Source organism: Pseudomonas paraglycinae, assembly GCF_021601625.1.
In the GTDB taxonomy this organism is placed as follows: domain Bacteria; phylum Pseudomonadota; class Gammaproteobacteria; order Pseudomonadales; family Pseudomonadaceae; genus Aquipseudomonas; species Aquipseudomonas paraglycinae.
This window is the reverse complement of sequence record NZ_BQHR01000001.1, coordinates 1-114,775: the sequence shown is the minus strand read 5'-3', so window position 1 is coordinate 114,775 and position 114,775 is coordinate 1. Positions and strand designations below refer to the sequence as shown.

Genomic DNA, 114,775 nt, shown 5'->3' with positions numbered 1-114,775 from the left:
CCGCAGGCGTCATTTACCTGCTGATGTCGTTTGTGCTCGTTCAGGCGTTCAAGCAGCTGGAGCGGTGGTTGCGTGTCGATGCGTGCCAAGGGCGCTGATTCTTCCGGCGTGCTGACGGGCGAGGCCCTGCTCGCCCGTTTCACGGCACTGGATGCATTTCTCACGGCCCATCAGGGATTGTGGAAACCCCGCCCTTTCACTCATCTGCAACTGCCTTGGGAAGCGTCCTACCCGGAACTGGCCTCGTGGCTACGCGGACGGTCGCTGGAAGATGCGGAAAATGCCCACAACCAACCTGCCGAACTTTTGGATGCGCCGGAGCCGTTTGCTTCATTGGCGGCGTTGTCGCTTGAGTTGAGTTCGGTCGGTGAGTTGCCTGCGCATTCGCTGGAAGCCGCCGGGCATCGTCTGAATGTCGATGTGCCGGGGCGCAAATGGCAGCAGATCGAAGCCTTCGCCAGCCGCTTGTCGTTTGCCGCGCAACCGAAGCACTGGCTGGATTGGTGTTCGGGCAAAGGCCACTTGGGCCGGCGCCTGCTCGGTGCCGACCAACAACTCACCTGCCTGGAATACGACCCGGCGCTGGTTGCCAGCGGTCAGGCGCTGAGTCAGCGTCATCACCTGCATGCGCTGCATGTCGAGCAGGATGTGCTCGCGGCGAACACCGCTTTATTGCTGAACGCCGAACACACGCCTGTTGCCCTGCATGCTTGCGGCGATCTGCATGTTCGATTGATGCAACTGGCCTCCGCCGCTGGCTGCCGACAATTGGCGATCGCCCCGTGCTGCTACAACCGGATCAGTCGCACTGAATATCAGGCGTTGTCCTCCGCAGGTTCGCGATCAGACCTACAGCTCTCGCTGGAAGATCTTTCACTGCCAATGAGCGAAACCGTCACCGCCGGTGCCCGTGTCCGGCGTCAGCGTGATACATCCATGACCCGCCGCCTCGCTTTCGATCTTCTGCAACGGCAGGTACGCGGCACCGACGAATACCTGCCGACGCCGTCCCTGCCGAGCGTCTGGCTGGACAAACCGTTCTCTGATTACTGCCGCGATCTGGCAGCGTTGAAAGAGTTATCCACAATCGGCTCGCCAGATTGGGTAGCACTGGAAGCCGCCGGTTGGCAGCGATTGGCCGAAGTTCGCAACCTGGAATTGCTGCGCGGATTGTTCCGACGGCCGCTGGAGCTCTGGCTGAATCTGGATCGGGCACTTTTCCTCACCGAGCAGGGATACATCGTACGCCTCGGCACCTTCTGCGAGGCGCCGCTCACACCGCGCAATTTCCTGTTGCTGGCCGAACGCGTTTAATCCTTCACAGCCTGTGGATAACTCTGTTGATGGAATTATCGTGGATCCAATATCCACGGCTGTTCCAGGCCATTAACAGTACTGGTCATTTTTTGTTCACACAAATAAAAAACCGGCAAAACAGGGATTTGCGACTCAAATGATAACCCGTCCGCAAAAACCTGCCTGAGCCAGCCCTCTTCAAGGCCTGTTGTGCATAAGCCCTCGACCAAAAGGACATAACCGCCGAATCGCGGACGCCGGCAACGGGCAATTGCGCCTGCCATCCGCCCTTGCTATACAGACCTACGCCGTGCAGGTAGCGCGCGCCCGAACAAGAAAAATCTGACCGACAGGAAGCGACCGTGACGTTCATTTCTTACGCACAGAATTTCGAGGACGTTCGCCTTTGGCGCGCCCTTCAGTATTTTGAAAACGGTTTTTATATCGATGTCGGCGCCAATGACCCTATCCACGATTCGGTCACCAAAGCTTTTTATGATCGCGGCTGGCAGGGCATCAACGTCGAACCGATGCAGAACTACCACGACGCACTCCGCCAGCATCGTCCCCGCGACACCACGCTGCAATGCGTGGCCAGCGACCACCCGGGCGAACTGACTTTCTACGGCATTGCCGACACCGGCCTGTCCACCGCTGACCCGGTCGTTGCGCAAGAACGCAAAAACCTCGGCATGGACGTGCAAAGCTTCACTGTCAACGCACGCACACTGACCTCGATCTGCGAAGAGCACGCCGCCGAGCGGCCGATCCACTTCCTGAAAATCGACGTCGAGGGCCACGAAGAAACCGTCCTGCGCGGCATGGACTTCAGCCGCTTCCGCCCCTGGATCATCCTCATCGAAACCCCATGGGAGCGCGACCACACCTGGGAACACCTGGTGACCGACGCCGGCTACACCAACGTCCTGTTCGACGGCCTCAACAGCTTCTTCCTGGCCAACGAACACATCAACCTCAAACCCGCGTTCGACCTGCCACCGTGCAACCTCGACAACTTCCAGCTGTGCAAAGGCCACAACCTCGCCCACCCGGTAAACCCGGCCCTGGAAACCGCCCTGCAACGCGCCGAACAGGCCGAAGCCCAACTGCGCGCCATGCAAAACAGCCGCGCCTGGCGCGCTGTACAAAAACTGCGCAACGTCCTGCGCCGGGCGTGAATCGCAGAGGGCGCAAAAATAGTCTGAATTCAGGGGTTTACAGAAGCACCCGAGTCGCTATAATCGTCGCCCACACGCCGGTATAGCTCAGATGGTAGAGCAACTGACTTGTAATCAGTAGGTCCCGGGTTCGATTCCTGGTGCCGGCACCATACAAAACGAAGCCCCTGCGAAAATGCAGGGGCTTTGTTGTTTCTGGAGGGTGTGTTTTCCACTCCAAATGAAAAGCCCCCGACAGCCATCACTATCGGGGGCTTTTCTTCAACCTTACGCAGCCTCAACCGAAAGCAAAATCCGGCGCCCAAGCTGCTGCAATGCACGCTCGACATTCTCTATCTTGGAGTGGTGCAGGAAATCAACTAACCGATCTACCTGGGGTCGTTGCACACCCAAGCGTCGTGCCAGTTCAGCTTTGCTTATCCCAGACTCCAAAAGCGTATTCCAGAGCCCAACCTTTGCCGCAGTCAGTATAGGCAGACGCAATACCGCGTCACCTTCCTGCTCCCCCGCATCACCTGTCGGAATCAACCGGCGATCATCAACGTAAATCGACAATGCAGTTTCCATCGCATCAATGGCGCCGTCGAGTGCTTCCTCGAGGGTGTCGCCAGCGGCGTGCATCTCTGGAATTTCTGCGCAGGACAACCAGACACTGCTCGGCTCCTCGTGGACTTCCAACGCATATTCGAACATCACGTTTCCTCTCATGGGGTACAGCTGGGCCTCAATCCTTGAGGCCCAGCTGTTTGATTATCGATTTTCTCAACCCTTCGCCCATTTCCTTGGCTCCGTGGTCGGGAAAGACAGTTGATTTGCCATTCAAGGAAACCTTGAAATGACTGCCCTTGCCGGCTTGGAACTCGACGCCTTGGGCTTTCAACCATCCCCGAAACTCGCTGTACTTCATGTGCATCACTCGCTGTTTCGGTAGAGCGAATGTGCAACATATCTGTTACGCATGCAACATAACTGTTGCACCGCACATCCGGAACATCGCCAGCCTCCGCCACCACCTGGCCACGATTGCGCCCAACCCTCCCCCACGCTACCGTCAATCCCGTCGCTGCCAATTCAGCGACCGGGCCTGATAACCCGCGTAAGATGCAGGCGCACCAGCGCCCCAACCCACGTTTGTCGGCGCTTTTTCATGCCTGCAATTCCGTGTAATGGCGGCTGTGCGTGGGAGACCTTCGGGTCTGCCGGGTTCCTGTATCTCCGGTTTATCAGCCTGCGCATAGCTGCCACCCCATTCGCCTGATAACGAATTGGCAGCCCTCATTTGATACAGGGAGTTTCACAAATGATTAGCATCGATCCATCCAAAGTCTGCCCTTTCCACCTCCCAACAAACGGTAGGTGAAGCCATGACCCATCCCCACGATCTGACAACCCTCGGCCTCACCCATTTCTCCTTCCAGTACAACCACGCACTCTTCCGCACCAACTCCGGCGTCCCGGTCGTCACCGCCCTCTCCCACGCCTCGCATCTGCTGCACATTTCCAAACTGCTCACCTCCGATACTTCTGCCGCCAACGATCCAGAACTCCACGCCTGCGCCTCGCAATATTTGCAGGAGTTGAGTAAGGCGCTGGTCGATGACGCGGTCAAAGTGCTGAGCCCCGATCCATAAGCTGTCGCCCACAAAAAAGCCCTCGCATCGCTGCAAGGGCTTTGAGTTACCGCATCAATCAGTGCCCAGCACTCTGCCCACCATCCACATGCAGAATCTCGCCGGTCACAAACTTCGCGTTATCGAGATACACCACCGCCTGCGCAATGTCGTCGATCTCGCCCATGTGCCCGACCGGATGCAGCGCACCCAGCGCCGCGTGGGTTTCTTCGCCGTGCATCGGCGTTTTGATGATGCCAGGCGACACCGCGTTCACCCGGATCCCGCGTTTGGCGTATTCGATGGCCAGAGATTTGGTGGCGGCGTTGAGGCCGCCCTTGGTCAGGGAAGCGAGGACCGAGGGCACACCGTCTACCGCGTGGTCGGTCAGGCTGGTGGTGATGTTGACCACGTGGCCCTTGCCCTGTTTTTCCATCTCGGCGATGGCCAGTTGGGTGATGTAGAAGAAGCCGTTGAGGTTGACCGACAGCACCGCTGCGTAGTCTTCCGGGGTGTAGGCGGTGAACGGTTTGGCGACGAAGATGCCGGCGTTGTTGACCAGGGTGTCGATGCGGCCGAAGCGTGCCACGCCTTCGCTGATCACGCGTTGAGCAGTGGCCGGGTCGCCGATGTCGCCGGCGATGGTCAGGATTTTCGGGTCGTTCGACGGTTTGATCGAGCGCGAGGTGGCGACGATGTTGTAGCCCAGCTCACGGAAGGCTTTGACCATGCCTTCGCCCAGACCTTGGGAAGCACCAGTGATAACGACAGTTTTTTTCGAATTGCTCATGATGAAATCCTCAATCAATAAGTAGGCGTTGAATCAGGCGCTAGCCAGTTGTTTCAGCATTTGTTCGTAGTACTCGACCGATTGCGAACCGGAGACGAGGTGCTTGCCGTTCAGGATCAGCGCGGGCACCGAGTTGATTCCGTGCTGCCGGTAAAACGCCTGCAGTTGCCGTACTTCGCTGGCGAATTCGTCGTTGACCAGCACCTTGCGGGCCCTCGCTGCATCCAGTCCCGCTTCGGTCGCCAGACGGATCAGCGTCGGGTGATCGTTGGGGTTGTCGCCGTCGCGGAAGTAAGCGCGCAGCAGGATCTTTTTCAGCGCGATCTGCCGCCCTTCCTGCGCCGCCCACATCAGCAATCGATGAGCATCGAAGGTGTTGTGAAAGTGCGTGCGTTTCTCCAGGTCGAACTCGAAACCGATGGCTTTGCCGCGTTCGATCTGCATCTTCTTGCCGGCGGCGACGTCTTCGGCGGTGCGGCCGTATTTGCGCATCAGGTGCTGCACGGCCGGTTCGCCTTCGGCGGGCATGTCCGGGTTGAGTTCGAAGGGCTTGTAGGTCAGCTCCACCGAAACCTCGCAGGCCAGATTGCCGATCGCCTGCTGCAGCGCTGTCGCCCCGAGTGCGCACCAGGGGCACACCACGTCGGAGACGAAATCGATGGTCACGGTCGGGGTCATGACTGGCCCCGTTCCGCCAGCTGTCGGCGGTACTCGGTGGTGGTGATGCCGGCGTAGCCCCAGTTATCGGTGTCGACTTCTTCGATCACGATGTGGGTCAGGTCCGGGCGCTTGTTGAGGACGCGTTCCAGGGTTTCAGTGATTTCGGCGATCACCTGAGCTTTCTGCTCACGGGTAACACCGTCGCGGGTGATGCGTACGCTGACAAATGGCATGACGACTACTCCAGTGACCTGCCCTCGGGATGATGGTCAGGTGTTGGAGCTCAATTTAGGCGTGTGCCGGGAGGGGAAAAAGTAGGGGTGGGGTACTTCATTTGTGAGGTGGTGTAATGAATTGACAAGCCGAAGTTCAGTGACAGAGAATCCCTCCAAGAGCGCGAAACCGGCTGCCATCAGGTGGCGATAGTCGGCGTTAGGAACCCCGTTGATGACCTGAAAATCAGCATTCGGGTGAGACCTCTTCTCCCCTGCTTGAGGGAGCACAATTTCGAGTGATTTCGACAAAAAAGCCGACAGTGATGTCGGCTTTTTTATGAGCGTTATTTGAACTTCCTTTGAGATACGCCTGCTCAATTGCTGGCATAACGCGCTTACCCTGTCAGTCGTTTCCCTTGAAAAATCTCCGCAGACGCACCCAAACCGTGCACTTTTTTTGACCCCAATCACCCCCACGTCACCAAAAAACCCGATCCTGTGTCAGCCTCCAGCCATCGGCGGGGACATCAATTCGCTACTAATTGCGCGACAACTATGCTCAGGTGCAGGAATATAGCCGGCAAATGGCGCCGTTCAGGTCGTCACGTACACAACAATACCCAGCCCACTTCAGAGGGCATTACCCATGGATAGCAGAACCTTACGCAACCTCATGCGCATCGTGCAGACCGGCTCGTTGTCGGCCGCAGCCGAGCATTCGTGCCTGACCGTGCAGGCCCTGGCCGCACAGTTGAACAAGGTCGAAGAGCAGTTCGGTTTCCGCTTGTTTAGACGATCCAACAAGGGGCTGACGCTGACGCCGCAAGGCACCGAGCTGACGCCTTATATGGACAGAGTGCTGATTGCCACGCGGCAGATGGAAGAGAAAGTCGAAGCATTGAAGGTGCCGGGACAACGCACATTGAAAGTGGCGTTGAACACCACGCTGGACCCGGATTTCAACCGACGATTGATCGGGCGCCTGATCGAGGTGTTTCCCGATTACCAGATGGAATTCAGCTACGCCGAGTCGATGGAAAACCTCAGCAAGCTGAAGAACGAGGACTTCGACCTTGCGGTGTTGATCGGCCCGCAGCGTCCGGGTCTGCCGAGCATTGTCCTGCCTGAAGTGCAGGTGCAGGTGGTCGGCGCGCACTGTGGTCAGGAGAACGATCCGCTGACGTTGCTCGGCAACAAGTTTCAGGTGCGTCCCGCAGAAGATTGTCCGTATTCCCACAGCTTTTTGCGTTTTCTCGACGCAGGGCTGGGCAATCACGAGAACAGTCAGCGGACGATCTACTCCTGCAGCGAAACGCTGACTTTGTCGCTCATCACCCAGATGGACGCGGTCGGCATGGTCTCCCGCGAGGCCGCGCAGAAAAACGGCCTGACGATTTTCCCCGGGTTCGAGGATTTCCTCGAAGTGCGCCTGGCGGTGAACAACCCGGATCTGTCCGGCCAGGCGTTGAACGACGTGGTCGATCTGCCGCTACATGAACGAGCCGAGCGCAATGTACGCAGCCGTCCCAACCGCCACACTGAGAAAGAGGTTTTTGCTGAAATACGCACATAACAGCGTCGGAATCGCTGCATAGAATTCCGGGCGATCGAGCTGTATGTGCTGATCCTTGATCAACAAGGGTGTCAGGCTGATCGCAGCGACGATCGCCACCGGCAGGTACTCCAGCGCCCGCGCGACGAAGGGCGGCCAGTGCTCGGTGTTGACCTGCAGCGGCAAGGCCCGTGGCAGGAAGGTCACGGCCATCATCAGAGCGACCACCAGAATCAGGAACGTTTGGTCAGGCATACACCCACTCCGCAGCCCACAAACGTGGCGATGAAAACGTTGAACGGCGAGCTGCCCACCAGGCTCAGTGCGCCCATGCAGACGACTGCGGCCATCGCGGCGATGAGTTTGTTGCGGGTGTTGCACAGCGAGACCAGCACGTAGAGCATCATCGCGGTCAGCGCGTAATCGAGCTGGTATTTGATCAGGTGCGACGCGTACTGCGCGCACAGCGCACCCAACAATCCGCCGATCACCCACGAGGTGTGGCAGAACAGGTTGAAGCCGATCAGATAACGGATGTTCACCGGCGCACCGGTGCCCAGTTTGACGCTGTGGAAGGCGAACGATTCATCGGTCAGGCCGCCGGCGTAACACCAGCGCTCCATGCGGCTCAGGCCCAGCGCGCGCAGGGCCTTCGCCATGTAGACCGACATCAGCATGTGCCGCGCGTTGATCAGAAACGTGGTCAGCACGATGGTGGTCAGCGATGCCCCGCTGCTGATCAGCGCCAGCGCCGCGAATTGCGAAGCCCCGGCATACACGAACAGACACATGGCCACCGGCAGCCACAGCGGCAGCCCGGCGTTGACGGCCATCAGCCCGAACACGAACGACACGGTGAAGTAACCGGCCACCACCGGGCTGGCTTCGGCAAAGGTGCGCGATGGCTGACGGTCGACCATCAGCGGCGCACTGCCGGATGTTTCATTCATAGATCCCTCTCAAATGTCCGCTCGCCGTGAGGTTCGCAAAAACCCTGGGCCGTCCAGAAACGCTTGCCCGCGAGGTTAGCATCGTCGACGAACAGAAACATCCGCAGCACACCGACCCGTTTCATGTCGGCCGACGCCGCTTCCACCAGCCGCTGGCCTACACCCTGGCTGCGATAGCGCAGGCTGACCGCCAGATGGTTGATCGTGCCGCGACTACCCAGCATGCCGCCCAGTACCGCACCGACGATCTCGCCTTCGACGTCGAACGCCAGATAGGCCGTGGTGGTTTTCTGGATCAACACGCCGCGCAGGCATTTGGCGTCCTGCCATTCACAGAACGACACTTCGTCGAACTGGCGGAAGAAGCGCTCCATGCGCTGCGCGTCCTTGGCCGTCGCGCGCCGCAGCACCACCGGCGTCGAGCATTCGACGCCGTCTATTTGGGTGATCTGATTAGCGAACAATGTCGAAAGCGGTCCCGGGCCGCGAGAAAGAAATTGCCAGGATCTGCCGGTACGCCATGGCATGGGTATGGGTGTTGCGCGCCGGGGTCACGTAGTGGCGCATGTCGCGGTCGAGGAAGTAAGTTGTGTCGAGGATTTCCTGGTAGGTGGTCGACGCCAGTTGATGCTCGTGGATGTCGTACAGACGACTCTCCGCACCCTCGACATTGTTGCGGCCCCAGAAGTGCACGCCGCTGAACGGATAACCGTCGCAGTGAATCCCTTCCGGGGTGATTTCCAGTTGTTTGCCGGGTTTGATCTCGATGCGGATCTGATGGATCTGGCACTGCCAGATTTCATCGTGCAGTTCTTCCGGCAACACGCTTTTGTACACTTCGAAATCGGTGTCGATCAGGCTGCGCATCACCGGCGAGCTGATGACTTCGTCCGAGAAGTCCTGGAAGTGCCGCACCACGCCGCCCACATAGCTGTTGTTGGCCTTGGACTGCACGTACGCGCGATGTTCCAGTTGCTTCAGTTCACGAGTCTTGGGGTTGTATTCAAAGTCGCTGTAACGACGGTAACGCATGCCGGCTTCGGCCTGACCGTAGTAACTGTCAGGCTCCATGTTTTCCCAACTTTTGGTCAGTCTGACGAAGTCGGCGAAATGACCGTAGAGATTGAAGTCAGCACCCTGCACATTGGCGTACTTGTCGCGCCGTAGCGATTCGCCCACTTCTCTGGTTAAAACGATCATTACCAAATTCTCCGCTGCATTGAGCGGCCTAATCTATTAGGTGGAGAATTTGCGTCCATGAGAAAGAATTTCAGGCATTTAAAGTCCTGTTTGAAACGCGATTTGAAACGGCTTGAAAGTGCATTTCAAATGACAAAAACACGGGTTTTTATGCTGTTTTTTCAAAAAGCGTCAAAAAAAAACCCCGAACCAGTCGGGGTTTTTCTGTCGCGTTTCGCGGGTTCAACCGATCATCAGAAGATGTTGATCGGGTAGTCCACGAATACACGCAGTTCGTTGCCGCTGACGTTGTATTCGCTGGATTTCTGCGAAACACGCAGGATCGAGCTACGCAGCTTGATGCTCAGGTCTTTGACCGGGCCACTTTGCACGACGTACTTGAACTGGTTGAAGATCTCGCGCTCGGTGCCGCCTTCGCTGGTGGACGTGGTGATGTTGTCGCCACGCACGTACGCGAAGTTGTAGCTCAGACCCGGTACGCCGAATGCGCTGAAGTCCAGGCCGTAGCCCAACTGCCAGCTGCGCTCGTCTTCAGCGTTGAAGTCGGACCAGTAGGAGTTGGCCAGGTAGATGGTGTTGCCACCGTCCCCGACACGATGTTGATCTTTCTGGTAGCCGCCGTAGGCGTAGCCCAGGTTACTGTCGCCGGTGGAACGCTGGTGCGCCACGGTGAACGAGTGCGGACCAGTGGCGAAGGTTGCTGCCAGGCTCCAGATTTTGTTGTCGTCACCAGTGACGATACTTTTACCCGGTACAGTGTTCTCGCGGATGTAGGAGTCTTCCAGCTTGGTGCGGTAGCCGTTGAAGTCCAGGGTCAGGGACTGATCCTTGTTGAACGGCAACACGTAGTTGGCGTTCACGTATTGCTTCTTCAGCACGTCTTCGACGTCGGAAGCGTACAGCGCGCCCTTGAAGTTTTCGGTGAACTGGTAGCTACCGCCCAACACGTTGATCGACTTCAGACCACCGCTGTCACGGCCTTCATCGCTCTTGCGCGATTCCGCGGTGAAACGGCCAGCATCCAGCTGCAGACCTTTGATCTCTTTGGAAGTGATCAAGGTACCGGTGTAGCTCTCTGGGAGCAGACGGGAGTTGTCGTAGTTCAGCACCGGCAGGGCCGGCATCTGGTCACCGTAGGTCAGCACGGTGTTGGAGAAACGGAATTTGACTGCCGCGCCGCCCTTGGCCAGATCGTCAGCCGGGTTGCCGTTGTTGTCTTGCTTGAAAAAGTCGATACCGCCGGCGCCGCTGCGGCCCTTGCCGCCGTCCAGACGCAGCGCGTACAGACCGAACGCGTCCACACCCACACCGACGGTGCCCTGGGTGAAACCGGACGAGAACGTACCGATGGCCGCTTGGCCCCACTCGGCTTTATCGTCGTTACCGTTTTTGTAATCACGATTGATGTAGGCATTGCGCAGCAGCACTTTGAGGCTGCTGTCTTCCACAAAACCCTTGGACTCGGCCTGGTCGTTAGCCATGGCCGAAGTGGCACTCAACATCCCCAGTGCGATCAGACTGATTCGCTTGTTCAACATTTTGTTTTCCTTATTACGGGTTGAAACGCGCTGTGTCGAACGGCTGAAACGGCGCTTATTGCACTCTTTTATTCACCCCGAAACAAAAAGACCCGCTCAAGACAATGTCATGGCGGGCCTGCTCCTAATTTTGAGTCATGGCGGTTAGCCACAGGCGTTGGGCCGAATCGTAGCCGCGCCCTCAACAATGTGTCAATTTCAAGAATCGTCTTTAAATAGGCGAAAAACGTCTAAAAAAAGTAAATTTTGCGATGGCTTCGTGCACGGAATTGCTCGCAGTCAGGGATTTTGATGCGGGATTACGCGCAACCATCTAGGCCACAGACCTGCAAGGTTTCAGTCCCTGGCGCAGGCGTAAACGACTCACTCAACCATTGGGCGAAGGCTTCTGGCTTGCCCAGCCACGGCCCGATATCTACCAGTGTGAACTGACCATCCTGTTCCAGTGCAAAAGTTGGAAAACCCTGCCCACCCAGTTTTGCCAACAGGGCACGGCTGTTCTTTATATGTTGTTCGGTGTCGACGGACTTCACGGCGTTCAAGAACATATCGGCGTTGTAGCCCTGCTCTACCGCGTATTCCACAAGCACACTTTCGTCGGCAATTCGCCGCCCTTCGACATAGTGCGCAGTCTGCAAACGGCCAAGCAGCTCCAGGCCACGACCGTCGATTTTTTCCGCTGCCATCACAGCGGCAATCGGTGGTGCCGAATCAAACACCGCCGAGTGATCGCGCAACAGGCCTTCGAAATAAGCTTCGCCGAAGGGCTGACCGGTGTATTCGGCAATGCGTCGGTCGTGAGGCATCACGTAATTGCGCAGTTGCGGTGAAACGTTCTGGCGGTTGGCGCCGGTCATCATGCCGCCGGCGTGGGCGATCACGGGCAGCACTTGCTGGGCGGCCTGCACCAGTGGTTTGGCGCCATAGCACCAGCCGCACAGCGGGTCGTAGATGTAAAGAAGAGTCATCGGAAAGCTCCGCTCAGAAGGTGGGAAAAACGATGTCGGCACATTAGTCCCTCGGTCGTTGCGGAAAAACGCCGGAATGGCTTTCAGTCTGTTTCGGCAATCGGTCAAATGCGCTTGTTGTCCGCGCCGACACAAACATGAAATAAATTGACACAATCAAACCACGGAACCTTTCAGGAATAATTAACGGGAGTAAATGCAAAGCATTACCATTCGCGCGCTCGAATTCTTCCAACCTTTCGGATGCGCTTTTCAATGCCTGCCCCGTTCCGTCTCACGCCCGTCACGCTTGGGCTTTCTGCCTTTTTGTCCTCCGGTTTCGCTTACTCCGCGACCGAGCTTCCCGCCACGTCGATCAGCGCCGAAGCGCAGGTTGATGATCCGCGCGTAAAGGTCAGCAACACCGCGACCCGCACCTCCACCCCGGTGCGTTACGTGCCGCAGGCGATCGATTCGATCAAGACCGCCAATGTCGCGGATTACGGCATCAATGACATCGAAGATGCCCTGAGCGGTATTCCCAACGTCAGCGGCGGCGGCGATACGCGCTTCGACAGTCTGCGCATCCGTGGTTTCGACGCCAGCAACGACTTCTATCTGGACGGCATCCGCGACGACAGCCAGTACAAGCGCGACCTGCACAACATCGAACGCGTCGAAGTGCTCAAGGGCCCCGCCGCTGTGTTGTATGGCCGTGGCAGCCAGGGCGGGATCGTCAACCGCGTCAGCAAGGCACCCGAATTCGGTCGCCGCTCGACCATCGAGGCCCAGGGTGGCAGCGAAGACCTGCGCAGCCTGTACGCCGATCTCAGCACTGACCCGAGCGACAACATCAGCCTGCGCCTGAACATGGGCAACATGGACGAAAACAGCTTCCGCGACGGCGTCAGCGGCAATCGCCAGCTGTTTGCACCGTCGATGAGCTGGCAGCTCACGCCTGACCTGAACTGGCTGGTGCAATACGAATACAGCCGCTACAACCGCACGCCGGATCGCGGCATTCCCGGGGTCGGTGGACGTCCGGCAGATGTCGACCGGGACACGACCTACGGCAACGATCACGATTTCATCGACGACAAAACGCAATCCCTGCGCTCGAAACTGGCTTATGAAATCAACGACAACTGGCAGCTGCGCCACACGCTCGGTGTGTTCAAGCTCGACAGCGATTTCGACAACACCTACCTCACCGGTTACACCCCGGCGACGCAGAAGGTCACCCGCCAGCACTGGCAGCAGGACCTGACCACCCGTAACGTGTTCAACAACGTTGAGCTGGAAGGCGGATTCGAAACTTTCGGCCTCGAGCACCGCCTGCTGACCGGCCTCGAAACCGGCAGCCAGCGCCGCGACCCGACGCTCTACAACGCCGCCACGTCCGGGCGCGGCAGTTCCGCCGTGCCGTCGCTGGATCTGTACAACCCCAACCGCGACCTGCGCCACACCGGGCGCATGCAGGTGTCGAGCAGCAGCCACACCGAAGTCGAAAGCCGCGCGGTCTATGTTCAGGATCAACTGCGCCTGAACGATCAGTGGCAATTGCTGGCCGGCCTGCGCTACGACACCTTCGATATCGAGTCGACCAACAAGCTGCGCAACATCTCCGAAGACCGTGACAGCCACAGTACCAGCCCGCGTTTCGGCGTGGTCTGGACGCCGCTGCAGAATCATTCGTTCTACGCCTCGTGGACCAAGACTTTCTCGCCGGTAGGCGGTGGTCTGATCGGTATCACCCCGGGCGCGGCCGGTAACACCAATGACCTGAGCCCGGAGCTGACCAAGCAGAAAGAGATCGGCGTGAAAAGCGACTGGCTCGACGATCGCCTGAGCACCACCCTCGCCGTCTATGAGCTGGAACTCTACAACCGCCGCACCACCGATCCGAACGACCCGACCCTGACCGTGCTCAGCGGTCTGCAACGCTCGCGCGGGATCGAGCTGACCGGTACCGGCAAGATCGTCGGCAACTGGTATGTGCGCGGTGGTGTAGGCGTGCAGGACGCGACCATCGAGAAGGACAACAACGGCCTGGAAGGCAAACGCGTGAACAACGTGGCCAAGCGCAACGGCAGCCTGTTCCTGACCTGGAAACCGGAAATGGGCTGGTACGCCGAAACCGGCCTGACCCTGGTCGGCCAGCGTTATGCCGACAACGCCAACACCACCGTGTTGCCGGGCTACGGCCGTTGGGACGCGCTGGTCGGCTACCGCCACAAGGACTGGGACCTGCGTGGCGCCCTGAACAACATCACCGACCGCGAGTATTACTCGTCGGCCACCAGCGCGTTCCAGATCCAGCCGGGCGCACCGCGCAGCCTGGTAGTCACCGGCACCTACAGCTTCTGATTCGCGCCCATAAAAAAAGCGCTGCCATCCCGGCAGCGCTTTTTACAATCCTTGTTTGTTCTTCTTATCCTTCCATCACATCCCACAGTGCTTCCAGTTCGGCCTCGCTGAACAGGCCAGCGGGGTAACGCTCGATCATCATCCGGCGCGGATCAGGTTCCCTGATCTGACGCGTTCCATTGGACTTCAACCAGTGCGCGACAATCTGGAGCGACTCACTATTTACCGTCATGGGATGCAACGTCCGCTCGCTGATTACGTTCACTTCGGCGTTCATTTCAGCGCTCTCTCCCCGTTCATGAGCGGCTACGTTATCCAAGGTTTATGACAGAACTGTTGAAGTTCTCCCCCCTCCCTAGTGCGTCATGAGCGATACAAGAGCTATGCCAATGTCTGGAAACTGCCGACAGGCGGATATAAAGAAACCCGCAGTCCTGACGGGCTGCGGGTTTCTCTTCAAGCGTGGGCAACGAATGACTGACCGGTCGATTTTTCAATCAACTCAAGCTGTTACATCCGCACTCACTCTTTGTGCGGCGCGGGTTGCTGTTGGGTAAGGCAGTGAATGTTGCCGCCGCCCAGTAACAGTTCGCGGCCCGGCACCATCACCACTTCATGTTGCGGGAACAGGTTCTGCAGGATCTCCCGCGCCGGCGCGTCCATCGGATCGTCGAAGCTCGGCGCGATGATGCCGCCGTTGACGATCAGGAAGTTCACGTAGGAACCGGCCAGGCGTACGCTCGGGTTACGTTCCTGAGTGCCGTCTACCGGATCCACGCCCGCGCATTCTTCTTCGGTGGCAAACAGCGGCCCCGGAATCGGCATCTTGTGCACCGTGAACGGGCGGCCCTTGGCGTCGGTGCTGCTTTCCAGCACTTTCATCGCGGCCTGGCAGCGCGGGTAGTTCGGATCCTGCGGATCGTCGGTCCACGCCAGCAGCACTTCGCCCGGACGCACGTAGCAGCAGAAGTTATCCACATGGCCGTCGGTTTCGTCGTTGAACAGGCCATCCGGCAGCCAGATGATCTTGTCCACCGACAGGTTTTCGCTGAGCACCGCTTCGATCTCTTCGCGACCCAGGTGCGGGTTGCGATTGCGGTTGAGCAGGCACTCTTCGGTGGTGATCAGGGTGCCTTCGCCGTCGACGTGAATCGAGCCGCCTTCGAGCACGAAGCCTTCGGTGCGATAACGCGGGCTTCGCTCGATTTCGAGGATCTTGCCGCCGACCTGAGAGTCGCGGTTCCACGGCGAATACAGGCCGCCGTCGAAGCCGCCCCAGGCATTGAAGTCCCAGTTCACACCGCGCACTTCGCCGCTGTTGTTGATCACGAAAGTCGGGCCGCTATCGCGAACCCAGGCGTCATCGCTGGACATCTCGACCACGCGGATATTCGGCACGTCGAGGCGAGCACGAGCGTTTTCGTACTGGCCGGCAGAGACCGCCACGGTGACCGGTTCGAAACGCGCGATGGCTTTGGCCACTGCCGCGTGGGCGGCCTGCGCCGGTTTGCCGCCGAGACGCCAGTTGTCCGGACGCTCGGGCCAGATCATCCAGGTCTGGGTTTGCGGTGCCCATTCGGCCGGCATGTAGAAGCCATCGGCGCGTGGTGTGCTTTTCAATGTGGTCATGTCGATCAGACTCCAGGGAACCGTCGAGGTTTTCAACACGCCGTACAGGGTTGGACGACGGACTATGGCGACTTTATAAACGATAAATATCGGCTTTAGAAGCCATAAAGAAAAAACAATCACATTCTAACCCGAAAAATACCGATACAAATCGGTATTTGCCGGTTCCGGATCGCCTCAGAGCCCTTCTTCCAGCACCTTCGCCAGCATGTCGACAAAGAAATCCACGCTCTGACGCGAGGTGACCATCGGCGGCTTGATCTTCAGGACGTTCAGATAATCGCCGGTTGGCTGCATGAAAATCCCCAGCTCGCGCAGGCGATCACACAACAGCGTGGTTTCCTCGGTGGCCGGTTCCAGGGTTTCCCGATTGCGGATCAGCTCGACCCCCAGATAGAACCCGGAACCGTGCACCGCACCGACCAACGGATATTGATCAATCAACGCCTCCAGCCGGGCCTTGAAATGAGCGCCGACCACCTGGGCGTTTTCCCAGAGTTGTTCTTCTTCCATGACGTCGAGCACCGCCATGCCGACCTGGCAGCTCACCGGGCTGCCGCCGGCGGACGAGAAGAAATAGCCCTCGGCCTCCAGCGCCTCGGCGATTTCCCGGCGGGTGATCACCGCGCCCAGCGGCTGGCCGTTGCCCATGCCTTTGGCCATGGTGATGATATCCGGCACCACGCCTTGCTCTTCAAAGCCCCAGAAGAAGTGGCCCATGCGCCCGTAACCGACCTGCACCTCATCGGCGATGCACACGCCGCCACGGGCACGCACCATTTCATAGACTTTTTTCAGGTAACCCGGCGGCAGTGAGATCCCGCCCGCGTTGCCGTAGACCGGCTCGCAGATAAACCCCGCCAGTTGGCGTTTATGCTCATCAAGCTTCGCCAGATGTTGCTCGACGCTGCGCACGTAATCCGGCGCCGAATCCGGGCCGCGAAATTCGCCGCGATAGGTGTTGGGAGCCGTCACCGCGTGCACCCAGTCCGGGCGACTGCTCAGGGCTTTCGGGTTATCGGCAATCGAGGTCGAGACCGCGTCCGCGCCGACCGTCCAGCCGTGATAGGCCTCCAGCACGCTGATCATGTCGCGCCCACCGCTGGCGGCCCACGCCAGGCGGATCGCCAGATCGTTGGCCTCGCTGCCGCTGTTGACCAGGAACACCCGATCCATGCCCTCCGGCGCCAGCTTCAGCAAACGCTCGGAAAACTCGGCGACCGCCGCATAGTTGAATCGCGAGTTGGTATTGAGCAGCGACCACTGCCGGCTCGCGACCGCCGCCATGCGCGGGTGACCGTGGCCGAGCACCGCGACGTTGTTGAGCATGTCGAGGTAGGAACGGCCCTGCATGTCGATCAGGTGATTGCGCCAGCCGCGCTCGATGCGCGGCGGGTCGACGTAATAGTGCTTTTGGGTGCGGGCAAAACTGGCGTCGCGGCGCGCCAGCAGGGTAGCTGCGTCCAGCTCGGGTTCGGCGTCGCAGGCCAGGCCCAGCAGTGCGGCCGGTGATGGGGACAAGGCCTGCCATGCCGCCGCGCGGGTTGGCGTGCAGAACAGCGGCGCTTCAAGCTGTGCGCCGCGAGTCAATTGCACGGTCAACGGACCGTCCACCGAACCCAGTACCTGGCCTTTGACCAGCGCTGCGCCAATGTGCAATGAAGGTTTCACGCCCAACAAGCGCAGGCTCAGTTGCGAACCATCGAGTCGCAGCGCGCCGTCGGCCGACAGGTGAAGTACGCCAGCAAACGGCGCTTCCACCGTCGAACCCTGGGGCACATGCAATTCAACGTGCAGCGGGAATGTCTCTGGCTCATCGGCGCTGTCGGGCCGGGTGCGCGACAACCGGTATTGCCCGTATCGACTGGCCGCCAGACCGTGGATGGCCGCTGCTTCACTCAACAGGCGCTGATCGATGCCAGGCTGCTCCCAATTGCCCGCCTCGAAGTGCGCGCTCAACACACCCAGATCGATCAACGCGAATTCGCGCCCGACCAGACCGGGCAACAACGGCGCAAAGCCTTCACTGTCGATGGTCGGCAATGTCTGGCCGACCGCCGTGAGAATCGCCGCCTCCATCAAGGCCAGAGGCACAGAGGTGGCGACCCGGAAGATCTCCCACTCGTGGTTCAGATTATCGCGGCTGTAGGTATTGCCCGGATCGATGCTGACCTGTTGCTCGCCACTGAGCACCAGCACCGCCGCCCGCGCCACGATCAGCGGCCACAGCGCCAGCAGTTCTTCGTGTTGCAGCGGATTGACCGCGTGATAGGCCTGCACGGCCGGCAGGATCACAAACGGGTCGCCTGCGGCATGATGCAGCAACGCGGCGCAAGTGACCGACAGATCGGTGATACGCCAGGTGCGCACCAGATCGCCAAAATCGATGACGCCCTGCAACTGCCAGTGCCGTCGGGCGTCACGCTGCCAGACCACGTTGTCGTCGGTGATGTCCATGTGGATCGCCTGCACCGGCAGCTTTTCCAGCAGCGGCTGCAAACGAAGCCTAGCCTGTGCGGCAGCCTCGGCGATCAGCGCGCGTTGGCGCTGGTCCTCGATCACCGGCAGCAAATGCTCGATCAGGGCGCTGGCGTGGCGTGCATCCCACTGCAATGTACGCTCGAGCCCCGGATGGTCGAACCCGGCCAGGGCCAGATCCATTTCGCCGCAGAGCCGGCCGAAACCGGCGACGACGTCGTGGCCAAGGTGATCGAGAGCTGTCAGCGGCTGGCCCTCGATGTAATCGAGCAGACGTACATGCACCGCTTCGCCGCCGATCTCCAGCGACAACAGGTCCTGGCCGTCGTTGGCCGGGATCACCCGAGGAACCTGCACAGCGCCATGATCGGCCAGGTACCTCAGCCCCGCGTGCTGGGCCTGCAGTTCCACCAGCGAATAGTCGCCCCGGCAGATCTTCAGCACGAATCGCCCGCGTTCGCTGTCCACGCGATAATTGAGGTCCTGCTGGCTGCCCAGCGCCTGCAACTTGCCGCTCAGCCCGTAATGCTGCGTCAGAACCTGCAAGGCCTGCTCTGCAGTGACCTGTGGGCCCGGAAGACTGGCGCGATGAATCAACGTGGCGAACGACATGGAACGACCCCTGAAATTTTATTAGGCGCCTATATCGCCACTGCACCGATGGATAATCAACCCCCCGTAAACCCCGCGCCGATCACTGCCCTGTTTCACTCGGCCGCCGCTGCTCCATTGGATGGAGTGCGCCCGGCTTCCGTACGTCGAATACCCGCCGGCACAGAGCTGCGCGGACAAAATACCGCGGGCAACCCTCTTGTGCCGCCCCTCCCCTGCCGACAAGCTATGCTCCACTCGCTTTATAGTCTTACGGAAAAAGGCCAACCTGCATGCGTATTCTCGTCACCGGTGGTGCCGGCTTCATTGGCTCCGCACTGGTTCGCCACCTGATTTGCAACACGGCTCACGAGGTGTTGAACCTCGACAAACTGACTTACGCCGGCAATCTCGAATCGCTTACGAGCATTGCCGACAACAGCCGTTACGAATTTGTGCAAGCCGATATCGTCGATCAGTCCACAGTGAGCACCCTGCTCAAGCGCTTCCAGCCTCATGCGATCATGCATCTGGCTGCCGAATCCCATGTCGACCGATCCATCGATGGGCCGTCGGACTTCATTCAGACCAATATCGTCGGTACTTACAGCCTGCTGGAAGCGGCCCGTGCCTACTGGCAGGGCCTGGCCGAGCCGGAAAAAAGTGCCTTCCGCTTTCACCATATATCGACCGACGAGGTCTACGGCGACCTGCATGGCATCGACGATCTGTTCACCGAAACAACTCCCTACGCCCCCAGCTCGCCCTATTCCGCAAGCAAGGCGGCGTCCGATCATCTTGTCCGGGCGTGGCACCGCACTTATGGACTGCCCGTCCTGCTGACCAATTGCTCGAACAATTACGGGCCCTACCACTTTCCGGAAAAGCTGATCCCGCTGGTGATTCTCAACGCACTGGCCGGCAAGCCACTGCCGGTGTATGGCAACGGTCAGCAAGTCCGTGACTGGCTGTTCGTCGACGATCATGCCCGGGCGCTGTTGAAAGTGGTCACCGAAGGCGCGGTGGGTGAAACCTACAATATTGGCGGACACAACGAACAAAAGAACATTGAGGTGGTGCACGCCATCTGCTCATTGCTCGAAGAGTTGGCACCGAACAACAAGCCTCAGGGCTTCGCTCGATTCGCTGACCTGATCACTTTCGTCAAGGACCGTCCCGGTCACGACCTGCGTTACGCCATTGACGCCGGCAAGATCGAACGCGAACTGGGTTGGGTCCCTGAAGAAACGTTCGAGACCGGCCTGCGCAAAACCGTTCAGTGGTATCTGGACAACCGTCAATGGTGCCGACGCGTTCAGGACGGCAGCTATCAGGGCGAACGCCTGGGTTCCACCGACATCAAGGATCTGCTCGCATGATGAAGGGCATAGTTCTCGCCGGAGGTTCCGGCACACGTTTGCATCCAATCACGCTCGGCGTATCCAAACAGCTGTTGCCGGTCTACGACAAACCGATGATCTACTACCCGATCTCGGTGCTGATGCTGGCCGGGATCAAGGACATCCTGATCATCTCCACCCCGCGGGATCTTCCGCAATACCGCAACCTGCTGGGCGATGGAAGCCAGTTCGGGGTCTCGTTCAGCTATGCCGAGCAGCCATCCCCCGACGGACTGGCCCAGGCCTTTCTGATCGGCGAGCAGTTCATTGGTAATGATCCGGTGTGCCTGATTCTCGGCGACAACATTTTCCACGGCCAATCCTTCAGCGAACAGTTGAAGAAAGCCGCCCGCAAACCTCAAGGCGCAACAGTGTTCGGCTATTGGGTCAAGGATCCAGAGCGCTTCGGCGTGATCGACTTCGACCGCGAAGGGCGCGCCCTGTCCATCGAAGAGAAACCCGCAAAGCCCAAGTCCAGCTACGCGGTGACGGGTCTGTACTTCTACGATAACGACGTGATCAGGATCGCCAAGGCTGTCAAACCATCGCAGCGTGGCGAACTGGAAATCACCGACGTCAACAACGCGTATTTGCAGCGTGGCGATCTGCAGGTCGAGCGTTTCGGACGCGGGTTCGCCTGGCTCGACACCGGTACTCACGACAGCCTGCTTGAAGCGTCCCAGTATGTGCAGACCATCGAACACCGCCAGGGCCTCAAAGTCGCGTGCCTGGAAGAGATTGCCTATCTGAACAGGTGGATCAGCCGCGAACATCTGCTCGAGCGCGCGCAGTACTTCGGCAAGACCGGCTATGGCCAGTACCTGTATTCGATTGCCGGAGAAAACCAATGAACGTGATCGAAACCGATCTGCCCGGCGTCATGGTCATCGAACCCAAAGTGTTTGGTGACGAACGCGGCTTTTTCTACGAGAGCTTCAATGCCAAGGCGTTTGCCGAAGCGACGGGCGTGAATGCGCAGTTCGTACAGGACAACCATTCGCGCTCGCAGAAAGGCGTATTGCGTGGTCTGCACTATCAGTTGGAAAACACTCAGGGGAAACTGGTGCGAGTGACCGTCGGTGAAGTGCTCGACGTTGTCGTGGATATCCGGCGCAGCTCGCCGCACTTCGGCAAATCGCTCACCCTGCGCCTGTCGGCAGACAATCGTCGCCAACTCTGGATACCCGAAGGCTTCGCCCACGGTTTTGTCGTGCTGAGCGAGGTTGCCGAATTTCTCTACAAGACCACCGACTATTACACGCCGTCTGCCGAGCGATGTATTCGCTGGGACGACCCGACGCTGGACATCGACTGGCAACTCGAATCTGCTCCGCAGCTCTCGGCCAAGGATCAGAACGGTAAAAGCCTGAACGAGGCTGACCTGTTCCCATGAAAATCCTCATCTGTGGACAGCAGGGTCAGGTCTCGAAAGAGCTGCAGTTGCGCCTGGCCGATACATGCGATCTGATCGTGCTCGGGCGTGACCGGCTTGACCTGGCTCAGCCTGCGCAAATCCGCCAGCAGGTCAGACAGATCGCTCCCGATCTGATTATCAACGCCGCGGCCCATACTGCAGTCGACCAGGCTGAAAGCGAACCCGAGCTGGCTTTCGCCATCAATGCGACAGGGCCCGGTGTCTTGGCCGAGGAAGCGGCACGGCTTGGTGCCCCGCTGATTCATTACTCCACCGATTACGTCTTTGACGGCAGCCAGCCAGAGCCCTACAACGAATCCGATGTACCAGCCCCGCTGAGTGTCTATGGCAAAAGCAAGCTGGCAGGCGAGCAAGCCATCGCCGACGTTCAGGGGCAACACCTGATTCTGCGAACCAGTTGGGTCTACTCCACCCATGGCCGGAACTTCCTGTTGACCATGCAGCGATTGCTCCAGGAAAAACCACAATTGCGGGTCGTCGCCGATCAGGTTGGAGCCCCCACCTGGGCGGGCACCATTGCCCAGAGCACCCTGGCACTCATCGAACGCTGGCAGTCAGGGCAACCCGGGGCCTGGGGCACCTACCACCTGACGGCCGGCGGGCATACCTCGTGGTTGGGCTTCGCCCAGGCTATTGGCGCAGCGCTGCGTGAACAGGGCAAACCGTGCGCAGAACTGATACCGATCCCTTCCAGCGACTATCCGACGCCTGCTGCACGTCCCTTGAATTCGCGTCTGGACTGCAGTCGCCTGCAGCGTGAGTGGGGCGTCAGTCTGCCGGACTGGCAAACCGCGCTGCACGAGTGTCTTGCCGGGCAAGCCTAGGCATAATGCGCCTGTACCCACAGGCGCCCGATGCTCATGACTCCGACTCTTCCCCGTCGCCCCCGCTGGCGCAGCCTCGCCCTGCTGGCCCTGTGTCTGGCTCCGCTGCTGTGGCCGCTGGAGCATCTCGCCGAGCGCTATTACCGCAGCGAACTGGCCGGCCAGAACCGCCAGACCCTCGACCTCTACGTCGCCAACCTGCTGGGCACCCTGCATCGCTATGAAGTACTGCCGCAAATCCTCGGCGACCTGCCGGCCCTGCGCGCGGTGCTCGGGGCGCCGGACGACGGCGTCACCCAGGGCAACGCCAACCGCCTGTTGAAGAACATCGCTGCGCAGACCGGCGCCGAAGTCATGTACCTGATGGACACCAGCGGCCAGACGCTCGCGGCGTCGAACTGGGACAAGCACGACAGTTTCGTCGGGCGCAATTTCTCTTTCCGGCCGTACTTCAGCGAGGCCATGGCCGGCCGCCTCGGGCGCTTCTTCGGGTTGGGCACCACTTCCGCCAAACGCGGCTATTTCTTCGCCGCAGCAGTGCGCAACGGCGAAAAAATCATCGGCGTACTGGTGATCAAGGTTGACCTCGACCACACCGAAAGCCTGTGGGGCAAAACCCCGGAACAACTGCTGGTGACCGACCACAACGGTGTGGTCATCCTCACCTCGCGTCCGGAATGGCGCTTTCGCGCGACCCGCACCCTGAGTGATGCCGAGCGCGCGGCGATCACCGCGATCCAGCCCTACCCGACCCGCGAGCCACGCCCGCTGAACCTGAGCCCGACCGCATGGCTTCCGCAGACCCAGGACATCGCGGAAACCGGCTGGAGCGTCAGCATTCTTGCCCCGCGCACGTTGATCGACCGACCGGTGCGCACGGTGGTGGCGATCGGCGGCGCCACCTTGCTGGTAGTCATGTTGTTGCTGGGCCTGATGATGCAGCGTCGTCGTCATTACCTGGAACGCATCGCTTTCGAAGCCAAGGCCCGGCGAGAGCTCGAGGGCCGGGTTGCCGAGCGCACCAGCGATCTCGAAGGCCTCAACCGCCGACTGAAACAGGAAGTGCTTGAACGCGAACAGGCCCAGCAGGAACTGGTGCGCGCCCAGGACGACCTGGTGCAGGCCGGCAAACTGTCGGCGCTGGGAACGATGTCGGCAAGCATCAGCCACGAACTCAACCAGCCACTGGCAGCGATCCGCAGCTACGCCGAGAACGCCGAAGTGTTGCTCGACCACGAACGCACTGAAGATGCCCGTGGCAACCTCAAGCTGATCAGCGAGCTGACCGGGCGCATGGCCTCGATCATCGCTCACCTGCGCGCCTTCGCTCGTCGCGACCGCCACGCCCCGGAAAGTGTCGCCCTGCAACCGGCGCTGGACGACGCGCTCGCCTTGCTGGCCAAACGTCGCCGCAGCATGGATGTCGAGCTGATCCGTGACCTGCCCGCCGCCACCCTGTGGGTCGAGGCCGGGGAAACCCGTCTGCGCCAGGTGCTGGGTAATCTGCTGGCCAACGCCCTCGACGCCCTGACCGAGAAAGGCCCGCCGCGCAAATTGTGGCTGAGTGCCGAATCCACCGATGACGGCGTCAACCTGTACATTCGCGACAATGGCCCGGGTTTCTGCATGGAAGCCCTGGGCCGTGCCAGCGAACCGTTTTACACGACCAAGACCCGCACTCAAGGCCTGGGTCTGGGGTTGGCCATTTGCGAAACCCTGATGCGCGCCTTCGGTGGTGAACTGTCGTTCGCCAACCACAAGCAAGGTGGCGCCTTGATCACCCTGCGGCTGCGCGCCGGCGCGCCCGGGGTCAGCCTGCAACCGTCCGAGGATCGAAGCGCATGACCATCGACAACCGCATTCAGGTGGTGCTGATCGACGACGATCCGCACCTGCGTCAGGCCTTGGGCCAGACTCTGGATCTGGCCGGCCTGAAAATTCTCCCGCTGTCCGAAGCCAAGGGCCTGGCCGCGCAACTGGAGCGCGACTGGCCGGGCGTGGTGGTCAGCGACATTCGTATGCCTGGCATGGATGGTCTTGAGTTGCTCCATGAACTTCACGCTCAGGATCCCGAGCTGCCGGTGCTGCTGATCACCGGCCACGGCGACGTGCCACTGGCCGTGCAGGCCATGCGCGCCGGTGCCTATGACTTTCTGGAAAAACCTTTCGCCAGCGACGCCCTGCTCGACAGCGTGCGCCGCGCCCTGGCCCTGCGGCGTCTGGTGCTGGACAACCGCAGCCTGCGCATGGCCCTGAGTGATCGCAACGAACTGAGCGCGCGGCTGGTCGGCCAGTCCGCGCCGATGTCACGCCTGCGCGAGCAGATCGGCGCGCTGGCGGCGACCAAAGCCGACGTGCTGATCCTCGGCGAAACCGGCGCCGGCAAGGAAGTCGTCGCCCGCGCCCTGCATGATCTGTCGAGTCGGCGTAACGGCCCGTTTGTGGCGATCAACGCCGGGGCGTTGGCCGAGTCGGTGGTCGAAAGCGAATTGTTCGGCCATGAACCCGGCGCCTTCACCGGTGCGCAAAAGCGCCGGATCGGCAAGTTCGAATTCGCCAATGGCGGCACGCTGTTCCTCGACGAAATCGAGAGCATGAGCATGGATGTGCAGGTCAAACTGCTGCGCATGCTGCAGGAGCGCGTGGTCGAGCGTCTGGGCGGCAATCAGTTGATCCCGCTGGACATCCGCGTCATCGCCGCCACCAAGGAAGACCTGCGCCAGGCCGCGGATCAGGGGCGATTCCGGGCGGACTTGTATTACCGCCTCAATGTGGCGCCGCTGCGCATTCCACCACTGCGTGAACGGGGCGAAGACGCGTTGATGCTGTTCCAGCATTACGCCGACGAAGCCAGCGCCCGCCATGGTCTGCCACCGCATGAACTGCAACCGGCGCAACGGGCGTTGCTGCTGCGGCACTCATGGCCGGGCAACGTGCGGGAATTGCAGAACGCGGCGGAGCGTTTTGCCCTCGGCCTGGAACTGGCACTGGACAACACACAGCCCGATGGCAGCCCCGGCACCACCGTCGAAATCACGGCGGGCGGGCTCAGCGAGCAAGTGGAAAACTTCGAGAAATCCCTGATCGCCGCCGAACTGGCCCGTTCTCACAGTTCCGTGCGCAGTCTCGCCGAAGCCCTGGGCATTCCGCGCAAGACCCTGCACGACAAACTGCGCAAGCACGGTCTGAATTTCGCTGGCAGCGGCGGCCATTCCGACGAATCCGAATGAAGCACGCTCAATTCACTTTTCTGCCGCAAGAGGTCCGGGCATGAAGCACGACAGTCGTTATCTGGAATCGGTCCTTCACCACGATATCCCGCTGACCCGGGACATGGGCCTCGAGGTGCTCGACTGGCAGGAACAGCAACTGCGCCTGCATCTGCCGCTGGACGCCAACGTCAATCACAAGAGCACCATGTTCGGTGGCAGCCTGTATTGCGGCGCGGTGCTGGCCGGCTGGGGCTGGCTGCACTTGCGTTTGAAAGAAGAAGGCATCGAAGACGGGCACATCGTGATTCAGGAAGGACAGATCAGTTATCCACTGCCTGTGACCGGCGATGCCATTGCGATCTGCCCGTCACCGAGTGCAACGCAGTGGAAGAAATTTCTGGCGATGTATCAGCGTTACGGACGGGCGCGATTGACTCTGCATACGCGGGTCATCAATGCCGGTAGCGATGAGGATGCAGTGACCTTCAGCGGGCAGTACGTCCTGCACCGCTGAAGACTGAGCGCGCTTACGAGCGGGCGAGTTCGAGCAGCTTCGCCCGCCATGCTGCTTTCGCCGGCAACGCCAGGAAGAAACTGTTCAACAAAGACTCCCGAGCTGGATAACAGAACGCTGCGCCACTCAGATCGAGCACTTCACCGCCCGCCCCTTCCAGAACGCCCTGCGCCGCTGCAGTGTCCCACTGCGAAGTCGGCGCCAGACGCGGGTAGCAATCGGCAGCACCTTCGGCCAGCAGACAGAACTTCAGCGAACTGCCGATGTTGGCCAGTTGCAACTCTCCAAGGCTGGCACTCAATCCGGCGAGCAAGCGTTCCTGCTCCGGGCTCGAATGACGGCGGCTGGCAACCACGGTAAACGCTTCGCCAGGTCCCGGCACGTCACGAACCTGAATTGCCACTGGCGTGCCGCCCGTGTCGCCGCGCCAGGCACCAAGCCCGGCTCCGCCGACGTAGAAGCGACCGTTGGTCGGCATCGTCACCACACCGAACACCACCCGGCCGTTCTCGATCAGCGCGATGTTGACGGTGAACTCTTCGCTGCCGCTGATGAACTCCTTGGTGCCATCCAGCGGATCCACCAGCCACCAGCGCTGCCAGCTCGCGCGCACGCTTTGCGGGATGTTGGCGTCCTCTTCGGACAGCACCGGAATGCTCGGATCCAGCGCTGTCAGGCCGGCCACGATCACGTGATGCGCGGCCATGTCCGCCGCCGTCACCGGCGAATCATCGGACTTGGCGGTGACGGCCACACCGGCACGCCAGAACGGCAGGATCGCCTCGCCGGCCCGCAGTGCCAGCTCGACCACCGGCGCCATCAACGGATGGGGAAAATTCATCGATATCTCACTCATGCCTGAAAAAATCCGCGCTGGGTAAGCAGGTCGCGGGTCAGGTATAACGCCGCCAGGGCGCGGCCCTCACTGAAATTCGGATTCTGCGCCAGCGCCGACAGTTCCCGCAGGTTGACCTTGTCCACACGCATCGGCTCGGGCTCATCGCCTTCGAGGCGCTCTTCGTACAAATCGGTGGCCAGCACCACCTGAATTTTCTGGCTCATGTAACCGGGGGACAACGACAGCTCGGTCAGATGCTCCAGTTGTCGCGCGCCATAACCGGCTTCTTCCTTGAGTTCGCGTTCGGCGGCAGCCAGCACGTCTTCGCCGGGTTCGATCAGGCCTTTGGGCAGCGACAGTTCATATTCGTCGGTGCCGCCGCAGTATTCCTCGACCAGCACGGCGTGCTCGGCATCGAGCATCGCCACGATCATGACCGCGCCATAGCCGGCGCCCTTGCCGACCAGCCGCTCGTAGGTGCGTTCCACGCCGTTGGAGAAACGCAGCTTCAGCTCTTCGACGCAGAACAGCCGGCTGGTGGCGACGATCTCGCGGGCGAGTACGGTGGGTTTCTGGCGCATGCAAAGCTCCTTGGCGTGAACGCGCTACTATAACGCGGCTTTTCCGATTGTTTGCGTCGGATATCTTTCTACCGTTCGAGACGTTGCCATGCCTTCATTACCGTGGTCCGACATCGATACCGTTCTGCTCGACATGGACGGCACATTGCTGGACCTGCACTTCGACAACCACTTCTGGCTGGAACACCTGCCGCAGCGCTACGCCGAACTGCACGGCGTGAGCCGGGCCATGGCGGAAATGGAATTGCAGCCGCTGTTCGAGCGCCATGCCGGTCAGTTGCAGTGGTACTGCCTGGACTTCTGGAGCGCGGAACTGAAGCTGTCGGTGCGTGAACTGAAACTGGAAACCGCCCACCTGATCGCCCTGCGCCCGGACGCCGACACCTTTCTGGAAGCGATCAAACGAGCCGGCAAACGCGTGGTGATGATCACCAACGCGCACCGCGATTCACTGTCGCTGAAACTGGAACGAATCGAACTGGCGCCATACTTTGAACGGCTGATCAGCTCCCACGACTACGGCTTTCCCAAGGAGAACCCGCAATTCTGGGACGCGTTACAGACCGACATCGACTTCGACCCGGCGCGTAGTCTGTTCATCGACGACACCTTGCCGATCCTGCGCAGTGCACGGAATTTCGGCGTGGCGCATCTGTTGGCCGTGAAAGAGCCGGACAGCCGCAAAGGGCCGAAGGACACCGGGGAGTTTGCGGCGGTCGAGGATTATCGGGATTTGATTGCGGGCCTGTAGACCGCATCGTCCCCATCGCGAGCAGGCTCGCTCCCACAACTGAAATGCATTCCAATGTGGGAGCGAGCCTGCTCGCGATAGCGGTATCTGCGGTTACTCGGGAATACGCAGCGTCTGCCCCGGATAAATCTTGTCCGGGTGTGACAGCAGTGGCTTGTTGGCCTCGAAGATCTTGTTGTACTGGTTGGCGTTGCCATACACCGCCAGGGAAATTGCGCTGAGGGTGTCGCCCTTCTTCACGACCACAAAACGCGCCGCCGCCACAACCGGCCCGGTCACGGTGATCTGGTCATCGACGCTGCCGACACCGGCAATGTTGCCCACTGCCAGAAGAATCTTCTCTTTCTCTTCCTGGCTCGCCACTTCACCGGTGACCGTCACCTTGTCACCGTCCACGGTCGCCTGAACATTCGGGTTACCCAACCCGACCTTGCTGATGTGCTCCTTCAATTGCTCGCTGGCATTGGCGTTGCCAGGGGTCAACAGGTCTAGCAACTTCTCACCGGCCTCTTTCACAAAGCTCAAAAGACTCATCGCGCACACTCCTTGATTTAAGTTCCAGACGCCCAAGCCTAGACCACCCTGGACAAACCCGGTTGCGGCCCGACCAATGACCCTGCCCCCGCGCAAGCGGTAGAATCGCCCACCCTTGCCAGCGCCCCGGAGCGAAGATGGACATCAAGCAGCTGAAATTCCTCATCGCCCTCGACGAAACCCGCCATTTCGGCCAGGCCGCCGCCCGCTGCCACATCACCCAGCCGACCCTGTCGATGCGCCTGCGCAGCCTCGAAGAAGAACTCGACCTGCCATTGGTCAACCGTGGCCAGCGTTTCGAAGGCTTTACCGCGCCGGGCGAACGGGTGCTGGCCTGGGCGCGCACGGTACTGGCGGCCTACGACGGCTTGCAGGCGGAAGCGGCGGCCTGTCGCGGCAATCTGATCGGCACCCTGCGGCTGGGCGTGGTGCCGTTGTCGAGTTTCGATGCGCTGCCGTTGATGCAGCGCCTGCACGCGCAACACCCGAACCTGCGCTTCGAGCTGTCCTCGCTGAGCTCCGAACAGGTTCTGGAGCAACTGGCGAACAACCGCATCGACATTGGCGTGTCCTACCTGGACCGCCTCGACGGCGAGCGGTTTGAATCCCTGGCGTTCAGTGAAACGCAGATGGGCCTGCTCTACGACCAGCGGTTCTTCAGCTTTGGCGAAGCGCCGCTGAGTTGGGAATCACTGATCGAACTGCCCCTGGGCATGCTCACCAGTGGCATGCACTTTCGCCAGTCCATCGACCATAACTTCCACAGTCGCGGCCTGACCCCACAGCCATTGCTGCAAACCGACGCCGTTCACCAATTGTTGCAAGCGGTGCACGGCGGGCTGTGCTGCGCGGTGATGCCACTCGATGGCGGCCTGGAAAACCTCACGGATAACCTGCGCCTGCAACCCATCGAAAACGCCCAGACCCTTGCCCGACTAGGGCTGATCATGCGTCGCGGCGCCCCACGATCGGCGTTGGCCGAGGCCTGTTTCGCGCTCTATCAAAAATCACCAGCGGAGGCTTGATCGACGGAATCTATCGAAGGATCGACACTAGCGATTAGACGCGACATCTTGCCGCGCCTAGTCTTAACGTTGATCAATCCGTCGGTGATGCCATGAACGCCAAGCGCCCGGCCTGCGCGGCGCCTGCTCTCGAAACGCCCGCGCCAGCCGCCAGTCAGACCTACAGCTACAGCGATCTCCCCCTCGCGGAATCGGCCAGCACCGCGCTGGCCGAAGAAGTCGCGTTGGCGATTGCCTACAACGGCATCAGTCAGGCCGTGATGCTGGTGACGCCGACCGACCTTGAAGACTTCATCGTCGGTTTCAGCCTCGGCAGCGGCATCATCGAAGACGCCTCGGACATCTACGACCTGCAACTGACCGGCTCGGGCTCGGCGCAATACGCGCAAGTGACCATCGCCAACCGCGCTTTCTGGAACCTCAAACAGCAGCGTCGGCAACTGGCCGGCACCAGCGGTTGCGGGTTGTGCGGCGTGGAAGCGGTAGAGCAGGCGCTGCCTGACCTCAAGGTTTTACCCGGCGCCCCCTTGCCGCCCATCGAATGGCTCGACGGTCTGCGCCAGCACATCGGCGCTTTTCAGCCGCTCGGCCAGCATTGCGGTGCGGTGCACGCGGCGGTGTTCATGAACGCCAGCGGTGAATTGCTGCTGGGCCGCGAAGACATCGGCCGGCACAACGCCCTCGACAAGCTGATTGGCGGTCTGATCCGGCAAAAGATATCCACAGCCGGCGGCCTGGCAATTGTCACCAGCCGTTGCAGCCTCGAATTGATCCAGAAAGTCCTGCGGGCCGGGATTCAGACCCTGGTCAGCCTGTCCGCGCCCACCGGCCTCGCCGTGCAATGGGCCCGACGCCACAACCTCAATCTCATCCACCTGCCGCAAAAGAACGCGCCGCGGGTGTATAGCCCAGAAATGGAGAAACACCCGTGAGCCAACACCATCAAGCCGACCAGAAACCCGTCCCACGCTACAAGCCTTACAAGGGCGCAGCCGGCGGCTGGGGCGCACTGATCAGCGTGGCCCAGGCCTGGCTGACCAGCGACAACGCCCTGAAAAACCTGCGCATGATGCTCAAGACCAACCAGAACGGCGGCTTCGACTGCCCGGGCTGCGCCTGGGGCGATTCGCCGGAAAGCGGCATGGTCAAGTTCTGCGAGAACGGCGCCAAGGCGGTGAACTGGGAAGCGACCAAGCGCCGGGTGGACGGCAAATTCTTCGCCAAGCACAGCGTCACCGCGTTGCTCGAACAGAGCGACTACTGGCTCGAATATCAGGGTCGCCTGACCGAGCCAGTGGTGTATGACGCCGAAACCGATCGCTACAAGCCGATCGGCTGGGACGATGCCTACGCGCTGATCGGCAAACACCTGCGAGCGCTGTCGAGTCCGGATCAGGCCGAGTTCTACACCTCCGGCCGCGCCAGCAATGAAGCGGCGTACCTGTATCAACTGTTCGTGCGCGCCTTCGGCACCAACAACTTCCCCGACTGCTCGAACATGTGCCACGAGGCCAGCGGCGTGGCGCTGGCGCAAAGCGTCGGTGTCGGCAAAGGCACCGTGACCTTCGACGACTTCGAACACGCCGATGCGATTTTCGTCTGGGGCCAGAACCCGGGCACCAACCACCCGCGCATGCTCGAACCGCTGCGCGAAGCAGTCAAACGCGGCGCCCAGGTAGTGTGCGTCAACCCGCTGAAAGAGCGGGGTCTGGAACGTTTCCAGCATCCACAGCATCCGATCGAAATGCTCACCAACGGCGACAAGCCGACCAACACCGCGTATTTCCGCCCGGCGCTGGGCGGCGACATGGCGGTGCTGCGCGGCATGGCCAAGTTCCTGCTGCAATGGGAACGCGAGGCGCAGAAGGCCGGCGCACCGGCGGTGTTCGATCACGACTTCCTCAATGAACACAGCGTCAATGTGCTGGAATACCTCGGCGTCGTCGATGACACACCGTGGGAGCAGATCGTCACCCAGTCCGGCCTGACCCTGGTGGAAATCGAGCAAGCGGCGCGCATGTACGCCAAAGGCAAGAACGTGATCATGTGCTGGGCGATGGGCATCACCCAGCATCGCCACTCGGTGCCGACCATCCAGGAGATCGCCAACCTGATGCTGCTGCGCGGCAACATTGGCAAACCCGGCGCCGGTCTGTGCCCGGTACGCGGCCACAGTAACGTGCAGGGCGACCGCACCATGGGCATCAACGAACGTCCGCCGGTGGCGTTCCTTGATTCCCTCGAGCGCCGCTTCCAGTTCAAGGTGCCACGTCACAACGGGCACAACGTGGTCGAAGCGATTCACGCGATGGCCGAAGGTCGCGCCAAGGTGTTTATCGGTCTGGGCGGCAACTTCGCCCAGGCCACGCCGGACAGCCCGCGCACCTTCCAGGCCCTGAGTAACTGTGACCTGACGGTGCAGATCAGCACCAAGCTTAATCGCAGCCACCTGGCCCACGGCAAGGACGCGCTGATCCTGCCGTGCCTGGGTCGTACCGACATCGATATCCAGACCGAAGGCCCGCAAGCCGTCACCGTGGAAGACTCGTTCAGCATGGTGCACGCCTCCAACGGCCAGTTGCAGCCGCTGTCGAACCAGATGCGCTCGGAGCCGTCGATCATCGCCGGCATTGCCGCCGCCACCCTGGGCAGCAAACCGGTGGACTGGAACTGGCTGGTGGCCGACTACCGGCGCATCCGCGAACTGATCGCCGACACCATTCCGGGCTTCAAGGACTTCAACGAGAAGGTCAAGAACCCGGGCGGCTTCTACCTCGGCAACAGCGCCGGCGCGCGCAAGTGGAACACCACGTCGGGCCGGGCCAACTTCAAGCCGAACATGCTGCCCAAGGACCTGATCCACGAGCGAACTCGCGCTACCGGCAAACTGCCGGATCTGATCCTGCAATCGATGCGTTCCCACGATCAGTACAACACCACGATTTATGGTCTCGACGACCGCTATCGCGGGGTGAAGGGGCAACGTGATGTGCTGTTCGCCAACGAGGCGGACATCATTCGCCTGGGCTTCAAACCGGGGCAGAAGGCTGACATCGTGTCGCTGTGGGACGATGGTCGCGAGCGTCGGGTGAAGGGCTTCACGCTGCTGGCGTTCGATATCCCGGCGGGGCAGGCGGCGGCTTATTACCCTGAAGTGAACCCGTTGGTGCCGCTGGAGAGCACCGGCGATGGCAGCCATACGCCGACGTCGAAATTCATCGCTATCCGGTTGGAAGCGGCGAGTGAGACGGGGCTGATCATGGCCAAGTCGGCCTGATTCTGATCGCTCCCACGCTCTGCGTGGGAGCGCAGCCAAGAACGCTCCGCGTCCGAAAGTCAGACTCGATAGATCTCGCCGACACTTTTCAAACGCCCACAAAAAAGGCCGCTTTGTGATCAAAGCGGCCTGTCCGAAGTAGATAAAGACCGGCGAAAAACCGTTAAGTTCCGCCCAAAAATCAGCAACTTGCAGAATTGTATACAGGTCGTGCTATTCGTCGGATTTCGATTGTCACGCCCATTCCAGAGCCTCAGGATCGCGCCGTCATCCCTTTGAGGCTCCTCTATGAAGTTCTCCTCGATTCTCTTGTTGTCCCTTGGCCTGGTCAGTGGCTTCGCTTCTGCCGGAGGCACCACCGAAGCAGGTGTGGGCGGCGCATTGGGCGGGGTTCTTGGCTCGGTCGTCGGTCAATCGTTAGGCGGCAGTACAGGTTCAACCATTGGCGCAGCCCTGGGCGGCGCGGGTGGTAGTGCGGTGGGCGCCGACAAGCGCAGCCGTGGCGAAGCAGCCATCGGCGGTGCGCTGGGCGCAGCCGGCGGCAACGTGGTCGGCCGCAGCATGGGCGGCACCACCGGCAGCCTGATCGGCGCAGCAGCCGGCGGCGGCGCGGGTGGCGCGCTGGGCAACTACATGGGCAACAAGAGCGATGACGATGATCGTCATTACGATCGTCGCCATGATGATCGTCGCTACTACCGTGACCGTCACCCAGGTCGTGGCCATGCCTATGGCCATCGCAAGCACCACCGCTACTATCGCGACTGAGGCCTGGCCTCGTTAGCTGATACCCCCAGATCGCAGCTCCCCCGGGCTGCGATTTTTTTTGTCCGTCACACCGTCAGGCGTTCCAGCGCTTCGCGCAATCGGGCCGGAATCGACACCGGCTGATTGGATGCCCGGTCGACGAATACATGCACGAAGCGCCCGGCGGCACAGGCTTCCTGTTCTCCTTCCTTGAACACCGCCAGTTCGTATTGCACCGAACTGTTGCCCAGCTTGCCGACCCGCAGGCCAATCTCGATTCGATCCGGAAAAGCGATCGAAGCGAAGTAGTCGCAGGACGAACTCACCACAAATCCCACCACCTCGCCGTCATGGATATCCAGCCCTCCGACCTGAATCAGGTAAGTGTTCACCGCCGTGTCGAAGAAGCTGTAATAGGTGACGTTGTTGACGTGGCCGTAGGCGTCGTTGTCATGCCAGCGCGTGGTGATCGGCTGGAAGTGCGGGTAATCGCTGCGTTGCGGCATCGGGTTGGACATCAGTGTCGATTCCTGGAGTGATCTGCCCAGTCTAAAGGTAAAAACCCTTGCCTCGCGCCGCCAGCTCGCCGATCAATGGCGCCGGCCGCCAGTGATCGCCCTGCCGGGCCTCCAGCGCCAGCAGCCGTTTATGAATGTCGGCCAGACCCTGATCATCCGCCCAGGCCATCGGCCCGCCCCGCTCCGCCGGGAAGCCGTAGCCATTCAGATAAACCTGATCGATGTCATGCGCCGACTCGGCAATCCCTTCCTGCAGGATCTTCGCGCCCTCGTTGACCAACGCCAGCAGGCACCGCTCAAGGATCTCCTCCGAGCCGATATCCCGCCGATGAAATCCCAACCCTTCGCTGACGCTCATCACCAGCGCATCGACCTCGGGATCATGCTCGGCCTGACGACTGCCCGGCTCGTAGTGGTAATAACCGTTGCCGGACTTCTGACCGAAGCGACCCTGTTCGCACAAGCGGTTATCGACCTGAACTTCGGGCGCGTCCTGCCCCTTGCCGGCCAGTTCGCGAGCACGCCACTCGAGATCGATGCCGACCACGTCGTACATGCGAAACGGCCCCATGGCGAAACCGAAACTCTGCAACGCCGCATCGACCTGATGCGGATACGCCCCTTCGAGCAACATCTTGCGCGCTTCGAGCACATACGGATGGAGCATGCGGTTGCCGATAAAACCGTGGCAGTTGCCCGACACCACACTGACCTTGCCCATGCGCTTGCCCAGCTCAAGTGCAGCCTCAAGCACAGCCGGTGATGTCTGCGCGCCACGGACTATTTCCAGCAACTTCATGATGTGCGCCGGGCTGAAGAAATGCAGGCCCAGCACTTGAGTCGGACGCCGTGTCGCGGCGGCAATGGCGTCGATGTCCAGCGCCGAAGTATTGCTCGCCAACAGCGCTTCGGGCTTCAGCACGCCATCGAGCTCGCGGAAGATCTTCTGCTTGAGTTCGAGGTTTTCGTACACCGCTTCGATCACCAGGTCGACGTTGCGGATCGCCACATAGTCCGGCGCCGCACTGACACGGGCGATCCGCGCATCGGCCTCTGCCTGGTCGATCCGCCCCTGTCGCACGTTGTGCGCGTAGGTATCGGCCACGGTGGCCAGCGCCTGCTCGAGCATCTGTGGATTGTTATCGACCCACTGCACCGACACGCCGGCGTTGGCCAGGCACATGACGATGCCGCGGCCCATGGTGCCGGCGCCGATCACGGCGGCCTGCTGAATAGCGAAGGATGTCTGGCTCATGTTGTTCTCTTGTTGGCGATCCGAAGACAGCCATCACCATAGTCAGCCACCGGGCATTTTTGAAGTTCATTGCCGTGATGATCGACATTCAGCAGATGGATTCGAGATTCAAAGATGCGCCTGAGCCCAGGCCCGAACCTCCGCGTAGGGATATTCTTCCAGCGCCGCAAACCCGGAAATGGCCCGGGCCTTGAGCCTGGTAAACAACGGCACGCTGATTCCACACAGGAACCGGGTCAACCGCTCCGCCGACGGAGCGCTGCCAGCGTGCTGCTGGTGCCTGTGGATAAAATCGCCACACAACGCCGCAAAATTCTTATCCACAAGCGACGGCAATTCCGGAGGTGCCGGCAGCCGCGCGACCTGCCCGTGACACACCGAGCAATGTCCGCACTGCTGCGGTGCATTGTGATCGCCAAAATATTCGGCCAGCCGATATCCGAGGCATCGCTCGGTGGCGAACAGCTCGAGCATGGCGTGAATCCGAGCCAATTCGGTTTGCTCATGGCGGGTGAAATAGTCATGCAGTTCAGCGCTCAGCGCCTGGCTGTCGAAATCGCCGCGCAGGACGTTGTAGACCTCGGTCATTTGCTTGCTCTCAAGCTCGACCCAGCCCTTTTCCTGAAAGTAATCCAGCGCCTTCACCACCCGGTTGCGCTCGGCTGAATACTGCTCGTACATCGCCTCGAAATTCACCGTGACCCAGGTGCGCGCGCGGCTTGAGGTCTGGATGATCGCGGCGACGAAATCCTTTCGCTCGCCCTCGAAACGCTCAAGCAACGCCTCGGGCTCCAGCAAGTATTTGAAACGGTATTCGGCGTAGTACGCGTGGCGCGGGGCAATCAGTCCTCGCAGCTCAAGCTGCACCAGCAACGTCTTCAGAGGCAACGAACGAATGTTGCTCTGGTCCGCCAGCGGCCCGAGCAGAAATTCCCATTGGCCTTCGGGCGCGGCGGCCTGCAACTCGTCGAGCACATGACGAATGCCGTCCTGTTCCGGCGTGTCGCCATACACGAAGTTTTCCAGCACGTTGAGGCTGTCGCGGTTGGCCAGCACCAGGCAGTCGGACGGCTGCCCGTCACGTCCGGCGCGACCGATTTCCTGGCTGTAGTTTTCGATGGATTTGGGCAGGTCGAAATGCACCACGTTGCGGATGTCGCTCTTGTCGATGCCCATGCCGAACGCAATGGTGGCGACGATGCAATTGGACTGCCCGCCCATGAAGCGCTTCTGGATCCCGTCCCGTTGCTCATGGGGCAAACCGGCGTGATAAGCCTCGGCCTGAATGCCATTGCGCTCAAGATGTTCGGCAATCTGCTCGGCGGTTTTCTGCAGCGTGACGTAGACGATGCTCGGCTGCCCCGCGCGCTCGCTCATCCACTCCACCAGCCGTCGGCGCTTGTCCTGCCCACGCACCGGCTCGACCAGCAGATTGAGGTTGGGTCGATAGAAACCGGTGGTCACCACATCTTCTGCCGCGATGGCGAATTTCGCCTGCATGTCGGCGATCACTTTCGGCGTTGCCGTGGCAGTCAGCAGCAGGGTTTGCGGGATGTTGAACTGGCGCTGGTAGTCCGGCAGTTTGAGGTAGTCGGGGCGGAAGTTGTGGCCCCATTCGGAAATGCAGTGCGCCTCATCCACCACCAGCAGCGAGATCGGCACCTGCTGCAAAAAATTGCGAAAGCGCTCGTTCTTCAAGCGCTCCACGGAAATCATCAGGATCTTCAGTTCGCCGGAACGGGCACGTGCCATCACATCATTGGCATCTTCGCGGCTCTGCGCCGAATCGATGCTGCCTGCCGAAATCCCGTGTCGTCGCAAAAACTCGAGTTGATCCTGCATCAGCGCCAGCAGCGGCGAGACCACCAGCGTCAGGTGTGGCAGCAGGAGTGCCGGCACCTGGTAACAAAGGGACTTGCCGGAGCCGGTGGGAAATATCGCGGCGGCCGAGCGCCCGGCGAGAACGGCGCTGATTGCGGCCTCCTGACCGGGTCGAAACTGTGGATAACCGAAAACCTGTTCCAGGGTGTTGTGCATTCGCTGTCACTCCGTTGACCGCTGTGATGCCAACAGCCTAGCGGGCGATCGCAGCGCGTCGAGAAAAGGTCGGGGTCAAATCGATACGGGATGATACCCGACGACCTCCAGCCTTTGGCCAACGTCGTGACGGCGGGACTGTGACGGCGGGACTACGGCTGCAACACCGCCACTCGCAATTGCTCGTTCAATAGCTGCTCATGCGCGCCCTGACTTTTGCTGGCCCACAGTGCATGGGCCGGGCTGATATCACCAGTGAATGCCGCCGCCAACTGACGCAGGTCGGCGACACTGCGCACCCGAGGACAGAACGCTTGCTCGTCGCAGTTCTGGCTGGCGTTGCGATAGGTGGTGAGCAAACGATCCCATAGGCCGTCACGCACCTGGCGGATCGACTTGAGCTGCACATGCGGCACGCCCAGACGTTGTTTCAGCCCGGACTCATCCAGGCCTTCGCTGGCCAGCAGTGCCTTGCCGAACATCAGCACTTCGGCGCGGGACGCCGTGTCGATGCTGGCCTGGGTCGTGAGTGCGTCCGGCCATTCGGTGCGCTCCACTTGCGTGAGCACCAGCCCATTGCCCGCCTCGGAGGCCAACGTCAAACGACAACCACTGGCCCATAGCAAAACGATCGAGGCCATTCTTAGCCACTGCATACCCAATTCCCTTTAAGTCTGTGTCGGACGTTTGGAAACACCCCACGGATTCTGGCGCGCACCATACAGATGTTTAACGGGAATCGCCCGACAAACACGTAGGAAATTTCGCCCATCAGGGTTTGGCTGTGAAAAAGCCGCAAAAACGCGTAGGGCAAATGCCCGAACCCCGGAAAAACCCCTACGAATTCTGTCCATTGTGGCTGTCTTGTCCCACTCGACGACGCCCTTCTATAGTGGCCGGCGCAACTGAAAACACTGTGTCGGCCCGCCGAAGCGACTTCGTAAAGGACACGCCTCAATCATGAACATGTTCACACCGCTGAATACTCGTTTTCGCCCTCTCAAGACCTGCGACGGCGACAACCCGGTCATGGTCATCGACACCGCAGCAGCACCGGGTGATTTGCTCAATGCCGCCGATCAACGCCTGCGTGCCGCCAGTGATCTGCTGGAAACTCTTTACTGCTTGTGTTTCAAACAAGCCGACGTGAAAGACATCCCCAACATCGTCAATGCGCTTTATCTGCTGACGCAGGACGGCTGTGACTTGTTGGAAGTTGCCAGACAACGAATAAATAGTTAAAGCCAGCTGAGCAACTTACAAAGCTCGCAACAACCCATCACTTCCATTACAACAAAGATCGGAACTAGCCTGTTTGCTCTTACATCAACCAAGAGCAACAACATGACTACGCTGACTATTTTCTTTTGCGGTACAGGTTCGACGAAGTTTGATGACACCCACGAAAACTATTGGGACGGTGAATTGGTCTCCACACTTGCCTCTCATCACGTCGGTCGCGAGTTCGCCGAATGGATCGTGGTCGATGGCCCCGGCACCAGCAACCTGCAAGCTGATGAACTGTTCACCCAATCCAAGGACTACGGCCTCAGCGGGACCTTGTTCGGCAAGGGTTGGGAGGAAAACGTCCTGCACGCGATGAACATCATCAAAGGCAAGTGCGACTGGCAGCGCGAAAAACTGACAGAGGCGGAATACAACCGCCTAAAAGCCGCCGGCATTCCGATTGAAGATGTAAAAGTCGAAGGTTCCTGGCTGTGGCGCAAATATTACTATGGCGATCGCAGCGTCACGCAACAGAAGTTACAGGAACAGATTATTAAAACCTTTCGCAAGGACGGTGTTATTCCAACAAAAGTCAATCTGGTGGGCTGGAGCCGCGGCGGTATCAGTTGCCATATGCTGGCCAATGCCATGTTCAACGACAGTGCACTGAAAAACATTCCAGTGAATATCTTTGCCATCGACCCGGTACCAGGTATTGGCAACTTTCAGGACCAACGGGTAAAGCTCAACAGCAACGTAAAAGAATATGTGGGTTTCTATGCGCGGGATGAGCGCTCCAAGGGCTTCAGTTGCGTCATCCCGCAAACCGCGACCGGCACCAAGACCAGCATCTTCCCCATGCCCGGCCGTCACGCCACCCTGGTCGGCAACGCCTCCGCCGACGGCAACAGTGGTCCAAAAGTGCTGGCCGAACCCGGCCTCATCGTCCGCCACTTTGCCGAGGTCTGCCTGAAACGCTGGGGCACCGCCCTCGACAAAAACCTCAACCTCACCGACGCCGACCTGCGCAACCATGCCGCCACCATCGTCAACGCGGCAGCGAAATACAAGGCGATGGAGAAGTGCTCCTACACCTGGTTCACCGAGCTGGATCAGGGCGAACGGTACGTTTCGCTGGGGAGCAAAGGCGTTCCGTTTTCCACGGTGAAAGGCACGATCTACAGCCCGGCGACCGGGCTGACCACGAGTGTGCTGGATGTTGAGGGGTATCGGGCGATTCGTTGAAAACCGTGATTGAACTGTAGGAACGGCCTGCCGGAATCTGCATCCCGTTCCTACACGCAGCGGCGCCTTGTCTTCTATCGGCGCCAGTGGGCTGAAACCTATAGTTGTGACTGTCGCTGCCAATTCAGCGACTCGGGCTTGGTCACCCGAATGGATCATGCATTCGCGTCCGCTGTATGCTGCCGGCACTCAATTGCCAGCAGCGTTATGGTGGCTGTGTTTGGGACGCTTTCGAGCGTGCCGGGTATGTGCATGATCCTCACCGGTTGACCAACCCGAACACAGTCGCCTCCAGTCGCTTGGTCACGATGTGGTGGCTTCATTCGAAGCAATTGAGGATCTAAAGAATGAAATCATGGAACGAGCTCCACTCCGATCGCTACCGCCCACTCGACTCCAACCTCACCGACACCAAGCCCCTCGTCATCGACACCGAAGCCAACCCGCAAGACATCCTCGAATGCGCCGTCCAGCGCCTGCGCGCCTCAAGCGACCTGCTGCAAACCCTCTACTGCCTCTGCTTCAAACACGCCGACGTAGAAGACATCCCGCACATCACGCACGCGCTCTACCTTCTCACCAAAGACGGCTATGACCTGCTCCAGGTCGCCCAGCAACGAATGCTCAACTGGAAAGCGCCGGCCTGACGAATTCCTCGGCAGGCGTGTTCACAGCTAGAACTGTCTGCCCCTATCTCGAACACTGACGCTGACATCTCCGGCGCGAAACTTAAGGATCAGAATTTTGCAAACTATTATTGATTGCGTACGATGGGAGCCATTGTTCAACCAAGGGCTTGCCTTCATGACCACTGAAACCATTGATCACAGCACTCTCACGCGGCTGTTTGAGAACGGTTCGATCAGTAGCGCACATATCGTCGCCAAACCCGGTGGCTGGTCGATTCAGATTCAGCAAGGAAGCAAAGAATACTCATTGACCGCACAACGCAGTGGCCAGGTACGTCTGTTCAAGCGGCTTGAAACACTGGTGACCTACCTGCAAGGAGTGGGCATCAATCACTTCGATGTGGACGCCTCCAGTTACGACCCCCTACAGATAAAAACCTATGCTCGCCCTGATCGCGCCGAAGCGATGAAACAAGCTCATGAAGCAGCTGCGTATGAAGAATGGGTCAAGCAACAGGTACAAATCAGCATTGATGACCCAAGACCCAGCGTCAGCGATGAAGACGCTCGCAGGATATTTGCCGCCAAACGGGATGCCCTTCGTCAGCGAGCACGTTGATGAGGTTGGTCTGGCGCCAAGAAGCGCTGGATGACCGAGACAACATCATGGAGCGTATCAGCCAGGAAAATCCCGTTGCAGCGATTGAACTCGATGAGGCCTTCGAACTGAAAGGAGAAAGCGCTCGCCAGCACCCAGCCCTGTACCGAAAAGGTATCGCGGAAGGTACCCGCGAAATCGTCGTCACTCCAAACTACGTCATCATCTACGCAATCAAAGTTGATGTTGTGGAAGTACTACGAGTGCTGCATACCAGACGGTAATGGCCATGATGGCTGGAGAGAAAATGCTCAGGGGATTCGCGGCTCCTTAAGTAGCATTATTCTGGCTCTTTAACACGGATTGTGCGGGAATAATGGCAGTTGATCTGACAATGAGATCCAACCCGTCACCCACAAAAAAGCCGCCCTCAAGAGGCGGCTTTTTCATTCGCTACAAACCCAACCTTACAACTTAGGCCCGGCAGCCTTGATCGCGTCGCTCACTTCGAACTTCTTGAAGTTCTCGATGAACAGACCGGCCAGTGCTTTGGCAGCTTCGTCGTACGCAGCCTTGTCAGCCCAGGTGTTGCGTGGGTTGAGCAGGTTGGTTTCGACGCCCGGTACGGCCAGTGGCACGTCCAGGTTGATGGTGTCCAGGTGCTCGGTGGCTGCACCGATCAGCGCGCCGCTCTGGATCGCTGCGATCACTGCACGAGTGGTCGGGATGTTGAAGCGTTTGCCGACGCCGTAGCCGCCGCCGGTCCAGCCGGTGTTGACCAGGTAGACCTTGGAGCCGAAGCCGCGGATGCGCTTGATCAGCAGTTCAGCGTATTCGCCGGCCGGACGCGGGAAGAACGGTGCGCCGAAGCAGGTGGAGAAGGTCGACTTGATGCCGCTGCCCGAGCCCATTTCAGTCGAGCCCACCAGAGCGGTGTAGCCGGACAGGAAGTGGTAGGCCGCTTGTTCTTCGTTGAGGATCGACACTGGCGGCAGGACGCCGGTCAGGTCGCAGGTCAGGAAGATCACAGCGTTTGGCTCGCCGCCCAGGTTCTTCTCGGAACGCTTGGCAACGTGCTCCAGCGGGTAGGCCGCGCGGCTGTTCTGGGTCAGGCTGACATCGGCGTAGTCGGCGTGCTTGGCGTCGTCGATCACGACGTTTTCCAGTACCGCGCCGTGCTTGATGGCTTTCCAGATGACCGGCTCGTTCTTCTCGGACAAGTCGATGCACTTGGCGTAGCAGCCGCCTTCGATGTTGAAGACAACGCCTTCGCCCCAGCCGTGTTCGTCGTCACCGATCAGGTAACGGCTTTCGTCGGCGGACAGGGTGGTCTTGCCGGTGCCCGACAGACCGAAGAACAGGGTCACGTCGCCTTCTTCGCCGATGTTGGCAGCGCAGTGCATTGGCAGCACGTCAGCGGCCGGCAGCAGGAAGTTCTGCACGGAGAACATGGCTTTCTTCATTTCACCGGCGTAACGCATGCCGGCGATCAGCACTTTCTTCTGGGCGAAGTTGATGATCACGCAACCGTCGGAGTTGGTGCCGTCACGCTCTGGCACGCACTCGAAGTTGGCGACGTTCAGCACTTGCCACTCTTCGCGACCGGCCGGGTTGTACTGGGCCGGGTTGATGAACAGGCAACGACCGAACAGGTTCTGCCAGGCAGTCTGGGTGGTCATCTTCACGGCCAGGTAGTGATCTTCGGCCGCGCCTACATGCACGTGGGAAACGAAATGCTCTTGCGCGTTGTTGAATGCTTCAACACGAGCCCACAGCGCGTCGAACTTGTCGTCCGGGAACTTGCGGTTGATCGGGCCCCAGGCGATGGCAGCCTGGGTGGAAGGCTCTTCAACGATGAAACGGTCGACTGGCGAACGGCCGGTGCGGTGACCGGTGCGAACAACCAGAGCGCCGGTATCGGCAAGCTCGCCTTCACCGCGGTTCAGGGCTTCTTTTACCAGATCATCAACACTCAGATCGGTGTACACGGCGTTATTGGCTTGCGTCATGAGGTTCCCCGTCGGCCAGTGGCCGAGTGTGCTCCAAACGTTTTGTAGTAGAAAGTCGTGCACTACTACCGCGAAAAAAGTGGGCCGGATTATGCCAGAAAAGCCCAAAAAGAGTAGGGCCCTCCCGTCGTAACGGCGTTATTCCGTCGTTGTGCAGTGAATTTACCTGCGCTGAACCGTTTTAGTGCCGGGTATCTGACGGCGTCTCGACGCCCGCGCCAGCGAACAATTGAGCGATATCTGCCGCATCGAACAAGTAGCGCTGGTTGCAGAACTGGCAATCGATCTCGACTTTTCCACCTTGCTCGGCCACCAGCGCCTGCGCATCTTCCAGCCCCAGGCTGACCAGTGCATTGCCCGAACGCTCGCGGGAGCAGCTGCAGTGGAAGCGCAGTGTCTGCACATCGAACAGACGAACCTGCTCTTCATGGTAGAGGCGATGCAGAACCGTTTCGTTGTCCAGGCTCAACAGTTCATCAGCGGTCAGGGTGTTGCCCAGCGCGGTGATGTGCTGCCAGCTGGCGGCGCGCTCTTCTTCGTCTTTCAGGCGATAGGCCGGCAGTTGCTGCAGCAGCAGACCACGGGCACGACGGCCATCGGCGCACAGCTTGAAGCGAGTGCCGACCTGTTGGGACATGACGAAATAGTTGGTGAAACAGTCGGACAGGGTTTCGCCGTCGAGGTCGACGATGCCCTGGTAACGCTGGCCGGCGATCGGGTCGACGGTCAAGGCCAGGACACCGTTCGGCATTAGATCACCGAGGGTCGCGTCGGCAGGAATCTGCTCGGCGTGATAACGCGCCAGGCCGCGGATTTCGCGCTCGCTGGAGCACTCGATCATCAGCAGCGGGATCGGGCCTTCGGAACGGGCCTGAAGAATCAGCAAGCCATCGAATTTCAGGGTGCCCACCAGCAACGACGCGGCAGCCATCAGTTCGCCCAGCAATTGCGCAACCGGCTCCGGGTACGGGTGCTTGGCGAGCACTTCGGCATAGCTGCGCTCCAGCGACACCAGTTCGCCGCGCGTGTCGCTGTCATCGAAGATGAAGCGTTGGGTGTAATCGGTATCGAGGAAATCGGTCATAGGTCTGGGTATCTGAATGTGATGACAAAATGGTTACAAAGAATGAAAATCCCGCGCTTCTGGCATCCTTTTTGATGCCGATGTTCAGCCACGGGAGGCATTTTATGAACAATCCGGGTTTGTTCCAATCAAGGTGGAACCTCGGCCGGCTGGTTCTGTGCAACGTTGTGCCATTGGCACTGCTGGCTTTCTGGTTATGGCCTACGGGTCAGATGCTGTGTGTGATTTTCGACGAGTGGCTGTTCCGCTCACTCAATGCACCGCTGGCCAGCAACCCCATATGGCTCCACATCTGGGCAATTGCAAGTCTGCGACCGTTCGACATCGTCGTCGGCCTGATTCTGCTGGCGCTGCTTATCAAGGGCGACTGGGTGTTCAGGGCGATTGACGTGCGTCGCGCCTTTTTCGGATTTTTTTCGATCCTGCTGCTGATGGTGGTGATCCGCGCGCTGTTTTCCAAGTTCGCCGATCACATGGGCTGGCAGCACAGCAGCCCGTCGATGGTGCTCGAAGGCGCGGTGCATATCAGCGATTACTTCCCGCATCTGGAGAAGACCTGGGAACTGAAGGACCGCTCGAGCCAGAGTTTCCCCGGTGACCACGCCTCGGTGCTGCTGATCTGGGCGCTATTCATGGGCGTGTTCAGCCGTACGGCTGGTCAGTTTCTGGTGATCTGGGGCCTGGCACTGCTGTTCATGTTGCCGCGTCTGGTCGCCGGTGCTCATTGGGGCCAGGACGATTACATCGGCGGCATGCTGCTGGCGGTGTGGGCACTGGGCTGGGGTTACTACACGCCGTTTGCTTATCACGCGGCGAACTTCTGGTTGAAGGTCACAGCGCCGGTTTTCCGGCTGCTGGGCAAACTGCCGATGGTTTCGCGGATGAGTGTGGTGTCCGCGCAGTAATCAACGGTTACTGAAAAAAACGCAGCCGCCGGCGGGTCTTGAACCCAGGCCGGCAGGCTGCGTTTTTTTATTCGCCGCCACTGTTCCCACGAAATTTAAACAGATCCCGGCGCTGCTTCTTGCTCGGTTTGCCGTCGGTGGTCACGCCCAAGGCGCCCGCCTTGCGCATCGCCGCAGCCGCTTCACGCTTGGCAATACTCGCCTCGGTCTCGGCATACAGCGTCTGCGCCTCAGGTGCACCGCGACGCACGATCGACAGGGCCTGAACCACAACGGTCTTCTCATCGAAGCCCGTGCGGATCTCGAACTCATCGCCAATGCGTGGCTCTTTGCCAGGCTTGCAGCGCTCTCCCCGACAATGCACCTTGCCGCTCTCGATGGCAGCCTTGGCCAAAGCGCGAGTCTTGAAAAAACGCGCGGCCCACAGCCACTTGTCGAGACGGACCTTGTCGTCCTCTTCCTGTTTTTGCGCCATATGAATTCCTCGTTCAGCCAGTAGTCGGAACTGTACTACCGATTCTGTCGGGCGCAAGAATCCGGCCCTCCAGATAAACTGTGATCTTCGCCGGTTCAACGGCATGGAGTGATCGAGTGACCAAATTTCCGTCTTCATTGACCTCGCCCAAATCCGGGTGCCTGGGCTGCCAGCAAAGCGAGCCGCTGGGCTTCGATTTTTCGTTCGCTTATCAGCCCATCGTGGATCTGCGTGACGAGTCGGTGTACGCCTACGAGGCACTGGTTCGTGGTGCGGCTGGTGAAGGCGCTTTAACCGTGTTGGATCAGGTTACAGAAGATAACCGCTACCGTTTCGACCAGCTCTGCCGGACTCGCGCCATCGAAGGCGCAGCCGAGCTTAATATGCAGACACACTTGTCGATCAACTTCATGCCCAACGCCGTCTATCGTCCAGAGTTATGCATTCGCAGCACCCTGGAGGCTGCCAGAAAACACAATTTCCCGATCGACCGGCTGATTTTCGAAACACTGGAAAGCGAGCACGTAGATAACTATCGCCATTTGACCAATATTCTGCGTGAATACCGCGAATTCGGCTTCAAGACGGCCATCGACGATTTCGGTGCCGGCTATTCGGGGCTCAATCTGCTGGCCGATTTCCAACCGGACCTGATCAAGCTCGATATGGCGCTGATCCGCGATATCGACCGTGACCGTGTTCGTCAGGCTATCGTTCGGGGGATTGTCACAATCTGTGCGGAGTTGGACGTTACAGTCATCGCCGAAGGCATAGAGAGTGCGGGTGAACGGGATTTCCTGGCGGACTGCGGAATATTTCTGATGCAGGGTTACTGGTTCGCCAGACCCGCATTCAAAGCGTTAGCCCAGGTGTCCCCTGAAGCGTGGACGCGTTAATCGTTGGTTTTTTCCATTGAAGACATTTGACCATTTGACCGTTATCGGTCTGCGCGAGTGGGTGGCGCTTCCGGATCTGGGAGTCGCCGGCCTTCGGGCAAAAATCGACACCGGCGCCAGCACCTCCAGCCTGCATGCCACCGACATCGAGCCGTTCGAACGTGACGGCGAGAAGTGGGTGCGCTTCACCGCGCACCTGGGCACCGTCGTGCAGTTACGCCATCGGCGATGCGAAGCGCCGCTGGTGGCACGCAAGACTATCAAGAGTTCGAACGGTCAGGCCCAGGTGCGCTACGTGATCAGCACCACCCTAGCCTTGGGTGACCGGGTCTGGCCAATCGAGTTCACCCTCGCCTGCCGCAAGTCCATGCGCTATCGCCTGTTGCTCGGTTCCAAAGCCCTGATCGACGGCCAGCTGGTGGTCAATCCGGGCATCAAATATGTACAAGACAAGCCGGTGTTCCCGGTATCTACCTCCTCCACAGGTGTTGCATGAAGATCGCTGTGCTGTCGCGGAACCCGCGTCTGTATTCCACCCGCCGTCTGGTCGAAGCCGGAACCGAGCGCGGGCATGAAATGGTGGTGATCGACACCTTGCGCGCCTATATGAACATTGCCAGCCACAAACCGCAGATCCACTACCGCGGCAAGCCGCTGGAGGGTTTCGATGCAGTGATCCCGCGGATCGGCGCGTCGGTGACGTTTTATGGCTGTGCGGTGTTGCGCCAGTTTGAAATGATGGGGGTGTTCCCGCTCAACGAATCGGTGGCCATCGCCCGCTCGCGGGACAAGCTGCGCTCGCTGCAATTGCTGTCGCGCCGGGGCATCGGTTTGCCGGTGACCGGGTTCGCCCACTCGCCTGACGACATTCCCGACCTGATCGACATGGTCAACGGTGCGCCGCTGGTGATCAAGGTGCTGGAAGGCACCCAGGGCATCGGCGTGGTGTTGTGTGAAACCGCGACGGCGGCAGAGTCGGTGATCGAGGCGTTCATGGGCCTGAAGCAGAACATCATGGTGCAGGAATACATCAAGGAGGCCGGCGGCGCCGACATCCGCTGCTTCGTGGTCGGCGACAAGGTGATCGCGGCGATGAAGCGTCAGGCCAAGCCCGGCGAGTTCCGCTCCAACCTGCACCGGGGCGGCAGCGCCAGCCTGATCAAGATCACCCCGGAAGAACGCATGACCGCGTTGCGTGCAGCCAAGGTCATGGGCCTTGCGGTGGCGGGTGTGGATATCCTGCGCTCCAACCACGGGCCGCTGGTGATGGAAGTGAACTCGTCACCGGGTCTGGAAGGCATCGAAACCACCACGGGCAAGAACGTGGCGGGGATCATCATCGAGCATCTCGAGAAGAATGGCGGGCCGAACATGACCCGCACAAAAGGCAAGGGATAAAAAACAGCGGCGAGCTACAAGCTGCAAGTGGCGAGTAAAAGCCGCTGTAGCTTGTAGCTTGAAACTTGCCGCTTGAGGCTGCCGTTAAACGGCATCTCTTGGCAGCATCAATCCCAGCGGCAACCGGACCCGCGCTTCCAGCCCGCCACCGGAGCGGTTACGCAGTTCGACATTGCCGCCGTGCATCGACGCAATCCGCTTCACGATCGCCAAGCCCAGCCCGGTGCCCTTCCCGCCCCGGGCACGATCGCCACGGGTGAACGGGTTGAAGATCGCCTCAAGTTCGGAGGGATCGATCCCCGCTCCACGGTCCATCACGCTCAGCACCACGTACGGCGCACTGGTGTCACCGGACACATAGGCCGCGACGTCCACGCTGCCGCCGGCATGATTCAACGCGTTGCCGATCAGGTTGTTCAGCAAGCGCTTCATCGACACCCGACGCAGCGGGAACGGCTGAATCGGTTCCAGGCGCAGGCGCACTTTCTCTTCGGTCTGGTTATAGGGCGCCGCCACTTCACGCACCAGATCGCTGAGATCCACCTCCTCCACCGACTCGTCCCGACCATCACGAATGAAGGCGAGGAACTGGTCGAGGATCGCGTCCATGTCTTCGATGTCACGCACCATGTCGTCGGTCAGGTCGGTGCGATCGCCCATCAACTCCAGTGACAGCCGCAAACGGGTCAGCGGCGTCCGCAGGTCATGGGATACCCCCGCCAGCATCAGCTCACGCTCGCGACCGGCCTGCTCGACGTCTTCGGCCATCTGGTTGAAGGCGCGATAAACCTCGGCCATTTCGCTGGGGGTGTCGCTGATAGGCAGGCGCACGCTGCGGCCCTGGCCGAGTTGCCGGGCAGCGTAGACCAGACGCTTCAGTGGCTGGTTGAGCTGGCTGACAAAAATCCACGCAGACGCCGTGGACAGCAGGCCGATCGCCAGGAACCAGCCGAGCACGTTCCAGATTTTCTGGCCACGCAACGGGTGTGGATACAGCGGGACTTTCAGCCAGCCATCCCCCAGGCTCGGCGCGCGAACCCACAAGGCCGGCGGCGAGTGCATGCGCAAGCGCACTTCGGTGTCGGCACCCAGTTCCGCCTGCATCTGCCGCTGGTAGATTTCGCTGTACGGCCAGTGCTGTTCGCCTTCCGGCACACCGGCACCGACCACGCGGATCAGGGTCGCGGCATCGGCGATTTTCGCGCGGTTCTCTTCGTCGGCGGCCCAGTAGGCACGCAACGTCAGGGCGACGCCGTGACTGTATTGGCGATCCACCAGCACGTCCTCGTTCATCAACAGATAAACCAGGGTCAATGCCTTGGAAAACAATACGACGATGAGCACCAGCCACAGGGTGCGGGAGAAAAAACTTTGGGGGAACCAGACGGGGGTTTTCATGGATAACCGCTACACACTTGCAGGAGCGAGCAATGCTCGCATATTGCGGATTGCGAGTCTGCGCTGACGGCGTTTCCGACCGTTTCCCGCAGACCCGCTCCTACAAATCACCCATCACTTGGTGGAGTTGCCATCCGGCACGAACACGTAGCCGACACCCCAGACGGTCTGGATGTAGCGCGGCTTGGACGGATCGGGTTCGATCATCCGGCGCAGACGGGAAATCTGCACGTCGATGGAACGCTCAAGGGCATCCCACTCACGGCCACGGGCCAGGTTCATCAGCTTGTCGCGGGTCAGCGGCTGACGAGCGTTCATCACCAGGGCCTTGAGTACCGCAAACTCACCGGTGGTGAGCATGTGCACTTCGTCGCCGCGCTTGAGTTCGCGGGTAGCCAGGGACAGCACGTAATCGCCGAACGTGACGTTTTCTTCTTCACTGCCCGGCGCGCCCGGCACCGGCGCGGCCTGACGGCGCAGCACGGCTTTGACGCGAGCCATCAGCTCGTCCGGGTTGAACGGCTTGGCCAGGTAATCGTCGGCGCCCAGTTCCAGGCCCTTGATACGGCTCAGTTCGTCGCCCTTGGCGGTAAGCATGATGATCGGAATCTGATTGTTCGCGCCCCGCAGGCGGCGGCAAGCGGTCAGGCCGTCTTCGCCCGGCAGCATCAGGTCGAGGACGACCAGGTTGAACACTTCACGCGACAGCAGACGATCCATCTGCTCGGTATTCGGTACGGCGCGGGCACGGTAGCCCTTGCTGACGAAAAAGCGTTCCAGCAGGCTGCTCAGCCCCGGATCGTCGTCAACGATGAGAATTTTTTCGCCTTCAGCAGTTTGTGCAGTGCTGCTCATTGGATGCTCCTTTTAGCTCGGCGCGCATTATGGCGTAGCTGCCGTTATACGCACCGTGTGCATTGTTAGCAGATTTTTCCTTCACTGCCAGAAAACCGGGGCTTGTGCCTACAGACTGCGTCGCCCCCGAATGACAGAACGCTGGTTATAATGCGCGGCCTTTTGTGTCAGGCAACGTCTGAATCGTTACCGCAGGTGGCCGTCCCTTATTTTCATGGGCGCCGCAGTAATTGTTCGATTTCACGGGTCAATGGGATGCCTTTTGACCCAGGCAGCGGCCAGCATCAAGCCGCCCCACCAGACTCCGGGCCTTTATTTACGCGCCTGCGAGACTGCTTTCACAATTTGTCAGGTGGTTTTATGGACAGCATCAACAGCCGCATCGCCGAGGAACTCGGCGTACGCCCACAACAGGTCGAAGCGGCCGTCGCGCTACTCGATGAAGGCTCTACCGTTCCCTTCATCGCCCGTTACCGGAAAGAAGTGACCGGCAGCCTCGATGACACCCAACTGCGTCATCTGGAAGAGCGTCTGCGCTACCTGCGAGAACTCGACGAACGGCGCATCAGCATTCTTTCCAGCATTCAGGAGCAGGGCAAACTCACCCCTGAGCTGGAGCGCGAAATCAAACTCGCCGACACCAAGACCCGCCTCGAAGACTTGTACCTGCCGTACAAGCAGAAGCGCCGCACCAAGGGCCAGATAGCCCTGGAAGCCGGCCTCGGCGAACTGGCCGACGGCCTGTTCAACGACCCGTCGCTGACCCCGGAAACCGAAGCCGCGCGCTTCGTCGACGCCGAAAAAGGCGTGGCCGATGCCAAGGCTGCACTGGAAGGCGCCAAGTACATCCTCATGGAGCGCTTCGCCGAAGACGCCAACCTGCTGGAAAAACTGCGCACCTACCTGAAGCAGGAAGCCACCCTCAGTGCCCGCGTGATCGCCGGCAAGGAAGAGGAAGGCGCGAAATTCCGCGATTACTTCGAACACGACGAACCGCTGAAAAGCATGCCGTCGCACCGCGCGCTGGCGATTTTCCGTGGCCGCAACGAAGGCATTCTCAGCTCCGCGCTGAAAGTCGGCGAAGAGCTGCCGGGCACCCTGCACCCGTGCGAAGGCATGATCGGCCAGCACGTCGGCATCCAGAACCAGAACCGTCCGGCCGACAAATGGCTGAGCGAAGTGGTGCGCTGGACCTGGAAGGTCAAGCTCTACACCCACCTGGAAACCGACTTGCTGGGCGAGCTGCGCGACGGCGCCGAAACCGAAGCGATCAACGTGTTCGCCCACAACCTGCACGACCTGCTGCTGGCCGCCCCGGCCGGTCCGCGCGCGACTCTGGGCCTCGACCCGGGCCTGCGTACCGGTTGCAAGGTTGCGGTGGTCGACTCCACCGGCAAGCTGCTGGATCACGCCACGGTTTACCCGCACGTGCCGCACAACAAATGGGATCAGACCATCGCCATCCTGGCCGCCCTGTGCGCCAAGCACTCGGTCGATCTGATCGCCATCGGCAACGGCACCGCCAGCCGTGAAACCGACAAACTGGCGATCGAACTGATCAAAAAATACCCAGCGATGAAAATGACCAAAGTCATGGTCTCCGAAGCCGGCGCATCGGTGTATTCGGCATCGGAACTGGCAGCCAAGGAATTCCCGGATCTGGACGTGTCGATCCGTGGCGCGGTATCGATCGCCCGTCGTCTGCAGGATCCGCTGGCCGAACTGGTGAAAATCGATCCGAAATCCATCGGTGTCGGCCAGTACCAGCACGACGTGTCGCAGCTGAAACTGGCGCGCGGCCTGGACGCCGTGGTCGAGGACTGCGTGAACGCCGTGGGCGTGGACGTAAACACTGCCTCCGTGGCGCTGCTGGCGCGGATCTCCGGCCTCAACGCGACCCTGGCGCAAAACATCGTGGCCCACCGTGACGAACACGGCGCGTTCAAGACCCGCGCGGCCTTGAAGAAAGTCGCGCGTCTGGGCGAGAAAACCTTCGAACAGGCCGCCGGCTTCCTGCGTGTGATGAACGGCGACAACCCGCTGGATTCCTCGGCCGTTCACCCGGAAGCCTATCCGCTGGTACAACGCATCGCCGCTGAAACCGACCGCGACATTCGCTCGCTGATCGGTGACGCCTCGTTCCTCAAGCGTCTGGATCCGAAGAAATTCACCGACGAGACTTTCGGTCTGCCCACCGTCACCGACATTCTGCAAGAGTTGGAAAAACCGGGCCGCGACCCGCGTCCGGAGTTCAAGACTGCCGAGTTCCAGGAAGGCGTCGAGGACCTGAAGGACCTGCAACTGGGGATGATCCTCGAAGGCGTGGTGACCAACGTGACCGCGTTCGGTGCGTTCGTCGACATCGGCGTGCATCAGGACGGTCTGGTGCACATTTCGGCGCTGTCGGAGAAATTCATCAAGGATCCGCGCGAAGCGGTGAAGGCCGGTGACGTGGTGAAAGTGAAGGTCATGGAAGTCGACATCCCGCGCAAACGCGTCGGCCTGTCGATGCGCATGAGCGACACCCCGGGCGAGAAGATCGACGGTGCCCGTGGCTCGCGTCCGGGCTCGGCGCCACGCCAGTCGCAGGGTTCGGCGCCACGCAAGGAAAGCACCCCGGCGGCTCCAGCCAATAACGCGATGGCGTCGTTGTTTGCCAACGCCAAGCAGTTGAAGAAACGCTGATGGATATGCCAGCCGGGCTCGTCGAGAGCGCGTTTTTCAAGCTGTTGGGCTGCCGCCTGCACAGCCTGGAAACCGGGGTGGCGCAAGTCGCCCTGGCGCTGGAACCCGAACTGCGCAATCGCGGCGGCAAGCTGCACGGCGGCGCGCTGTTCAGTCTGGTCGATATCGCCATGGGGCTGGCCTGCTCCAGCACCCACGGCTTTGACCAGCAGAGCGCGACCATCGAGTGCAAGATCAACTACATCCGCGCCGTCTCCGAAGGCGAGGTGATGTGCACGGCGCGGGTGATCCACCCGGGCCGGCGCACGCTGGTGGTCGAAGCCGACGTGATGCAGGGCGACAAACTGGTCGCAAAAGCGCAAGGCACGTTCGCTGTCCTGTAGATGTTGTTCATCATTTTGAGTTAATTTCGGCGCTGTGATCGCAGCGTCGGAGTTTTCCTCGCCCGCGTCTGCCAGATTCAGGGACTGAAGTTGGCGTTTCCAATGGGGCTTTCATGGCCCGAAAACCAGGCGAAAACGCCAGTTTCAACTTCACCCTTGTAGACCGTCCTGCCCACCCCCATATTGGGGCGACTGACGCGTGAAGGAATCCAAATTGAGCGAACTTCTCAACCGCCGCCTGGCTCTGCTCGGCGAGCGCGCTAACCTCTCTCTGCTTGAGCAGTGCCTTCACGGTATCGAACGTGAATGCCTGCGCGTGAACGGCGAAGGCCGCCTGGCCCAAACGCCGCACCCTGAAGCCCTGGGTTCCGCGCTGACCAACGAACAGATCACGACCGACTATTCCGAGTCGCTGCTGGAGTTCATCACGCCTGCCCTGCCAGACCCGGCCGATACCCTGGCGAGCCTGGACAAGATTCATCGCTTCGCCTACAGCAAGCTCGGCAACGAGTACCTGTGGAGTCCATCGATGCCGTGCCCGTTGCCGGCCGAGGAAGATATCCCGATCGCCTATTACGGCACCTCCAACATCGGTCAGCTCAAGTACGTCTACCGCAAGGGCCTGGCCCTGCGTTACGGCAAGACCATGCAGTGCATCGCCGGGATTCACTACAACTTCTCCCTGCCGGAAAAACTCTGGCCGTTGCTCAAGGAAGCCGAAGGCTTCATCGGCACCGACCGGGATTTCCAGTCGTCGTCCTATATCGCGCTGATCCGTAACTTCCGCCGCTACAGCTGGCTGCTGATGTACCTGTTCGGTGCCTCGCCGGCGCTGGACGCGGGTTTCCTGCGCGGTCGTGCGCACCAGTTGGAACAGCTGGATCCCGACACCCTGTACCTGCCCTACGCCACCAGCCTGCGCATGAGCGACCTCGGTTACCAGAGCAACGCCCAGGCCGGTCTGACCCCTTGCTACAACGACCTGGCGAGCTACACCGACAGCCTGCGCAAAGCGGTGGCCACGCCGTACGCGCCGTACGTCGAAGTCGGCACGCACCAGGATGGCGAGTGGGTGCAACTGAACACCAACATCCTGCAGATCGAAAACGAGTACTACTCGAACATCCGCCCGAAACGCGTGACCTACACCGGCGAGCGACCGATCCAGGCCTTGATGGCCCGCGGCATTCAGTACGTCGAAGTGCGCTGCCTGGACATCAACCCGTTCCTGCCGATGGGCATCGACCTCACCGAGTCGCGCTTCCTCGACGCGTTCCTGCTGTACTGCGCGCTGAACGAAAGCCCGCTGCTGACCAACAATTCCTGCGGCAACGCCACCTCCAACTTCCTCAGCGTGGTCAAGGAAGGTCGCCGTCCGGGCCTGCAATTGCAGCGCGACGGCCAACCGGTGGAGCTGAAGGAATGGGCCGCCGAACTGCTGGAAAAAATCGCTCCGCTGGCGGCGCTGCTGGATCAAAGCCACGGCGGCGATGCCCACAGCAAGGCGCTCGATGCGCAACTGGCCAAGGTCAAGGATTCGTCCCTGACGCCTTCGGCTCAGGTGCTGGCGGCGATGGCCACGCACAAGGAAAGCTTCGCGCAATTCTCCCTGCGCCAGAGCCAGGCCCACGCCGAGTTCTTCCGCAGCGAACCGTTGGCGGCTGAGGAACAGGCGAAGTTTGAAGAACTGGCGCGGTCTTCGCTGGCGCAACAGGCTGAGCTGGAGCAGAACGAAGTCGGCGATTTCGACGTGTTTGTCGGGTCGTATCAGGCGAGTATTTTGGCGATCAGCAACTGATTGATCGGCGTTGGATCGCAGCCCCCTCACCCTAGCCCTCTCCCGGTGGGAGAGGGGACTGACCGCAGTGTTTATCAGAGCTACGCCGACTTGAAATACCGAGCCGAACTCCGATTGTGAAAAGCCCTCGATCGGCTCCCTTTCCCCCTCGCCCCCTTGGGGGAGAGGGCTGGGGTGAGGGGGTAAGGATTTCAAGTCCGAACCGATAATCCGAAAAGCCCCCACTCTCCCACGCTTAGATTTTTCCGCTCATAAGCTCATTCTAAAAAGTTATTTATTTTTAGATTCTTAGATCATTTAGTCTCCTTTCACGCCGACGCTCGGTCGCCTGATATGGAGCTCTTCAATGAAACTGAATTTCCCGCTTCGCCTGCTGGCCGTGGCCTCTCTGGCTGCTGCGAGTTTCCTGGCTCAGGCCGCCGACCTCACCGTCGCCTACCAGACCACCGTTGACCCGGCGAAAGTCGCCCAGGCCGACGGCGCCTATGAGAAAGCCACCAAGGCCGACATCAACTGGCGCAAATTCGATAACGGTGCCGACATCATCGCCGCCATCGCCTCCGGCGACGTGCAGATCGGCTACCTCGGTTCCAGCCCGCTGACCGCTGCAATCACCCGCAAAGTCCCGGTGGAAACCTTCCTCATCGCCACCCAGATCGGCGCCGCCGAAGCACTGGTCGCCCGCGACGGCTCCGGCATCAAGACCCCGCAGGATCTGGTCGGCAAGAAAATCGCCGTGCCGTTTGTGTCCACCGGTCACTACAGCCTGCTCGCCGCGCTGAAGCACTGGAACATCGACCCATCAAAAGTCACCGTCCTCAACCTCGCCCCGCCAGCGATCATTGCTGCGTGGAAACGCGGTGACATCGACGCCACCTACGTTTGGGATCCGGCGCTGGGTGTGGCCAAGGAAAACGGCAAAGTGCTGATCACTTCCGGTGAACTGGCCAAGTTCGGCGCACCGACCTTCGACGCCTGGATCGTGCGCAAGGACTTCGCCGAGAAGCACCCGGAAATCGTCACCGCCTTCGCCAAGGTCACCCTCGACGCCTACGCCGACTACCGCAAGGATCCGAAAGCCTGGCTGGCCAATCAGAGCAACGTCGACAAGCTGGTGAAACTCTCCGGCGCCAAAGCCAGCGACATCCCATTGCTGCTGCAAGGCAACGTCTACCCGCTGGCAGCGGATCAAGTCAGCGACCTCGGCGCTCCGACCACCAAAGCCATCACTGACACCGCTGCGTTCCTCAAGGAGCAAGGCAAGGTCGAAGCGGTACTGCCGGACTACGCGCCGTACGTCAGCGCCAAGTACATCACCAATTGATCGGGAGTTAACTGCGATGGCCTTGCTACAGCTGGAGCGCATCAGCGCACAGTATCCCGGCAGCCCGGAACCGGTACTGTCCGACATTTCCCTGACCCTCGGCCCTCAGCAATTGCTGGTGGCCCTCGGCCCGTCCGGCAGTGGCAAGACTTCGCTGTTGAACCTGATTGCCGGTTTCGTCGAACCGAGCGCCGGCCGCATCACCCTCGACAACGTGCCGGTCAAAGGTCCGAGCGCCGAACGCGGCGTGGTGTTCCAGGACGACGCCCTGTTGCCCTGGCAGGACGTGCTGGCCAACGTCGCTTTCGGTCTGGAACTGGCCGGTGTGGCCAAGGACAAACGCGAACAGCGCGCTCGGGAAATGCTCGCACTGGTCGACCTTTCCGGTTTTGAACACCGTCGCATCTGGCAGCTTTCCGGCGGCCAGAAGCAACGCGTTGGCCTGGCCCGCGCCCTCGCCGCCGATCCGCGTGTGTTGCTGATGGACGAACCCTTCGGCGCCCTCGACGCCTTCACCCGCGAACAGATGCAGGAGCTGTTGCTGCAAGTCTGGCAACGCACCGCCAAACCGGTGTTCCTGATTACCCACGACATTGAAGAAGCGGTGTTCCTCGCCACTGACCTGATTCTGCTCGCGCCGAATCCGGGGCAGATCGTCGAGCGCCTGCACCTCGACTTCGGCCAGCGCTACGCCGCCGGCGAATCGGCGCGGGCGATCAAGTCCGATCCGCGCTTCATCGAAACCCGCGAACACGTGCTGGCCAAAGTGTTCTCGCAACGCAGCGCCGTTCAGCGGCAGGAGCGCGCATGAGCAGTTACGACGTTTCCGCCACCGCCGTGAAACCCGCCGCCACATCGGTGGTGATTCCCGTGCGCCGCAGCCTCAGCACCCGCTGGATCAGCCTGCTGACCCTGTTCGCGTTGCTGGTGATCTGGTGGGCCGTGACCGCCACCGGCCTGATCGAACCGCTGTTCCTGCCGCCACCGTCCGCCGTGCTGCAAAAAGGCTGGTTGCTGGCGACCACGGGCTACATGGATTCGACGTTGTGGCAGCACCTGGGCGCCAGTCTGAGCCGCATCGGCCTGGGCCTCGGTTTTGCGATTCTGACCGCGGTGCCGGTGGGCATTGCCATCGGCGCCAACCGCATCGCCCGTGGTGTGCTCGATCCGCTGATCGAGTTCTACCGGCCGATTCCGCCGCTCGCCTATTTGCCGCTGATCGTGATCTGGTGCGGCATCGGCGAGTTGTCGAAAGTGCTGCTGATCTATCTGGCGATTTTTGCCCCTATCGCGATTGCCACCGCCACCGGCGTGCGCACCGTCGACCCGGCCAAATTGCGCGCCGCACAGTCGCTGGGCGCCACTCGCGCACAACTGATCCGCCATGTGATTTTGCCAAGCGCCCTGCCAGACATTCTGACCGGTGTGCGCATTGGTCTGGGTGTCGGCTGGTCGACTCTGGTCGCTGCCGAACTGATCGCGGCCACCAGCGGCCTGGGCTTCATGGTGCAGTCGGCGGCGCAGTTCCTGGTCACCGATGTGGTGGTGCTGGGGATTCTGGTCATCGCCCTGATCGCCTTCGCGATGGAGATGGGCCTGCGCGCCCTGCAACGCAAACTGGTGCCGTGGCACGGCCAGGCCCACTGATTTTTCAGCACTGACTACCCCGACAGTTTCGGGGCCCCGGAATTGAAGAGAACCACCATGAGCAGCCTGAACATCACCCCTTTAAGCTCGGCCCTCGGCGCACAGATCAGCGGCGTCGACATCAGCCAGCCGCTGAACCTGGAACAGCGCGACACCATCGAGCAGGCACTGCTCAAATACCAGGTGCTGTTCTTCCGTAATCAACCGATCGAGCCGTCGCAGCAGGCGCGTTTCGCCGCTTACTTCGGCGATCTGCACATTCACCCGATCTACCCGAACGTGCCGGAACAGCCGGAAGTGCTGATCCTCGACACCGCCGTCACCGACGTGCGCGACAACGCGATCTGGCACACCGACGTGACCTTCCTGCCGACCCCGGCCATGGGCGCGGTGCTCAGCGCCAAGCTGCTGCCGGAATTCGGTGGCGACACATTGTGGGCCAGCGGGATTGCCGCGTATGAGGCGCTGTCGGCGCCGATGAAAGCGCTGCTCGAAGGGCTGACCGCAACTCACGATTTCACCCGCTCGTTTCCGCTGGAACGCTACGGCAACACGCCGGAAGCACTGGCGCAGTGGGAAGCGGCACGGCGCAAGAATCCACCGCTGTCGCACCCGGTGATTCGCACGCATCCGGTGAGCGGACGGCGTTCGCTGTTCGTCAGTGAAGGGTTCACGTCGAAGATCAATGAGCTGTCGGAATCCGAGAGCGAAGCGGTGTTGAAGTTCTTGTTCGCGCATGCGACGCGGCCGGAGTTCACCATTCGCTGGCGCTGGCAGAAGGACGACATTGCGTTCTGGGACAACCGCGTGACCCAGCATTACGCGGTGGATGACTACCGGCCGGCGCGGCGGGTGATGCAGCGGGCTACGGTGTTGGGGGATGTGCCGTTTTTTCGTTGAGCCTTTAACGCCAGAGCAAAATCAAGAGCCCCCTCACCCTAACCCTCTCCCGGAGGGAGAGGGGACTGACCGAGGTGTTTTGTCGCTATACACCGACCTGAAATATCGAATCGAACTCAGGTTTGAAAAGCACGGAGATTTGCTCCCTTTCCCCCTCGCCCCCCTGGGGGCGGTCCGACGTTTCGGGAGGGCTGGGGTGAGGGGGGATCTATCTGACCCACCCCAGTTTCGATCACTCCGCCGTCGAAGGCTTCTCCCAAAGATTGATCCCGCCCTCCTGAGCAAACCGGTCAATCTCCGCCAACTCTTCCGCACTGAAGCTCAGATTCTTCAACGCCCCGACGTTCTCGACAATCTGCTCCGGCCGGCTCGCGCCGATCAGCGCCGAAGTCACCCGAGGATCCCGAAGTGTCCACGCCAGCGCCAGTTGCGCCAGGCTCTGCCCACGACGTTTGGCGATTTCATTCAACGCCCGCACATGAGCAATGTTGGCCTCGGACAAGTGCGAAGACAGCAACGAGCCACCGCCCGGACGATTGACCCGTGCATCCGCCGGCACGCCGTTGAGGTATTTGTCGGTCAGCAAACCTTGCGCCAGCGGAGTGAATGCAATCACGCCGGTGCCGAGTTCGTCGGTGGTGTCGAGCAGGTCCTTTTCCACCCAGCGGTTTAGCAGGTTGTAGGCCGGTTGGTGAATCAACAGCGGCACTTTCCACTCTTTGAGCAACGCGGCGATTTCGCGGGTTTTCACCCCGGAGTACGACGAGATACCGATGTACAACGCCTTGCCCTGCTGCACCGCAGTGGCGAGGGCGCTGGCGGTTTCTTCCAGCGGGGTGTCCGGGTCGAAGCGGTGCGAATAGAAGATATCCACATAGTCCAGGCCCAGGCGTTGCAGGCTTTGGTCGAGGCTGGCCAGCACGTATTTGCGCGAACCACCACCCTGGCCGTAAGGGCCGGGCCACATGTCCCAGCCGGCCTTGCTGGAGATGATCAGTTCGTCGCGATACTGCTTGAAGTCTTCGCGCAGCAGACGGCCGAAATTGGTCTCGGCGCTGCCGTAGGGCGGGCCATAGTTGTTGGCCAGGTCGAAGTGGTTGATCCCCAGATCGAACGCCGTGCGCAGCAACGAGCGCTGGGTGTCGATCGGCGTGCTGTCGCCGAAGTTGTGCCACAGGCCCAGGGACAGCGCCGGCAGCACCAGACCGCTGCGTCCGACGCGGCGGTAAGGGATGGAGTCATAGCGGTTTTCGGCAGCGGTGTAAGTCATCGAATCCTCTCTTGTCGGTCTTGAATCGGGTGTCGATTGCTACGCAAATCTATTGCCGGGCCGGGCGAGGCCAAGGTTCTGGCGCAAGGTCCGGCCCTCGTATTCGGTTCTGAACAGCCCACGCCGTTGCAGTTCCGGGACCACGCCATTGGCGAAGTCTTCGAGCCCGCCGGGCAGGTGCGGCACCAGCACATTGAAGCCGTCCGCCGCGCCCTGCTCGAACCACTCCTGCAAGCGGTCGGCAATCTGCGCCGGAGTGCCGACGACGCTGTAATGCCCGCGACCGCCAGCGATTCTGCGACCCAGTTCGGCCAAGGTCAGATGCTCCCGGCCGGCCAGTTCGGTCAGCAGTTTCTGTCGGCTTTGCTGGCCGCTGTCAGTCAGCGGCAATTCCGGCAGCTGCCCGTCCAGCGGGTACTTCGACAGATCGAAGTTGCCCAGCATACGCCCAAGAAGGGCGACGCCAACCTCGGGTTCGACCAATTGCTGAAACGTTTCACATTTTTCCTGCGCTTGGGCTTCCGTCTGCCCGACCACGACAAACACGCCGGGCATGATTTTCAGCGAATCGGCACTGCGTCCGTACTTCGGCAAGCGGCCCTTGAGGTCGGCGTAGAAGGCTTGGGCGCTGGCCAGTGAAGTCTGCGCGGTGAACACCACTTCGGCCGTCTGCGCCGCCAGTTCACGCCCGGTTTCCGACGAGCCGGCCTGCACGATCACTGGCTGCCCCTGTGGCGAACGCGCGACATTCAGCGGGCCTTTGACCTTGAAGTGCTCGCCGACGTGATTCAGCACGTGCAGTTTTTCCGGGTCGTAATACGCGCCGCTGGCTTTGTCGCGAATGAAGGCATCGTCCTGCCAACTGTCCCAGAGACCCGTGACCACCTGATGAAATTCCCGGGCGCGGCTGTAGCGTTCGGCATGGCCGATGTGTTCGTCGCGGCCAAAATTCTGCGCTTCGGCGGCGTTGTCCGAGGTCACCAGATTCCACCCCGCTCGCCCGCCCGACAGGTGATCGAGCGAAGCGAACTTGCGCGCCACGTGGTACGGCTCGTTGTAGCTGGTGGTGGCGGTGGCGATCAGGCCGATGTGCTCGGTCACTGCGCTCAACGCCGAGAGCAACGTCAGCGGTTCGAAGTGATCCGAACGGGCCATGCGGCTGGCGATTTCCTGGGTCGGGGCGGCGACGCTGTCGGCGACGAACAGAGTGTCGAACTTCCCTGCCTCGGCAATCTGCGCCAGCCGTTTGTAATGGGCGAAATCCAGCCCGGCGTTGGCCGGCACTTCCGGGTGACGCCACGCGGCAACGTGGTGCCCGGTGGCCATGAGGAACGCGCCGAGTTTCAGCTGTCTGCTCATCTCAGAAGTCCTTGCGCAGTTGCACGCCGAAGTAGCGCTCGTCGTCGCGAGGCACGGCGCGGTAGATGTAGTTGCCACCGCTGGCGAGCAATGGCGAATACGACTTGTCGGTGAGGTTCTTGCCGAGCAACGCCACGCGCCAGCCGTTGGTGTAATCGGCCAGAGCCACGCTGGCGTTCCAGAGTCCGTAGGCGCCCTGCTTGGTGTCGGCGTTCTGGCTGATGTCGTACTGCACTTCGCTCTGCCAGCTGTAATCGGTGCCGAGTTCGATATCCAGGCCGTTATCCAGCGGGATGGTGTAGTCGGCGCGCACGTAGCTTTTCCAGTCCGGGCTGAACGGCAGCGGTTTGCCGTTGACGTTGCACGACGCCGCCGCGCCCGACGGGCAGGCGAACTCGTCGATGCGGGCGCGGGTGTAGGCCAGCGCGCCGGAGAACTTCAGTTGCTGGGTCGCCTGCAGGGCGAAATCAAGTTCCACACCCTCGGTGCTGACGCTGCCGGCGTTGATCAGGCGCGTTACGACTTGCCCGGCGACGGTGTCGAAAAAGTTCGCCTGATAGTTGTCGTAGTCGCTGTGGAAAACCGCCAGGTTGGTGGTCAGGCGATTGTTCCAGGACGAGGCTTTGATCCCCGCCTCCCAGGTGTTGGAGGTTTCCGGTTTCAGTGCTTCGGTGTCGCGTGGCTGCATGTTGAAGAACACGTTGTAGGCCGGACCTTTGTAGCCACGCGAATAGGTCAGGTAGGTGGTGACGGTATCGCTCAGGTCGTACTGCAAACCGAGCCGGCCGGACCAGCCGTCCTCGTCCACCGAACCGGAACTGCGGGTGGCCGGTTGAATGCCGCTGACGGTGGTGGCGGACGTAGAGACGCGACGGTGATCGTATTCGAGATTGTCGTGGGTGTAGCGCAGGCCGGCGATGCCACGAAAGTTCGAGGTGAAATTCAGCGTGCTCTCGCCGAACACCGCATAGCTGTCGCTGGTGGTGCTGTAATCGGCGACGCCGCGATCTGTCCGTGTGGTGGTCAGCGTGCGCTGATAGGTTTCCTCGTCCTTGCCGTGCATGTAGAACAGGCCGCCGACGTATTCGAGGAACTCGCCTTTCGGCGACGCCAGACGCAGCTCCTGCGAGTACTGGTCGAACGCCAGATCGCCCTTGTCCGCTGTGCCGGGGAACGCGGCCGTTACCGTACCGAGGCGGTCGCCGTCCTGATACTGAGTGTTGTCCCAGCCACGCCACGCGGTGATCGAGGTCAGGGTGTAATTCCCCAGTTGCCAGTCGAGCTGGCCGGACAGGCCCTTGTTGGTGTCCTCGACGTGGGAGCGGGTGTCGGTGTTGATGTCGCGATTGTGGCTGGTGGCACTCACCGGACTCAGCGCATTGGCGAAGGCCGGGGTCAGTGCCTTGGTCACGACGCCGTTCGGGCCGTCATCGTGGGACTGCATGTAGTCGGCAATCAGGGTGAAGGTGATGTCGTCGTTCGGAGTGAATTCCAGTTTGCCGCGCACGCCGCGATGGTTGTAGCCGTTGACCTCCTGACCGTTGTGCTGGTTGTCGACGTTGCCGTCGTAGCTGCCGAACAAGGTGCTGATCGAGCCCTTGAGCGTGTCCGGAATCAGGCTGCCGCCGATGCCGAAACGGGTGCGGCTTTCGTTGCCGCTGTAGTACGACTGATCGATGTAGCCGTGGGTCTCGGCGGTCGGCGCCTTGCTGGTGATGTTCAGCACACCGGCCGAGGCGTTCTTGCCGAACAGCGTGCCTTGCGGGCCGCGCAGGACTTCGACGCGTTCCAGGTCCAGCAGATCGAGAGTGGATTGGCCGGGGCGCGCATAAACCACGCCATCAATCACCGTGGCCACCGTCGGTTCGACGCCCGGCGAGGTGGAAATCGTCCCCACGCCGCGCACGAACAACGAGGTGTCCTTGTTCGATGCGCCAGTGCGGAAATTCAGCGACGGCACCTGCTGGACGATGCTCGCCACGCTGTTGCGGTTGTCGCGTTCCAGCTGCTCGCCGTCGATCACCGACACCGCCACCGGCACCTTTTGCAGCGACTCTTCGCGGCGGGTGGCGGTGACCGTGACGGACTTGAGTGTCGGCTCCTGATCGGTGCTGTCCGCGGCGAACGCGGCGGGCAGCGGCAGCGCAGCCAGCCCGGTGAGTAGCCAGCCCGCAGCGCGGATCGATTGCGCCAGTTTATGTGTCGCCCCAGGAATGTTGTGCATGTTTGCCCGCTCGAAAAGTTGCCCTGAACCGCTGCCGTTCTGCGACGACAGCGCCTGTCTCGGTGTCTTGGGCATTCGCTCGAGCGAGTAGCAGACAACGCGCTTTGTTAGCGCTAACATCGCCAGTATTGGCAAGCCGGACATAGACCGTCCAATACTGAAAAATTACTTTTATATGCGTTTTGGTTTTTAAGAAGGATCGAGCCTTGAGCGAAGAAAAGCCCCGCAAACGCCGTGGCGCCGGTCGCGTGACCCTCAACGCGGTGGCGCGCCAGGCCGGTGTTTCGGCGATCACCGTGTCGCGCTACTTCAACCAGCCGGAACAGGTCTCGCCCGAACGCCGCGAACGGATCGCGGCGGTGGTCGCCGAGCTGGGATACGTGCCGAATCTGGTGGCCGGCGGGCTCGCCTCGGCGCGGGGGAAAATCGTCGGCATGGTGATCCCGAACATCTCCGGGCCGATCTTCGCCAACACCATTCAGGGCTTCAGCGACACCCTCAGCCGTCACGGCTATCAGCTACTTCTGGCCTCGAGTTACTTCAGCGCCGAGCAGGAAGAAAACGCGGTGCGGGCATTCCTCGGCTGGTCGCCGGCAGCGTTGGTGGTCACCAGTCACTTCCATAGCGCGGGCACGGAAAAGATGCTCGCCGAGGCAGATATCCCGGTGATCGAAACCTGGGATTACCAACCGGAGCGTGAGCCGATGCAGATCGGCTTTTCGCACTTCGAAGTAGGTGTCAGCGCCGCTCGTTATCTGCACGACAAAGGCTATCGACGCATCGCCTTCGTGCAGAACAGCGCACCCGGCGACTTCAGCGCACTGGAACGCCGCGACGGTTACGCCGCGACCGTGCGCAAGCTAGGACTTGAGCCCTGGGTATTCGCACCCGACGCCGATCGCGCCCCGTTCGAGGCCGGCAAGCAAGCGATGGAAGCACTGATGAACGCCTCCCCACGCCCGGACGCGATCATCTTCGCCAACGACAACCTCGCCGCCGGCGGCCTGCTCGCCGGACAACGCGCCGGCCTCAACATCCCCGAAGACTGCGCCGTCCTCGGCTTTGGCGACTACCCGTTCGCCGAGATGCTGCTGCCGAGCCTGAGCACGAGCAAACCGCCGGCGCTGGAGATCGGCGTACTGGCAGCGACGCGGGTGCTGGAAAGCCTTGGCGTGTTGCCGAGCGATGAGGTGCAGCGGCTGAACCTGCTGCAGTGCACGGTCATTGAGCGGGAAAGTACCTGACGAATATGGCGTGGGCGGGTTTGGCTATGCTCTAAATGAAACCGAGGTGGCGCCTTCGCGGGCTTGCCCGCGAAATCGTCCGATCAAACACCGCACATCCCGCAGGCACATCCATGCACACCGCAATCATCATCTTCTTCGGCCTGATCCTGCTGGCGCTGATGTTTTACATCGGCGAGCGCATCGGCTTCAGTCGGCAGACGCTGGCCTATGTGTTCGCGGCGTTGTGGCTGGCGTTGACGGTGATCAATGGTGCGGTCGGCGTGGTGCACGCCGGGCAGCCGCTGGGGACGGAGATTGCGATCGGCAGCGCCGTTTATGGCGTGCCGCTGGCGGCGATGGTGTTGTTCATGGTGCTGAGCGCCGAGACCTGAAAGCGTCCCGGCGCCCTGCTCCGATCAACGCACCAGATGCAGGAACTGCATGTGCCGTTCGTACTGGTCGAGGATGTCGTTGATGATCTGCTCCTTCGTGTAACCAACCAGATCGTAGTCCTGACTGCCCTCGCTCAAGTGCACTTCGGCGCGGTAGTAGCGGCGATTGTTGAGCTGCTTGGAGCCCATGCCACCACGGGCGAACGACGGCGTGAAGTAGCCGCGCATCTGCACCTGGTAGATGAACGGGTGCTGTTCACCGTGACCGATTTCCAGGCTGACGCTGTCGTGAGCCGGATCCGGTTGGGTGACCACGTTCAGGCCTTTCTCGGCGAACACGGCCGTCACTTCTTCGATGGCCGGTTTCACCGTGGTGTCCATGAAGCGGTACACCTCGTCGCGCGACGGGAAGTGCACGGCCTGGCTCAGACGCTGACGCCAGCCGCCCTTGCCCCGCCGTGAACCGGACACCGGCGCCAGCGAATGCAGTTGCGCGATCTGCTTCTGCGACTCCAGGTAGAACGCCTTGTGCAGGCCCCACATCATCAGCAGCAGAATCAGCGAGAACGGCAAGGAGGTCAGCACCACCGCCGACTTCAGCGCATCGATGCTGCCGGAGAACAGCAGCGCGCTGGTGATCAGCGCGGTCATCGCGCCCCAGAACACCCGCAGCCATTTCGGCCCGTCTTCATCCGGGTTACCGCCCTTCGCCGACAGGGTCGAGAGCACCACGGTGCCGGAGTCGGCGGAGGTGACGAAGAACACGAAGCTGATGAACACCGTTACCGCGATGACAGTCTTGCTCCACGGATAGGTTTCCAGCAGCAGGTAAAGGGTCATCGACGGGTTGTCGAGGGCCGACATGCCAAGTGCCGACATACCGTGATTGAGCACCTGGTCGATGGCGCTGTTGCCGAAGATCGACATCCACGCCAGGGTGAAACCGAGCGGAATCAGCAACACGCCGAAGACGAATTCGCGGATGGTCCGACCACGGGAAATCCGTGCGATGAACAGGCCCACGAACGGCGACCACGCGATCCACCAGGCCCAGTAGAACACCGTCCAGCCGCCGAGCCAGTCGCTCGGTTTGTCGTAGGCGTAGAGGTCGAAACTCTTCATCGGCAAGGCGCCGAGGTAGTCGCCCAGATTCTGGATCAGGGTGTTGAGCAAATGCTGGGTGGGGCCGGCGAACAACACGAACAGCAGCAGCGCACAGGCCAGCAGCATGTTGATGTCGGACATGACCCGCACGCCTTTATCCACACCCGAGACGGCGACGATGATCGCCGCGCCCATCATCAGCGTGATCAGGCCGACCTGAATCCACTGGGTGTGGGCGATGCCGAACAGATAATCCAGACCGGAGTTGAGATGGAGCACGCCGAAGCCCATGTCCGCACCGAGGCCGAACACCGTGGCGATGATGCCGAAGCCGTCCACCGCGTAGCCGATGGGGCCGTTGATGCGCTTGCCGATCAGCGGGTACAGCGCCGAGCGCAGCGCCAGCGGCAGGTTATGCCGGTAGGCGAAATACGCCAGCGCCATGCCGACAAAGGCGAACACGCCCCAGCCGTGCAGGCCCCAGTGCAGAAAGAGAATCTGCATCGCCTGACGCGCCGCCTCCGCGGTGCCGGCCTCGCCTTGGGGCGGCTGAAGCATGTGGGTCAGCGGCTCGGACACACAAAAGAAAAACAGCGTGATGCTGATCCCGGCGGCGAACAGCATGCCGGCCCAGGACAGGTAACTGAATTCGGGTTCGTCGTGGTCGGCACCGAGCTTGATCTTGCCGTAGCCCGATAACGCGGTGACCACCACGAAGACCAGATACAGGGTCATCGCGAGCATGTAGTACCAGCCGACCGTGTTGGCCGCCCAGTTTTGCGCTTCGAGAAGCCAGGCGCCGGCCTGTTCCGGCATGGCGATGACCGTCAGGCCGAACAGCAGGATCACCGTCGCGGCGAACCAGAACACCGGCGGATTCATGCGCACCAGACCGCTGGCGGGGGTGGACGATGCACTCATGAACGGTGCACCTCAAGAGATTGGAAAATGGCTGAAATGATCGGACTCAGCAAAGGCAAGCCTCCTGTTGTGAGCGGGCAGCGAACCGCCGGTTTAACTTGAATGAACGTTCAAGTTAAACATGGATAGTACGCTCAGGACTAATCGCAGGGCTCAGCGGTACCTTTCGTACGCTAGCTCAAGGTTGGGTATGACGGGGGTTTGGGCGGATTCGTTCAGTGGAAAAATCAAAGTCAAAAGCGCCCTCACCCTAACCCTCTCCCGGGGGGAGAGGGGACTGATTGGGGGATGCTTGAGAGTTTCGCCGACCTGATCTTGCTGTACCGAATCCATAATCGACTGGTTTTTTCAGATCGATGTATAGGCCCCCTCACCTCAGGGAGAGGGACTGATTAGGGGATATTCAAGAAATACGCCGACGTGAAAGTGCTTCGCTGAATCCATAATCGACTCGGTGTTTCAGGTCGATGTACAGCGCCAGACACCTCGGTCGGCTCCCTCTCCCCCGGGGAGAGGGCTGGGGTGAGGGTAGCCCTTTAGTGCCTCACTTCTGCGTCCCGTCATCATGCTGCAGATTGGCCTGGGTCAGGTTGCACCCGGCCGGCACGCTGCGAGTCAGCCACACATTGCCGCCGATGGTCGAGCCTTTGCCAATGGTGATCCGTCCGAGGATCGTCGCCCCGGCGTAAATCACCACGTCGTCCTCGACGATCGGATGGCGTGGATGGCCTTTCTGCAACTGGCCGTCCTCGTCCGCCGGGAAGCGTTTGGCGCCGAGGGTTACCGCCTGATAAATCCTGACGCGCTCGCCGATGATCGCGGTCTCGCCGATCACCACGCCCGTCCCGTGGTCGATGAAGAAACTGCGGCCGATCTGCGCGCCCGGGTGAATATCGATGCCGGTCGCCGAGTGGGCGATTTCCGAACTGATCCGCGCCAGCAACGGCAGGCCCGCGCGATACAAATGGTGAGCCAGACGATGGTGAATCACCGCCAGAATCCCCGGATAGCACAGCAGCACTTCATCGACGCTGCGCGCCGCCGGATCGCCGTGGTAGGCGGCCAGCACATCAGTGTCGAGCAGGCTGCGCAAGCCCGGCAACGCGAGGGCGAAATCCTGGATGATCCTGATCGCCTGCGCCTCGACTTCAGTGTCGGCCTGAGCACTGTGACGGGCGACGTAACGCAGTTCGAGTCGTGCCTGGGCCAGCAATGCATTCAGCGCGACGTCGAGGGTATGGCCGACGTAGAAATCCTCGCTCTCCTCACGCAGATCCACCGGCCCCAGCCGCATCGGAAACAGTGCGCCGCACAGGGCTTCCAGAATCTGCGCCATCGCATCACGGGACGGCAACTCGCGTCCGCCCTGCTCTCCGGAAGCACGGCCATTTTGTGCCCGCCACTGATCCCGCGCAGTACGCAGCTGGCTGACGATGGTCTGCAATTGCCAATGGCTGGAACGCTCGCTCACGGTAAAGACTCCTCACGGGCGGCCGGACTGTCTGGCCGCGTCAACGGCGACTACTTTACGGCAAGCCCACGGGCGCGAATTAAGAACCGATAGTGCTGGCTTAAGCACATTTGGCTATAAGCGATTGGCGGTTGCCCCGGTAAATCGGCGTGCCTATAGTCCTGACATCTCCTTGCATCAGTACGGAACCATGTCCACACAACCGATCAAACAACAGCTGGACCGCTTTAACCGCCTTGACCTGCTCGGCCAACCGACCCCACTGGAAAAACTCGAGCGCCTGTCCACCTGGCTCGGCCGCGATGTCTACATCAAGCGCGATGACCTGACGCCTCTGGCCATGGGCGGTAACAAGTTGCGCAAGCTCGAATACCTCGCCGCCGATGCCCTCGCCCAAGGCGCGGACACCTTGATCACCGCCGGCGCACTGCAATCGAACCACGTTCGCCAGACCGCAGCGCTGGCCGCGAAACTGGGTCTGGGCTGCGTGGCCCTGCTGGAAAACCCGCTGGGCACCGACGACAGCAACTACACCGGCAACGGCAATCGCCTGCTGCTGGACCTGTTCGACACCAAGGTCGAGCTGGTCGACAACCTCGACAACGCCGACGAACAACTGGCCGCCCTCGCCGTGCGCCTGCGCAGCAACGGCAAGAAGCCGTACCTGGTGCCGATCGGTGGCTCCAACGCCCTCGGCGCGCTGGGTTACGTGCGCGCCGGTCTGGAGCTGGCAGAGCAGATCAAAGACACCGGCCTGCAATTCTCCGCCGTGGTCCTGGCCTCGGGCAGTGCCGGCACTCACAGCGGTCTGGCGCTGGCGTTGAGCGAGGCGCTGCCGCAACTGCCGGTGATCGGCGTGACCGTCTCGCGCAGCGAAGAAGACCAGCGCCCGAAAGTCCAGGGCCTGGCCGAACGCACCGCCGACCTGCTGGGCGTGGCGCTGCCGGACAGTTTCAAGGTCGAGTTGTGGGACGAATACTTCGGCCCGCGCTACGGCGAGCCGAACGCCGGGACACTGGCGGCGGTGAAACTGCTGGCCAGCCAGGACGCCGTGCTGCTCGATCCGGTCTACACCGGCAAGGCCATGGCCGGGCTGCTCGACGGCATTGGCCGCGGGCGTTTCGACGACGGCCCGATCATCTTCCTGCACACCGGCGGCGCCCCGGCGTTGTTCGCATACAAGGATTTTCTCTGATGCGCTCGTTCCCACGCTCTGCGTGGGAATGCAGCCCGGGACGCTCCGCGTCCCTTGCCGCCGTTGAAGCGATCCCACGCAGCATGTGGGAGCAACCGAAATACGAAAAACACATATTCCACACAAGAATAACAAATGGAAAATTCATTATTTTCCATTCTAAAAGAACCGTCATATAGTCTCGCCGCAGGCGAATTTCGCGAGAGACGCATAAGCTGCTTTAAGGCAGGATAGCGCTGTCGTCCAATTCCCGGATTCGCCAACTTTCCTTAAGCGTCTTCCATAAGAAAACACAGGGGCTTGTCATGATTTTTTCCGCACTACGTCGAAATCTGCTGGTAGGTTCGCTGGGCCTGGCACTGAGCGCCGGTCTGATCAGCAACGCCGTTGCCGGTGAGCAACTGCAACAGATCAAGGACAAAGGCGTTATCAACGTCGGCCTGGAAGGCACTTACCCACCGTTCAGCTTCGTCGATGCCGACGGCAAGCTGTCGGGTTTCGAAGTCGAGCTGTCCGAAGCCCTGGCCAAGAAGCTGGGCGTGAAGGCCAAGATTCAGCCGACCAAATGGGACGGCATCCTCGCAGCCCTGGAATCCAAGCGTCTGGACGTCGTGGTCAACCAAGTGACCATCTCCGACGAGCGCAAGAAGAAGTATGACTTCTCCGAGCCCTACACCATCTCCGGGATTCAGGCGCTGGTGCTGAAGGACAAGGAAGCTGCGCTGAACATCAAGTCCGCCGCTGACCTGTCCGGCAAGAAAGTCGGCGTAGGCCTGGGCACCAACTACGAACAATGGGTCCGCGCCAACGTGCCGGGGGCCGACGTGCGCACCTACGACGATGATCCGACCAAGTTCGCCGACCTGAACAACGGCCGTACCGACGCGATCCTGATCGACCGTCTGGCTGCACTGGAATACGCCAAGAAAGCGCCGAAAACCGTCGCCGCCGGTGAAGCCTTCTCGCGTCAGGAAGCCGGTATCGCCCTGCGCAAAGGCGAGCCTGAACTGCTGGCCGCCGTGAACAAGGCCCTCGACGAACTGCGTGCCGACGGCACCCTTGAGAAGCTGTCCAAGAAATACTTCAACGCTGACGTCACCCAATAATGGAAGAAGCTTTCCAACTCGCTCTGGACTCCGCGCCCTTCCTGTTGAAGGGCGCGTACTACACGGTAATCCTCAGCCTCGGCGGCATGTTCTTCGGCCTGCTGCTGGGCTTTGGCCTGGCGTTGATGCGCCTGTCGCGCTTCAAGTCGGTCAGCTGGCTGGCTCGCATCTACGTGTCGTTCTTTCGCGGCACGCCGTTGCTGGTGCAACTGTTCGTGATCTATTACGGCTTGCCGCAATTGGGCATGGAACTCGACCCGCTGCCGGCGGCACTGATCGGCTTCTCGCTGAACATGGCCGCCTACGCCTGTGAAATCCTGCGGTCCGCAATCGGTTCGATCGAACGCGGCCAGTGGGAAGCCGCTGCGAGCATCGGCATGACCCGCGCGCAGACCCTGCGCCGGGCCATCCTGCCGCAGGCCATGCGCACGGCCTTGCCGCCGCTGGGCAACAGCTTCATTTCGCTGGTCAAGGACACCGCACTGGCCGCCACCATTCAGGTGCCGGAGCTGTTCCGTCAGGCACAGCTGATTACCGCCCGGACTTTCGAAGTCTTCACCATGTATCTTGCCGCCGCGCTGATCTACTGGATTCTGGCCACGGTGCTGTCGCACTTCCAGAACAAGTTGGAAGAGCGGGTCAATCGGCACGACCAGGAGTCCTGACCCCATGATTGTCGTGGAAAAACTGACAAAGCAGTTCAAGGGTCAAGTCGTGCTCAACGGCATTGATCTGGAGGTGAAGGAAGGTGAGGTCGTGGCAATCATCGGCCCCAGCGGCTCGGGCAAGACCACGTTCCTGCGCTGCCTGAACTTCCTCGAACAACCCACCAGCGGCCGGATCAAGGTTGGCGAGATCGAGATCGATACCAGCCGCCCGCTGAACCAGCAGCAGAGCCTGGTGCGCAACCTGCGCCAGCACGTGGGCTTCGTGTTCCAGAACTTCAACCTGTTCCCCCACCGCACCGCGCTGGAAAACGTCATCGAAGGCCCGATCGTGGTCAAGAAGACGCCCCGCGATGCAGCCATTGCCCTGGGCAAGAAGCTGCTGGCCAAGGTCGGCCTGGCGGGCAAGGAAGACGCCTACCCACGGCGCCTGTCCGGTGGCCAGCAACAGCGCGTGGCGATTGCCCGGGCGCTGGCGATGGAGCCGGAAGTGATCCTGTTCGACGAGCCGACCTCGGCCCTCGATCCGGAACTGGTAGGTGAAGTGCTGGCAACCATCCGCGGCCTCGCCGAGGAGAAACGCACCATGGTCATCGTCACCCACGAAATGGCGTTCGCCCGTGATGTGGCCAACCGCGTGGTGTTTTTCGACAAAGGCGTGATCGTCGAACAAGGTGAAGCGAAAGCGTTGTTTGCCAATCCGCAAGAAGAACGCACTCGACAGTTCCTCAGCAAGTTCAGAAACAACGGCTGACCTGCAAACTTCCCCGAATACAAACTTCCATGGACGGAAGTTTCGCTTACACCCTCCCAAATAAAAACTTAATCAAGTGACTGCATTACATATATATGTCCTGCAACAGTCTCCCCGCGATTAAAGTTCGTCCCCTCCAAATTTCCAGCTGTACAAACCGACCGACGGCAGAACAATAAAATCCGGCAAAAGCTGTGGCCCGATTCGCTATGGAGAATAGGTAGAGTGCCTTATCCGTGTAGGAAGCTTCTGATAAATCCGTAATTCTTCAATTAAATAATCCTGTCCGTTGACATGCCATTCGGCGAACTTTTATCTAGTCACTCATCGCAACCCGCTACATCAACAAGACCCAATAACGACTGGCCGAAAGATCCTGTTTTTATTACCAGGCAATTCTGGCCTTTTGAACTTTCAGAAACGGATTTCGCTGCAAGGCTTCAAGGAGAGGATTTCATGACCCGCACTTCGCACATCCCCGAACTGGCCGCGCCGAGCCTGGCGCCATCCCAAAACCACGGCATCAACCTCGCAGCAGCGGCTCATCTGCTGGTCGATGTGCCGCCCTACCCGGACATGGACATCGGCGATCTGATCGAACTGTTCTGGAACAACTGCTATGTCGCCTCTCACGTGCTGACAGCGCAGGACGTCGCCACCCCCGTCAGTCTGCGTGTGCCGGAGAGCTTTATCGCCAGCGGTCCGTCTCGCATCCACTACCGGGTCATGCGGGTGGGTCACGGACCATCGTTGTCGGCAGCGGCGCGGGTCACGGTCAAACTCGACTGCCCAGGTGGACAGCCTCCAGCGCTGTGTGGCGACGAAAACCAGCAACTCGCCCCCGTGACCCTGCCCGACACCATTCGCCGTCAAGGCGTCAACGCGAACCAGATCAAACGCGGCGTACCGCTGACCATCGAGCCCTATCTGAACATGGCCGAAGGCGACGCCATCACCCTGCGCTGGGGCGATGTACGGATGGATCTGGCGCGCATCACCACGGCCGATATCGACAAGCCGATTCAGGTCTGGGTGCCGCCGGCGATCATCACCGAGGCCGGCGAGGACCTGCGGCTGGACGTGACCTACTGCATCCTCGACCGGGTCGGCAACAACTCGCGCTGGGCGCCGCCGCGAACACTGAAGATCGGTTGTGTGAATCCCTACCTCAAGGTGCCGCTCAAGGAAACGCTGAAGGCGGCAGAGCCGCAAAAAAATTGATCCACGACAACCGGCGAGGGGCGCCTTCCCTCGCCGCCGCCCGCTTAACCAACCGGACCACGCCCCCTTCTATACATATTCCTAAAAGTTAGTTTATTTAAATTTTATACGCGCTTAGGGTATATGAACCGGACCACCGGACATTCTTTCGTTCGCCGCACTTTTGCGGCGTTTTTCATGAGATGTGAGGTAGGTAACATGGTCCGGAACACAATCACCCCAGTGCAGATCGCCAGGGCATTGCGTGCAGCCAAGGAGCGGCACTGATGTCCAGTCTGGCAGACGCAAACGTCCAGAGTGACCTGGACATCGCCCCGTTGTTGTTGCCCGCACAAGTGCTGCGCAACGACGCTCAAGCCATCAAGGCCGCCCATGAGCTGGCGCAAGTCGCCCGCGTGCAGGCCGCCAAACGTGACAGTCAGCGCAAGCTGCCGTGGTCGGAAATCGAACAGTTCACCCGCAGCGGCCTCGGCAGCATCGCGATTCCGCGCGAGTACGGCGGCCCGCAGGTTTCCTTCGTGACCCTGGCCGAAGTGTTCGCGATCATTTCCGCGGCCGACCCGGCACTGGGACAGATCCCGCAAAACCAGTTCGGCATCATCAACCTGATCCTCGGCAGCGCCACCGAACAGCAGAAAAAACAACTGTTGCAGAGCGTGCTCGAAGGCTGGCGCATCGGTAATGCCGGGCCTGAACGCGGCACCAAGGACACCCTGGAACTGAAAGCGCGCATCACCGCTGACGGCGATGACTACGTGATCAACGGCCAGAAGTTCTATTCCACCGGCGCCCTGTTCGCCCACTGGGTGGCGGTCAAGGCGCTCAACGATGACGGCAAGCAAGTCCTGGCCTTTGTCCGTCGCGGCACGCCGGGATTGCGCATCGTCGATGACTGGTCCGGTTTCGGCCAGCGCACCACCGCCAGCGGCACGATCCTGTTGAACAACGTGCGGGTCGATGCCGGCCTCGTGGTGGACAACTGGAAGATCAACGAAAAACCCAACACCCAAGGCGCGGTGTCGCAGCTGATTCAAGCGGCGATCGACGCCGGCATCGCCCGTGGCGCCATTGATGACGCCATCGAGTTCGTCAAGACTCGCGCCCGGCCGTGGATCGACGCCAACGTCGAGCGCGCCAGCGACGATCTCTACGTGATCGCCGACATCGGTAAGCTGAAAATCGAACTGCACGCTGCCGAAGCGCTGTTGCGCAAGGCCGGGCAGGTGCTGGATCAGGTGCACGCCGCGCCACTGACCGCCGAGTCCGCCGCCCGCGCCTCGATTGCCGTGGCCGAAGCCAAGGTGCTGACCACTGAGATCTCGCTGCTGGCCAGCGAAAAACTCTTCGAACTGGCCGGCAGCCGCGCGACCCTCGCCGAATTCAACCTCGACCGTCACTGGCGCAACGCCCGGGTGCACACCCTGCACGACCCGGTGCGCTGGAAGTACCACGCGGTCGGCGCTTATCGCCTCAACGGCAAGTTGCCGGCTCGCCATTCCTGGATCTGACGACCAGACATCTGGAGAAAACCTATGACCTTTTCCCATCCCGTCGCGGTCATCACCAGCGACGAGCAAGCCCTGATCGTCGCCAGCGACCTGGCCGAAGACTTCCAGCGCGACAGCAACCTGCGTGACCGCGAACGCCGCCTGCCGCTGCCGGAACTCGACGTGTTTTCCCGCTCCGGCCTGTGGGGCATCAGCGTGCCCAAGGAGTACGGCGGCGCCGGCGTTTCCAACGTGACCCTGGCCAAAGTCATCGCCCTGATTGCCCGGGCTGACGGCTCGCTGGGGCAGATTCCACAGAACCATTTCTATGCCCTCGAAGTGCTCCGGGTGAACGGCAGCCACGAGCAGAAACAACGTTTGTACGCCGAAGTCCTCGCCGGCCAGCGCTTCGGCAATGCCCTGGCAGAACTGGGCACCAAGACCGCCCATGACCGTGTCACTAGCCTCAAGCGCGACGGCAGCGGTTTTCGCATCAACGGTCGCAAGTTCTATGCGACCGGTGCGATCTACGCCCAACGCATTCCAACGTCCGTGGTGGATGAAAACGGCGTGCAGCAATTGACCTTCGTCCCTCGCGACAGCAAAGGCCTGACCGTGATCGACGACTGGAGCGGCTTCGGCCAGCGCACCACCGGCAGCGGCTCGGTGGTATTCGAAAACGTGTATGTCGCCGCCGAAGACGTCATTCCGTTCCAGAGCGCTTTCGAGCGCCCGACTCCGGTCGGCCCGTTGGCGCAGATCCTTCACGCCGCCATCGACACCGGCATCGCCCGCGCCGCCTACGAAGATGCGCTGCACTTCGTGCGCAGCAAGACCCGGCCATGGATCGATTCGGGTAACGACAAAGCCACCGAAGACCCGCTGACCCTCAAGAGCTTCGGCCACCTGAGCATTCGCCTGCACGCCACCGAAGCCCTGCTCGAACGCGCCGGCGAATTCCTCGATGCGGCCCAGGTCGAGACCAATGCCGAGACGGTTGCAGCGGCCTCGATTGCCGTCGCCGAAGCACGGGCGATCAGCACCGAAATCTCCCTGGCCGCCGGCAGCACCCTGTTCGAACTGGCCGGCAGCCAGGCCACCCTGATCGAGCACGGCCTCGACCGCCACTGGCGCAACGCCCGGGTGCACACCCTGCACGACCCGGTACGCTGGAAGTATCACGCGGTGGGCAATTACTACCTCAACGATGAAAACCCTCCGCTGCGAGGGACCATCTGATGAGCAAGAAAAAGATCCTGCTCAATGCGTTCAACATGAACTGCATCGGCCACATCAACCATGGGCTGTGGACGCATCCTCGCGACACCTCGACCCGGTACAAGACCATCGAGTACTGGACCGAACTGGCGCAACTGCTGGAGCGCGGGCTGTTCGACGGGCTGTTCATCGCCGACATCGTCGGCGTGTACGACGTCTATCAGAACTCGGTGGACGTCACCCTGAAAGAGTCGATCCAGCTGCCGGTCAACGATCCGCTGCTGCTGGTGTCGGCGATGTCCGCAGTGACCAAAAACCTCGGATTCGGCCTGACCGCCAACCTCACCTACGAGCCGCCGTATCTGTTCGCCCGACGCATGTCGACTCTCGATCACCTGAGCCGTGGGCGGGTGGGCTGGAACATCGTCACCGGTTACCTGGACAGCGCCGCCAAGGCCATGGGCCTCAGTGAACAGGTCGAGCACGACCGGCGTTACGACCAGGCCGACGAGTACCTCGAAGTGCTCTACAAACTCTGGGAAGGCAGCTGGGAAAACGGTACGGTCCTCAACGATGCGCAGCAGCGGATCTACGCGCAGCCAGACAAGGTGCACAAGGTCGAACACACGGGCGAGTTCTATCAGGTCGAGGGTTATCACCTGTGCGAACCGTCACCGCAGCGCACGCCGGTGCTGTTCCAGGCCGGCAGTTCTGATCGCGGTCTGCTGTTCGCCGGGCGTCATGCCGAGTGCGTGTTCATCAGCGGCCAGAACAAGCCATCGACCAAGGTGCAGGTGGACAAGGTCCGCGCCAGCGCCGTCGAAGCGGGTCGCAACCCCGAGGACATCAAGGTGTTCATGGGCCTGAACGTGATCGTCGGCGAAACCGAGGAAGCGGCCTGGGCAAAGCACGCCGAATACCTGAGCTACGCCAGCGCCGAAGCGGGCGTGGCGCATTTTTCGGCGTCCACTGGCATCGACTTCTCCCAATACGAAATCGACGAGCCGATCCAGTACGTGAAGAGCAACGCGATCCAGTCCGCCACCAAGAACCTGCAGAACAACGACTGGACCCGCCGCAAGTTGCTCGACCAGCACGCCCTCGGCGGGCGCTACATCACGGTGGTCGGCTCGCCGCAGCAAGTGGCGGATGAACTGGAATCGTGGATCGCCGAAACCGGCCTAGACGGCTTCAACCTGACTCGCATCGTCACCCCGGAAAGCTATGTGGATTTCATCGACCTGGTGATTCCGGAACTGCAACGGCGCGGCTCGTACAAGACCGCGTACGACACCGGCAGCCTGCGGGAAAAACTGTTTCATGGCGAAGCGCATCTGCCGCAGCAACACACCGGCGCCCACTACCGACACTCCTCCTCGCACTGACTGGAAAACCACCATGACCAAGAAGCTCCTGTCCCACCCAGTCAAAGCACTGGCCCTGGCCTTCGGCCTGTTCAGCTCGGCGGTGTTCGCCGCCGATGCTCCGTTGAAAATCGGCACCACCGCCGCCTTCGCGATTCCGCTGGAAGCCGCCGTCGAAGAAGCCTCCAAACAGGGCCTGAAAGTCGAGCTGGTGGAGTTCACCGACTGGATCGCACCGAACGTCAGCCTCGCCGCCGGTGACATTGACGTGAACTACTTCCAGCACATCCCGTTCCTGGAAAACGCCAAGGCCGCCTCCGGTTTCGACCTGGTGCCGTTTGCCCCGGGGATCATCAACAACGTCGGCCTGTACTCGAAGAAATACAAAAGCTTCGACGAGCTGCCTGAGGGCGCCAGCGTCGCCATCGCCAACGACCCGATCAACAGCGGACGCGGCCTGCAACTGCTGGCCAAGGCCGGTCTGATCACCCTCAAACCGGGCGTCGGCTACAAGGCTACCGAAGACGACATCGTCGCCAACCCGAAGAAGATCAAGATCCTGCAAGTCGAAGCCGTGCAACTGGTGCGCGCCTACGATGACGCCGACCTGGTCCAGGGCTATCCGGCCTACATCCGTCTGGCGAAGACTTTCGACGCCGGCTCTGCACTGCTGTTCGACGGCCTCGACCACAAGGAATACGTGATCCAGTTCGTGATCCAGCCCAAAAGTAAAACCGACCCGCGCCTGATCAAGTTCGTCGACATTTACCAACATTCGCCAGCCGTACGCGCTGCGCTGGATAAGGCTCACGGCAAGCTGTACCAGGCCGGTTGGGAAAGCTGAGGATGACCGCGGCCATTCAACGGCGACTGGATCTTCCAGAGCCACCCGCGCTGGCACAGCGCACCGAACTGCATCCTGAACTGAACCGCGCCCATGTGCGCTTCGTCGGGCTCGGCAAGACCTACGACGGCAAACAAGGCCCGGTCGCCGCCCTGCAAGGCATCGACCTGGCGATCCAGCGCGGTGAAGTGTTCGGCATCATCGGCCGCAGCGGCGCCGGCAAGTCGTCGCTGATCCGCACCATCAACCGCCTCGAACAACCGACCTCGGGCCGGGTGCTGATCGATCAGGTGGACATCGGCGAGTACGACGAGGATCGCCTGGTCGCCCTGCGCCGGCGGATCGGCATGATTTTTCAGCACTTCAATCTGATGTCGGCGAAAACAGTGTGGCAGAACGTCGAACTGCCACTGAAAGTCGCCGGTGTCCCGAAAGAACAACGGGAGAAAAAGGTTCGCGAACTGCTGGAACTGGTGGGCCTGCAAGCCAAGCACAAGGCGTATCCGGCGCAGCTTTCCGGTGGCCAGAAACAACGTGTCGGCATCGCCCGCGCGCTGGTACACGACCCGGACATTCTGCTCTGCGACGAAGCCACCTCGGCCCTCGATCCGGAAACCACCCAGTCGATCCTCGGCCTGCTGCGCGAGATCAACAAACGCCTGGGCCTGACCATCGTGCTGATCACCCACGAGATGGCGGTGATCCGGGAAATCTGCGACCGCGTCGTCGTGCTCGAACACGGCCGCATCGTCGAGCAGGGCCCGGTCTGGGAAGTGTTCGGCAACCCACAGCACGAGGTCAGCCAGACCTTGCTCGCGCCGTTGCAGTACGCTTTGCCCGAAGAATTGCGAAACCGTTTGCAGACGCAACCGTCGTCGCCTGATGCATCCGTGGTGCTGCGTTTGCAGTTCACCGGCAGCCAGCAGGACGAACCGGATCTGGCCGCACTGTTCGCCGCGCTCGGTGGCCGGGTGAAATTGCTCCAGGGCGGCGTGGAACGGATTCAGGGCCACGCGCTCGGGCAACTGTTGCTGGCGGTGGCGGGCTCAAAGCTGAACGCCGAGGAATTGCGTCAGCGTGCCAGCCAGTGGGCACAACGCACGGAGGTGCTGGGTTATGTGGTTTGATCGCTTGCTGCAGGGTTTTATCGACACGTTTCTGATGGTCGGCGTGTCGTCGCTGATCGCACTCCTGGCGGGTATTCCGATGGCGGTGATTCTGGTCACCAGCGACAAGGGCGGGATCTACGAAGCACCGGTGCTCAATCGCGCGCTGGGTGCGTTCGTGAACCTGTTTCGCTCGATCCCGTTTCTGATCCTGATGGTGGCGCTGATTCCGTTCACCCGGCTGATCGTCGGCACCACGTACGGCGTGTGGGCGGCGGTCGTGCCGTTGACCATCGCAGCCACGCCGTTCTTTGCGCGGATCGCCGAGGTGAGCCTGCGTGAAGTCGACTACGGCCTGATCGAAGCCGCGCAGGCTATGGGCTGCCGGCGCTGGCACATCGTCTGGCATGTGCTGCTGCCCGAGGCGCTGCCGGGAATCGTCGGCGGTTTCACCATCACCCTGGTGACGATGATCAACTCCTCGGCCATGGCCGGGGCGATAGGTGCCGGCGGCCTGGGCGACATCGCCTATCGCTACGGCTATCAGCGCTTCGACAGCCAGATCATGCTGACCGTGATCGTATTGCTGGTGGCACTGGTGGCAGTGATTCAACTGGGCGGTGATCGTCTGGCGCGAGGGTTGAACAAGCGCTGAATGGCATGGCGTATAGTCGGCAGATTCCTTTGCCAGTGCAGTCCGACCATGAAGCAGACGCCCATCGATCTGGAACAGATCACCTCCACCACCCTCGGCCACTACAACTCGGTGGCCGAGGATTTTCGTGAAGGCACCCGCGATCACGATGTCAGTCAAAACATCGACGCCCTGTTGCGGCACATCCAGGGTGACGCGCCATTCTCCATCCTCGATTTCGGCTGCGGGCCGGGGCGCGATTTGCAGACATTCACCCGGATGGGACACGTCGCCGTCGGCCTCGACGGCGCGGAGAAATTCGCGCAGATGGCGCGAGAAGACAGTGGCTGTGAAGTGTGGTGCCAGGACTTTCTGAAGCTGGATCTGCCGGCAGAACGCTTCGACGGGATCTTCGCCAATGCGGTGCTGTTTCATGTGCCGTTGCAGGAGTTGCCCCGGGTCTTGAAGCAACTGCACGAGACATTGAAACCGGGCGGCGTGCTGTTCAGTTCCAATCCGCGTGGGGATAACCGTGAAGGCTGGAACGGGCCGCGTTATGGCTCGTATCACGATCTTGAAGCCTGGCGCGGGTTGTTGACCGCTGCCGGGTTCGTCGAGCTGGAACATTACTACCGACCGGCGGGGCTACCGCGTGAGCAGCAGCCCTGGCTGGCGAGTGTCTGGCGCAAGGAATGAATCTCAGGGCCTCGCTTCAACCTGAAACCAGGTTGGTGCACTCCCGGGTGTGCGCACCATGATGCTCTGCCCGGGCACTGTCTGCCCCTGCACCTCACGCGCCTGCACATCAAAATTGGCCAGCAATCGCGTGCCGTCTTCAAAGGATGTCTGCTGAACCAGCCGGTCCGCACTCAACCATTCGAAACCGGTGAGCGCCTGAGTTGCCAGACGTTCATGCAAAGGCCGGAAGAACGCATCCTGACCGGCAATCTGCGGCAATCGCTGCGCAAACGTATCGACACTGAGGTGATACAGCGGCGCAACGTTGTAGAGAAGCTGAGCGAGCTCGTTGTCCGCCCGAACGTTGGTCAATTTCAGGCTATCGAACAGCCAATGGTGGGACGTGATCACCGAGCCATGAAAAACCGCTTGGTACAGCGGCAAACGGCTGGCCGGATCAAAGTGAATACGCCGCAACGACTCTTTGATCGGCACAGGTTTGAAGAAAACCTCTGGCTGCTCCGGCGGATACCACTTGCCTGCAAAATACCTGGACTTGGTGTTCTTGCTCATTTCGACGTCACCCCAACCGATCACTGGTGTCTGCATGCCATGGGCGAACAACACGCCTTTCGCGGTCGTTGCGTTGCCATCTTCTGAACCGGTGGGCAGTTTCAATACTTCATTGATCCAGCGTGATGCGCCGATGTTGCCTTCAGCATTTTGTGCCTGGGTCATCGTTGCTCCGGGACGGTAGCTGTCGAACAGCATGCCGGTGGCATAGGCATCGAGAAACCAGCTGTTGAAACCGGCGGCGTCGCGAATCGCTTCGACGCGCTGCTCAAGCAGCGGTCGCACGCAACGGGGGTCGGTGTAATGCCCAGATTGCTGGAAACCGCTTTTCAACGTTCCGTCGCCCTTCACGATTGCGCACTCGAGATTCGCCTTGTCCCCCAGATGTGCCGTGGTCCAGTCAGGGTTCTCGCTGCGGCTCAGCGCCGTCTCATAGGAATCGTACGGCGCGATCAGATAACCCGCCGCCACGCCGGCCTTGATCGTCTCGGGGTGCCAGAGGCCACCCTCCCAGCCTTCACCCAGTCCCAACCACAAACGGGACAGCCCGGCGTTCTGTAATTGCTTGATCGTATCCAGTGACAAGGTGCTGCCCCAGCGTTCGGGTTCGGGCGTCAGCGCCTCACCGAGGTCGGACGCCACTTTCGCGCGGACTTCAGCGTAACCGTTGACGAGAGCCTGCATGTCCGGCACCGCTCGGGCCTGCCAGGTCTTGCGCGCCAGGGTATTCACGGCACGGTTGAGACCGCGTAAAAGCACGGTTTTCTGATACCCGCTCAACTCCCTGTCGGTGACGAGAGTCTGCAACGCCTCACGGTCCATTCCCGTTTTCAGCTCACGGGCCAGTGGGCCACCGCCACGCAAGGTGTCGAGCAGCAAGGGCCAACTGCGCACATCTTTGGCCCCCAGCAGATCGTTGCCCCAAAGGTACAGATGACTGGCACCCAGCAGCCGCTTCGCCTGAGGCGTTTTCTCGAATTTGCTGCTCAGAGTTTCATAGCGACCGTTATCGATCAGCCATTGCCGGTAGCGTTTGGCACCAGCCAACGGGTCGTCCGCCCCGAGGAACAGCGTGAACGTCAATGGTGCGGACGGATCGAGTGAGGTGAAGCGATGCCGGGCGGAAAGTGCCAAAGCCTCGCCTTGGGCACTGAACAACAGCCGATTGTTGAAGGGATTGGTCATCAGCCAATGCAGGCTGAATCCGTCATGCTCAACACCCCACAGCGGCAGGCTCAGATCCTGAGTGGTATTGAATTCGCCCTGACTCAAAAGGAATGCCTGCCACACCGGATCGCCACGCGGCACATAGTGCCCCTCGGCCAGGGGCCAGATCAGTCCCTTGCCCATCACGCTGGCGGGCTGACGAAGAAATTCCAGTTCCGCGGGTTCACGCGCGGTGATCGAGAAGGACAGTTCATGTTGATCCAGGCTCGCGCTGAGGGTCCAGGCCCCGTCATCCCATTGCCAATCGATGCGATCACCACGCCTGATCAAGTGGCTGACCTTATGTGCGGCAACGCCCGCCGAGACCTGCACCGTCGCATCGTTTGCAGGCGTGACACGGACAGCCAGCGTTGCCGGATCGAGTTGCACGTGCCACAACGAGTTTTCCAATAATGTGTCGGCCCAGGACAGGGACGACAGGCATAAACCGGCAATCAGCAATAGCGCGCGCAGCCAGCAGGTAACGGTAAGCATCAGACGTCCCTTCTCCTAAAGGAGGAGGGACGTTAACCGAATACGCCGACGCTGTAAGTCAGGCCCTTCGCAAATATGTAACAGGCGTACTCACTGTGCCGATGGCGAAGCGTCCTTCTTCGGCTCGCGAATCTTGTACCAGGCCACGTACAGCGCTGGCAGAAACAGCAGCGTCAGCAGGGTCGCAATCACGATCCCGCCGATCATCGCGTAGGCCATCGGCCCCCAGAACACTTCCCGGGCGATCGGGATCATGCCCATGCTCGCCGCCGCGGCGGTGAGCAGGATCGGGCGACGTCGGTGCTCGGTGGCTTCCACCACCGCATCCCACGGCGCGTAGCCTTTGCGCTCGAACTCGTCGATCTGGGTCACGAGGATCACCGAGTTGCGGATGATGATGCCGATCAGCGCCAGGATCCCGAGGATTGCCACGAAGCCCATCGGCGTACCGGTCGGCACCAGCGCCAGCACCACGCCGATCAGCCCAAGCGGCGCGACACTGGCCACCAGGAACAGCTTCTGCACGCTGTGCAGCTGGATCATCAGGAAAGTCGCCATCAAAAACAGCATCAACGGCAGCACTTTCGCAATCGGCCCTTGGGCCTTGCCACTCTCCTCGACCGTACCGCCGGTGGCGACCTTGTAGCCAACGGGCAGTTTTTCGGCGAACGCGTCGATGGACGGCTTCAACAGTTTCACCAGATCGGTCGGCTGAATCTCGTCACGCACCGACGCCTTGATGGTGATGGTCGGAAGGCGATCACGACGCCACACCAGCGGCTGCTCCAGCTCATAACGAACCGTGGCGAAGGCCAGCAGCGGAATCGACGTGCCGTTGGGCGTGACGATCTGCAGGTTCTGCAGGGTTTCTGGCGTACCGCGTTCCGAACTCACCGCGCGACCGACCACATTGATCAGGTAGATGTCGTCGTTGACCTGGGTCAGCGGCGCGCCACTGACGATGCTGTTCATCAGGTTCGCCACGTCCTCGGACGACAGCCCGAGCTGGCGCGCCTTGTCCTGGGCGATGTCGATTCGCAGGACCTTGCCCGGCTCGTTCCAGTCGTAAATGATCTCGCCGATGTGCTCGTTCCTGTCCAGTTCAGTCGCCAGGTCGATGGCGTGTTTGCGCACCTGGTCGATGTCCTTGCCGCTGATCCGGTACTGGATCGGACGCCCCACCGGCGGGCCCATTTCCAGCGCCTGCACGTAACTGCCGATGCCGACGAAGTCCTTGTGCAGCCGTTCGCGCAGGCGCTGGCTCAGGGCCTCGCGGGCTTCGAAGTCTTTGCTGACGATCACCAGTTGCGCGTAGTACGGGTTCTGCAATTGCTGGTCGAGTGGCAGGTAGAAACGGATCGCACCCTGACCGATGTAGGTGCTCCAGCGCACGATGTCCGCGTCGCCCTTGAGCGTGGCCTCGAGCTTGTCGACGGCCTTGCGGGTCTCGTCGATCGAGGCGTTTTGCGGCAGGTTGAGGTCGACCAGGATTTCCGGTCGATCCGAGGACGGGAAGAACTGATTCTGCACAAAACGCATGCAGAACACCGCCAGCACAAACAACAGCACGGTGATGCCGATGGCCCACCAGCGATTGCGCATGCACCACAGCAAACCGCCATTGAATGCGCGGCCAACGCGCCCCGGTTCGGCCTCATGGGCTTTCACGTTGGTACTGAGAATGTGCACGCCGATCACCGGGGCGAAGAACACCGCCACGATCCAGGACACGATCATCGCCACGGCAATCACCGCGAACAGCGTGTAGGTGTACTCGCCGGCAGAACTGGCGTTGAGACCGATGGGGACGAAACCGGCGACCGTCACCAGCGTACCGGTGAGCATCGGGAACGCGGTCGAGGTGTAGGCGAATGTCGCGGCCTCCTCCTTGCTCTCGCCCATTTCCAGGCGCGTGACCATCATTTCCACGGTGATCATCGCATCGTCCACCAACAGGCCGAGGGCAATGATCAGAGCGCCGAGGGAAATCCGCTGCATGGTGATGCCGCTGTATTCCATGAATACGAACACCATCGCCAGCACCAGCGGGATCGAGCACGCCACCACCAGCCCGGCGCGCACGCCGAGGCTGATGAAGCTGACCACCAGCACGATCACCACTGCTTCGAACAACGCACTGGTGAAGCCGCCGACGGCTTCCTCCACCACCACGGCCTGATCCGACACCGTGTGCACCCCGACGCCGACTGGTAGATCCGCCGTCAGTTCATCGATGCGCTTGTGCAGAGCCTTGCCGAATTCCTGAACGTTGCCGCCCTTCTGCATGGCAATTGCCAGCCCAATCGCCGGTTTGCCGTCGAAACGGAATTCCGGCGTGGCCGGATCGGTGTAACCGCGAGTGATGTCGGCGACGTCTGCCAGGCGATAGAAGCGGTCGTTGAGTTTGAGATTGACCTCGGCCAGGTCTTTCTCCGAAGCGAACTGCCCCGAAGTCCGCACGGAAATCCGCTCGGGGCCGGCCTCGATGACACCGGCCGGAGTCACGGCGTTCTGCGATTGCAGGCTCTGCACCACCTGGCGCTGATCAATGCCCAGCGCCGCGAGTTTGCGGGTGGAGAAGTTCAGGTAAATCACTTCGTCCTGCTGGCCGATCATTTCGATCTTGCCCAGCCCCGGCACATTGCGGATCTCGGCCCGCGCCTGTTCCACATAATCGCGCAACTGGCGCATGGTCAGGCCGTCGGCGGTGAAGGCGTAGACCGAGCCGAAAACATCACCGAATTCGTCGTTGAATCCCGGCCCCTGAATGCCTTGAGGAAACTGCCCGCGAATATCGTCGATCTTCTTGCGCACCTGGTACCAGATTTCCGGAATGTCCTTGGCGCTGGTGGTGTCGCGCAGGTACACGTATACCGTCGATTCGCCGGGGCGCGTGTAGCTTTTCACGTAGTCGAGGGAATCGAGTTCTTCGAGCTTTTTCTCGATGCGGTCGGTGACCTGCTTGAGGGTTTCTTCCTGGGTCGCGCCCGGCCATTTGGTCTGGATCACCATGGTCTTGATGGTGAACGACGGGTCTTCCTCGCGCCCCAGATTGAAGTAGGAGAACACCCCCATGAGCAATGCGACGAACATCAGATACCAGACGAAAGACTGATGCTTGAGGGCCCATTCGGAGAGATTGAAAGAGCCTTTCATTGACTGTCCTCGTCAAGTTTCACGGATTGTCCGGGTTTGAGACTGTTGACGCCGGCGCTGACCACACGCTCGCCGTTCTTCACGCCCCCCGCAAGTACAACACTGCTATCGGTGCGGCTGATCACGCTGACGTCGCGCGGGTTGACGGTTTTGCTCTGGGTGTCGATGACCCAGATCCGCGCTTTTCCGTCGACCTCCTGCAACGCGGTGACGGGCAATTCGATACGCGGCTTGATCGCCGAGCTGAGGGTGACGCTGATCGCGGTGCCGAGGCGAAAGCCGTCGGGCGTATTGGCCAGGGTCAACCGTGCGCGGCGGGTGCGCGTCGCACTTTGTGCCTGGGGTTCGATCTCGCGCAGGGTGGCCGTGGAGTTGATGCTCGGGTCGAGCTGCCCGGCCACCAGAAACACCACGTCAGGAGGTATCTCATCGACCAGGGTGTCCGGCAGATCGATCACCGCTTCCTTGATGTCCGGTTGCGCCAGGGTCACCACTTGCTGGCCCGCCGTCACCACCTGCCCGGCCTCGGCGTTCCACGCGGTGACCACTGCCTTGTGGTCGGAGCGTAGCTGGGTGTAATCGAGTTGATCCTTGCTCTGGTTGACCGCCGCGCGCGCCTGATCCAGCGAAGCCTGGGTGGTTTTCAGGTCCGTCATGGCAATGTCCAGTTGCGCCTGCGCGCCGACACCACGGTCGAACAGCGCTTGCTGACGGCGGGCATTGGCCTGGGCGTTGATCAGCTGTGCCTGAACCCTGGCCAGGTCGCCCTGGGCCGAACGCAACTGGTTCTGCTGGTCGGTCGGATCGAGGGTAGCGAGCAGCGTGCCCTTCTGCACCTCGGTACCGACGTCGACGTTACGGCTGGCAATGCGCCCGCCGACACGAAAACCGGTGTTGCTTTCATAGCGTGCCTGAATGCTGCCGGCGAAACGCCCGAGGTTTTCCTCGCTCATCGCTTCGACCTTGACCGACAACACCGGCCGTACCGGCTCCGGCGGTGGCTCGCTTTTCGAGCAGGCGGCGAGCAACACGCCAATGGATAACAGCCCCAGACGCTTCATGGCTGTGCTCCCGGTTGCAGATCCTTGTAGGTGTTTTCGGCAATTTCGACCTTCATGCCCGGATGCAGCAACTGCCCACCCGCGACAATGACTTTTTCCCCGCCCTTGAGGCCCTCGCTGATGATGACCTTGCCGATCAGATAGCGGCTGACGGTGACGTTGTGCAACTGCGCTTCGCCTTTATCGTCGACCATCCACACGGCCGGATCGCTGACGTTCTTGGTCAGCGCCGACCAGGGCAATTCAACGGCCGACTTGCCGGTGCCCTTGGCCGTGGCGCTCACCACCGAGCCCAGTTGCATCCCCTGCGGCAGGCTGTCGAGGCTGACCTTGACCTGCACCGTGCCGGATTGCGCGGACACCGCCGGGGTGATTTCGCGCACGGTGCCGGTGGTCTTGATGGCGGGGTTGTCGAGCAGGCTGACGACGATCGAACGCTCCGCCGGCCGCTCGGCCAGCAGGGATTCGTAAACGTTGAACACGGCGTCGCGGTCACCGTCCCGGGCCAGGCTGAAAATCGGTGCCGTGGCCTGAACCACCTGGCCGACTTCGGCCTGACGCTCGGTGATGACGCCCGGCGCATCGGCAATCAGCGAGGTGTAGCTCAGTTGATCCTTGGCGTTGGCCAGCTGCGCCTGGGCCGCGCTCAAGGCACTCTGGCTGCTGCGCAAGGCGGCCTGCGCCGAATCGTATTCGCTCTGGCTGGTGTAGCCCTTGGGCAACAGTTTCTGTTGGCGGACGAACGCGGCGGCGCTCTGTTTGACCCGCGCCTGCTCGGCCACTACCTGGGCCTGGGCGGAGTCGACGTTGGTCTGCAAATCCTTCGGATCGAGCTTGGCCAGCACTTGTTTGGCCGAGACGCGGTCACCGACATCGACCATGCGCTGGATGATCTTGCCCCCGACCCGGAACGACAGTTCGGTCTGCACGCGAGCCTGAACATCGCCTGTGAGGGTCACGGCGGCGGCGTAATTGGCGGGGTTGACCTCCTGCACGAAGACCCTGGGCAGGTATTCGGCGGGGGCCTTTTTATCGCCGCATGCGCTCAATAAAGCGAACAGACTCAGCATGACCGCTGTTTTCAATCCGGGACTCGCCATGCAGACTCCTTCCTGTGTACGAACGTGCAAGTGACGATACGACTGTGAGCTTAGAACAGGGTTCAACCTTCGTCCGGGCGATATATGCATTTCTGTGCAGCGAGTATCCTGATCCGGATTTCGGGGCACCCAAGAAGAATTTTCATGCTCAAGACCCTCGCGGTGGCCAATTACCGCTCGATCAATAAATTGGTGATTCCGCTGGGCCGTCTGAACCTGATCACCGGCCCCAACGGCAGCGGCAAGTCCAACCTTTATCGGGCGCTGCGGCTGCTGGCGGAAACCGCTCAGGGCGGCGTGGTCAATGCGCTGGCCCGTGAGGGTGGTCTCGACTCGACCTTCTGGGCCGGACCGGAAACCATCAGCCGGCGCATGCGCAACGGCGAGGTGCCGATCCAGTCCACCGTGCGCCAGGGTGTGAAACGCCTGCGTCTGGGCTTTGCCGGGGAAGATTTCAGCTATTCGATCGCCCTGGGTTTGCCGGAGCCAAGCCTCTCGTTTTTTTCCCTCGACCCGGAAATCAAAAAGGAATGCATCTGGGCCGGGCCGCTCTATCGTCCGGCCAGTCTGCTGGTGGATCGCGACGGGCCGATGATCCGTACCCGTGAAGGTCGTGGCTGGGATGTTCTGGCGCAATACACGCCGAACTTCGACAGCCTGTTCGATCAGGTCGGCAGCCTGCGTACCTCGCCGGAAGTTTTCCAGATGCGTGAGTTCATCCGCCGCTGGCGCTTCTACGACCACTTTCGCAGCGACGCCGACGCCCCGGTGCGCCAGCCGCAACTGGGCACGCGCACGCCGGTGCTACATCACGACGGGCGCGATCTGGCGGCGGCGTTGCAGACCATCCGCGAGATCGGCGATCCCGAGGCGCTGCAGGCGGCGATCAGCGATGCGTTTCCCGGTGCACGGCTGAACATTGCGCCGCTGGCAGGCGGACGCTTCGCTATCGAGTTCTTTCAGGAAGGATTGCTGCGGCCGTTGTCGGCGGCGGAACTGTCGGATGGCACGTTGCGCTATCTGCTGCTGGTCGCCGCGCTCCTGACGCCACGCCCGCCGTCGCTGATGGTGCTGAACGAACCGGAAACCAGCCTGCATCCGGATCTGCTGCCGGCGCTGGCGCGCTTGATTATACGGGTGTCGGAGCAGTGTCAGGTGTGGGTGGTGTCCCATGCCCGGCGATTGATTTCGGCGTTGCAGGAAGACCCGGAATGCAATTGCATCGTGCTGGAAAAAACCCTCGGCCAGACGGGGATCGTCGGGCAGAGGGTTCTGGATGAGCCGGCGTGGAATTGGCCTGATTAGGTGTGTCAGTTGGAGAGCCCCTCACCCTAACCCTCTCCCGGAGGGAGAGGGAACCGATTGGGGAAAGCTCAAGAGTTACGCCGACCTGAAAGTGCTTCTGTGAATCCATAATCGACTCGGTGTCTCAGGTCGATGTAACTCTCAAAACACCTCGGTCGGCTCCCTCTCCCTCCGGGAGAGGGCTGGGGTGAGGGGTTGCTCTGCATCCTCACCGCCGACCTGTCAGGCAATCAGCCCTGCCACTTCCCACCCTCAACAATCACGCTCTCGGGCTTGGTGTCATCACTCAGCTCTTTACGCACATATTGGTCATACAGCTTGAGCAGATATTTCTCCTCACCAAGCTTGGCCAGTTCAGTATTCACCCAGTCGCGCAATTCGATATTGCCCTTCTTCACCGCCGGGGCAATCGGCGCTTCGGCGCCAAGTTTTTCGTCCAGCACGCGGTAGCCCGGGTTCTGCTTGGCCCAGCTGAACAGCACCAGATTGTCCTGCGCGTAGGCATCGCCACGGCCGTTGGCCAGGGCTTGCAGGGACTCGGAGTTTTTCTCGAACTTCAGCAGTTTCCAGTCCGGGTGGTTCTTGGTCAGCCAGATATCGGCGGTGGTGCCGGTGGTGACGATGGTGGTGCGGGTCGCCAGGTCATCCAGCTTTTTCACCTCACTGCCTTGGGGCACCAGCGCCTGCACCGCGACCTTGAGGTTCGGGTTGGTGAATTCCACCGCTTCCTTGCGCTCCGGGGTCACGGTCATGTTGGCGAGGATCAGGTCGACCTTGTCGCTTTGCAGGAACGGAATACGGCTCGCCGGTTCCACGGCCACGAACTCGACCTTGTTTTCATCGCCCAGCAGATCCTTGGCGAATTGACGGCCGATGTCGGTATCGAAGCCGACGTAACGCCCCGCTTCGTTGACGAAACCGAACGGCGGCTTGTCGGTGAATACGCCGACGATCAGCTTGTCGCGGGCTTTGATCTTGTCCAGGTAACCGGCCGGTGCGGTGCTTTCGGTGGCGACTTTCGGCTTGGCCGGTTCTTCCGTCTTGTTGCAGCCGGCCAGCAGCACGAGGCTGATCAGCGGTAAAGCAAATAGGGCTTTGGCAGTTTTCATGGCAGTTCCAGTTCCTTGGGTTGAGTCGTTGTGGGCGAAGTCGTTGAAGTCAGCGCTTCGACGTAGGAGAACTTCTCCAGGAACTGCTGCGCGCGTGCGGTTTGCGGGTTCGTAAAGAAAAGCTCGGGCGGGTTCTGCTCAAGGATGCGCCCGCCATCCATGAACACGATGCGATCGGCCACCGCGCGGGCGAAGGCCATTTCGTGGGTGACGATCAACAGGGTCATGCCTTCGCGGGCCAGGCCCTGAATCACTTCCAGCACTTCCTTGACCATCTCCGGATCAAGGGCGGCAGTGACTTCGTCGAAGAGCATGACCCGCGGGTTCATGCACAACGAACGGACGATGGCGATGCGTTGCTGCTGGCCGCCGGAGAGCTGGCGCGGGAAGGAGTCGCGCTTGTCCGCCAGGCCGACGCGCGCGAGCAACGCTTCGGCTTGTTGCTGTGCTTCGCGGCGTTCGCGCTTCTGCACTTTCAGCGGGCCGAGCAGCAAATTGTCGAGCACGCTCATGTGCGGAAACAGGTGATAACTCTGGAACACCATGCCAATCTGCTGACGCACTTCGCGCCAGTCGGTGGCCTTGTCCAGCAATTCACGGCCGGCGAACTTCAGGTGACCGCTGTGGGCGGTTTCCAGACCGTTGAGGCAGCGCAGCAAGGTGCTTTTGCCGCAGCCGCTGGGGCCGAGGATGACGATGACTTCGCCGGACTTCACCTGCAGGTCGATGCCCTTGAGCACCTGCTGTTCGCCGAAGAATTTGTTGAAACCCTGAAACTCGATCAATGCGCTCATGCTTGCGTCCAGCGCCGCTCCAGCACGCGCGAGGCGGCCGACAGCGGGTAGCAGATAAAAAAGAAAAACAGAAACAGCGCGCCGTAGATCAGCACCGATTCGTAGGTGCGCTCGATGATCTGCTGGCCGACCTTGATCACATCGACAACGCCGATCAGCACCGCCAGCGAACTGGTCTTGATGATCCGCGTGTAGACGTTGATGGTCGGCGGCGTCATGCGTTTCAGCGCCTGAGGCAGCAACACGTAGCCGTAGAGCTGCGCCGCGTTCAGACCGATCGACAGCCCCGCCTCACGCTGCCCGCGCGGCAACGAATGCAGCGCACCGCGCGCCACTTCGCCAACCTCGCTGGCGCCCCACAGCGACAGCACCAACACCGCACACCAGAAGCTCGGCAGGCTCAGGCCGAAGAAAATTGGCAGGCCGAAAAACAGCAGGTACAACCAGACCAGCACCGGGATCGCCCGGAACAGCTCCAGATAGATCCGCAGCAGCGCGTTCAGCCACGTCACGTTGAGCGTGCGCAGCACGCCGTAGAGCACGCCGCCGACGGTGCTGATGGCGATACTGAGGAACGAGATCGACAGGGTTTGCCCGGCGCCTTTGGCCAGTTGCGGCAACGACACCCAGAGCAGTTCAAGACCCGAACTGGCCATGCTGGAGCCTCCTTTCCAGACGGCTCAACAGCAGCGACAGCGGCAGGAACAGCAGCACGCAGATCAGCGTCAGCACGGCGAGCATTTCGTAGGTTTTGTAGTAGAGCGCGATGTAGCTTTTGGTGGTGTAGAGAATTTCCGGCACCGCCACTGCCGAGACCACGGTGGTCTCCTTGAGCAGGAAAATGAAATTGGCGAACAGCGACGGCAGGCTGAGGATCCCCGCTTGCGGCAGGATCACGTAGCGCAGCAACTGACCGTGGGACAGGCCGATTGAGCGGCCCGATTCAAGCTGCGTCTGGGGCACCGCATCGACGCCGGCGCGCAGCACTTCGGTGAGGTAGGCCCCGCCGAGAAACGTCATGGTGATGATCGCGGCGCTGAATCCGGAAACCTTGATCCCAAGGGCCGGCAGCGCGAAGTAGACGAAGAACAACTGAATCAGCAGCGGCGTGTTGCGCGCCAGTTCCACATACAGCCCGACCAGTTTTTGCAGGTAAGGCGTGCGGAACACCAGAATCGTTGCATTGAGCAACGCCACCAGCAGCGAGGTGCCAATGGCGATCAAACCGACCTGCAGCGTCACGCCCACGGCTTTGAGAAACGCCGGCAGGGTGCTGAGGATAAATGCGTAATCGAAGGTCATGAAACATCCTGACGCCGCTCGGTAAGCGACGGTGGTACAGTCCATGGACAGCGGGTAACTGTCCGGCAGGCACCGACTTTAAAGGTATAAGAAAAAGAATTTAAATACCGTTAAAGCATATTGATATCACGCAAAAAACTATCCTGCGGGTTTGCCCCGACAGAATAAGAAGGCTATTTTTCCTTTCGCTGTAGGACGGATCTTTTTTTCGTAAAAGCCCTCCAAGGACGAACAGCTTTTGGCCAGACTCCCCCGGCCAACCCCATAACAAGGAAGAGAACATGGACGTAAAAGTGCCGCAGCGACCGGACCCGCAGGATTTCGTGAAATGGCTGGTGGCTTTGCGCAGGGCGCTGAAAACCAGCGCTGCCTGAGTTATCCACACGCAAGAAAAAACGCCGATGACCATCGCTGGTCATCGGCGTCTTTTTTCAACCTTGAAGGGGGTTGCTGTTGCGTCGGATCAGAACGCCGGCAGCACCGCGCCGTTGTACTTCTTCTCGATGAACGCTTTGACTTCAGGGCTGGTCAGGGCAGCGGCCAGTTTTTTGATGGCATCGCTGTTCTTGTTGTCTTCACGGGCAACCAGGAAGTTCACGTAAGGCGAATCAGCACCTTCGATCACCAGGGCGTCCTTGGTCGGGTTCAGCTTGGCTTCCAGCGCGTAGTTGGTGTTGATCATGTCCAGATCGACTTCTTTCAGAACGCGCGGCAGCAGGGCCGACTCCAGTTCCTTGAACTTGAAGTTGTGCGGGTTCTTGGCGATGTCTTTTGGCGTGGCCAGGGCGTTCTTCGGATCTTTCAGCTCGATCAGGCCGGCTTTCTGCAGCAGGATCAGTGCGCGACCGCTGTTGCTGCCTTCGTTCGGAATGGCGATGGTGGCGCCGTCCGGCAGTTCGGCCAGGGTCTTGTACTTGCTCGAGTAGCCACCGAACGGTTCAACGTGAACACCTTGCACGGTCACCAGGTACTTGGCCTTGTCGTCCTTGTATTTGCCGGCGTTGAAGCTGTCCAGGTAAGGCTTGGTCTGGAAGTAGTTGGCGTCCAGACGCTTCTCGCCCACCTGTACGTTCGGCTGTACGTAGTCGGTGAAGACCTTGATTTCCAGATCCACGCCTTCTTTGGCGAGGGTCGGCTTGATCAGTTCGAGGATCTCGGCGTGCGGTACCGGCGTCGCAGCAACAACCAGTTTCTCGCCGGCCTGGGCCAGGGAAGCAGTCAGAGCAGCCGCCAATGCGGTAAACAACAGAACCTTTTTCATGCAGTGTCCTTATCGAAAATCGGTCGTCATCGACGACGGCATTAATACGTGTGCCAGCGATGTGCTACTGCTGGCGTGAAGCGGACAATACCGGGATTTTTTATTCCCGGACAATAACGTTTATTCAGCTTCATATTCCATTTTGTTCATGTTGAACAAAATGGTTACAACGCCTCGCTCAGGCTCAACAGCAATTCTTTCAATGCCTTACGTTCGTCGGCAGTGCCGTTGAGGCTGACGCTCGCCACCTGACGCTCGATCTGAACCAGCGGCCCAGACACCTCGGGCAGGTTCAGGTGCTCCGGCAGGATTTCGTCGCCGGTGCTCACCAGCAGCGCAAAATGAATGACGTTTTCCAGCTCCCGGGTGTTGCCCGGCCAGCTGTGTTGCTCCAGCACCTGTTGCGCCGCCTCGCTGATCAGCGGCACCGGCAGATCCAGACGCTGGCTGTAGATGCCGAGGAAGTACTCGGCCAACGACAGAATGTCGCCGACCCGCGCGCGCAATGCCGGCAGTTCCAGATGGCCTTCGCTGAGATAGTGATAAAGCCGCTCGTGGAATTTCCCTGCCGCCACCGCTTGCGCCAGATCGATGCTGGTCGCCGCTACTAGGCGCACGTCCACCGGGCTCGGTTGATGCGCACCGACGCGGGTGACTTCGTGGTTTTCCAGGGCGGAAAGCAATTTGATCTGGATCGGCAGCGGCAGGTCGCCGATCTCGTCCAGGTACAAGGTGCCGCCGTTGGCCGAACCGAACCAGCCGGCGCGACTGCTGGCCGAGCCGCTGTAGCTGCCGGCGGCGTAGCCGAACAATTCGGCATCGGCGTAGGTCGGGCTGATCGCCCCGCAATTGACCGAGACAAACAAGCCGCTGCGATCACTGGCGCGGTGGATGTGGCGGGCGAGCAATTCCTTGCCGGTGCCGGTCTCGCCGCGAATCAACACCGAGATCGAGCGCGGTGCGAGCTGGGCCATTTCCTCGCGCAACTGGCGCGAGCGTGGATCGACGAACACCAGCGCCTTGGCGCGAATGCTCAGGGGACTTTTTTCCGCATCGGGAAAGGTCAGCAACGGCTGGCCGAAGGTTTCAAAACTCATGGCAGACTCCCGCCCCAAATCGCCGGGAGACGGGGGCGTTGAAAAAACAAAAGTGGTCAGGCACGGCGCCGGGCGTGGTGTTCCATGCGGTTTTGCAGGCGATACAGATAAGCGAATCCCTGCTCCCAGCGTTGATGCCCGGACTTCACGTTGATATGGCCGGCACCTGCGAGAATCCCCGCCTCGGCGCCCCAGTTGCGCGCCAGTTCCAGCGCACGCGGCGCACTGACGGCGGCGTCGTTGTCGGAGCTGACGACCTGGCTCGGGAAGGGCAGCAGATCGGTCGGGATCGGTGCGAAATTGCGCAGTGCCGGCACGCACGCCGGGCGCTCGACATCCGCCGGTGCGACCAGCAGCGCCCCGCGCACCTGACGCAAATGATGCAGTGGCGCGGTGGCCGCCCAGTGCGCCACGGTGATGCAGCCCAGGCTGTGCGCGATGAGAATCACCGGCGAGCTGTCGGCGGCAATCGCCTCGGCCAGCGCCGCGACCCAGTCTTCACGACGCGGTGTCAGCCAATCGGCCTGCTCCACCCGCGCGCTGTTGGGCAGGCTGTTCTGCCAGTGGGTTTGCCAATGATCTTCTGGCGATCCTTGCCAGCCCGGCACAATCAGATAACGGATTGATTCGTTGCGCATGGGGGAGCTCTCCTGCGTCGTGTCTGTTCCTGAACGAGTATAGGGACGGGATATATATTCGTTAAGGAATAAGAAGCTATTTATTAAGACCTGAAAAGCATATTAAGCATTGGGCAAAAAAAGGGGCCGCACCCTGCCAAGGAGACGGCCCCGGAAAAACGTGAAACCCTTATCGTGCAGTGATCACCGACAGCTTGGTGATGCCCGCCCGCTCAATCGAAGCCATGGCTCGCGCCACTTCGCCGTAATTCACCCCGTCGTCGGCCTGCAATTGCACGCGCACTTCCGGGTCCTTGGCCTTGGCCGACTTGAGGTTGAACTCCAGCAGGTCCGGCTGGATTTCGTCCTTGTTGATAAACAGTTTTCCAGCACCGTCGATGCTCACCACCAACGGGTCTTTCTGCTCGACCGGCGCCACCGCTTCGGTTTTCGGCAGGTTGATCGGTATCGCGTTGGTCAAAAGCGGCGCGGTGACGATGAACACCACCAACAGCACCAGCATCACGTCCACCAGCGGCGTCACGTTGATCTCGCTCAGCACCTCGTCGCTGTCTTGCGTGGAGAAGGCCATATCAGGACGCCTCCTTCACTTTTGTTGCGTTGCCCTGGGCCGCAGCCTTGTGCGCGGTCGGGTGGATCAGTACGCGGAACGAGCTCTTTTGCGCCAGGCTGTAGAAGTCGTGGGCAAAGTCGTCCAGGTCCGCCGCCGTCAGTTTCAGACGACGCAAAAAGTAGTTGTAAACCAGCACCGCCGGCACCGCGACCGCGATCCCCACCCCGGTGGCGACCAGCGCTGCACCGATGGGCCCTGCGACCGTTTCCAGGCTCGCCGAACCTGCCGCGCTGATGCCTTTCAACGCTTCCATGATTCCCCACACCGTGCCGAACAGACCAATGAACGGCGAGGTGCTGCCAATACTCGCGACCACCGCCAGACCGGTTTCCAGCGAACGGCGCTCGCGGACGATCTGCTGGCGCAAGGCACGTTCGAGGCGATCCTGATGATTGATCGCCTGGCTCAGGTCATTGGCCTGCGGCGCCTCGCCCACTTGTATCGCCGCATAACCGGCCTGTGCCACCCGCGCTGCCGCGCCGGGCTGGGTTTCGCTCAACTCGGCGGCGGAGTCCAGACTCGACGCCGCCCAGAAGCGTTTGTGAAATTTTCGGTCCTGCGCCTTCAACCGGCCGAACTGCAAAGCCTTGAGCAATGCCAGGCCCCAAGTGGCGACAGAGAAGACCACCAGCAGCCAGATCACCGCGCTTTCGATGGATTCCAGTGGAGATGCCAGTAACGTCATGATGTGTTCCCTCGTGTAAACGTTTAGCGCGAAATTGGTTTCGGTTTAATGAATCTTGAAATCGATGGGTACGCTGACCCAGCCGTCCTGGGCGACATCACCCTGCTTGGCCGGCACGAAGCTCCAGCGCTTCACGGCGTCCAGCGCCGCGTCGTCGAGTTGTTGCCGGCCACTGCTTTTCTGAATCTGGATCTCGCCCGGTTTGCCGCTGGCCAGTACGTGCACCCGGAGCAACACCGTGCCTTCCCAACCGCGACGCTGGGCCAGCGACGGATACTCCGGCGCCGGGTTCTTCAGGTACGCCGCGTTGGCCGAGGCCGGCGTCACCGGAGCAGGTGCCGGTGGTGCAGGTGGCGCGGGCGCGGCGACCGGGGCTGCCGGTTGTGGCGGAGCCGGTGGTTGCTCGACGGCTTTTGGCGCCGGTTTCGGTACGGGTTTGGCGACCGGTTTCGGTTTGGGAATCGGCTTCGGTTTTGGTGGCGGCTTGGTTGCCAGTTCGTCTTCCACTGGCGGCGGTGGCTCGACCACAGGTGCCGGTGGCGGCGGTACAACCACAGGTGGTGCCGGGGGTGCCGGGCGCGAAAACTCGATGGTCATCGGTGGAATTTCCGGCGGCACGATCGGCAGCGCCGGTGTCGGATGCTGGTTGATCCAGTAGATCACCGCGCCATGCACCACCAGCGCCAGAACGCCGAGCAGAATCGTTTCGCGGCGGCTCAGAATGCCCTTGGGCGCGCGCTGCAAACGCAGCTGCCCCAACGGCACGCGATGGGGCCGGCCGAGATCGACCAACTCGCCGCTCGGCGCCTGGCGCCACAGCACCTCCTGTGCACTGGCGGCGGTCTGGACATTGCCCATTGATTTACTCCCTGCGGTCTCTTTGCGTTTTTTCGCGTAGCCGATTCGCCGCTTGTTGAATCCCCCACGGCGTGATCGATGGGTCAATCATTGGGCTAGACGCTTATCTCCGAAAGTAATCTTTCATGTTATGAATAGATGTTTATGGAATATATGAAACAGTCATTTCCGCCAAAGCCACGGCCTGCAAGGCTTCCAGCGATTCGCCGGAATCGACATGCTTTCCCGGCATAAAAAGTATTCATCCAAGGCATTGGGTTATCGGTGACCCGGGATTCAGTGACAACTAATGCCAAGGTGATAGTTGACGAACTTTTTAAGAGACAAATAAAAAGGCCGATGCATGTTTAATGCATCGACCTTCGATTTACGGAATTTCTTATTGCTTCAGAAACTCACCACCCAAGTTCACAACTTCACCATCGAAGTTCACGCGGGAGCCGGTAGCCCGGAGTTTCGCGTAGTTGTGATCAGGCGAAAACAGCGTCCAGGTCTGATAACCACTATTTCCGTTCTGAGCCAGCACCGCGATTGTGGTCGGGTTGCCGGTGCTGTTCTGGAAGTGGTAGTTCCCGTAACGGATGTCGTAATTCACGCCACCCTGACTGAGGGTGCCGCTGAAGCTGCCATTGGAATCATTACCGTCGGTGATAACCAGCTTGGCGCCAGAGTTGGCATTTACATAAGTGCCATTAATGCTCGACATAACGAGATTTCCTTTATCGTTGGATAAGTGTCTTCCGATGAGAGCAAGTTTCCTCCTGGAAACTCACGACACTCAGGATGGTTGGACATTCATTTATTGTCCACGCGACTTTTCAACGAAATTGCTATATGCACTATTCATGTCGCTCATAACTTATTTCGATTCGGAAGACTCTTAATAACTAACGAATGGCGTTGGTTTGTTGCACACCAATGGCCGGCGCAATCACTGCCGTCTCCGAACGCGGCGTTCCTGCCGGCACCCAGTCATAACTCACAGGAAGGGCCCGATAGACCCAGTTGCTGATCGCATCGCTGCCCGGCGCCTTGCCCAGATAAGGGCTGACGTATTCCCAGACGTTTTCACCACTGGCGGTCACCTGGAAAAACCGCCCGTTCATGCCTTCGTCGATCAGCGTGTTGCCGTTGGGCAAGCGCCTCGCGCTGCTGATGAACGAGCTGTAGAACGCCCACCCCGGCTGCTTCGAATTCGCCGCGCTGTACTGCCAGACGATTTCATTTTTCACCGGGTCGATCTCCAGCACCCGCGAGCCGGAAATCAGCCCCAGCGTGACGTTCGGGTAACCCGCCGAACCCTGGTTGTCGAACACCAGCAGATTGCCCGCGCCGGGCAGCCCGGCCGGAATGATGTGCGCGTCATGCTGGCCGACGAACTGGTCCACCGGGCGCGGGATTTTCTGCGCGGTTTTCGGATTGGCCAGCGGCAGATTCGGCCCCAGGCGCCAGACCACTTTGCCGCTGTGCCTGTCGATGATCGCGATGAAGTTGGCGTTGCGCGAATCGATCAGCAGGTTGTCCGGGTTGAAGCGCTTGTCGCCGGCATCGAACCACTTGTTCGGCCCGACCAGGCTGAGGTTGTTGATGTGCAGATAATCCGGATTTTCACTGGCGCGAACCAGCTTCAACTGCTCGGTGGTGAAGCCGAATTCGTTCAAGTGATCCGACGCCAGCCACTGCCATTTCACCTCGCCGGCGGGGCTGACTTCATAGATCGCATCGTCAATCACCTCGGGCACTTTGAAGCCTTTGACCTTGTGCACCTTGTTCGCCAGCACCACGGTGTTGCCGTTGCTCAGGCGACGCTGATCGTGATGCTGTTGCGCCGCACCACCGGGGGCCTTGTCGCCCCATTGCCAGACGACTTTGCCATTCCAGTCCAGCTCGCCGACGCTCTGATTGCCGAGGCCGTTGCCGGCGGAACCGAGCTTGCCCGGATCCTTTTCGCTCAGTTGCAGCAGCACGTGGCCGCGCTCGCCACCGACCAGTTGCGGGTCGATGATCGCCGACGGGAAACCCGACTGCGGCCAGTTCTTGACCTCGTTGCCGTTCATGTCGATCAGGTGCGTCTGCTTGTCGGCACCGCTGAAGATCACATATTGATTGAAGGCCTTGGCCGGGTCGTAACGGGTGACGCCGGTGGGGTAGACGCTGGGTGCGGCGAGCGCCCCGACACTGAGCACTGCGCCGGACAACAACGCCGGTAAAGCGATTTTGATGCGCAACATGATGCAGCTCCTTGAAGGATCGATCAGAAGTCGTAGCGACCAGTGACACCGAGGGTGCGCGGCGTGCCGAGCAGGCCTTCATAGCCGCCGTTGCCGCCGGTCCACAGGGTTGTGTAGTAGGTTTTGTCGAAGGCGTTTTTCAGCCACAGCGAGACGTCCCACTGACCCTGATTGAAATCGCCGCGCAGGCCGGTGGAGAGATTGACCACCGCGTAACTCGGGATCTGGCCGTAGTCGGAATCTTCGACCGTGCCCACCGCTTTGGAGCGGAACGCGTAGCTGCCGGTGACGTAAGGTTGCAGGCCGTTATCCAGATTCCATTCGTACTTGCCGTTGGCGTTGCCGATCCACTTCGAGGCGCCGACCACCTGATGGCCGCTGAGGTCGCAAGAGGCCGGAGCACCCGGTGCCTGGCTGACTTCCGGCGGGCACGGCGCGTCCTTGTACGAGAGGTAACTGACGTCGTTGTACGAGCCGTTGAAGTTCAGCGTCAGGCCGCGCAACGGGATCACGGTGCTCTCGAACTCCACGCCGCGCGAGCGCACCGAACCGGCGTTGGTCAGGTATTGCACACGGTTGACGTCGTCGTAGGCGTTGGTCTGGTAAGCGTTGACCTGAGTCCAGAACACGTTGGCGTTGAGCTGCAAACGGCGATCCCAGAGCGTGCTCTTGAAACCGAGTTCGGCGTTGTTGGCGCGCTCGGTACCGATAAGCAGCGAGTCGGCACCAGCGGTCGGGGCCGAGCCGACCACAAGGTTGACCCCACCGGATTTTTCGCCGTGAGACAACGTAGCGTAGCCGAGCAGATCATCGGTGAAGCGATAGCTGAGGTTGAGCAATCCGGACGGGCTGGAGCTGTACTGATTCAGGTCGCCGGAATCGTAGGCGCCGGTCCGGCCGCGTCGCGCGGTGGCGGCGGCACCCGTGACAGCGGCGCCACCGACCGGTGCATCACGATTGACCCAGGCGTTCTTCTCTTCATAGGTGCCACGCACCCCGGCGGTGAAATCCAGACGCGGGGTCAGGTGCCAGGTGCCTTGGGCGAACAGCGCGAAGCTGTCGGTCTTGATATGGCCACGGCCGACGCTGTTGACGTTGGCCAGCGCGCCCCGTGGCGTGCCGTTCCAGATGTCTGCCTGCGGGCCGTAATAGGCGAAGGATTTGTTGTCCAGGTCCGAGCCGAAATAGTAGGCACCGAGGACGTAATCGAAGAACTCGCCCTTGGGCGAGGCGAGACGAAATTCCTGGGAATACTGTTTGTCCTCCACCGACACCCCGGCGTTGTAGGTTGCCGGCACGTTGAGGCCATCATCGTTGCGCGGGGTGAAATTCCAGAAGCGGTAGGAGCTGACCGAGGTCAGGGTGAAGTCGCTCGGCAGGGTCCAGTTGGCCTCCACCGACGTGCCGCCCTGATGCACGGTGACGTGCTGGTCATTGTCCAGATTGACCTTGCGGTGCGAGCCGTTGACCAGCGTCGCGCCGGCAGCGGCGGCGCGGGCCGAGTAGAGATTGACGCCATTGATGGTCGGCCCGGTGTTGTACAACACGCGGGTGCCGGCGCTGGAATCCTCTTCGTTGTAATCACCGATCCAGCGCAGGTTGAAGTTTTCGTTGGGCTTGAACAGCAACTGCGCACGGAAGCCGTCGCGGGAACCGCCGTTCAGATCATGGCCGTTGAATTCGTTCTTGATGTCGCCGTCGCTACGAGTGCGATAGGCCGACAAACGCCCGGCCAGCACATCGTTGAGCGGCCCGGAAATCGTGCCCTTGGTCTGGAAATAACCGTCCTCGCCGACCGAGGTTTCGATGCTGCGCTCCGGGGTGAAACTCGGCGCGCGGGTGCTGATGTTGATCACCCCGGCGGTGGTGTTCTTGCCGAACAACGTCCCCTGCGGCCCGCGCAGGACTTCGAGTTGTTCGATGTCCATCAGGTCGAACACCGCCATCCCCGGGCGACCCAGGTAAACGTTGTCGATGTACAGGCCGACGCTGCCTTCCAGACCATCGCTGGCCGGGTTGTTGCCCAGCCCCCGGATCGACACGCTGGACTGACGCGCATGCATGTAGGCGACGTTGACGCTGGGCACCAGTTGCTGAAGATCCTGGATTCGGTAGACCCGTTGCGTCTCCAAAGTCGTGCCGCTCACCACGCTCATTGGCGTCGGCACATCCTGAGAGCTTTCTTCGCGACGGCGGGTGGTGACGGTCACGGTTTCCAGTTGCGAAGTGGCGGTCGCGGTCTTGCCGGCCGGTGCTGGCACAGGGGTTTCCGTTTCAGCGGCGTAGCCGTGGGTCCAGCTGGCACTCCCCGCCAGCAACAGGGCCAGAGGCAGACGTTTGAGCCGTCGTGGCGGCGGCGGTGAAGCGAGGTTCAACGGACTCATGGGGCTGCTCCTGGTCAAAAAACACGCAGACATCTTCCATGTCGCATATTCTTTTAAGTTATTTATTTATGTTTTTACAAAGATTTACTGCATAAGAGATTGCCTTTATAAGGAGTCGACCTAATGCATATCCAATGCATTTCCCGGATATTTTTTATGTGAAAAATGCATATCGACTTGCGCCAACTCAGACACTTCATCGCCCTCGCCGAACAACGCAGCTTCGTCGCCGGCGCGCAGGCGGTGAACCTGTCGCAGTCAGCGTTCAGCCGCAGCATTCAGGCGCTGGAGCACAGCGTCGGTTGCCAATTGGTGGATCGCGGGCGCAAGGAATTGCCGCCGACCAAACAGGGCCAGGTGCTGCTTGAACACGCGCGGCGACTGGTCAGCGGTGCGCAGCAGATGGCCAACGAGATCAGCCAGTTCAACGGGCTGGAGGCGGGGGAATTGCGCTTCGGTTGCGGCCCGGCGCCGGCGGCAGGATTGATCCCGCGAGCGATCGGCAGCTTCATCGGCCGCTACCCGAAAGCACGGGTGCATTACCAGGTCGATGACTGGCAGAGCCTGAGCAAACGGCTGCTGAGCGAAGAGTTCGAATTCTTCGTTGCCGACACTCGGCACTTCGAGGCAGATCCGGATTATCTGACCCACCGGTTGCGACCGCGCAAATGGCATTTCTGCTGTCGCGCCGGGCATCCGCTGGCCGCATCGGATCGGGTCACCGCCGAGCAATTGATGAGTTATCCGCTGGCCGTGAGCATTCGCCCGCCGAATCTGCGCAAGGTCATCGTCGACCTCAGTGGTCGCCCGGATTTCGTTCCGAACGTGGAGTGCGAGAACAGCGCCAGCCTGCTCGGCGTGGTGCTGCGCTCCGATGCGATCGGCATCGTCGGTGCCTATTCGGATGCACTGCATCAAGCCCGGGGTGAACTGGTGTGCTTGAAGGTCGAAGGGTTGGCGGATGATCTCGAGGAGCTTTACACCCGTTACGGAATTGTCAGCCGCGCCGGGTATCGGCTGTCGCCGTTGGCCGAGGCGATGATCGAGCAGATCAAGGCGATCGATGCGGTGGAAGAAGAGGTGTGCTCACTGGCGAACCTCGCCGTCTGAGCCCATGCGTTTCATGCATGGCAAGCATTCCCCGAATGCACTTGCCGAACACCCTCGCCGAAAGCGAAAAACCTCGCCTGTCTTTCTGACTGGTGAACCCCATGTCCAACCCGCAAAACCCCGTGCGCAACGTGCTGTACATCATGTGCGATCAGCTGCGCCGCGATTACCTGTCGTGCTACGGCCACCCGCACCTGCACACCCCGAACATTGATCGCCTGGCCGCCGCCGGCGTGCGCTTCAGCCGCGCCTATACACAGGGCACGATTTGCGGCCCATCACGGATGTCGGCCTACACCGGGCGCTATGTCAGCAGCCATCAAGTGGCGTGGAACGCAGTGCCGCTGCCTCTGGAAGAACTGACCATCGGCGATTACCTGCGCCCCCACGGCATTCGTACTGCGCTGGTCGGCAAGACCCACGCCACGGCCAACGTCGATGCCTTGCAGCGGTTGGCGATCAACCCCGAAAGCGCCCAGGCCGAAGTGCTCAACGAAGTCGGCTTCGAGCCGTACTTCCGTCACGACGGCATCTTCCCCGACGACCCGCTGTTCGATGACAAACGCGAATCCGCGCCATACACCCATTACCTGCGCGAGCAGGGTTTCGAAGGGCGTAACCCCTGGCATGACTGGGCCAACGCGGCCGAAGGCGACAACGGCGAAATCCTCAGCGGCTGGAAAATGCGTAATGCCCATTTGCCGGCACGAATTCCCGAGCAACATTCAGAGACCGTCTACACTACAAATCGAGCCATCGACTTCATCGGCGAGCAAGGTGAAAAACCGTGGTTTTTACACCTGTCCTATATCAAACCCCACTGGCCCTACATCGTACCGGCGCCGTACCACACTTTGTACAGTACGAAATCGATTCTCGAACCGGTACGTAATGCCTCTCCAAGCGACCACCCCGTCTATCAGGCCTTTCGCCAGCATGAGGAAAGCCTGAATTTCTCCAAAGATCCGGTACGACTGAACGTCATCCCGACGTACATGGGTCTGGTCAAACAGGTCGATGATCAGTTGGGGCGGCTGTTCGATTTCCTGCAAAGCAACGGCCGCTGGGAGGACACGCTGATCGTGTTCACCAGCGATCACGGCGACTTCCTGGGCGATCACTGGCTGGGCGAGAAGGAGTTTTTGCTGGAGCAGGCGGTGGGCGTGCCATTGATCGTGCGCGATCCGCGTACGGCAGCGGATGTCACGCGGGGCACGGTGGATGAACGCCTGGCGGAAACCATCGACGGCGTGCCGACCTTTCTCGAAGCGCTGGGCGTGACGGGCGCCGAGCATCGCCTGGAAGGTCGCTCGCTGATTCCGCTGCTGCACGGTGAAAACCCGGACTGGCGCCGCTATGCGATCAGCGAATACGACTACGCCTTCCAGGCCCCGGCGCGGGAGCGACTGGGCCAGCCGATCGACCGTTGCCGCATGACCATGGTGCGCAGCGAGCGCTGGAAATACCTGGCGTATGACGGCTTCCGGCCGCAGCTTTTCGATCTGTTGAATGATCCGCAGGAGCTGCAGGATCTGGGCGCGGACCCGGCGTATGCGGCGGTGCGCGAGGAGCATGCGGGGTATCTGTTCGAGTGGGTGCGCGGGCTGAAGCGGCGCACGACGATCAGTCATCAGGAGATTGATTTGCGCGGGCAGCGGTTTCGCTATGGGGAGCCCGAGACCGAGAAGCTCGTTCAGATTGGCGTTTGGTAGTGATCGAGCGAAGGCAAGAGCAAGAGCCCCCTCACCCTAACCCTCTCCCGGAGGGAGAGGGGACTGACCGCGGGATATTGGTGATTTGCGCTGACCTGTATGAGCTTTGCTGAATCCATAATCGACTTGATCCTTCAGGTCGATGTATGGCGCCAGACATCTCGGTCAGCTCCCTCTCCCTCCGGGAGAGGGCGGGGGTGAGGGGCTTTTGATCTTCTGCTCTTACTCACGCCCTTTGATGGTCTGGCTACGCTGCCCATTCGCCCCGACCGGCACTTCTCCTTTCAGCGTCACCCGCCGCACCACCCGATCCTGAGTGCCGTAATCATCAATCGCATAATGCTGCGTCGAACGGTTATCCCAGATCGCCACATCACCGGCCTTCCAGCGCCAGCGCACGACGTTCTCCTGGCGGATCACATGACTTTGCAGCAAGCCGAACAGGTGCGCCGAATCGGCCTGGGAATAGCCCTTGATGCGTTTGACGAAATGCCCCAGCAGCAAGCTCTTTTCGCCGCTGATCGGATGCACACGCACCACCGGGTGCTCGGTCTCGTAGACGGTCGAGGTGAAGATCTTGCGATAGCGCTCGAGCTTCTCCGCCGACACGTCCGGCTTCACGGCGGCGTAGTCGTACTCGTTGCTGTGCACGGCCACCAGTTTGTCTGCCAGCTCACGCAATTCAGTCGGCAGTTCGTTGTACGCGGTCGCGGTGTTCGCCCACAGCGTGTCGCCACCGAACGCCGGGGCCACCACCGAGCGCAGGATCGAGGCTTTCGGGTAGGCATCGACGAAGGTCACGTCGGTGTGCCACGAGTTGGCGCGCTGCCCTTCGGCGCCGTCCAGTTCCAGCAGATAACGGGTGCCTTCGCGGGACGGCACGGTCGGGTGCGCCACCGGCTCGCCGAGCAGATGCGCGAAGGCTTCCTGACGTTGATCGTCGAGCTGGGTCTGCTCGCGGAAGAACACGACCTTGTACTGGATCAGCGCCTGTTGAATGGCTTCAACCGTCGCGGCATCCAGCTCACCGGACAAGTGCACGCCACGGATTTCGGCGCCGATACGGCCGGCCACCGGATGAATATCCAGCGCGTGGACAGCGGGTTTTACAGCGAGTGCGGCATTGCTCATGGGTAGACCCTCATCGACTGCTTGCGGTTGGACGGCAGCGAAACAACGCTCTATCTATATTCCATTTACATCTAATAGATATTCACATGCTTCGTTGACGGAATAAGAGCTTGCATTTAAAACCTCAAGCAACCTCGTCGCAAATGCCTTCGAGCTATTTTTAGGATGCCGGAAAAGCATATGGATCTTCGCCAGTTGCGCTACTTCATCGCCCTCAACGAACACCGCAGTTTTGTCCGCGCGGCTGACGCCATGGGCATCACTCAACCGGCGTTCAGCCGCAGCATCCAAGGGCTGGAGCAGGAGTTCGGCTGCGTGCTGGTGGATCGCGGCAACAAGGATCTGCGCCCGACACCCGAAGGCCAAGTGGTGCTGCAACACGCCCTGACCCTGGTGCAGGGCGCGGCGTTGCTCAGCGCCGAAGTGACGCAGATGACCAAGCTCGACGCCGGCGAACTGCATTTCGGTTGCGGCCCGGCGCCAGCGGTGAAACTGGTGCCGGATGCGGTGGCGCAATTCATCAATGCGCACCCGAAAGTGCGCACCTGTTTTCAGGTGGATAACTGGGAAAAACTCAGCCGCGCCCTGAGCCGCGAAGAGATCGAATTCTTCATCGCCGACATCCGCCATTTCGAGTCCGACCCGAACTTCCAGACCCAGCCGCTGACGCCCAAGCGCGGGGTGTTTTTCTGCCGGCCGGGGCATCCGCTGCTGGCCAAGGAAAGCCTGTCGACCAACGACATGTTCGACTACCCGCTGGCGACCACGCTGATCCCGCCAGGCATTCGCAAACTGCTGGCGAATCTCAGCGGACGGATCGACTTTTCGCCTACCATCGAGACCGAGCACTTTCCGGCGCTGGTGAAAGTGGTGCTGCAATCCAACGCGATTGGTGTCGGCACTGAAGAGGCGTTTGTCGAGGACATCGCCCAAGGCTCGCTGGCGCTGCTGCATTGGCGCAATCTGCCGCAGAATCTGGAGAGCATGAATGCGCGGTGCGGGATTGTGAGCCGCACGGGATTCCGGCTGTCACCGGCAGCGCGGGCGATGATCGAGACGTTGGTGGCGGTGGATAAACAGGCGATCAGCGTCGCGGTTTGAGGGTCATTCCCACGCTCTGCGCAGGAATGACCACATGACTCAGAGCTTCGCAGCCGCCAGCTCAGGCGCCACCCACTCGTTCACCTTGAACGGCTTGCGAATCAGCTTCTGCTGCGCCGCCAGATCCACCTTGCCCTGCAGGTTTTCGAGGAACAGCGGATCCAGTGTCGACGGGAACACTTCGCTCAGATTCTGATCCTTCAGATCCTGGGTGAGGATCACTGGCGGATAACTAGCCAGTCCCGACACAAGCTGCACGTAAGCGTCCTTGTTGCTGTCCTGAGTCAACCACTCCACCGCCTGCTGCTGCGCCTTGAGCAGCTTCGCCACGGCTTCCGGATGCCCGTCGACAAATTTGCCGGTGCCCACCAGCACCGACTGCACACTGCCGGCGCCACCGAGATCCCTGGTGTTAAGCGGCAACTCGGCCAGGCCTTTGGCCTGCAATGCAGTCAACCCGGAACTGCCCCACGACGCATCGATCTGCTTCGCCGCCAGCGCCGCAACCGCTGCGTTGAAATCGAGGTTGATCACCTTCACGTCCTTCTCGCTCAGGCCCACGCTGGCCAGCGCCGCATCGAACGACAACTGGGTCGCGGTGCCCCGGAAGATCGCCACGCGCTTGCCTTTGAGATCCTGCAGCGTCTTGATCCCCGAACCAGGCACCACGCCGAGGTATTGCTTCACACCCCGGGCGCTGGCGCTGAGCAGGCGCGTATCCAGACCGTTGGACTTGCCGATGATGGCCGCCAGATCTCCGAGATAGGCCAGATCCACCTGACCGTTGGCGAACGCCTCGTTGATCACAGGTCCGGCGCCCTTGAAGAAGCTCCACTGAATCTTGATGCCCTGATCGGCGAAAGCCTTTTCGAAGATCTGCTGATCGCGCAGCACGTCCACGATGCCCCCGCCGCTGTGCTGGGTACCGGCGCTCAGATCAGGCACGGCAATCCTGATTTCCTTGAGCTCGTCGGCCTGGGCAGAGAACGCCAGCAGACCCGCCAGTGCCGGCGCGGCAAACAGACTGATGACACGTTTGAAGGGAAGGTTCATGGGTGCGGCTCCTGATCACGGCGGGCATTGAGGAGCCGAAAGTAGGCGCAATCCGTATCAGCGCTTAAATACTTAAAAAGCACATTTTTATAGCTTTTCAAGCTAAGCCAGCAAAGTCGGGACATGCAGAGCCGTATGCATGGAGAGCATCGAAAATATTCTTCGAATGCATTGGATGCGCGCAGGGCTGGAGGCCTTAAATGGCGCTGCTTATCTCCAAAATGATTATTTTCTAACTCACTTATAACAATTGGTTTTTAGCTAATTCCGCTGACTCGATCCAACCCGACAACGGAGGTCACCCATGGCCCGTGAATCCCTGCTCAGCCTGCCACTGGCCGCACCGCCGTTGAAAAGCCGGCGTACCTGGCCAAGCCTGAGCCACCGCGTTTTACCCTGGATATTACCGCTCGGACTGTTCGCCCTGTGGTGGCTGGCGGCGCGCAATCAATGGATGAGCGAACAGATTCTGCCGGCGCCATCGCTGGTGTGGAACAGCGCGATCGAGCTGTCCCAGGGCGAGTTGTGGAGTCATTTGTGGATCAGCCTGCAACGGTTGTTCTGGGGCTTGCTGGCGGGCGTTACCGCCGGCGCGGTACTCGGTGCGGCGCTGGGTTTCAGCCGTCGTCTCGAACGCTTGATCTTCCCGACTTTCGCCGGCCTGGCCCAGGTGCCGACGCTGGCGTGGATTCCACTGTTCATGGTGTTTTTCGGCATCGGCGAAACGCTGAAACTGGTGGTGCTGATCAAGGCCATCGTGGTTCCGGTGACCTTGCATACGCTGGTCGGCGTGCGCGATGCGCAACCCAAGCTGCGCGAAGCCGCCGCTGTTTTACGTTTGCCGCCACGACTGTTGATCCGTCGTCTGGTGCTGCCCGCCGCCCTCCCCGCATTCATGGCCGGCGTACGCTTGGCGCTCGCCGCTGGCTGGACTTCATTGCTTGCCGTCGAGCTGCTGGCCTCCAGCGAAGGCATCGGTTACCTGATGGTCTGGGCGCGACAGCTGTTCATGCTCGACATCGTCTTCGTGTGCATCGTCGTAATCGGCCTGATCGGCGTGGCGATGGATCGCGGCATCGGTCTGCTGGACAAAAAACTGGTGCACTGGCCGCACCCGGCCACGGCAGAAATCCGTCGCGGCCCACGCTACGAAGGCTGGCAACGCGTACAGCCGTGGCTGCTGCCGCTGGCGCTGTTTGCGCTGTGGCAACTGGCGGTCGATCAGCAATGGATCGATGCCAACATTCTGGTCAGTCCGTGGGTGGTGCTTGAGGCGACGAAAAACGGATTGCTCGACGGCACGTTGATCTCGGGCATGGCCCTGAGCCTGGGCCGCACACTAGGTGGTCTGTTGATTGGCGGCGGCCTCGGCCTCGTGCTGGGTTTGCTGCTGGGTCTGTCGCGCACCAGCGAACGCGTGCTCGGCCCGACCCTCGCCGCCCTGCGCCAGATCGCGATTTTCGCCTGGGTGCCGCTGCTCACCGCCTGGTTCGGTCTAGGCGAACTGGCGAAGTGGGTGTTCGTCGCCCTCGCCGCTTTCTTTCCATTGTTTGTCGCGACTCAACGCAGCGTCGCCAACCTCTCGCCACAACTCAACGAAGCCGCGCAAGTGCTGCGCCTGAGCCTCGCCCAACGCCTGCGCCGACTGGTGCTGCCGGGCGCCGCGCCGGGGATTTTCGCCGGCTTGCGCCTGAGCCTGATCTACGCCTGGCTAGGCACCATCGGCGCTGAATATTTCATGCCGTCCAACGGCGGCATCGGCAGCCAGATGATCGGCGCCCAACAACTGCTGCGCATGGACCTGATCATGGCCGGGATGCTCCTGGTCGGCCTCACCGGCGCCCTGCTCAACCTCATTGGCCAACGCCTGGAAATCCGCGCCACCCGCTGGAGACACGCATGAACGCACCGATTGTCAGCTTCAACCATGTAGGCAAATCCTTTGACGTCGACGGTTTCGAACTGGAGGCGATTCGCGAATTCAACCTCGACATCGCCGAGGGCGAATTCGTCGCCATCGTCGGCTCCAGCGGCTGCGGCAAATCCACCCTGCTGCGTTTGCTGGTGGGCCTCGACACGCAGTTTCGCGGGCAGATCACGGTCGATGGCAAAGCCGTCAGCGGCATCGGCGGCGAGCGCGGCATCGTGTTTCAGGAGCACCGTTTGTTCCCGTGGCTGACCGTAGCCGACAACATCGGCCTGGGCCTGGTCAACGAGCCGCTGAGCGCCGCTGAAAAGCAGCAACGCGTCAACGATTTCATCGAACTGGTGGGCCTGCGCGACTTCACCCGCGCCTACCCGCATCAACTCTCCGGCGGCATGGCCCAGCGCGTGGCGATTGCTCGCGGTCTGGTGGCGAGCCCACGGATCCTGTTGCTCGACGAACCCTTCGGCGCCCTCGATGCGCTGACCCGCCAGCAGATGCAGGACGAACTGCTGGCGATTCGCGAGCGGGCAAAGATCACCACGATTCTGGTCACCCACGATGTCGAGGAAGCGATTTTCCTCGCCGACCGCGTGGTGGTGATGGAACCGCGCCCCGGCCGGATCAAGCGGGTGGTGGACATCGCCCTGCCCCATCCGCGCCAGCGCAGCAGTTTCGACTTCCACCAGTTGCGCGAAGAACTGCTGCACGAGCTGACCAGTGACGACCATTACCAACCGAGCGCACCGGTGCAGATCCGTGATCTGCCGTTGTCGTTCATTGCCTGCTGAACAGGAGCCTGTTGATGCCGCAACGTCCCAACTTTCTGGTGATTCTGGCCGATGACCTCGGTTTCTCCGACATCGGCGCGTTCGGCGGCGAAATCGCCACGCCGAACCTCGATGCCCTGGCCAACAATGGCCTGCGCCTGACCGATTTTCACACTGCACCAACCTGTTCGCCGACCCGCTCGATGCTGCTCACCGGCACCGACCACCACATCGCCGGCATCGGCACCATGGCCGAAACCCTGACCCCGGAGCTGATCGGCAAACCGGGTTACGAAGGCTATCTCAACGACCGTGTCGTCGCGTTGCCGGAGTTGCTGCGCGAGGCCGGTTACCAGACCTTGATGAGCGGCAAATGGCACCTGGGCCTGACCGCCGAACTGGCGCCTCACGCCCGAGGCTTCGAGCGCTCGTTCTCGTTGCTGCCCGGCGCGGCGAACCACTACGGATTCGAACCGACCTACGATGAACACACGCCCGGCCTGCTGAAATCCACCCCGGCGCTGTACATCGAAGACGACACGTTCATCGACGAATTGCCCAAGGATTTCTATTCCTCCGACGCTTTCGGCGACAAGCTGTTGCAGTACCTCAAGGAGCGCGACCAGAGCCGGCCGTTCTTCGCCTACCTGCCGTTTTCCGCGCCGCACTGGCCGTTGCAGGCGCCCGCCGACATCGTCGAAAAATACCGTGGCCGCTACGACGCGGGCCCCGAAGTCTTGCGCCTCGAGCGTCTGGAAAAACTCAAATCGCTTGGGCTGATCGAGCCGGATGTCGAGCCGCATCCGCTGATCCAGCTGACCACGCAATGGGACGCGCTGAGCGATGAACAAAAACGCATTTCCGCCCGGGCGATGGAAGTCTACGCAGCGATGGTCGAACGCATGGACTGGAACATCGGCCGCGTCGTCGACTATCTGCGCCAGCAGGGCCAGCTCGACAACACCTTCATCCTGTTCATGTCCGACAACGGTGCCGAAGGCGCGCTGCTGGAGGCCTTCCCGAAATTCGGCCCGGAGCTGGTGACCTATCTGAGCCAGCATTACGACAACAGCCTCGACAACATCGGACGCGCCAACTCCTACGTCTGGTACGGGCCGAACTGGGCGCAGGTGGCCACCGCGCCGTCGCGCCTGTTCAAGGCGTTCACCACCGAGGGCGGGATTCGCGTTCCGGCACTGTTGCACTATCCGCAGCTGCCGCTGAAGGGGCAGATCAGCCATGGTTTCGGCACGGTGATGGACATCACGCCGACCATCCTCGATCTGGCCGGCGTGCGCCATCCCGGCAAGCAATGGCACGGCAAACCGGTGGCACAGTTGCGTGGTAAATCGTGGCTGGGCTTTTTGTCTGGCGAGACGGCGCAGGTGCATGACGAACACACCGTTACCGGTTGGGAATTGTTCGGGCGCCGGGCGATTCGGCAGGGGCAGTGGAAGGCGGTGTGGATCCCCGGTCCAGTCGGGCCGGCGACCTGGCAGCTTTACGACCTGGGGAGTGATCCGGGGGAGATTCATGACCTGGCGTCGAGTCAGCCGCAGAAGCTTGAGGCGCTGATCGAGCATTGGCAGCGGTATGTGGAGGAGACCGGGGTGATTTTGAGTGAGTCGCCGTTTCAGCCGGATTGAGGTGGCAAGATCAAGAGCTGCCCTCACCCCAGCCCTCTCCCGGAGGGAGAGGGAGCCTACCGAGGTGTCTTTCGCTATACATCGACCTGAAAAAACCAGTCGACTATGGATTCAGAACAGTTCGTTCACGTCGGCGTACTTCCCCAATATCCCCCAATCAGTCCCCTCTCCCTCCGGGAGAGGGCTAGGGTGGGTAAAGACCGGGTACATCCTTTACGTTTGAGACCGGGGACATGGTTTACAGGTATCAATCATGGTCAGGAGGTGCTGACCATGCCCTGGAATCAAGAGTCCCCGATGGATCAACGAGTGAAATTAGTCAGTGACTGGCTCAGTGGCAGCTACACCAAGAGCCAATTGAGCCGGCGTTATGGGGTCAGCCGGCCAACCGTCGATAAGTGGCTGGATCGGTATGCAGCGCTCGGTGTGGATGGCTTGAAAGAGCAATCCCGCAAGCCTTTGAACTGCCCTCATCAAACCCCGGATGAAATCATCGCCACATTGCTGGCCAAGAAAAACGAGCATCCGGATCGAGGTCCCAAACAGATCATTGATCGCCTGCGAAAGTCCGATCCACAGATCCCATGGCCGGCCGCGAGCACTGCTGGTGAGTGGTTGAAGAAGGCTGGCTTGGTCATTGCGCGGCGCCCTTATCCTTTGCGCCCGCGTGCTCCGACGCATTTACGCCCGGCCGATGAACCCAACCAGACCTGGTGTGCCGACTTCAAAGGGCAGTTCAGGATGCAGGACGGCAATTGGTGCTATCCGCTGACCATTACCGATCAGATGAGCCGCTATCTGCTGCTCTGCCGGGCG

Annotated in this window: 106 protein-coding genes and 1 tRNA gene (1 of these 107 cut by a window edge); 57 read left to right on the top strand and 50 right to left on the bottom strand. The window is 60.8% G+C overall.

Annotated features, from left to right (window positions below):
* The 4 genes from L6D82_RS00535 to L6D82_RS00520 all read left to right on the top strand — a co-directional run.
* Positions 1–98, top strand: the final stretch of a protein-coding gene (locus L6D82_RS00535; RefSeq protein ID WP_236187845.1) for an ABC transporter permease. It extends 592 nt beyond the left edge of the window; 98 of the gene's 690 nt are visible here — the last part of the coding sequence; its start codon lies beyond the left edge, outside the window; its stop codon occupies positions 96–98.
* Positions 79–1,314 carry a methyltransferase gene (locus tag L6D82_RS00530; protein WP_236187955.1) on the top strand — a complete coding sequence of 412 codons (1,236 nt, stop codon included), beginning with the start codon at positions 79–81 and terminating at the stop codon, positions 1,312–1,314. The genes L6D82_RS00535 and L6D82_RS00530 overlap by 20 nt, the downstream gene beginning before the upstream one ends.
* A 344-nt stretch (positions 1,315–1,658) precedes the next feature.
* A complete protein-coding gene (locus tag L6D82_RS00525) occupies positions 1,659–2,474 on the top strand; it encodes an FkbM family methyltransferase (protein ID WP_236187844.1) in 816 nt (271 codons plus the stop codon).
* Positions 2,475–2,550: 76 nt separating this feature from the next.
* A tRNA-Thr gene (locus tag L6D82_RS00520) sits at positions 2,551–2,626 on the top strand.
* Between the two features lie 115 nt (positions 2,627–2,741).
* Here the strand turns inward: L6D82_RS00520 and L6D82_RS00515 are convergent.
* Together L6D82_RS00515 and L6D82_RS00510 are read right to left on the bottom strand one after the other, a co-directional pair.
* On the bottom strand, positions 2,742–3,167 hold the full coding sequence (locus tag L6D82_RS00515) for a type II toxin-antitoxin system HicB family antitoxin (RefSeq protein ID WP_102717644.1): 426 nt from the start codon (positions 3,165–3,167) through the stop codon (positions 2,742–2,744).
* A 31-nt stretch (positions 3,168–3,198) separates the two neighbouring features.
* Positions 3,199–3,381: a type II toxin-antitoxin system HicA family toxin gene (locus tag L6D82_RS00510; RefSeq protein WP_236187843.1), complete on the bottom strand. Its 183-nt coding sequence runs from the start codon at positions 3,379–3,381 to the stop codon at positions 3,199–3,201.
* Between the two features lie 457 nt (positions 3,382–3,838).
* Between L6D82_RS00510 and L6D82_RS00505 the strand changes: the two genes are divergently transcribed.
* On the top strand, positions 3,839–4,105 hold the full coding sequence (locus L6D82_RS00505; protein ID WP_236187841.1) for a DUF3077 domain-containing protein: 267 nt from the start codon (positions 3,839–3,841) through the stop codon (positions 4,103–4,105).
* A 58-nt stretch (positions 4,106–4,163) separates the two neighbouring features.
* Here the strand turns inward: L6D82_RS00505 and L6D82_RS00500 are convergent, their stop codons facing one another.
* The 3 genes from L6D82_RS00500 to L6D82_RS00490 are packed head-to-tail and all read right to left on the bottom strand — an operon-like array spanning position 4,164 to position 5,767.
* Positions 4,164–4,874 (bottom strand): SDR family NAD(P)-dependent oxidoreductase, encoded by a 711-nt coding sequence (locus L6D82_RS00500; protein ID WP_236187839.1) that lies wholly within the window; start codon positions 4,872–4,874, stop codon positions 4,164–4,166.
* A gap of 33 nt (positions 4,875–4,907) precedes the next feature.
* Complete coding sequence (locus tag L6D82_RS00495; RefSeq protein ID WP_236187837.1) at positions 4,908–5,552, bottom strand: DsbA family oxidoreductase; 645 nt, start codon at positions 5,550–5,552, stop codon at positions 4,908–4,910.
* The gene (locus tag L6D82_RS00490; protein WP_007952610.1) at positions 5,549–5,767 is read right to left on the bottom strand and encodes a tautomerase family protein; all 219 of its coding nucleotides are present in this window, start codon (positions 5,765–5,767) and stop codon (positions 5,549–5,551) included. Before L6D82_RS00490 ends, L6D82_RS00495 begins: the two co-directional genes overlap by 4 nt.
* 628 nt (positions 5,768–6,395) lie before the next feature.
* On the opposite strand from L6D82_RS00490, the gene L6D82_RS00485 reads away from it, so the two are divergent.
* Complete coding sequence (locus tag L6D82_RS00485; protein WP_085647967.1) at positions 6,396–7,322, top strand: LysR family transcriptional regulator; 927 nt, start codon at positions 6,396–6,398, stop codon at positions 7,320–7,322.
* Here L6D82_RS00485 and L6D82_RS00480 read toward each other — a convergent pair.
* The 6 genes from L6D82_RS00480 to L6D82_RS00455 all read right to left on the bottom strand — a co-directional run bounded on the left by L6D82_RS00480 (position 7,239) and on the right by L6D82_RS00455 (position 11,957).
* On the bottom strand, positions 7,239–7,556 hold the full coding sequence (locus tag L6D82_RS00480; RefSeq protein ID WP_007952614.1) for an AzlD domain-containing protein: 318 nt from the start codon (positions 7,554–7,556) through the stop codon (positions 7,239–7,241). The two genes, L6D82_RS00485 and L6D82_RS00480, sit on opposite strands and share 84 nt — an antisense overlap.
* Complete coding sequence (locus tag L6D82_RS00475; protein ID WP_085702720.1) at positions 7,535–8,251, bottom strand: AzlC family ABC transporter permease; 717 nt, start codon at positions 8,249–8,251, stop codon at positions 7,535–7,537. Before L6D82_RS00475 ends, L6D82_RS00480 begins: the two co-directional genes overlap by 22 nt.
* Positions 8,248–8,625, bottom strand: a complete 378-nt coding sequence (locus L6D82_RS00470; protein WP_007952618.1) for a GNAT family N-acetyltransferase — start codon at positions 8,623–8,625, stop codon at positions 8,248–8,250. Before L6D82_RS00470 ends, L6D82_RS00475 begins: the two co-directional genes overlap by 4 nt.
* A gap of 79 nt (positions 8,626–8,704) precedes the next feature.
* Positions 8,705–9,451 (bottom strand): 2OG-Fe dioxygenase family protein, encoded by a 747-nt coding sequence (locus L6D82_RS00465; protein ID WP_085608635.1) that lies wholly within the window; start codon positions 9,449–9,451, stop codon positions 8,705–8,707.
* 233 nt (positions 9,452–9,684) lie between these two features.
* Positions 9,685–10,989, bottom strand: a complete 1,305-nt coding sequence (locus tag L6D82_RS00460; RefSeq protein WP_236187836.1) for an OprD family porin — start codon at positions 10,987–10,989, stop codon at positions 9,685–9,687.
* A 299-nt stretch (positions 10,990–11,288) separates the two neighbouring features.
* A complete protein-coding gene (locus tag L6D82_RS00455) occupies positions 11,289–11,957 on the bottom strand; it encodes a DsbA family protein (RefSeq protein ID WP_236187835.1) in 669 nt (222 codons plus the stop codon).
* A gap of 255 nt (positions 11,958–12,212) precedes the next feature.
* On the opposite strand from L6D82_RS00455, the gene L6D82_RS00450 reads away from it, so the two are divergent.
* Positions 12,213–14,303 carry a TonB-dependent receptor gene (locus L6D82_RS00450; RefSeq protein WP_236187832.1) on the top strand — a complete coding sequence of 697 codons (2,091 nt, stop codon included), beginning with the start codon at positions 12,213–12,215 and terminating at the stop codon, positions 14,301–14,303.
* A gap of 64 nt (positions 14,304–14,367) precedes the next feature.
* Here L6D82_RS00450 and L6D82_RS00445 read toward each other — a convergent pair whose 3' ends face one another.
* From L6D82_RS00445 to L6D82_RS00435, 3 genes are all read right to left on the bottom strand, one after another.
* Positions 14,368–14,580, bottom strand: coding sequence for a hypothetical protein (locus L6D82_RS00445; protein WP_102687846.1), 213 nt, complete (start codon positions 14,578–14,580; stop codon positions 14,368–14,370).
* A gap of 245 nt (positions 14,581–14,825) precedes the next feature.
* Positions 14,826–15,932 (bottom strand): agmatine deiminase, encoded by a 1,107-nt coding sequence (gene aguA, locus L6D82_RS00440; RefSeq protein WP_007952634.1) that lies wholly within the window; start codon positions 15,930–15,932, stop codon positions 14,826–14,828.
* A gap of 177 nt (positions 15,933–16,109) precedes the next feature.
* Entirely contained in the window at positions 16,110–19,022 is a 2,913-nt protein-coding gene (locus tag L6D82_RS00435) for an aminotransferase (protein ID WP_236187830.1), read from the bottom strand.
* Positions 19,023–19,294: 272 nt separating this feature from the next.
* On the opposite strand from L6D82_RS00435, the gene rfbB reads away from it, so the two are divergent.
* The 7 genes from rfbB to L6D82_RS00400 are packed head-to-tail and all read left to right on the top strand — an operon-like array spanning position 19,295 to position 26,386.
* Positions 19,295–20,380 (top strand): dTDP-glucose 4,6-dehydratase, encoded by a 1,086-nt coding sequence (gene rfbB / locus L6D82_RS00430; protein WP_236187828.1) that lies wholly within the window; start codon positions 19,295–19,297, stop codon positions 20,378–20,380.
* Positions 20,377–21,252: a glucose-1-phosphate thymidylyltransferase RfbA gene (rfbA, locus tag L6D82_RS00425; protein ID WP_236187826.1), complete on the top strand. Its 876-nt coding sequence runs from the start codon at positions 20,377–20,379 to the stop codon at positions 21,250–21,252. Before rfbB ends, rfbA begins: the two co-directional genes overlap by 4 nt.
* Positions 21,249–21,794, top strand: coding sequence for a dTDP-4-dehydrorhamnose 3,5-epimerase (gene rfbC, locus L6D82_RS00420; RefSeq protein ID WP_085746355.1), 546 nt, complete (start codon positions 21,249–21,251; stop codon positions 21,792–21,794). Before rfbA ends, rfbC begins: the two co-directional genes overlap by 4 nt.
* On the top strand, positions 21,791–22,660 hold the full coding sequence (gene rfbD / locus L6D82_RS00415) for a dTDP-4-dehydrorhamnose reductase (protein ID WP_236187824.1): 870 nt from the start codon (positions 21,791–21,793) through the stop codon (positions 22,658–22,660). Before rfbC ends, rfbD begins: the two co-directional genes overlap by 4 nt.
* Before the next feature lie 36 nt (positions 22,661–22,696).
* Positions 22,697–24,505, top strand: a complete 1,809-nt coding sequence (locus tag L6D82_RS00410; RefSeq protein WP_102717671.1) for a sensor histidine kinase — start codon at positions 22,697–22,699, stop codon at positions 24,503–24,505.
* Positions 24,502–25,890 (top strand): sigma-54-dependent transcriptional regulator, encoded by a 1,389-nt coding sequence (locus L6D82_RS00405; protein ID WP_102687840.1) that lies wholly within the window; start codon positions 24,502–24,504, stop codon positions 25,888–25,890. The genes L6D82_RS00410 and L6D82_RS00405 overlap by 4 nt, the downstream gene beginning before the upstream one ends.
* 40 nt (positions 25,891–25,930) lie before the next feature.
* Positions 25,931–26,386 (top strand): YiiD C-terminal domain-containing protein, encoded by a 456-nt coding sequence (locus L6D82_RS00400; RefSeq protein WP_236187823.1) that lies wholly within the window; start codon positions 25,931–25,933, stop codon positions 26,384–26,386.
* Between the two features lie 13 nt (positions 26,387–26,399).
* Here the strand turns inward: L6D82_RS00400 and cysQ are convergent, their stop codons facing one another.
* Positions 26,400–27,233: a 3'(2'),5'-bisphosphate nucleotidase CysQ gene (gene cysQ / locus L6D82_RS00395; RefSeq protein ID WP_134022016.1), complete on the bottom strand. Its 834-nt coding sequence runs from the start codon at positions 27,231–27,233 to the stop codon at positions 26,400–26,402.
* Between the two features lie 5 nt (positions 27,234–27,238).
* Positions 27,239–27,805 (bottom strand): ADP compounds hydrolase NudE, encoded by a 567-nt coding sequence (nudE, locus tag L6D82_RS00390; RefSeq protein ID WP_085746352.1) that lies wholly within the window; start codon positions 27,803–27,805, stop codon positions 27,239–27,241.
* 88 nt (positions 27,806–27,893) lie between these two features.
* Between nudE and yrfG the strand changes: the two genes are divergently transcribed.
* Positions 27,894–28,556, top strand: coding sequence for a GMP/IMP nucleotidase (gene yrfG, locus L6D82_RS00385; RefSeq protein ID WP_129973502.1), 663 nt, complete (start codon positions 27,894–27,896; stop codon positions 28,554–28,556).
* Between the two features lie 93 nt (positions 28,557–28,649).
* Here the strand turns inward: yrfG and lysM are convergent, their stop codons facing one another.
* Positions 28,650–29,090: a peptidoglycan-binding protein LysM gene (lysM, locus tag L6D82_RS00380; protein WP_039764611.1), complete on the bottom strand. Its 441-nt coding sequence runs from the start codon at positions 29,088–29,090 to the stop codon at positions 28,650–28,652.
* 137 nt (positions 29,091–29,227) lie between these two features.
* On the opposite strand from lysM, the gene L6D82_RS00375 reads away from it, so the two are divergent.
* From L6D82_RS00375 to L6D82_RS00360, 4 genes are all read left to right on the top strand, one after another.
* Complete coding sequence (locus L6D82_RS00375) at positions 29,228–30,115, top strand: LysR family transcriptional regulator (RefSeq protein ID WP_085746350.1); 888 nt, start codon at positions 29,228–29,230, stop codon at positions 30,113–30,115.
* Between the two features lie 92 nt (positions 30,116–30,207).
* A complete protein-coding gene (gene fdhD / locus L6D82_RS00370; RefSeq protein WP_085746349.1) occupies positions 30,208–31,047 on the top strand; it encodes a formate dehydrogenase accessory sulfurtransferase FdhD in 840 nt (279 codons plus the stop codon).
* A complete protein-coding gene (locus tag L6D82_RS00365) occupies positions 31,044–33,392 on the top strand; it encodes an FdhF/YdeP family oxidoreductase (RefSeq protein ID WP_102687836.1) in 2,349 nt (782 codons plus the stop codon). Before fdhD ends, L6D82_RS00365 begins: the two co-directional genes overlap by 4 nt.
* Positions 33,393–33,680: 288 nt before the next feature.
* Positions 33,681–34,160 (top strand): glycine zipper domain-containing protein, encoded by a 480-nt coding sequence (locus L6D82_RS00360; RefSeq protein WP_011331978.1) that lies wholly within the window; start codon positions 33,681–33,683, stop codon positions 34,158–34,160.
* Between the two features lie 65 nt (positions 34,161–34,225).
* Here L6D82_RS00360 and L6D82_RS00355 read toward each other — a convergent pair whose 3' ends face one another.
* The 4 genes from L6D82_RS00355 to L6D82_RS00340 form a co-directional block, all read right to left on the bottom strand.
* Complete coding sequence (locus L6D82_RS00355; protein WP_011331977.1) at positions 34,226–34,657, bottom strand: acyl-CoA thioesterase; 432 nt, start codon at positions 34,655–34,657, stop codon at positions 34,226–34,228.
* A gap of 31 nt (positions 34,658–34,688) precedes the next feature.
* Complete coding sequence (locus tag L6D82_RS00350; RefSeq protein ID WP_236187822.1) at positions 34,689–35,912, bottom strand: 3-hydroxyacyl-CoA dehydrogenase; 1,224 nt, start codon at positions 35,910–35,912, stop codon at positions 34,689–34,691.
* A 108-nt stretch (positions 35,913–36,020) separates the two neighbouring features.
* Complete coding sequence (locus tag L6D82_RS00345; RefSeq protein ID WP_236187817.1) at positions 36,021–37,949, bottom strand: RecQ family ATP-dependent DNA helicase; 1,929 nt, start codon at positions 37,947–37,949, stop codon at positions 36,021–36,023.
* 152 nt (positions 37,950–38,101) lie between these two features.
* The gene (locus tag L6D82_RS00340) at positions 38,102–38,605 is read right to left on the bottom strand and encodes a polysaccharide deacetylase (RefSeq protein ID WP_236187815.1); all 504 of its coding nucleotides are present in this window, start codon (positions 38,603–38,605) and stop codon (positions 38,102–38,104) included.
* Positions 38,606–38,909: 304 nt separating this feature from the next.
* On the opposite strand from L6D82_RS00340, the gene L6D82_RS00335 reads away from it, so the two are divergent.
* The 5 genes from L6D82_RS00335 to L6D82_RS00315 all read left to right on the top strand — a co-directional run bounded on the left by L6D82_RS00335 (position 38,910) and on the right by L6D82_RS00315 (position 41,932).
* The gene (locus L6D82_RS00335) at positions 38,910–39,191 is read left to right on the top strand and encodes a hypothetical protein (protein ID WP_007952677.1); all 282 of its coding nucleotides are present in this window, start codon (positions 38,910–38,912) and stop codon (positions 39,189–39,191) included.
* A 102-nt stretch (positions 39,192–39,293) separates the two neighbouring features.
* The gene (locus L6D82_RS00330; protein ID WP_236187813.1) at positions 39,294–40,421 is read left to right on the top strand and encodes a hypothetical protein; all 1,128 of its coding nucleotides are present in this window, start codon (positions 39,294–39,296) and stop codon (positions 40,419–40,421) included.
* Between the two features lie 347 nt (positions 40,422–40,768).
* On the top strand, positions 40,769–41,068 hold the full coding sequence (locus L6D82_RS00325; RefSeq protein WP_007952679.1) for a hypothetical protein: 300 nt from the start codon (positions 40,769–40,771) through the stop codon (positions 41,066–41,068).
* A 157-nt stretch (positions 41,069–41,225) separates the two neighbouring features.
* Positions 41,226–41,669, top strand: a complete 444-nt coding sequence (locus L6D82_RS00320; protein WP_039764743.1) for a hypothetical protein — start codon at positions 41,226–41,228, stop codon at positions 41,667–41,669.
* The gene (locus L6D82_RS00315; RefSeq protein ID WP_236187810.1) at positions 41,669–41,932 is read left to right on the top strand and encodes a type II toxin-antitoxin system RelE/ParE family toxin; all 264 of its coding nucleotides are present in this window, start codon (positions 41,669–41,671) and stop codon (positions 41,930–41,932) included. The genes L6D82_RS00320 and L6D82_RS00315 overlap by 1 nt, the downstream gene beginning before the upstream one ends.
* 183 nt (positions 41,933–42,115) lie before the next feature.
* On the opposite strand, the gene L6D82_RS00310 is transcribed toward L6D82_RS00315, so the two are convergent.
* Both L6D82_RS00310 and hslO read right to left on the bottom strand, forming a co-directional pair.
* Positions 42,116–43,657: a phosphoenolpyruvate carboxykinase gene (locus L6D82_RS00310; protein ID WP_236187808.1), complete on the bottom strand. Its 1,542-nt coding sequence runs from the start codon at positions 43,655–43,657 to the stop codon at positions 42,116–42,118.
* Between the two features lie 181 nt (positions 43,658–43,838).
* Complete coding sequence (hslO, locus tag L6D82_RS00305) at positions 43,839–44,741, bottom strand: Hsp33 family molecular chaperone HslO (protein WP_236187807.1); 903 nt, start codon at positions 44,739–44,741, stop codon at positions 43,839–43,841.
* Positions 44,742–44,845: 104 nt separating this feature from the next.
* Between hslO and L6D82_RS00300 the strand changes: the two genes are divergently transcribed.
* Positions 44,846–45,646, top strand: a complete 801-nt coding sequence (locus L6D82_RS00300; protein ID WP_085746342.1) for a phosphatase PAP2 family protein — start codon at positions 44,846–44,848, stop codon at positions 45,644–45,646.
* A 67-nt stretch (positions 45,647–45,713) separates the two neighbouring features.
* On the opposite strand, the gene L6D82_RS00295 is transcribed toward L6D82_RS00300, so the two are convergent.
* Positions 45,714–46,121 carry an RNA-binding S4 domain-containing protein gene (locus L6D82_RS00295; RefSeq protein WP_129974195.1) on the bottom strand — a complete coding sequence of 136 codons (408 nt, stop codon included), beginning with the start codon at positions 46,119–46,121 and terminating at the stop codon, positions 45,714–45,716.
* Between the two features lie 116 nt (positions 46,122–46,237).
* Between L6D82_RS00295 and rimA the strand changes: the two genes are divergently transcribed.
* The 3 genes from rimA to rimK are packed head-to-tail and all read left to right on the top strand — an operon-like array spanning position 46,238 to position 48,415.
* The gene (gene rimA / locus L6D82_RS00290) at positions 46,238–47,017 is read left to right on the top strand and encodes a S6 modification regulatory phosphodiesterase RimA (protein WP_007952688.1); all 780 of its coding nucleotides are present in this window, start codon (positions 46,238–46,240) and stop codon (positions 47,015–47,017) included.
* A gap of 16 nt (positions 47,018–47,033) precedes the next feature.
* Complete coding sequence (rimB, locus tag L6D82_RS00285) at positions 47,034–47,513, top strand: retropepsin-like aspartic endopeptidase RimB (RefSeq protein ID WP_011331964.1); 480 nt, start codon at positions 47,034–47,036, stop codon at positions 47,511–47,513.
* On the top strand, positions 47,510–48,415 hold the full coding sequence (rimK, locus tag L6D82_RS00280) for a 30S ribosomal protein S6--L-glutamate ligase (RefSeq protein WP_007949201.1): 906 nt from the start codon (positions 47,510–47,512) through the stop codon (positions 48,413–48,415). The genes rimB and rimK overlap by 4 nt, the downstream gene beginning before the upstream one ends.
* A gap of 84 nt (positions 48,416–48,499) precedes the next feature.
* Here the strand turns inward: rimK and L6D82_RS00275 are convergent, their stop codons facing one another.
* Together L6D82_RS00275 and ompR are read right to left on the bottom strand one after the other, a co-directional pair.
* Complete coding sequence (locus L6D82_RS00275) at positions 48,500–49,813, bottom strand: ATP-binding protein (protein WP_007952691.1); 1,314 nt, start codon at positions 49,811–49,813, stop codon at positions 48,500–48,502.
* Between the two features lie 114 nt (positions 49,814–49,927).
* Complete coding sequence (gene ompR / locus L6D82_RS00270) at positions 49,928–50,668, bottom strand: osmolarity response regulator transcription factor OmpR (protein ID WP_007952694.1); 741 nt, start codon at positions 50,666–50,668, stop codon at positions 49,928–49,930.
* 360 nt (positions 50,669–51,028) lie between these two features.
* Here ompR and L6D82_RS00265 point away from each other — a divergent pair, with 360 nt between their 5' ends.
* The 7 genes from L6D82_RS00265 (at position 51,029) to tauD (ending at position 59,405) form a co-directional block, all read left to right on the top strand.
* Positions 51,029–53,353: a Tex family protein gene (locus L6D82_RS00265; RefSeq protein ID WP_236187805.1), complete on the top strand. Its 2,325-nt coding sequence runs from the start codon at positions 51,029–51,031 to the stop codon at positions 53,351–53,353.
* Positions 53,353–53,736, top strand: coding sequence for a PaaI family thioesterase (locus L6D82_RS00260; RefSeq protein WP_102687497.1), 384 nt, complete (start codon positions 53,353–53,355; stop codon positions 53,734–53,736). The genes L6D82_RS00265 and L6D82_RS00260 overlap by 1 nt, the downstream gene beginning before the upstream one ends.
* A 214-nt stretch (positions 53,737–53,950) precedes the next feature.
* A complete protein-coding gene (gene gshA, locus L6D82_RS00255; protein ID WP_129974192.1) occupies positions 53,951–55,534 on the top strand; it encodes a glutamate--cysteine ligase in 1,584 nt (527 codons plus the stop codon).
* Between the two features lie 346 nt (positions 55,535–55,880).
* A complete protein-coding gene (gene tauA, locus L6D82_RS00250) occupies positions 55,881–56,858 on the top strand; it encodes a taurine ABC transporter substrate-binding protein (protein ID WP_007952702.1) in 978 nt (325 codons plus the stop codon).
* Between the two features lie 16 nt (positions 56,859–56,874).
* Entirely contained in the window at positions 56,875–57,669 is a 795-nt protein-coding gene (gene tauB / locus L6D82_RS00245) for a taurine ABC transporter ATP-binding subunit (RefSeq protein ID WP_011331959.1), read from the top strand.
* Positions 57,666–58,505, top strand: coding sequence for a taurine ABC transporter permease TauC (gene tauC, locus L6D82_RS00240; RefSeq protein ID WP_064382739.1), 840 nt, complete (start codon positions 57,666–57,668; stop codon positions 58,503–58,505). Before tauB ends, tauC begins: the two co-directional genes overlap by 4 nt.
* Before the next feature lie 57 nt (positions 58,506–58,562).
* On the top strand, positions 58,563–59,405 hold the full coding sequence (gene tauD, locus L6D82_RS00235; protein WP_085746338.1) for a taurine dioxygenase: 843 nt from the start codon (positions 58,563–58,565) through the stop codon (positions 59,403–59,405).
* Between the two features lie 232 nt (positions 59,406–59,637).
* Here the strand turns inward: tauD and mgrA are convergent, their stop codons facing one another.
* The 3 genes from mgrA to L6D82_RS00220 are packed head-to-tail and all read right to left on the bottom strand — an operon-like array spanning position 59,638 to position 64,258.
* Positions 59,638–60,675, bottom strand: a complete 1,038-nt coding sequence (gene mgrA / locus L6D82_RS00230; protein WP_129973799.1) for an L-glyceraldehyde 3-phosphate reductase — start codon at positions 60,673–60,675, stop codon at positions 59,638–59,640.
* Positions 60,676–60,714: 39 nt separating this feature from the next.
* Positions 60,715–62,034, bottom strand: a complete 1,320-nt coding sequence (locus L6D82_RS00225; RefSeq protein ID WP_236187804.1) for an LLM class flavin-dependent oxidoreductase — start codon at positions 62,032–62,034, stop codon at positions 60,715–60,717.
* A 1-nt stretch (position 62,035) separates the two neighbouring features.
* A complete protein-coding gene (locus L6D82_RS00220; RefSeq protein WP_236187803.1) occupies positions 62,036–64,258 on the bottom strand; it encodes a TonB-dependent receptor in 2,223 nt (740 codons plus the stop codon).
* A gap of 206 nt (positions 64,259–64,464) precedes the next feature.
* Between L6D82_RS00220 and L6D82_RS00215 the strand changes: the two genes are divergently transcribed.
* Both L6D82_RS00215 and L6D82_RS00210 read left to right on the top strand, forming a co-directional pair.
* Positions 64,465–65,502: a LacI family DNA-binding transcriptional regulator gene (locus L6D82_RS00215; RefSeq protein WP_236187802.1), complete on the top strand. Its 1,038-nt coding sequence runs from the start codon at positions 64,465–64,467 to the stop codon at positions 65,500–65,502.
* A 113-nt stretch (positions 65,503–65,615) separates the two neighbouring features.
* On the top strand, positions 65,616–65,876 hold the full coding sequence (locus tag L6D82_RS00210) for a hypothetical protein (protein WP_102687490.1): 261 nt from the start codon (positions 65,616–65,618) through the stop codon (positions 65,874–65,876).
* 24 nt (positions 65,877–65,900) lie between these two features.
* Here the strand turns inward: L6D82_RS00210 and betT are convergent, their stop codons facing one another.
* Complete coding sequence (gene betT / locus L6D82_RS00205) at positions 65,901–67,862, bottom strand: choline transporter BetT (protein WP_164872166.1); 1,962 nt, start codon at positions 67,860–67,862, stop codon at positions 65,901–65,903.
* Positions 67,863–68,445: 583 nt separating this feature from the next.
* Positions 68,446–69,372, bottom strand: a complete 927-nt coding sequence (epsC, locus tag L6D82_RS00200) for a serine O-acetyltransferase EpsC (RefSeq protein WP_007952730.1) — start codon at positions 69,370–69,372, stop codon at positions 68,446–68,448.
* Between the two features lie 190 nt (positions 69,373–69,562).
* On the opposite strand from epsC, the gene L6D82_RS00195 reads away from it, so the two are divergent.
* The 12 genes from L6D82_RS00195 (at position 69,563) to L6D82_RS00140 (ending at position 81,662) form a co-directional block, all read left to right on the top strand.
* Entirely contained in the window at positions 69,563–70,567 is a 1,005-nt protein-coding gene (locus L6D82_RS00195; RefSeq protein ID WP_007952732.1) for a D-cysteine desulfhydrase, read from the top strand.
* Positions 70,568–70,872: 305 nt separating this feature from the next.
* The gene (gene tcyJ / locus L6D82_RS00190) at positions 70,873–71,673 is read left to right on the top strand and encodes a cystine ABC transporter substrate-binding protein (protein WP_236187801.1); all 801 of its coding nucleotides are present in this window, start codon (positions 70,873–70,875) and stop codon (positions 71,671–71,673) included.
* Complete coding sequence (gene tcyL / locus L6D82_RS00185; protein ID WP_007952735.1) at positions 71,673–72,338, top strand: cystine ABC transporter permease; 666 nt, start codon at positions 71,673–71,675, stop codon at positions 72,336–72,338. Before tcyJ ends, tcyL begins: the two co-directional genes overlap by 1 nt.
* A gap of 4 nt (positions 72,339–72,342) precedes the next feature.
* Positions 72,343–73,092, top strand: a complete 750-nt coding sequence (tcyN, locus tag L6D82_RS00180) for an L-cystine ABC transporter ATP-binding protein TcyN (protein ID WP_085746330.1) — start codon at positions 72,343–72,345, stop codon at positions 73,090–73,092.
* A 456-nt stretch (positions 73,093–73,548) separates the two neighbouring features.
* Positions 73,549–74,313 (top strand): hypothetical protein, encoded by a 765-nt coding sequence (locus L6D82_RS00175; RefSeq protein WP_134021948.1) that lies wholly within the window; start codon positions 73,549–73,551, stop codon positions 74,311–74,313.
* A gap of 266 nt (positions 74,314–74,579) precedes the next feature.
* Positions 74,580–75,821 (top strand): SfnB family sulfur acquisition oxidoreductase, encoded by a 1,242-nt coding sequence (locus L6D82_RS00170; protein ID WP_236187800.1) that lies wholly within the window; start codon positions 74,580–74,582, stop codon positions 75,819–75,821.
* A 24-nt stretch (positions 75,822–75,845) separates the two neighbouring features.
* Positions 75,846–77,039, top strand: a complete 1,194-nt coding sequence (locus tag L6D82_RS00165) for an SfnB family sulfur acquisition oxidoreductase (RefSeq protein WP_236187799.1) — start codon at positions 75,846–75,848, stop codon at positions 77,037–77,039.
* Complete coding sequence (locus L6D82_RS00160; RefSeq protein ID WP_236187796.1) at positions 77,039–78,403, top strand: LLM class flavin-dependent oxidoreductase; 1,365 nt, start codon at positions 77,039–77,041, stop codon at positions 78,401–78,403. The genes L6D82_RS00165 and L6D82_RS00160 overlap by 1 nt, the downstream gene beginning before the upstream one ends.
* A gap of 13 nt (positions 78,404–78,416) precedes the next feature.
* On the top strand, positions 78,417–79,226 hold the full coding sequence (locus tag L6D82_RS00155) for a MetQ/NlpA family ABC transporter substrate-binding protein (protein ID WP_007952748.1): 810 nt from the start codon (positions 78,417–78,419) through the stop codon (positions 79,224–79,226).
* A gap of 2 nt (positions 79,227–79,228) precedes the next feature.
* Positions 79,229–80,353 carry a methionine ABC transporter ATP-binding protein gene (locus tag L6D82_RS00150; RefSeq protein WP_236187794.1) on the top strand — a complete coding sequence of 375 codons (1,125 nt, stop codon included), beginning with the start codon at positions 79,229–79,231 and terminating at the stop codon, positions 80,351–80,353.
* Positions 80,343–80,987, top strand: a complete 645-nt coding sequence (locus L6D82_RS00145) for a methionine ABC transporter permease (RefSeq protein ID WP_102718558.1) — start codon at positions 80,343–80,345, stop codon at positions 80,985–80,987. Before L6D82_RS00150 ends, L6D82_RS00145 begins: the two co-directional genes overlap by 11 nt.
* Before the next feature lie 48 nt (positions 80,988–81,035).
* Positions 81,036–81,662 (top strand): class I SAM-dependent methyltransferase, encoded by a 627-nt coding sequence (locus L6D82_RS00140; RefSeq protein ID WP_236187792.1) that lies wholly within the window; start codon positions 81,036–81,038, stop codon positions 81,660–81,662.
* A 3-nt stretch (positions 81,663–81,665) separates the two neighbouring features.
* Here L6D82_RS00140 and L6D82_RS00135 read toward each other — a convergent pair whose 3' ends face one another.
* From L6D82_RS00135 to L6D82_RS00120, 4 genes are all read right to left on the bottom strand, one after another.
* A complete protein-coding gene (locus L6D82_RS00135; protein WP_236187790.1) occupies positions 81,666–83,918 on the bottom strand; it encodes a glycoside hydrolase in 2,253 nt (750 codons plus the stop codon).
* A 90-nt stretch (positions 83,919–84,008) separates the two neighbouring features.
* Positions 84,009–87,074, bottom strand: a complete 3,066-nt coding sequence (locus tag L6D82_RS00130; RefSeq protein ID WP_085746322.1) for an efflux RND transporter permease subunit — start codon at positions 87,072–87,074, stop codon at positions 84,009–84,011.
* The gene (locus tag L6D82_RS00125; RefSeq protein ID WP_085746321.1) at positions 87,071–88,135 is read right to left on the bottom strand and encodes an efflux RND transporter periplasmic adaptor subunit; all 1,065 of its coding nucleotides are present in this window, start codon (positions 88,133–88,135) and stop codon (positions 87,071–87,073) included. Before L6D82_RS00125 ends, L6D82_RS00130 begins: the two co-directional genes overlap by 4 nt.
* Entirely contained in the window at positions 88,132–89,235 is a 1,104-nt protein-coding gene (locus L6D82_RS00120; protein WP_236187788.1) for an efflux RND transporter periplasmic adaptor subunit, read from the bottom strand. Before L6D82_RS00120 ends, L6D82_RS00125 begins: the two co-directional genes overlap by 4 nt.
* Positions 89,236–89,379: 144 nt before the next feature.
* On the opposite strand from L6D82_RS00120, the gene L6D82_RS00115 reads away from it, so the two are divergent.
* On the top strand, positions 89,380–90,540 hold the full coding sequence (locus L6D82_RS00115) for an AAA family ATPase (protein ID WP_085746320.1): 1,161 nt from the start codon (positions 89,380–89,382) through the stop codon (positions 90,538–90,540).
* Positions 90,541–90,770: 230 nt separating this feature from the next.
* On the opposite strand, the gene L6D82_RS00110 is transcribed toward L6D82_RS00115, so the two are convergent.
* The 13 genes from L6D82_RS00110 to L6D82_RS00050 form a co-directional block, all read right to left on the bottom strand.
* Positions 90,771–91,649: a transporter substrate-binding domain-containing protein gene (locus L6D82_RS00110; RefSeq protein WP_134021936.1), complete on the bottom strand. Its 879-nt coding sequence runs from the start codon at positions 91,647–91,649 to the stop codon at positions 90,771–90,773.
* The gene (locus L6D82_RS00105; protein ID WP_134021934.1) at positions 91,646–92,443 is read right to left on the bottom strand and encodes an amino acid ABC transporter ATP-binding protein; all 798 of its coding nucleotides are present in this window, start codon (positions 92,441–92,443) and stop codon (positions 91,646–91,648) included. Before L6D82_RS00105 ends, L6D82_RS00110 begins: the two co-directional genes overlap by 4 nt.
* The gene (locus L6D82_RS00100; RefSeq protein ID WP_007952770.1) at positions 92,440–93,099 is read right to left on the bottom strand and encodes an amino acid ABC transporter permease; all 660 of its coding nucleotides are present in this window, start codon (positions 93,097–93,099) and stop codon (positions 92,440–92,442) included. Before L6D82_RS00100 ends, L6D82_RS00105 begins: the two co-directional genes overlap by 4 nt.
* A complete protein-coding gene (locus tag L6D82_RS00095; RefSeq protein ID WP_102718549.1) occupies positions 93,080–93,745 on the bottom strand; it encodes an amino acid ABC transporter permease in 666 nt (221 codons plus the stop codon). The genes L6D82_RS00100 and L6D82_RS00095 overlap by 20 nt, the downstream gene beginning before the upstream one ends.
* A 463-nt stretch (positions 93,746–94,208) precedes the next feature.
* Positions 94,209–95,006, bottom strand: a complete 798-nt coding sequence (locus L6D82_RS00090) for a MetQ/NlpA family ABC transporter substrate-binding protein (protein ID WP_011331930.1) — start codon at positions 95,004–95,006, stop codon at positions 94,209–94,211.
* Between the two features lie 164 nt (positions 95,007–95,170).
* A complete protein-coding gene (locus L6D82_RS00085) occupies positions 95,171–96,103 on the bottom strand; it encodes a sigma 54-interacting transcriptional regulator (protein WP_064592681.1) in 933 nt (310 codons plus the stop codon).
* Between the two features lie 56 nt (positions 96,104–96,159).
* A complete protein-coding gene (locus L6D82_RS00080) occupies positions 96,160–96,741 on the bottom strand; it encodes an alpha/beta hydrolase (RefSeq protein WP_007952774.1) in 582 nt (193 codons plus the stop codon).
* 169 nt (positions 96,742–96,910) lie between these two features.
* Positions 96,911–97,312, bottom strand: coding sequence for an ExbD/TolR family protein (locus tag L6D82_RS00075; RefSeq protein WP_003220570.1), 402 nt, complete (start codon positions 97,310–97,312; stop codon positions 96,911–96,913).
* A gap of 1 nt (position 97,313) precedes the next feature.
* On the bottom strand, positions 97,314–98,039 hold the full coding sequence (locus L6D82_RS00070; protein WP_007952775.1) for a MotA/TolQ/ExbB proton channel family protein: 726 nt from the start codon (positions 98,037–98,039) through the stop codon (positions 97,314–97,316).
* Between the two features lie 45 nt (positions 98,040–98,084).
* Positions 98,085–98,897 (bottom strand): energy transducer TonB, encoded by an 813-nt coding sequence (locus L6D82_RS00065; protein WP_041475106.1) that lies wholly within the window; start codon positions 98,895–98,897, stop codon positions 98,085–98,087.
* Positions 98,898–99,276: 379 nt separating this feature from the next.
* Positions 99,277–99,603, bottom strand: a complete 327-nt coding sequence (locus L6D82_RS00060) for a hypothetical protein (RefSeq protein WP_039764506.1) — start codon at positions 99,601–99,603, stop codon at positions 99,277–99,279.
* Between the two features lie 181 nt (positions 99,604–99,784).
* A complete protein-coding gene (locus tag L6D82_RS00055; RefSeq protein WP_236187787.1) occupies positions 99,785–101,128 on the bottom strand; it encodes an aryl-sulfate sulfotransferase in 1,344 nt (447 codons plus the stop codon).
* A gap of 23 nt (positions 101,129–101,151) precedes the next feature.
* Positions 101,152–103,512, bottom strand: coding sequence for a TonB-dependent receptor (locus tag L6D82_RS00050; protein WP_236187784.1), 2,361 nt, complete (start codon positions 103,510–103,512; stop codon positions 101,152–101,154).
* 165 nt (positions 103,513–103,677) lie between these two features.
* Here L6D82_RS00050 and L6D82_RS00045 point away from each other — a divergent pair, with 165 nt between their 5' ends.
* Together L6D82_RS00045 and L6D82_RS00040 are read left to right on the top strand one after the other, a co-directional pair.
* A complete protein-coding gene (locus L6D82_RS00045; RefSeq protein ID WP_127796589.1) occupies positions 103,678–104,622 on the top strand; it encodes a LysR family transcriptional regulator in 945 nt (314 codons plus the stop codon).
* A gap of 101 nt (positions 104,623–104,723) precedes the next feature.
* Positions 104,724–106,334: an alkaline phosphatase family protein gene (locus L6D82_RS00040; RefSeq protein WP_236187783.1), complete on the top strand. Its 1,611-nt coding sequence runs from the start codon at positions 104,724–104,726 to the stop codon at positions 106,332–106,334.
* Between the two features lie 222 nt (positions 106,335–106,556).
* On the opposite strand, the gene L6D82_RS00035 is transcribed toward L6D82_RS00040, so the two are convergent.
* The gene (locus tag L6D82_RS00035) at positions 106,557–107,465 is read right to left on the bottom strand and encodes a TauD/TfdA dioxygenase family protein (protein WP_102718543.1); all 909 of its coding nucleotides are present in this window, start codon (positions 107,463–107,465) and stop codon (positions 106,557–106,559) included.
* 180 nt (positions 107,466–107,645) lie between these two features.
* On the opposite strand from L6D82_RS00035, the gene L6D82_RS00030 reads away from it, so the two are divergent.
* Complete coding sequence (locus L6D82_RS00030; RefSeq protein ID WP_041475105.1) at positions 107,646–108,566, top strand: LysR family transcriptional regulator; 921 nt, start codon at positions 107,646–107,648, stop codon at positions 108,564–108,566.
* A 39-nt stretch (positions 108,567–108,605) separates the two neighbouring features.
* Here the strand turns inward: L6D82_RS00030 and L6D82_RS00025 are convergent, their stop codons facing one another.
* On the bottom strand, positions 108,606–109,619 hold the full coding sequence (locus tag L6D82_RS00025; RefSeq protein ID WP_102718542.1) for an ABC transporter substrate-binding protein: 1,014 nt from the start codon (positions 109,617–109,619) through the stop codon (positions 108,606–108,608).
* A 304-nt stretch (positions 109,620–109,923) separates the two neighbouring features.
* Here L6D82_RS00025 and L6D82_RS00020 point away from each other — a divergent pair, with 304 nt between their 5' ends.
* The 4 genes from L6D82_RS00020 to L6D82_RS00005 form a co-directional block, all read left to right on the top strand.
* A complete protein-coding gene (locus L6D82_RS00020; RefSeq protein ID WP_085746310.1) occupies positions 109,924–111,522 on the top strand; it encodes an ABC transporter permease in 1,599 nt (532 codons plus the stop codon).
* A complete protein-coding gene (locus tag L6D82_RS00015; protein ID WP_129973821.1) occupies positions 111,519–112,334 on the top strand; it encodes an ABC transporter ATP-binding protein in 816 nt (271 codons plus the stop codon). Before L6D82_RS00020 ends, L6D82_RS00015 begins: the two co-directional genes overlap by 4 nt.
* Positions 112,335–112,348: 14 nt before the next feature.
* Positions 112,349–113,959: an arylsulfatase gene (locus L6D82_RS00010; protein WP_129973822.1), complete on the top strand. Its 1,611-nt coding sequence runs from the start codon at positions 112,349–112,351 to the stop codon at positions 113,957–113,959.
* Between the two features lie 273 nt (positions 113,960–114,232).
* The coding region (locus L6D82_RS00005; protein ID WP_236187782.1) for a helix-turn-helix domain-containing protein at positions 114,233–114,775 on the top strand (543 nt) is incomplete at its 3' end.

Bases quoted from the DNA above. Each gene is read 5' to 3' on its own strand.
- L6D82_RS00530 (WP_236187955.1), top strand. From the start codon at position 79: ATGCGTGCCAAGGGCGCTGATTCTTCCGGCGTGCTGACGGGCGAGGCC.
- L6D82_RS00515 (WP_102717644.1), bottom strand. From the start codon at position 3,167: ATGTTCGAATATGCGTTGGAAGTCCACGAGGAGCCGAGCAGTGTCTGG.
- L6D82_RS00510 (WP_236187843.1), bottom strand. From the start codon at position 3,381: ATGAAGTACAGCGAGTTTCGGGGATGGTTGAAAGCCCAAGGCGTCGAG.
- L6D82_RS00505 (WP_236187841.1), top strand. From the start codon at position 3,839: ATGACCCATCCCCACGATCTGACAACCCTCGGCCTCACCCATTTCTCC.
- L6D82_RS00500 (WP_236187839.1), bottom strand. From the start codon at position 4,874: ATGAGCAATTCGAAAAAAACTGTCGTTATCACTGGTGCTTCCCAAGGT.
- L6D82_RS00495 (WP_236187837.1), bottom strand. From the start codon at position 5,552: ATGACCCCGACCGTGACCATCGATTTCGTCTCCGACGTGGTGTGCCCC.
- L6D82_RS00490 (WP_007952610.1), bottom strand. From the start codon at position 5,767: ATGCCATTTGTCAGCGTACGCATCACCCGCGACGGTGTTACCCGTGAG.
- L6D82_RS00485 (WP_085647967.1), top strand. From the start codon at position 6,396: ATGGATAGCAGAACCTTACGCAACCTCATGCGCATCGTGCAGACCGGC.
- L6D82_RS00480 (WP_007952614.1), bottom strand. From the start codon at position 7,556: ATGCCTGACCAAACGTTCCTGATTCTGGTGGTCGCTCTGATGATGGCC.
- L6D82_RS00475 (WP_085702720.1), bottom strand. From the start codon at position 8,251: ATGAATGAAACATCCGGCAGTGCGCCGCTGATGGTCGACCGTCAGCCA.
- L6D82_RS00470 (WP_007952618.1), bottom strand. From the start codon at position 8,625: ATGGAGCGCTTCTTCCGCCAGTTCGACGAAGTGTCGTTCTGTGAATGG.
- L6D82_RS00465 (WP_085608635.1), bottom strand. From the start codon at position 9,451: ATGATCGTTTTAACCAGAGAAGTGGGCGAATCGCTACGGCGCGACAAG.
- L6D82_RS00460 (WP_236187836.1), bottom strand. From the start codon at position 10,989: ATGTTGAACAAGCGAATCAGTCTGATCGCACTGGGGATGTTGAGTGCC.
- L6D82_RS00455 (WP_236187835.1), bottom strand. From the start codon at position 11,957: ATGACTCTTCTTTACATCTACGACCCGCTGTGCGGCTGGTGCTATGGC.
- L6D82_RS00450 (WP_236187832.1), top strand. From the start codon at position 12,213: ATGCCTGCCCCGTTCCGTCTCACGCCCGTCACGCTTGGGCTTTCTGCC.
- L6D82_RS00445 (WP_102687846.1), bottom strand. From the start codon at position 14,580: ATGAACGCCGAAGTGAACGTAATCAGCGAGCGGACGTTGCATCCCATG.
- aguA (WP_007952634.1), bottom strand. From the start codon at position 15,932: ATGACCACATTGAAAAGCACACCACGCGCCGATGGCTTCTACATGCCG.
- L6D82_RS00435 (WP_236187830.1), bottom strand. From the start codon at position 19,022: ATGTCGTTCGCCACGTTGATTCATCGCGCCAGTCTTCCGGGCCCACAG.
- rfbB (WP_236187828.1), top strand. From the start codon at position 19,295: ATGCGTATTCTCGTCACCGGTGGTGCCGGCTTCATTGGCTCCGCACTG.
- rfbA (WP_236187826.1), top strand. From the start codon at position 20,377: ATGATGAAGGGCATAGTTCTCGCCGGAGGTTCCGGCACACGTTTGCAT.
- rfbC (WP_085746355.1), top strand. From the start codon at position 21,249: ATGAACGTGATCGAAACCGATCTGCCCGGCGTCATGGTCATCGAACCC.
- rfbD (WP_236187824.1), top strand. From the start codon at position 21,791: ATGAAAATCCTCATCTGTGGACAGCAGGGTCAGGTCTCGAAAGAGCTG.
- L6D82_RS00410 (WP_102717671.1), top strand. From the start codon at position 22,697: ATGACTCCGACTCTTCCCCGTCGCCCCCGCTGGCGCAGCCTCGCCCTG.
- L6D82_RS00405 (WP_102687840.1), top strand. From the start codon at position 24,502: ATGACCATCGACAACCGCATTCAGGTGGTGCTGATCGACGACGATCCG.
- L6D82_RS00400 (WP_236187823.1), top strand. From the start codon at position 25,931: ATGAAGCACGACAGTCGTTATCTGGAATCGGTCCTTCACCACGATATC.
- nudE (WP_085746352.1), bottom strand. From the start codon at position 27,805: ATGCGCCAGAAACCCACCGTACTCGCCCGCGAGATCGTCGCCACCAGC.
- yrfG (WP_129973502.1), top strand. From the start codon at position 27,894: ATGCCTTCATTACCGTGGTCCGACATCGATACCGTTCTGCTCGACATG.
- lysM (WP_039764611.1), bottom strand. From the start codon at position 29,090: ATGAGTCTTTTGAGCTTTGTGAAAGAGGCCGGTGAGAAGTTGCTAGAC.
- L6D82_RS00375 (WP_085746350.1), top strand. From the start codon at position 29,228: ATGGACATCAAGCAGCTGAAATTCCTCATCGCCCTCGACGAAACCCGC.
- fdhD (WP_085746349.1), top strand. From the start codon at position 30,208: ATGAACGCCAAGCGCCCGGCCTGCGCGGCGCCTGCTCTCGAAACGCCC.
- L6D82_RS00360 (WP_011331978.1), top strand. From the start codon at position 33,681: ATGAAGTTCTCCTCGATTCTCTTGTTGTCCCTTGGCCTGGTCAGTGGC.
- L6D82_RS00355 (WP_011331977.1), bottom strand. From the start codon at position 34,657: ATGTCCAACCCGATGCCGCAACGCAGCGATTACCCGCACTTCCAGCCG.
- L6D82_RS00350 (WP_236187822.1), bottom strand. From the start codon at position 35,912: ATGAGCCAGACATCCTTCGCTATTCAGCAGGCCGCCGTGATCGGCGCC.
- L6D82_RS00345 (WP_236187817.1), bottom strand. From the start codon at position 37,949: ATGCACAACACCCTGGAACAGGTTTTCGGTTATCCACAGTTTCGACCC.
- L6D82_RS00340 (WP_236187815.1), bottom strand. From the start codon at position 38,605: ATGCAGTGGCTAAGAATGGCCTCGATCGTTTTGCTATGGGCCAGTGGT.
- L6D82_RS00335 (WP_007952677.1), top strand. From the start codon at position 38,910: ATGAACATGTTCACACCGCTGAATACTCGTTTTCGCCCTCTCAAGACC.
- L6D82_RS00330 (WP_236187813.1), top strand. From the start codon at position 39,294: ATGACTACGCTGACTATTTTCTTTTGCGGTACAGGTTCGACGAAGTTT.
- L6D82_RS00325 (WP_007952679.1), top strand. From the start codon at position 40,769: ATGAAATCATGGAACGAGCTCCACTCCGATCGCTACCGCCCACTCGAC.
- L6D82_RS00320 (WP_039764743.1), top strand. From the start codon at position 41,226: ATGACCACTGAAACCATTGATCACAGCACTCTCACGCGGCTGTTTGAG.
- L6D82_RS00315 (WP_236187810.1), top strand. From the start codon at position 41,669: ATGAGGTTGGTCTGGCGCCAAGAAGCGCTGGATGACCGAGACAACATC.
- L6D82_RS00310 (WP_236187808.1), bottom strand. From the start codon at position 43,657: ATGACGCAAGCCAATAACGCCGTGTACACCGATCTGAGTGTTGATGAT.
- hslO (WP_236187807.1), bottom strand. From the start codon at position 44,741: ATGACCGATTTCCTCGATACCGATTACACCCAACGCTTCATCTTCGAT.
- L6D82_RS00300 (WP_085746342.1), top strand. From the start codon at position 44,846: ATGAACAATCCGGGTTTGTTCCAATCAAGGTGGAACCTCGGCCGGCTG.
- L6D82_RS00295 (WP_129974195.1), bottom strand. From the start codon at position 46,121: ATGGCGCAAAAACAGGAAGAGGACGACAAGGTCCGTCTCGACAAGTGG.
- rimK (WP_007949201.1), top strand. From the start codon at position 47,510: ATGAAGATCGCTGTGCTGTCGCGGAACCCGCGTCTGTATTCCACCCGC.
- L6D82_RS00275 (WP_007952691.1), bottom strand. From the start codon at position 49,813: ATGAAAACCCCCGTCTGGTTCCCCCAAAGTTTTTTCTCCCGCACCCTG.
- ompR (WP_007952694.1), bottom strand. From the start codon at position 50,668: ATGAGCAGCACTGCACAAACTGCTGAAGGCGAAAAAATTCTCATCGTT.
- L6D82_RS00265 (WP_236187805.1), top strand. From the start codon at position 51,029: ATGGACAGCATCAACAGCCGCATCGCCGAGGAACTCGGCGTACGCCCA.
- L6D82_RS00260 (WP_102687497.1), top strand. From the start codon at position 53,353: ATGGATATGCCAGCCGGGCTCGTCGAGAGCGCGTTTTTCAAGCTGTTG.
- tauA (WP_007952702.1), top strand. From the start codon at position 55,881: ATGAAACTGAATTTCCCGCTTCGCCTGCTGGCCGTGGCCTCTCTGGCT.
- tauB (WP_011331959.1), top strand. From the start codon at position 56,875: ATGGCCTTGCTACAGCTGGAGCGCATCAGCGCACAGTATCCCGGCAGC.
- tauC (WP_064382739.1), top strand. From the start codon at position 57,666: ATGAGCAGTTACGACGTTTCCGCCACCGCCGTGAAACCCGCCGCCACA.
- tauD (WP_085746338.1), top strand. From the start codon at position 58,563: ATGAGCAGCCTGAACATCACCCCTTTAAGCTCGGCCCTCGGCGCACAG.
- mgrA (WP_129973799.1), bottom strand. From the start codon at position 60,675: ATGACTTACACCGCTGCCGAAAACCGCTATGACTCCATCCCTTACCGC.
- L6D82_RS00225 (WP_236187804.1), bottom strand. From the start codon at position 62,034: ATGAGCAGACAGCTGAAACTCGGCGCGTTCCTCATGGCCACCGGGCAC.
- L6D82_RS00220 (WP_236187803.1), bottom strand. From the start codon at position 64,258: ATGCACAACATTCCTGGGGCGACACATAAACTGGCGCAATCGATCCGC.
- L6D82_RS00210 (WP_102687490.1), top strand. From the start codon at position 65,616: ATGCACACCGCAATCATCATCTTCTTCGGCCTGATCCTGCTGGCGCTG.
- betT (WP_164872166.1), bottom strand. From the start codon at position 67,862: ATGAATCCGCCGGTGTTCTGGTTCGCCGCGACGGTGATCCTGCTGTTC.
- L6D82_RS00195 (WP_007952732.1), top strand. From the start codon at position 69,563: ATGTCCACACAACCGATCAAACAACAGCTGGACCGCTTTAACCGCCTT.
- tcyJ (WP_236187801.1), top strand. From the start codon at position 70,873: ATGATTTTTTCCGCACTACGTCGAAATCTGCTGGTAGGTTCGCTGGGC.
- tcyL (WP_007952735.1), top strand. From the start codon at position 71,673: ATGGAAGAAGCTTTCCAACTCGCTCTGGACTCCGCGCCCTTCCTGTTG.
- tcyN (WP_085746330.1), top strand. From the start codon at position 72,343: ATGATTGTCGTGGAAAAACTGACAAAGCAGTTCAAGGGTCAAGTCGTG.
- L6D82_RS00175 (WP_134021948.1), top strand. From the start codon at position 73,549: ATGACCCGCACTTCGCACATCCCCGAACTGGCCGCGCCGAGCCTGGCG.
- L6D82_RS00170 (WP_236187800.1), top strand. From the start codon at position 74,580: ATGTCCAGTCTGGCAGACGCAAACGTCCAGAGTGACCTGGACATCGCC.
- L6D82_RS00165 (WP_236187799.1), top strand. From the start codon at position 75,846: ATGACCTTTTCCCATCCCGTCGCGGTCATCACCAGCGACGAGCAAGCC.
- L6D82_RS00160 (WP_236187796.1), top strand. From the start codon at position 77,039: ATGAGCAAGAAAAAGATCCTGCTCAATGCGTTCAACATGAACTGCATC.
- L6D82_RS00155 (WP_007952748.1), top strand. From the start codon at position 78,417: ATGACCAAGAAGCTCCTGTCCCACCCAGTCAAAGCACTGGCCCTGGCC.
- L6D82_RS00150 (WP_236187794.1), top strand. From the start codon at position 79,229: ATGACCGCGGCCATTCAACGGCGACTGGATCTTCCAGAGCCACCCGCG.
- L6D82_RS00145 (WP_102718558.1), top strand. From the start codon at position 80,343: ATGTGGTTTGATCGCTTGCTGCAGGGTTTTATCGACACGTTTCTGATG.
- L6D82_RS00140 (WP_236187792.1), top strand. From the start codon at position 81,036: ATGAAGCAGACGCCCATCGATCTGGAACAGATCACCTCCACCACCCTC.
- L6D82_RS00135 (WP_236187790.1), bottom strand. From the start codon at position 83,918: ATGCTTACCGTTACCTGCTGGCTGCGCGCGCTATTGCTGATTGCCGGT.
- L6D82_RS00130 (WP_085746322.1), bottom strand. From the start codon at position 87,074: ATGAAAGGCTCTTTCAATCTCTCCGAATGGGCCCTCAAGCATCAGTCT.
- L6D82_RS00125 (WP_085746321.1), bottom strand. From the start codon at position 88,135: ATGAAGCGTCTGGGGCTGTTATCCATTGGCGTGTTGCTCGCCGCCTGC.
- L6D82_RS00120 (WP_236187788.1), bottom strand. From the start codon at position 89,235: ATGGCGAGTCCCGGATTGAAAACAGCGGTCATGCTGAGTCTGTTCGCT.
- L6D82_RS00115 (WP_085746320.1), top strand. From the start codon at position 89,380: ATGCTCAAGACCCTCGCGGTGGCCAATTACCGCTCGATCAATAAATTG.
- L6D82_RS00110 (WP_134021936.1), bottom strand. From the start codon at position 91,649: ATGAAAACTGCCAAAGCCCTATTTGCTTTACCGCTGATCAGCCTCGTG.
- L6D82_RS00105 (WP_134021934.1), bottom strand. From the start codon at position 92,443: ATGAGCGCATTGATCGAGTTTCAGGGTTTCAACAAATTCTTCGGCGAA.
- L6D82_RS00100 (WP_007952770.1), bottom strand. From the start codon at position 93,099: ATGGCCAGTTCGGGTCTTGAACTGCTCTGGGTGTCGTTGCCGCAACTG.
- L6D82_RS00095 (WP_102718549.1), bottom strand. From the start codon at position 93,745: ATGACCTTCGATTACGCATTTATCCTCAGCACCCTGCCGGCGTTTCTC.
- L6D82_RS00090 (WP_011331930.1), bottom strand. From the start codon at position 95,006: ATGAAAAAGGTTCTGTTGTTTACCGCATTGGCGGCTGCTCTGACTGCT.
- L6D82_RS00085 (WP_064592681.1), bottom strand. From the start codon at position 96,103: ATGAGTTTTGAAACCTTCGGCCAGCCGTTGCTGACCTTTCCCGATGCG.
- L6D82_RS00080 (WP_007952774.1), bottom strand. From the start codon at position 96,741: ATGCGCAACGAATCAATCCGTTATCTGATTGTGCCGGGCTGGCAAGGA.
- L6D82_RS00075 (WP_003220570.1), bottom strand. From the start codon at position 97,312: ATGGCCTTCTCCACGCAAGACAGCGACGAGGTGCTGAGCGAGATCAAC.
- L6D82_RS00070 (WP_007952775.1), bottom strand. From the start codon at position 98,039: ATGACGTTACTGGCATCTCCACTGGAATCCATCGAAAGCGCGGTGATC.
- L6D82_RS00065 (WP_041475106.1), bottom strand. From the start codon at position 98,897: ATGGGCAATGTCCAGACCGCCGCCAGTGCACAGGAGGTGCTGTGGCGC.
- L6D82_RS00060 (WP_039764506.1), bottom strand. From the start codon at position 99,603: ATGTCGAGCATTAATGGCACTTATGTAAATGCCAACTCTGGCGCCAAG.
- L6D82_RS00055 (WP_236187787.1), bottom strand. From the start codon at position 101,128: ATGTTGCGCATCAAAATCGCTTTACCGGCGTTGTTGTCCGGCGCAGTG.
- L6D82_RS00050 (WP_236187784.1), bottom strand. From the start codon at position 103,512: ATGAGTCCGTTGAACCTCGCTTCACCGCCGCCGCCACGACGGCTCAAA.
- L6D82_RS00045 (WP_127796589.1), top strand. From the start codon at position 103,678: ATGCATATCGACTTGCGCCAACTCAGACACTTCATCGCCCTCGCCGAA.
- L6D82_RS00040 (WP_236187783.1), top strand. From the start codon at position 104,724: ATGTCCAACCCGCAAAACCCCGTGCGCAACGTGCTGTACATCATGTGC.
- L6D82_RS00035 (WP_102718543.1), bottom strand. From the start codon at position 107,465: ATGAGCAATGCCGCACTCGCTGTAAAACCCGCTGTCCACGCGCTGGAT.
- L6D82_RS00030 (WP_041475105.1), top strand. From the start codon at position 107,646: ATGGATCTTCGCCAGTTGCGCTACTTCATCGCCCTCAACGAACACCGC.
- L6D82_RS00025 (WP_102718542.1), bottom strand. From the start codon at position 109,619: ATGAACCTTCCCTTCAAACGTGTCATCAGTCTGTTTGCCGCGCCGGCA.
- L6D82_RS00020 (WP_085746310.1), top strand. From the start codon at position 109,924: ATGGCCCGTGAATCCCTGCTCAGCCTGCCACTGGCCGCACCGCCGTTG.
- L6D82_RS00015 (WP_129973821.1), top strand. From the start codon at position 111,519: ATGAACGCACCGATTGTCAGCTTCAACCATGTAGGCAAATCCTTTGAC.
- L6D82_RS00010 (WP_129973822.1), top strand. From the start codon at position 112,349: ATGCCGCAACGTCCCAACTTTCTGGTGATTCTGGCCGATGACCTCGGT.